This window comes from Streptomyces sp. R-07 (assembly GCF_049913175.1).
Classification (GTDB): Bacteria; Actinomycetota; Actinomycetes; order Streptomycetales; family Streptomycetaceae; genus Streptomyces.
This window is the reverse complement of sequence record NZ_CP183978.1, coordinates 2726719-2839958: the sequence shown is the minus strand read 5'-3', so window position 1 is coordinate 2839958 and position 113240 is coordinate 2726719. Positions and strand designations below refer to the sequence as shown.

At 72.6% G+C, this 113240-nt stretch carries 96 protein-coding genes, 4 tRNA genes and 6 pseudogenes (1 of these 106 running past the window's edge); 56 read left to right on the top strand and 50 right to left on the bottom strand.

The window, feature by feature from the left end; translation table 11 throughout:
• The 8 genes from ACN9M0_RS12800 to ACN9M0_RS12765 form a co-directional block, all read left to right on the top strand.
• Positions 1–263, top strand: partial view of an ABC transporter ATP-binding protein gene (locus tag ACN9M0_RS12800; protein WP_426403615.1) — the end only. The gene continues 790 nt to the left of window position 1, outside the view; only the last 263 of its 1053 coding nucleotides appear in the window; the start codon falls outside the window, past its left edge; the stop codon is at positions 261–263.
• Positions 264–363: 100 nt separating this feature from the next.
• Positions 364–1164 (top strand): 2-aminoethylphosphonate ABC transporter permease subunit, encoded by an 801-nt coding sequence (locus tag ACN9M0_RS12795; RefSeq protein WP_366036714.1) that lies wholly within the window; start codon positions 364–366, stop codon positions 1162–1164.
• Positions 1151–1948, top strand: a complete 798-nt coding sequence (locus ACN9M0_RS12790) for an ABC transporter permease (RefSeq protein ID WP_366036715.1) — start codon at positions 1151–1153, stop codon at positions 1946–1948. The genes ACN9M0_RS12795 and ACN9M0_RS12790 overlap by 14 nt, the downstream gene beginning before the upstream one ends.
• 32 nt (positions 1949–1980) lie before the next feature.
• Positions 1981–3039 (top strand): 2-aminoethylphosphonate ABC transporter substrate-binding protein, encoded by a 1059-nt coding sequence (locus tag ACN9M0_RS12785; protein ID WP_366036716.1) that lies wholly within the window; start codon positions 1981–1983, stop codon positions 3037–3039.
• A gap of 388 nt (positions 3040–3427) precedes the next feature.
• A complete protein-coding gene (locus tag ACN9M0_RS12780) occupies positions 3428–4042 on the top strand; it encodes an RNA-guided endonuclease InsQ/TnpB family protein (protein WP_426403614.1) in 615 nt (204 codons plus the stop codon).
• Between the two features lie 304 nt (positions 4043–4346).
• Entirely contained in the window at positions 4347–5126 is a 780-nt protein-coding gene (locus ACN9M0_RS12775) for an HAD-IIA family hydrolase (RefSeq protein ID WP_366036718.1), read from the top strand.
• A 119-nt stretch (positions 5127–5245) separates the two neighbouring features.
• Entirely contained in the window at positions 5246–5800 is a 555-nt protein-coding gene (locus ACN9M0_RS12770) for a hypothetical protein (protein WP_426403613.1), read from the top strand.
• A 2-nt stretch (positions 5801–5802) separates the two neighbouring features.
• Complete coding sequence (locus ACN9M0_RS12765) at positions 5803–6483, top strand: class F sortase (protein ID WP_366036720.1); 681 nt, start codon at positions 5803–5805, stop codon at positions 6481–6483.
• A 256-nt stretch (positions 6484–6739) separates the two neighbouring features.
• On the opposite strand, the gene ACN9M0_RS12760 is transcribed toward ACN9M0_RS12765, so the two are convergent.
• Positions 6740–6813: transfer RNA gene (locus tag ACN9M0_RS12760), tRNA-Lys, on the bottom strand.
• A 184-nt stretch (positions 6814–6997) separates the two neighbouring features.
• On the opposite strand from ACN9M0_RS12760, the gene ACN9M0_RS12755 reads away from it, so the two are divergent.
• The 6 genes from ACN9M0_RS12755 (at position 6998) to ACN9M0_RS12730 (ending at position 15826) form a co-directional block, all read left to right on the top strand.
• Complete coding sequence (locus tag ACN9M0_RS12755; protein WP_426403612.1) at positions 6998–8488, top strand: peptidoglycan-binding protein; 1491 nt, start codon at positions 6998–7000, stop codon at positions 8486–8488.
• Positions 8489–9410: 922 nt separating this feature from the next.
• Complete coding sequence (locus ACN9M0_RS12750; RefSeq protein ID WP_426403611.1) at positions 9411–10973, top strand: SPFH domain-containing protein; 1563 nt, start codon at positions 9411–9413, stop codon at positions 10971–10973.
• A gap of 128 nt (positions 10974–11101) precedes the next feature.
• Entirely contained in the window at positions 11102–11695 is a 594-nt protein-coding gene (locus ACN9M0_RS12745) for a lytic polysaccharide monooxygenase auxiliary activity family 9 protein (RefSeq protein WP_366036723.1), read from the top strand.
• A 39-nt stretch (positions 11696–11734) separates the two neighbouring features.
• Positions 11735–13411 carry an AMP-binding protein gene (locus ACN9M0_RS12740; protein WP_399699150.1) on the top strand — a complete coding sequence of 559 codons (1677 nt, stop codon included), beginning with the start codon at positions 11735–11737 and terminating at the stop codon, positions 13409–13411.
• 514 nt (positions 13412–13925) lie between these two features.
• Positions 13926–15233, top strand: coding sequence for a sensor histidine kinase (locus tag ACN9M0_RS12735; RefSeq protein WP_399699148.1), 1308 nt, complete (start codon positions 13926–13928; stop codon positions 15231–15233).
• Complete coding sequence (locus ACN9M0_RS12730; protein WP_366036726.1) at positions 15164–15826, top strand: response regulator transcription factor; 663 nt, start codon at positions 15164–15166, stop codon at positions 15824–15826. The genes ACN9M0_RS12735 and ACN9M0_RS12730 overlap by 70 nt, the downstream gene beginning before the upstream one ends.
• 43 nt (positions 15827–15869) lie before the next feature.
• Here ACN9M0_RS12730 and ACN9M0_RS12725 read toward each other — a convergent pair.
• Both ACN9M0_RS12725 and ACN9M0_RS12720 read right to left on the bottom strand, forming a co-directional pair.
• Positions 15870–15943, bottom strand: a tRNA-Lys gene (locus tag ACN9M0_RS12725).
• A gap of 76 nt (positions 15944–16019) precedes the next feature.
• On the bottom strand, positions 16020–16778 hold the full coding sequence (locus tag ACN9M0_RS12720; protein WP_017237127.1) for an IclR family transcriptional regulator: 759 nt from the start codon (positions 16776–16778) through the stop codon (positions 16020–16022).
• A 327-nt stretch (positions 16779–17105) separates the two neighbouring features.
• Here ACN9M0_RS12720 and ACN9M0_RS12715 point away from each other — a divergent pair, with 327 nt between their 5' ends.
• Together ACN9M0_RS12715 and ACN9M0_RS12710 are read left to right on the top strand one after the other, a co-directional pair.
• The gene (locus ACN9M0_RS12715) at positions 17106–18188 is read left to right on the top strand and encodes an LLM class flavin-dependent oxidoreductase (RefSeq protein WP_426403610.1); all 1083 of its coding nucleotides are present in this window, start codon (positions 17106–17108) and stop codon (positions 18186–18188) included.
• Positions 18189–18433: 245 nt separating this feature from the next.
• Entirely contained in the window at positions 18434–20137 is a 1704-nt protein-coding gene (locus ACN9M0_RS12710; RefSeq protein ID WP_366036728.1) for a glycosyl hydrolase family 18 protein, read from the top strand.
• Between the two features lie 77 nt (positions 20138–20214).
• Here the strand turns inward: ACN9M0_RS12710 and ACN9M0_RS12705 are convergent, their stop codons facing one another.
• A complete protein-coding gene (locus ACN9M0_RS12705) occupies positions 20215–22095 on the bottom strand; it encodes a putative bifunctional diguanylate cyclase/phosphodiesterase (RefSeq protein WP_366036729.1) in 1881 nt (626 codons plus the stop codon).
• 324 nt (positions 22096–22419) lie between these two features.
• Here ACN9M0_RS12705 and ACN9M0_RS12700 point away from each other — a divergent pair, with 324 nt between their 5' ends.
• A complete protein-coding gene (locus ACN9M0_RS12700; protein ID WP_426403609.1) occupies positions 22420–23700 on the top strand; it encodes a M6 family metalloprotease domain-containing protein in 1281 nt (426 codons plus the stop codon).
• 50 nt (positions 23701–23750) lie between these two features.
• Here ACN9M0_RS12700 and ACN9M0_RS12695 read toward each other — a convergent pair.
• From ACN9M0_RS12695 to ACN9M0_RS12680, 4 genes are all read right to left on the bottom strand, one after another.
• Positions 23751–23824 (bottom strand) — tRNA-Lys (locus ACN9M0_RS12695).
• Complete coding sequence (locus ACN9M0_RS12690; protein WP_366036730.1) at positions 23815–24444, bottom strand: hypothetical protein; 630 nt, start codon at positions 24442–24444, stop codon at positions 23815–23817. The genes ACN9M0_RS12695 and ACN9M0_RS12690 overlap by 10 nt, the downstream gene beginning before the upstream one ends.
• A gap of 170 nt (positions 24445–24614) precedes the next feature.
• Positions 24615–24971, bottom strand: coding sequence for a hypothetical protein (locus ACN9M0_RS12685; protein ID WP_366036731.1), 357 nt, complete (start codon positions 24969–24971; stop codon positions 24615–24617).
• A gap of 112 nt (positions 24972–25083) precedes the next feature.
• On the bottom strand, positions 25084–25701 hold the full coding sequence (locus tag ACN9M0_RS12680; protein WP_426403608.1) for a TetR/AcrR family transcriptional regulator: 618 nt from the start codon (positions 25699–25701) through the stop codon (positions 25084–25086).
• Positions 25702–25782: 81 nt separating this feature from the next.
• On the opposite strand from ACN9M0_RS12680, the gene ACN9M0_RS12675 reads away from it, so the two are divergent.
• Complete coding sequence (locus tag ACN9M0_RS12675) at positions 25783–26397, top strand: peroxiredoxin-like family protein (protein ID WP_426403607.1); 615 nt, start codon at positions 25783–25785, stop codon at positions 26395–26397.
• 31 nt (positions 26398–26428) lie between these two features.
• Here ACN9M0_RS12675 and ACN9M0_RS12670 read toward each other — a convergent pair whose 3' ends face one another.
• The 4 genes from ACN9M0_RS12670 to ACN9M0_RS12655 are packed head-to-tail and all read right to left on the bottom strand — an operon-like array spanning position 26429 to position 31271.
• Positions 26429–27760: an AAA domain-containing protein gene (locus ACN9M0_RS12670; RefSeq protein WP_426403606.1), complete on the bottom strand. Its 1332-nt coding sequence runs from the start codon at positions 27758–27760 to the stop codon at positions 26429–26431.
• Positions 27761–27794: 34 nt separating this feature from the next.
• On the bottom strand, positions 27795–29384 hold the full coding sequence (locus tag ACN9M0_RS12665; protein ID WP_366036737.1) for a hypothetical protein: 1590 nt from the start codon (positions 29382–29384) through the stop codon (positions 27795–27797).
• Positions 29375–30499: a hypothetical protein gene (locus ACN9M0_RS12660; protein ID WP_366036739.1), complete on the bottom strand. Its 1125-nt coding sequence runs from the start codon at positions 30497–30499 to the stop codon at positions 29375–29377. The genes ACN9M0_RS12665 and ACN9M0_RS12660 overlap by 10 nt, the downstream gene beginning before the upstream one ends.
• Positions 30432–31271: a phosphatase PAP2 family protein gene (locus tag ACN9M0_RS12655; RefSeq protein WP_426403605.1), complete on the bottom strand. Its 840-nt coding sequence runs from the start codon at positions 31269–31271 to the stop codon at positions 30432–30434. The genes ACN9M0_RS12660 and ACN9M0_RS12655 overlap by 68 nt, the downstream gene beginning before the upstream one ends.
• 140 nt (positions 31272–31411) lie before the next feature.
• Here ACN9M0_RS12655 and ACN9M0_RS12650 point away from each other — a divergent pair, with 140 nt between their 5' ends.
• Positions 31412–32008, top strand: a complete 597-nt coding sequence (locus ACN9M0_RS12650) for a histidine phosphatase family protein (protein WP_366036742.1) — start codon at positions 31412–31414, stop codon at positions 32006–32008.
• A 3-nt stretch (positions 32009–32011) separates the two neighbouring features.
• Here the strand turns inward: ACN9M0_RS12650 and ACN9M0_RS12645 are convergent, their stop codons facing one another.
• Positions 32012–33301, bottom strand: a complete 1290-nt coding sequence (locus ACN9M0_RS12645; protein ID WP_366036744.1) for a tetratricopeptide repeat protein — start codon at positions 33299–33301, stop codon at positions 32012–32014.
• A gap of 341 nt (positions 33302–33642) precedes the next feature.
• Here ACN9M0_RS12645 and ACN9M0_RS12640 point away from each other — a divergent pair, with 341 nt between their 5' ends.
• Together ACN9M0_RS12640 and ACN9M0_RS12635 are read left to right on the top strand one after the other, a co-directional pair.
• Positions 33643–34050 (top strand): hypothetical protein, encoded by a 408-nt coding sequence (locus tag ACN9M0_RS12640; RefSeq protein WP_426405298.1) that lies wholly within the window; start codon positions 33643–33645, stop codon positions 34048–34050.
• A gap of 33 nt (positions 34051–34083) precedes the next feature.
• Positions 34084–34950: a spermidine synthase gene (locus ACN9M0_RS12635; protein WP_399699132.1), complete on the top strand. Its 867-nt coding sequence runs from the start codon at positions 34084–34086 to the stop codon at positions 34948–34950.
• 7 nt (positions 34951–34957) lie between these two features.
• Here the strand turns inward: ACN9M0_RS12635 and ACN9M0_RS12630 are convergent, their stop codons facing one another.
• On the bottom strand, positions 34958–35527 hold the full coding sequence (locus ACN9M0_RS12630) for a hypothetical protein (RefSeq protein ID WP_426403604.1): 570 nt from the start codon (positions 35525–35527) through the stop codon (positions 34958–34960).
• Between the two features lie 87 nt (positions 35528–35614).
• On the opposite strand from ACN9M0_RS12630, the gene ACN9M0_RS12625 reads away from it, so the two are divergent.
• From ACN9M0_RS12625 to ACN9M0_RS12615, 3 genes are all read left to right on the top strand, one after another.
• Entirely contained in the window at positions 35615–36328 is a 714-nt protein-coding gene (locus tag ACN9M0_RS12625; protein WP_366036748.1) for a response regulator transcription factor, read from the top strand.
• Positions 36325–37695, top strand: coding sequence for a sensor histidine kinase (locus tag ACN9M0_RS12620; RefSeq protein WP_366036749.1), 1371 nt, complete (start codon positions 36325–36327; stop codon positions 37693–37695). The genes ACN9M0_RS12625 and ACN9M0_RS12620 overlap by 4 nt, the downstream gene beginning before the upstream one ends.
• 414 nt (positions 37696–38109) lie before the next feature.
• Positions 38110–39624: a cellulose binding domain-containing protein gene (locus tag ACN9M0_RS12615; protein WP_426403603.1), complete on the top strand. Its 1515-nt coding sequence runs from the start codon at positions 38110–38112 to the stop codon at positions 39622–39624.
• Positions 39625–39730: 106 nt separating this feature from the next.
• Here the strand turns inward: ACN9M0_RS12615 and ACN9M0_RS12610 are convergent.
• A pseudogene (locus ACN9M0_RS12610) lies at positions 39731–40006 on the bottom strand (aspartate 4-decarboxylase); the annotation flags it as partial.
• A 249-nt stretch (positions 40007–40255) separates the two neighbouring features.
• On the opposite strand from ACN9M0_RS12610, the pseudogene ACN9M0_RS12605 reads away from it, so the two are divergent.
• The 3 genes and pseudogenes from ACN9M0_RS12605 to ACN9M0_RS12595 all read left to right on the top strand — a co-directional run.
• Positions 40256–40327, top strand: a pseudogene (locus ACN9M0_RS12605) (hypothetical protein); the annotation flags it as partial.
• Positions 40305–40520: pseudogene (locus ACN9M0_RS12600) on the top strand (hypothetical protein); the annotation flags it as partial. The pseudogenes ACN9M0_RS12605 and ACN9M0_RS12600, both read left to right, overlap by 23 nt.
• 64 nt (positions 40521–40584) lie before the next feature.
• The gene (locus ACN9M0_RS12595; RefSeq protein ID WP_399699125.1) at positions 40585–40770 is read left to right on the top strand and encodes a hypothetical protein; all 186 of its coding nucleotides are present in this window, start codon (positions 40585–40587) and stop codon (positions 40768–40770) included.
• On the opposite strand, the gene ACN9M0_RS12590 is transcribed toward ACN9M0_RS12595, so the two are convergent.
• The 6 genes from ACN9M0_RS12590 to ACN9M0_RS12565 all read right to left on the bottom strand — a co-directional run bounded on the left by ACN9M0_RS12590 (position 40762) and on the right by ACN9M0_RS12565 (position 45297).
• Positions 40762–40834 (bottom strand) — tRNA-His (locus tag ACN9M0_RS12590). The genes ACN9M0_RS12595 and ACN9M0_RS12590 overlap by 9 nt on opposite strands.
• A gap of 117 nt (positions 40835–40951) precedes the next feature.
• Positions 40952–41554, bottom strand: coding sequence for an oligoribonuclease (gene orn, locus ACN9M0_RS12585; RefSeq protein WP_366036752.1), 603 nt, complete (start codon positions 41552–41554; stop codon positions 40952–40954).
• Positions 41555–41605: 51 nt separating this feature from the next.
• The gene (locus tag ACN9M0_RS12580; RefSeq protein ID WP_366036753.1) at positions 41606–42559 is read right to left on the bottom strand and encodes a hypothetical protein; all 954 of its coding nucleotides are present in this window, start codon (positions 42557–42559) and stop codon (positions 41606–41608) included.
• Between the two features lie 118 nt (positions 42560–42677).
• Positions 42678–43097 (bottom strand): peptidase inhibitor family I36 protein, encoded by a 420-nt coding sequence (locus tag ACN9M0_RS12575; protein ID WP_366036754.1) that lies wholly within the window; start codon positions 43095–43097, stop codon positions 42678–42680.
• A 270-nt stretch (positions 43098–43367) separates the two neighbouring features.
• On the bottom strand, positions 43368–44528 hold the full coding sequence (locus ACN9M0_RS12570; RefSeq protein ID WP_366036755.1) for a helix-turn-helix domain-containing protein: 1161 nt from the start codon (positions 44526–44528) through the stop codon (positions 43368–43370).
• 421 nt (positions 44529–44949) lie between these two features.
• The gene (locus tag ACN9M0_RS12565; RefSeq protein WP_399699122.1) at positions 44950–45297 is read right to left on the bottom strand and encodes a hypothetical protein; all 348 of its coding nucleotides are present in this window, start codon (positions 45295–45297) and stop codon (positions 44950–44952) included.
• A 409-nt stretch (positions 45298–45706) separates the two neighbouring features.
• On the opposite strand from ACN9M0_RS12565, the gene ACN9M0_RS12560 reads away from it, so the two are divergent.
• Both ACN9M0_RS12560 and ACN9M0_RS12555 read left to right on the top strand, forming a co-directional pair.
• Entirely contained in the window at positions 45707–46228 is a 522-nt protein-coding gene (locus ACN9M0_RS12560) for a universal stress protein (protein WP_055643330.1), read from the top strand.
• A gap of 174 nt (positions 46229–46402) precedes the next feature.
• Entirely contained in the window at positions 46403–46966 is a 564-nt protein-coding gene (locus ACN9M0_RS12555) for a GPR1/FUN34/YaaH family transporter (protein WP_366036756.1), read from the top strand.
• Between the two features lie 180 nt (positions 46967–47146).
• Here the strand turns inward: ACN9M0_RS12555 and glmS are convergent, their stop codons facing one another.
• Together glmS and ACN9M0_RS12545 are read right to left on the bottom strand one after the other, a co-directional pair.
• Positions 47147–48964 carry a glutamine--fructose-6-phosphate transaminase (isomerizing) gene (glmS, locus tag ACN9M0_RS12550; protein ID WP_366036757.1) on the bottom strand — a complete coding sequence of 606 codons (1818 nt, stop codon included), beginning with the start codon at positions 48962–48964 and terminating at the stop codon, positions 47147–47149.
• Between the two features lie 58 nt (positions 48965–49022).
• Positions 49023–49298 (bottom strand): hypothetical protein, encoded by a 276-nt coding sequence (locus ACN9M0_RS12545; protein ID WP_030210307.1) that lies wholly within the window; start codon positions 49296–49298, stop codon positions 49023–49025.
• Between the two features lie 192 nt (positions 49299–49490).
• Here ACN9M0_RS12545 and ACN9M0_RS12540 point away from each other — a divergent pair, with 192 nt between their 5' ends.
• On the top strand, positions 49491–51131 hold the full coding sequence (locus ACN9M0_RS12540) for a beta-N-acetylhexosaminidase (RefSeq protein ID WP_366036758.1): 1641 nt from the start codon (positions 49491–49493) through the stop codon (positions 51129–51131).
• Between the two features lie 60 nt (positions 51132–51191).
• Here the strand turns inward: ACN9M0_RS12540 and ACN9M0_RS12535 are convergent, their stop codons facing one another.
• Together ACN9M0_RS12535 and ACN9M0_RS12530 are read right to left on the bottom strand one after the other, a co-directional pair.
• Positions 51192–52961 (bottom strand): IucA/IucC family protein, encoded by a 1770-nt coding sequence (locus ACN9M0_RS12535; RefSeq protein WP_426403602.1) that lies wholly within the window; start codon positions 52959–52961, stop codon positions 51192–51194.
• The gene (locus ACN9M0_RS12530; protein WP_366036760.1) at positions 52958–53512 is read right to left on the bottom strand and encodes a GNAT family N-acetyltransferase; all 555 of its coding nucleotides are present in this window, start codon (positions 53510–53512) and stop codon (positions 52958–52960) included. Before ACN9M0_RS12530 ends, ACN9M0_RS12535 begins: the two co-directional genes overlap by 4 nt.
• 150 nt (positions 53513–53662) lie before the next feature.
• Between ACN9M0_RS12530 and ACN9M0_RS12525 the strand changes: the two are divergent.
• Positions 53663–54451: pseudogene (locus ACN9M0_RS12525) on the top strand (RNA-guided endonuclease InsQ/TnpB family protein).
• Here the strand turns inward: ACN9M0_RS12525 and ACN9M0_RS12520 are convergent.
• The 7 genes from ACN9M0_RS12520 to ACN9M0_RS12490 form a co-directional block, all read right to left on the bottom strand.
• Positions 54378–55649, bottom strand: coding sequence for a lysine N(6)-hydroxylase/L-ornithine N(5)-oxygenase family protein (locus tag ACN9M0_RS12520; RefSeq protein ID WP_426403601.1), 1272 nt, complete (start codon positions 55647–55649; stop codon positions 54378–54380). The pseudogene ACN9M0_RS12525 and the gene ACN9M0_RS12520 overlap by 74 nt on opposite strands.
• Positions 55630–57108, bottom strand: coding sequence for a pyridoxal phosphate-dependent decarboxylase family protein (locus tag ACN9M0_RS12515; RefSeq protein ID WP_426403600.1), 1479 nt, complete (start codon positions 57106–57108; stop codon positions 55630–55632). The genes ACN9M0_RS12520 and ACN9M0_RS12515 overlap by 20 nt, the downstream gene beginning before the upstream one ends.
• A 131-nt stretch (positions 57109–57239) precedes the next feature.
• Positions 57240–58106, bottom strand: coding sequence for a siderophore-interacting protein (locus ACN9M0_RS12510; protein ID WP_366036763.1), 867 nt, complete (start codon positions 58104–58106; stop codon positions 57240–57242).
• Positions 58107–58205: 99 nt separating this feature from the next.
• Positions 58206–59366 (bottom strand): acyl-CoA dehydrogenase family protein, encoded by a 1161-nt coding sequence (locus tag ACN9M0_RS12505; RefSeq protein WP_366036764.1) that lies wholly within the window; start codon positions 59364–59366, stop codon positions 58206–58208.
• An 8-nt stretch (positions 59367–59374) separates the two neighbouring features.
• Complete coding sequence (locus ACN9M0_RS12500) at positions 59375–60310, bottom strand: hydroxymethylglutaryl-CoA lyase (RefSeq protein WP_426403599.1); 936 nt, start codon at positions 60308–60310, stop codon at positions 59375–59377.
• Entirely contained in the window at positions 60307–62241 is a 1935-nt protein-coding gene (locus ACN9M0_RS12495; RefSeq protein ID WP_366036766.1) for an acetyl/propionyl/methylcrotonyl-CoA carboxylase subunit alpha, read from the bottom strand. Before ACN9M0_RS12495 ends, ACN9M0_RS12500 begins: the two co-directional genes overlap by 4 nt.
• 14 nt (positions 62242–62255) lie before the next feature.
• The gene (locus ACN9M0_RS12490; RefSeq protein WP_366036767.1) at positions 62256–63863 is read right to left on the bottom strand and encodes a carboxyl transferase domain-containing protein; all 1608 of its coding nucleotides are present in this window, start codon (positions 63861–63863) and stop codon (positions 62256–62258) included.
• Between the two features lie 87 nt (positions 63864–63950).
• Here ACN9M0_RS12490 and ACN9M0_RS12485 point away from each other — a divergent pair, with 87 nt between their 5' ends.
• The gene (locus tag ACN9M0_RS12485; RefSeq protein WP_366036768.1) at positions 63951–64535 is read left to right on the top strand and encodes an SACE_7040 family transcriptional regulator; all 585 of its coding nucleotides are present in this window, start codon (positions 63951–63953) and stop codon (positions 64533–64535) included.
• A gap of 65 nt (positions 64536–64600) precedes the next feature.
• Positions 64601–65374 (top strand): phosphatase, encoded by a 774-nt coding sequence (locus ACN9M0_RS12480; RefSeq protein WP_366036769.1) that lies wholly within the window; start codon positions 64601–64603, stop codon positions 65372–65374.
• Positions 65375–65639: 265 nt separating this feature from the next.
• Here ACN9M0_RS12480 and ACN9M0_RS12475 read toward each other — a convergent pair whose 3' ends face one another.
• The 4 genes from ACN9M0_RS12475 to ACN9M0_RS12460 form a co-directional block, all read right to left on the bottom strand.
• The gene (locus tag ACN9M0_RS12475) at positions 65640–66587 is read right to left on the bottom strand and encodes a cation diffusion facilitator family transporter (protein ID WP_399699108.1); all 948 of its coding nucleotides are present in this window, start codon (positions 66585–66587) and stop codon (positions 65640–65642) included.
• A gap of 23 nt (positions 66588–66610) precedes the next feature.
• Complete coding sequence (locus tag ACN9M0_RS12470; RefSeq protein WP_366036771.1) at positions 66611–67480, bottom strand: acyl-CoA thioesterase; 870 nt, start codon at positions 67478–67480, stop codon at positions 66611–66613.
• A complete protein-coding gene (locus ACN9M0_RS12465) occupies positions 67481–68638 on the bottom strand; it encodes an acyl-CoA dehydrogenase family protein (protein WP_366036772.1) in 1158 nt (385 codons plus the stop codon).
• An 88-nt stretch (positions 68639–68726) separates the two neighbouring features.
• Positions 68727–69857 (bottom strand): helix-turn-helix domain-containing protein, encoded by a 1131-nt coding sequence (locus ACN9M0_RS12460; RefSeq protein ID WP_426403598.1) that lies wholly within the window; start codon positions 69855–69857, stop codon positions 68727–68729.
• Between the two features lie 172 nt (positions 69858–70029).
• Between ACN9M0_RS12460 and ACN9M0_RS12455 the strand changes: the two genes are divergently transcribed.
• Complete coding sequence (locus ACN9M0_RS12455) at positions 70030–70638, top strand: hypothetical protein (protein WP_366036774.1); 609 nt, start codon at positions 70030–70032, stop codon at positions 70636–70638.
• Between the two features lie 78 nt (positions 70639–70716).
• On the opposite strand, the gene ACN9M0_RS12450 is transcribed toward ACN9M0_RS12455, so the two are convergent.
• Entirely contained in the window at positions 70717–72210 is a 1494-nt protein-coding gene (locus ACN9M0_RS12450) for a PucR family transcriptional regulator ligand-binding domain-containing protein (RefSeq protein ID WP_426403597.1), read from the bottom strand.
• 115 nt (positions 72211–72325) lie between these two features.
• Between ACN9M0_RS12450 and speB the strand changes: the two genes are divergently transcribed.
• The 3 genes from speB (at position 72326) to ACN9M0_RS12435 (ending at position 75640) form a co-directional block, all read left to right on the top strand.
• Entirely contained in the window at positions 72326–73303 is a 978-nt protein-coding gene (gene speB / locus ACN9M0_RS12445) for an agmatinase (protein WP_399699101.1), read from the top strand.
• Positions 73304–73431: 128 nt separating this feature from the next.
• Positions 73432–75114 (top strand): thiamine pyrophosphate-binding protein, encoded by a 1683-nt coding sequence (locus tag ACN9M0_RS12440; protein ID WP_366036777.1) that lies wholly within the window; start codon positions 73432–73434, stop codon positions 75112–75114.
• A gap of 100 nt (positions 75115–75214) precedes the next feature.
• Positions 75215–75640, top strand: a complete 426-nt coding sequence (locus ACN9M0_RS12435; RefSeq protein ID WP_399699100.1) for a hypothetical protein — start codon at positions 75215–75217, stop codon at positions 75638–75640.
• A 58-nt stretch (positions 75641–75698) separates the two neighbouring features.
• Here ACN9M0_RS12435 and ACN9M0_RS12430 read toward each other — a convergent pair whose 3' ends face one another.
• Positions 75699–76070: a hypothetical protein gene (locus tag ACN9M0_RS12430; protein WP_366036779.1), complete on the bottom strand. Its 372-nt coding sequence runs from the start codon at positions 76068–76070 to the stop codon at positions 75699–75701.
• 178 nt (positions 76071–76248) lie between these two features.
• Here ACN9M0_RS12430 and ACN9M0_RS12425 point away from each other — a divergent pair, with 178 nt between their 5' ends.
• The 4 genes from ACN9M0_RS12425 to ACN9M0_RS12410 all read left to right on the top strand — a co-directional run bounded on the left by ACN9M0_RS12425 (position 76249) and on the right by ACN9M0_RS12410 (position 82498).
• Positions 76249–79974 carry an ABC transporter ATP-binding protein gene (locus ACN9M0_RS12425; RefSeq protein WP_426403596.1) on the top strand — a complete coding sequence of 1242 codons (3726 nt, stop codon included), beginning with the start codon at positions 76249–76251 and terminating at the stop codon, positions 79972–79974.
• 148 nt (positions 79975–80122) lie between these two features.
• Complete coding sequence (locus tag ACN9M0_RS12420; protein ID WP_426403595.1) at positions 80123–80464, top strand: hypothetical protein; 342 nt, start codon at positions 80123–80125, stop codon at positions 80462–80464.
• A 78-nt stretch (positions 80465–80542) separates the two neighbouring features.
• Positions 80543–80947 (top strand): hypothetical protein, encoded by a 405-nt coding sequence (locus ACN9M0_RS12415; RefSeq protein ID WP_366036783.1) that lies wholly within the window; start codon positions 80543–80545, stop codon positions 80945–80947.
• A gap of 99 nt (positions 80948–81046) precedes the next feature.
• Positions 81047–82498, top strand: a complete 1452-nt coding sequence (locus ACN9M0_RS12410) for an aminopeptidase (protein ID WP_366036784.1) — start codon at positions 81047–81049, stop codon at positions 82496–82498.
• 315 nt (positions 82499–82813) lie between these two features.
• On the opposite strand, the gene ACN9M0_RS12405 is transcribed toward ACN9M0_RS12410, so the two are convergent.
• Together ACN9M0_RS12405 and ACN9M0_RS12400 are read right to left on the bottom strand one after the other, a co-directional pair.
• The gene (locus tag ACN9M0_RS12405; protein WP_366035658.1) at positions 82814–84646 is read right to left on the bottom strand and encodes a glycoside hydrolase family 3 protein; all 1833 of its coding nucleotides are present in this window, start codon (positions 84644–84646) and stop codon (positions 82814–82816) included.
• Between the two features lie 114 nt (positions 84647–84760).
• Positions 84761–85672 carry a LysR family transcriptional regulator gene (locus ACN9M0_RS12400; RefSeq protein WP_399699095.1) on the bottom strand — a complete coding sequence of 304 codons (912 nt, stop codon included), beginning with the start codon at positions 85670–85672 and terminating at the stop codon, positions 84761–84763.
• A gap of 89 nt (positions 85673–85761) precedes the next feature.
• Between ACN9M0_RS12400 and ACN9M0_RS12395 the strand changes: the two genes are divergently transcribed.
• Positions 85762–86721 carry an EamA family transporter gene (locus ACN9M0_RS12395; protein WP_366035660.1) on the top strand — a complete coding sequence of 320 codons (960 nt, stop codon included), beginning with the start codon at positions 85762–85764 and terminating at the stop codon, positions 86719–86721.
• A gap of 59 nt (positions 86722–86780) precedes the next feature.
• Here the strand turns inward: ACN9M0_RS12395 and ACN9M0_RS12390 are convergent, their stop codons facing one another.
• Positions 86781–86945 (bottom strand): hypothetical protein, encoded by a 165-nt coding sequence (locus ACN9M0_RS12390; RefSeq protein WP_366035661.1) that lies wholly within the window; start codon positions 86943–86945, stop codon positions 86781–86783.
• Positions 86946–86963: 18 nt separating this feature from the next.
• Between ACN9M0_RS12390 and ACN9M0_RS12385 the strand changes: the two genes are divergently transcribed.
• Positions 86964–87500 (top strand): LppU/SCO3897 family protein, encoded by a 537-nt coding sequence (locus ACN9M0_RS12385; RefSeq protein ID WP_366035662.1) that lies wholly within the window; start codon positions 86964–86966, stop codon positions 87498–87500.
• Positions 87501–87529: 29 nt separating this feature from the next.
• Positions 87530–88093 (top strand): AAA family ATPase, encoded by a 564-nt coding sequence (locus ACN9M0_RS12380; RefSeq protein ID WP_366035663.1) that lies wholly within the window; start codon positions 87530–87532, stop codon positions 88091–88093.
• A 238-nt stretch (positions 88094–88331) separates the two neighbouring features.
• Here the strand turns inward: ACN9M0_RS12380 and ACN9M0_RS12375 are convergent, their stop codons facing one another.
• Positions 88332–89393 carry a LacI family DNA-binding transcriptional regulator gene (locus tag ACN9M0_RS12375; protein ID WP_366035664.1) on the bottom strand — a complete coding sequence of 354 codons (1062 nt, stop codon included), beginning with the start codon at positions 89391–89393 and terminating at the stop codon, positions 88332–88334.
• A 122-nt stretch (positions 89394–89515) separates the two neighbouring features.
• On the opposite strand from ACN9M0_RS12375, the gene ACN9M0_RS12370 reads away from it, so the two are divergent.
• The 3 genes from ACN9M0_RS12370 to ACN9M0_RS12360 are packed head-to-tail and all read left to right on the top strand — an operon-like array spanning position 89516 to position 92618.
• The gene (locus ACN9M0_RS12370; RefSeq protein ID WP_366035665.1) at positions 89516–90667 is read left to right on the top strand and encodes a Gfo/Idh/MocA family protein; all 1152 of its coding nucleotides are present in this window, start codon (positions 89516–89518) and stop codon (positions 90665–90667) included.
• Positions 90664–91818 (top strand): dihydrodipicolinate synthase family protein, encoded by a 1155-nt coding sequence (locus ACN9M0_RS12365; RefSeq protein WP_399699090.1) that lies wholly within the window; start codon positions 90664–90666, stop codon positions 91816–91818. Before ACN9M0_RS12370 ends, ACN9M0_RS12365 begins: the two co-directional genes overlap by 4 nt.
• The gene (locus ACN9M0_RS12360; protein ID WP_399699088.1) at positions 91815–92618 is read left to right on the top strand and encodes a sugar phosphate isomerase/epimerase family protein; all 804 of its coding nucleotides are present in this window, start codon (positions 91815–91817) and stop codon (positions 92616–92618) included. Before ACN9M0_RS12365 ends, ACN9M0_RS12360 begins: the two co-directional genes overlap by 4 nt.
• A 23-nt stretch (positions 92619–92641) precedes the next feature.
• Here ACN9M0_RS12360 and ACN9M0_RS12355 read toward each other — a convergent pair.
• Positions 92642–92812 (bottom strand): annotated as a pseudogene (locus ACN9M0_RS12355) (PIN domain-containing protein); the annotation flags it as partial.
• A 75-nt stretch (positions 92813–92887) separates the two neighbouring features.
• On the opposite strand from ACN9M0_RS12355, the gene recD2 reads away from it, so the two are divergent.
• Together recD2 and ACN9M0_RS12345 are read left to right on the top strand one after the other, a co-directional pair.
• Positions 92888–95113 (top strand): SF1B family DNA helicase RecD2, encoded by a 2226-nt coding sequence (gene recD2 / locus ACN9M0_RS12350; protein ID WP_366035668.1) that lies wholly within the window; start codon positions 92888–92890, stop codon positions 95111–95113.
• Between the two features lie 179 nt (positions 95114–95292).
• Positions 95293–96582, top strand: coding sequence for a citrate synthase (locus ACN9M0_RS12345; RefSeq protein WP_366035669.1), 1290 nt, complete (start codon positions 95293–95295; stop codon positions 96580–96582).
• 351 nt (positions 96583–96933) lie between these two features.
• On the opposite strand, the gene ACN9M0_RS12340 is transcribed toward ACN9M0_RS12345, so the two are convergent.
• From ACN9M0_RS12340 to ACN9M0_RS12325, 4 genes and pseudogenes are all read right to left on the bottom strand, one after another.
• Complete coding sequence (locus ACN9M0_RS12340) at positions 96934–99138, bottom strand: heavy metal translocating P-type ATPase (RefSeq protein WP_399699085.1); 2205 nt, start codon at positions 99136–99138, stop codon at positions 96934–96936.
• 72 nt (positions 99139–99210) lie between these two features.
• Complete coding sequence (locus tag ACN9M0_RS12335) at positions 99211–99435, bottom strand: heavy-metal-associated domain-containing protein (protein WP_399699083.1); 225 nt, start codon at positions 99433–99435, stop codon at positions 99211–99213.
• Between the two features lie 103 nt (positions 99436–99538).
• A pseudogene (locus ACN9M0_RS12330) lies at positions 99539–99823 on the bottom strand (PrsW family glutamic-type intramembrane protease); the annotation flags it as partial.
• A 44-nt stretch (positions 99824–99867) separates the two neighbouring features.
• Positions 99868–100509 (bottom strand): TetR/AcrR family transcriptional regulator, encoded by a 642-nt coding sequence (locus ACN9M0_RS12325; RefSeq protein WP_366035672.1) that lies wholly within the window; start codon positions 100507–100509, stop codon positions 99868–99870.
• A 165-nt stretch (positions 100510–100674) separates the two neighbouring features.
• Here ACN9M0_RS12325 and ACN9M0_RS12320 point away from each other — a divergent pair, with 165 nt between their 5' ends.
• The 3 genes from ACN9M0_RS12320 (at position 100675) to ACN9M0_RS12310 (ending at position 105777) form a co-directional block, all read left to right on the top strand.
• Positions 100675–102942, top strand: a complete 2268-nt coding sequence (locus ACN9M0_RS12320) for an MMPL family transporter (protein ID WP_399699080.1) — start codon at positions 100675–100677, stop codon at positions 102940–102942.
• A gap of 83 nt (positions 102943–103025) precedes the next feature.
• The gene (locus tag ACN9M0_RS12315; protein ID WP_426403594.1) at positions 103026–104426 is read left to right on the top strand and encodes a tachylectin-related carbohydrate-binding protein; all 1401 of its coding nucleotides are present in this window, start codon (positions 103026–103028) and stop codon (positions 104424–104426) included.
• A gap of 43 nt (positions 104427–104469) precedes the next feature.
• Positions 104470–105777, top strand: a complete 1308-nt coding sequence (locus ACN9M0_RS12310) for a tachylectin-related carbohydrate-binding protein (RefSeq protein WP_426403593.1) — start codon at positions 104470–104472, stop codon at positions 105775–105777.
• Between the two features lie 64 nt (positions 105778–105841).
• Here the strand turns inward: ACN9M0_RS12310 and ACN9M0_RS12305 are convergent, their stop codons facing one another.
• Together ACN9M0_RS12305 and ACN9M0_RS12300 are read right to left on the bottom strand one after the other, a co-directional pair.
• Positions 105842–106039, bottom strand: a complete 198-nt coding sequence (locus ACN9M0_RS12305) for a helix-turn-helix transcriptional regulator (protein ID WP_366035676.1) — start codon at positions 106037–106039, stop codon at positions 105842–105844.
• A gap of 440 nt (positions 106040–106479) precedes the next feature.
• On the bottom strand, positions 106480–107400 hold the full coding sequence (locus ACN9M0_RS12300; RefSeq protein WP_366035677.1) for a sugar phosphate isomerase/epimerase family protein: 921 nt from the start codon (positions 107398–107400) through the stop codon (positions 106480–106482).
• Between the two features lie 194 nt (positions 107401–107594).
• Here ACN9M0_RS12300 and iolC point away from each other — a divergent pair, with 194 nt between their 5' ends.
• The 4 genes from iolC to mmsA are packed head-to-tail and all read left to right on the top strand — an operon-like array spanning position 107595 to position 112728.
• Complete coding sequence (gene iolC / locus ACN9M0_RS12295) at positions 107595–108542, top strand: 5-dehydro-2-deoxygluconokinase (RefSeq protein WP_426405297.1); 948 nt, start codon at positions 107595–107597, stop codon at positions 108540–108542.
• Positions 108543–108551: 9 nt separating this feature from the next.
• Entirely contained in the window at positions 108552–109364 is an 813-nt protein-coding gene (gene iolB / locus ACN9M0_RS12290; RefSeq protein ID WP_426403592.1) for a 5-deoxy-glucuronate isomerase, read from the top strand.
• The gene (gene iolD, locus ACN9M0_RS12285; protein ID WP_426403591.1) at positions 109361–111211 is read left to right on the top strand and encodes a 3D-(3,5/4)-trihydroxycyclohexane-1,2-dione acylhydrolase (decyclizing); all 1851 of its coding nucleotides are present in this window, start codon (positions 109361–109363) and stop codon (positions 111209–111211) included. Before iolB ends, iolD begins: the two co-directional genes overlap by 4 nt.
• A 14-nt stretch (positions 111212–111225) precedes the next feature.
• The gene (mmsA, locus tag ACN9M0_RS12280) at positions 111226–112728 is read left to right on the top strand and encodes a CoA-acylating methylmalonate-semialdehyde dehydrogenase (protein WP_366035680.1); all 1503 of its coding nucleotides are present in this window, start codon (positions 111226–111228) and stop codon (positions 112726–112728) included.
• Positions 112729–112792: 64 nt separating this feature from the next.
• Here the strand turns inward: mmsA and ACN9M0_RS12275 are convergent, their stop codons facing one another.
• A complete protein-coding gene (locus ACN9M0_RS12275; protein ID WP_426403590.1) occupies positions 112793–113215 on the bottom strand; it encodes a GNAT family N-acetyltransferase in 423 nt (140 codons plus the stop codon).
• Positions 113216–113240 lie beyond the last annotated feature (25 nt).

The following is a 113240-nucleotide window of genomic DNA, read 5'->3' as shown; positions in this document are numbered from 1 at the left end:
ACGCGGCCCCCGGCGCCACCGCCACCCTCTGCGTCCGCCCACACCTCGTCGGCCTCGGCCCGGGGCCGAACGCCCTGAGCGGCCGGATCGCCGAGGTCCAGTGGCGGGGGTCCACGCACCGGCTGTACGTGGAAGTCGGCGGACATCGCGTCAAGGCGGACGTCCGGGAGCTGCGGGAGACGCCGGCCCTCGGGACCGAGGTCACGCTGCACTTCGTGCCCGAAGACGCGGTGTTGCTGGCCGCGGGGGTGACCGATGGCTAGTCCCGGCACAGGTTTCATGGAACGGCAGGCCGCACCGGGGGTTGTGCCCACCCTCCCCCAGACTCCGTCCGGGAGGCGCCCCCACGCCCCGGCGGAACGCATGCCCACAACAGGTTGGCTCTGGGCCCTGCCCCCCGTCGCCGTCCTCGCGCTCGTCTTCCTCTACCCCCTCGCGCTCGTCGTCCAGGAGTCCCTCGCCCCCGGTGCGTACGCCGAGGTCTTCGCCTCCGCGTCGTTCCGCGAGGCCCTCGTCACCACCGTGTGGCTGGCCGTCGCCGCCACCGTCGGCTGTCTGGTCCTCGGTTTCGTCCTCGCGCTCGTGATCGCGTTCGTGCCCTTCCCCGGCGGGAAGGCGGTGTCGAAGTTCATCGACGTCTTCCTCTCCTTCCCGTCCTTCCTGATCACGCTCGCCCTGCTGTTCCTCTACGGCACGGTCGGCATGGCCAACGGGATCTGGACGGACGTCACCGGCGACCCGGCCGGCCCCCTCCGGTTCCTCACCACCCCGTGGGGCGTCCTCCTCGCCGAGATCACGTACTTCACCCCGTTCGTGATGCGCCCGCTCCTGGCCGCGTTCTCGCAGATGGAGACCGCCCAGCTGGAGGTGGCGTCCTCGCTCGGCGCCCGGCCGCTGCGGATCGTGCGGCAGGTGATCCTCCCCGAGGCACTGCCCGCGCTCGCCGCCGGCGGCAGCCTCGTCCTCGTCATGTGCCTCAACGAGTTCGGGATCGTCCTCTTCACCGGCGCCAAGGGCGTCACCACCCTCCCGATGCTCGTCTACAGCAAGGCGATCCTCGAATCCGACTACGCCGCCGCCTGCGTCGTCGCCGTCGTCAACGTCGCCCTCTCGGTCGGCCTGTACGTCCTCTACCGGGGGGTGAGCCGCCGTGCTGGTGCATAGCCGTACGGGCAGGTGGACGGCCTGGGCCCTGTTCGCCGTCCTGTTCGTCCCGCTCTTCGCCCTGCCCCTCCTCGTCATCCTCGCCGCCTCGTTCTCCACCCACTGGTCCGGCGCCTTCCCCTCGGGACCGACCGCCGCCCACTACACGGCGGCCACCCGGGGCGAGTCCCTCCAGGCGCTCACCACCAGCCTGGTCACGGCCGTCACCGCGAGCGTGATCGCGCTGACCGTCGGCACCTGGGCCGCGCTCGCCGCGGCCGCCCTCGGGAAGAAGGGCAAGCGGCTCCTCGACGCCCTCTTCATGCTGCCGGTCGCCGTGCCGTCCGTGGTCGTGGGCCTCGCCGTCCTCGTCGCCTTCTCGCAGCCGCCGATGCTCCTCAACGGCACCCGCTGGATCGTGATCCTCGCGCACACCGTGCTCGTCACGGCGTTCGCCCACCAGTCGGTCTCGGCGGCCATCCGGCGCCTCGACCCCCTGTACGAGCAGGCGGCGGCCAGTCTCGGCGCCCGCCCCTCGTACGTACTGCTCCGGGTGAAGCTCCCGCTCCTGCTGCCGTCCCTGAACGCGGCCGCCGGGCTCTGCTTCGCCCTGTCCATGGGAGAGCTGAGCGCCACGATGATGCTCTACCCGCCGGACTGGACCCCGCTGCCGGTGCTCATCTTCACCGCCACCGACCGCGGCTCCCTGTTCACCGGCTCGGCGCTCGCCGTGGTCCTCATGGCCGCGACGCTCCTCGTCCTGCTCGCCGTCTCCCGCATCCGTACCAAAGCCTCGTACCGCTAGTACCGCTAGTACTGCTAGGAGAGAACAACGTTATGCGTACGTACGCCAAGCCGGTCGCCGCCGTCACCGGCGCCCTCGTCCTCGCCGCCACGCTCACCGCCTGCGACGGCACCTCCGCCGCCTCCGACGAGAAGGTCGTCACCGTCTACAGCGCCGACGGCCTCAAGGGCGAGGCGGGCGACGGCTGGTACGACAAGGTCTTCGCCGACTTCGAGAAGCAGACCGGCATCAAGGTCAAGTACGTCGAGGGCGGCTCCGGGGAGATGGTGCAGCGCGCCCTCCGCGAGAAGAGCAACACCCAGGCCGACGTCCTCGTCACCCTGCCGCCCTTCATCCAGCAGGCCGGCTCCAAGGGCCTGCTCCAGTCGTACGAGCCGAAGGGCGCCGACCAGGTCGACGGCGGCGACAAGTCCGGCGACGGCACCTGGACCTCCGTCGTCGACAACTACTTCGGCTTCGTCCACAACAAGAAGGAGCTGCCGGCCGCGCCGAAGACCTGGGAGGAGCTGCTCGACGCGAAGTACAAGGACAAGCTGCAGTACTCCACCCCGGGCGTCGCGGGCGACGGCACCGCCGTCCTCATCAAGGCGATGCACGACTTCGGCGGCAAGGACGCCGCCATGGAGTACCTGAAGAAGCTCCAGGCCAACAACGTCGGCCCGTCCTCCTCCACCTCCAAGCTCGCCCCCAAGGTGGACAAGGGCGAACTCCTCGTCGCCAACGGCGACGTCCAGATGAACTTCGCCCAGTCCAAGTCCATGCCGAACCTCGGCATCTGGTTCCCGGCGAAGGACGGCGGCAAGCCCACCACCTTCGCCCTGCCGTACGCGGCGGGCCTGGTGAACAAGGCCCCGCACACCGAGAACGGCAAGAAGCTCCTCGACTTCATGCTGAGCGAGGGCGCCCAGCGCGAGGTCAGCGCGATCGGCGGCGGCTTCCCGGCCCGCAAGGACGTCAAGGGCACCGACGCCAACGCCATCGAACTGGCCAAGCTGATGGAGGGCGTCGAGGTCTTCGAGCCGGACTGGGCCGACGTCGACAAGAACCTCGCGGCGTACGTCGACGCGTGGAAGTCCGCGACCGGAAGCTGACCGGCCGCCAAGAGTTCACCTCCCGTCGGATCACCCCTGTGGGTGACCAATTACCGGCGGTCACTCTCCGTAGAGTTTCCTGCGTGAAGATTGTCGCGCAGGTGAAGTTGCTGCCCGCGTCCGCGCATGACGCGGACGCGCTGGCGGCGACCCTGTGTGCCTGCAACCGGGCTGCGAACCATGCGTCGTCGGTGGCGTTCGCCAAGGGCCTCAAGTGGCGGAACGTGTTGCAGAAGGAGGTGTACTTCGCCCTCAAGGCGGACTACGACCTCGGGGCCCGGCCGGCGGTGCGGGTCGTGAAGAAGGTCTGCGACGCCTACGCCACCCTGAGGCGCACATCCAGGCCGGGAATCTCCTGCTCGCCACCGTCGACCTGCCCGAGCCCGAGGTGTTCGAGCCCGATGGCTTCCTCGGCGTGGACCTCGGCATCGTCAACATCGCCACCACCAGCGACGGTCAGATCATGGCCGGCCGCAGACCGAACCGGTACCGCCAGCGGCACCGAGACCTGCGGGCCAAGCTCCAGAAGAAGCGCACCAAGTCCGCCAAGCGGGCCTTGAAGCGTCTCCGCCGCCGCGAGGCCCGGCACGCCGCCAACACCAACCACATCATCGCCAAGAAGATCGTTGCCACCGCTGAACGCACCTCGCGCGGGATCGCCCTGGAAGACCTGGGCGGCATCCGGCAGAGGGTCACGGCCGGGAAAGACCAGCGGGCACGACTGCACTCCTGGGCCTTCGCCCAGCTCGGCGCGTTCGTCGAGTACAAAGCCAGGCGGGCCGGTGTCCCCGTGGTCCACGTGGATCCCCGGAACACCTCCCGGCAGTGCTCGGAGTGCCGGCACACCCACCGCTCGAACAGGGTGACCCAGGCACGGTTCGTGTGCCGGTCCTGCGGGACCGTCATGCACGCGGACCACAACGGCTCCCGCAACATCGCCCACCGGGGCGAGGCTGTGTGGAAGCGGGGCGCAGTCAACCGCCCCGGAACCAGCCCACGCTGATTCCGGACGCAGGGGACCACGCGACAGCCGGCCGCGCTCCACTTGCCATCACGACCCTCCCGGCCGCGCCGACAAGCCCGGTCCTCAGGGCCGAGAGTCTCCCAGCCCCAGTCCGTCACGGTCGCCGTCCCCGCCGGCGCCTCCAGCGTGAGCTTCCGCTTCCGCTACACCGGCTCCAACAACTGGTACTGGACGATCGACGGGGTCAAGATCAGCACATCCTGATTACGCTGGGGGCGTCGCCACAGCGCTGTCGCGGCGCCCCCAGCACACCGCACGTCTGTACGGCAGGAGTCCCGCACCCATGGCAGAGCGCAAGCCGATCGAATCCTGGCTGACCGACATGGACGGCGTCCTCATCCACGAGGGCGTCCCGATCCCCGGCGCCGACGCGTTCATCAAGAAGCTGCGGGAGACCGGGAAGCCCTTCCTGGTCCTCACCAACAACTCGATCTACACGGCCCGCGACCTGCACGCCCGCCTCGCCCGCATGGGCCTCGAGGTCCCCGTCGAGAACATCTGGACCTCGGCCCTCGCCACCGCCAAGTTCCTCGACGACCAGCGCCCCGGCGGCACCGCGTACGTCATCGGCGAGGCCGGTCTCACCACGGCGCTGCACGACATCGGCTACGTCCTCACCGACCACGACCCGGACTACGTGGTGCTCGGCGAGACCCGTACGTACTCCTTCGAGGCGATGACCAAGGCCGTCCGCCTCATCAACGCCGGCGCCCGCTTCATCTGCACCAACCCCGACGAGACCGGCCCCTCCCTGGAGGGCCCGCTCCCGGCCACCGGCTCCGTCGCCGCCCTCATCACGAAGGCCACCGGCAAGGAGCCGTACTTCGCGGGCAAGCCGAACCCGCTCATGATGCGCACCGGCCTCAACGCGATCGGCGCCCACTCCGAGTCCAGCGCGATGATCGGCGACCGGATGGACACCGACATCCTGGCCGGTCTGGAGGCGGGCATGCAGACCTTCCTGGTCCTGACCGGTCTGACGTCGCAGGCGGAGATCGACCGCTTCCCGTTCCGCCCGTCGAAGATCGTCCAGTCGATCGCGGACATCGTCGACCGCGTGTAGGGACCCCTGACGCCGCCCTCTGCGGATGCGATCAGCGCCGATCCGGGTGACCCTGCCAGTATCAGGAGGTCACGATGCGTTCAGGTCCCATTGCTCTCCGTGCCGCAGGGGCGGCCCTGGTGCTCGTACTGGCACCCGCGGCCGTCGGCGCGTACGCCCACGACGGGGTGAAGGCCACCGTCACCCCGTCCACCGCCTCGCCCGGCGCCGACGTCGACGTCCGCGTCCAGGGCTGCAAGGGCACGACCGGCGCCGCCAAGTCCCCGGCGTTCGTCGCCGACGCGGAGCTCACCGGCCGGGACGGCGGGGGCAACCCGCTGTTCGGCGACACCACGATCCGGTCCGGCCTCAAGGACGGTACGTACACGGTGGGCGTGACCTGCGACGGGCACCACCACCCGGACGCCGGCACCGTGCAGGTCCGGCACCACCAGGAGCCCACCCACCGGCCGACGCACCACGCGACCCCGGTGGCACCCGTCCGGGCCGGCGGGGGAGGCGCCGCCGCCTTCGCCGCGCCGGCGGCCCCCGGCGTCGCCCAGACCACCTCCGAGAGCGGCCTCGGCACCCCGTACACCCTGCTCGGCCTCGGCCTGGCCGCGATCGCCGCCGTGGCGGTCGCCTTCCGCAGCTCCCGTCGCGGCACCTCCGGGTCCGGTACCGGCGGGGAGTGACCGTGTCGTCCGGCACCCGCCCGGCGGGCACCGGGCGACTCGTCACCGGCGTGGCCTGGGCCGTCCTGCTCTCCGGGCTCTGGCTCTGGGGCCGCGAGGCCACCGACGGCCCCGGCGGCAGCTCCGGGCCGACCACCGGCGACATCGCCGCCGTCGGCCGCCCGCCCGGCGTCGCCCTGCCACCGGCCCGCGACCCGCTCCCGGCCCTCGCACCCCGGCGGGTCGACATCCCCTCCCTCGGCATCAGCGCGCCCGTCGTGGCGCGCGGCCTGGACGACACGGGAGCCGTCGATCCGCCGCCCTTCGAGATGCCGCACACCGTGGGCTGGTTCGGCTCCGGCACCCGGCCGGGCGCGGCCGGCGCGGCCCTCCTCGTCGGCCACGTCGACACCGAGACCCGCCCGGCCGTCTTCTACGGCCTGAGCGCGGCCCGCCCCGGCGCGAAGGTCCGCGTCACCCGGACGGACGGATCGGTCGCCGAGTTCACCGTCGACGACGTCCAGGTCTTCCCGCTCGAGGACTTCGACCCGTCCAAGGTCTACGGCGCCCGCGACCCCCACCGTGCCGAGCTGCGCCTGATCACCTGCGGCGGCACCTTCGACCGGGCGACCGGGACGTACACGGCGAACGTGGTGGTCTCGGCGTACCTGACGGGGACGGGCGCGGCGGCTTCGGGCGGCTGAGACCGGGCCGCGGTCGGCGGGGCGTCGTCCCGGGCCGCCGCCGACCGGGCCGGTCCTCGACCGCGGGGCTCACGGGCCGCGGGAGGAGCCCGGTGCCGCCACGGGAGGTCGGCGTTCCGCACACTGTAGAGGTCCCGCACCGCCCGGCCCAGGGGGAGGTGACGTAACCGTCCCGCGACGCACGGTAGTTGGGGCGGAGAGGTTCGGAGAAAGATCAAAGCCCCCTCACCATCGGTGAGGGGGCTTTGACTCTGCGTGCGCCGCCAGGGACTCGAACCCCGGACCCGCTGATTAAGAGTCAGCTGCTCTAACCAACTGAGCTAGCGGCGCCTGCTGACAGAGAGAACTCTACCCGACGTGAGGGTGTGCTCCTGACCAATAACGGTCTCCTCCGGCCTGTCGGATGGTCGTATCAGGCCTTCGATCCGTCAAAATGCGATTTGTCCAGACAGTTGAGACACTGACGCCCGAAACAAGGGTCAAAAAGATCTTGACGAGTGTGGAGGGGAATCGCATGAGCGTGCCGGTCTTCGAGGAGTTCGAACCCGCGGCCGACTGCGGCTGCCCGGGCTGCGCCCGGCAGCGGCGTGACCTCGCGCTGGGTCTGCCCGTGCGGGCGGGCGGTCATCCGGCGGCGCACGGCGCCCGCCGCGCGCTGGTCCTGGTGACGGCGGCGGGCGTGGTCCTGGGCGGGGGCGGGGCCGGAGTGGCGACGGCCCTCACCGGCCCGTCGGGCCCGCTCGCCCCGGCGGACGCGCCGGGCGGCGCGGCGGCAGCGGACGCGGTGGACCCGGTGGACCCGGGGGCGGCGGACGCGGCGGACGCGGCGGACGCGGCGGACGCGGCGGTCCTGCGGGAGCAGGCGACGACCCGGTCCGGCGACTCGGCCGGCTCCGCCGACACCCCCTGGCCGGGGCCCGAGACCCCTCAGGGCGGACGGGGGCCGCTGCACGGCGCACCGGGACCCGGCCCGGACCCGGCGCCGATCGCAGTCCCGACGACCAGTCAGATCTCGACGGAGACGCTGCGGCAGACGACCCGCGCCGAGATCATCAACCGGGCCAAGAAGTGGGTCTCCGCGCAGGTCCCGTACTCCATGGAGAAGTACTGGTCGGACGGGTACCGCCAGGACTGCTCCGGCTACATCTCCATGGCCTGGAACCTGCGCAGCAACGAGTGGACCGGCAGCCTCGACCGCTTCGCCGCACGGATCGACCGCACCGAGCTCCAGCCCGGCGACATCCTGCTCTTCCACAACCCGGCCAACCCGACCCGCGGCTCGCACGTCACGATCTTCGGCGGCTGGACCGACTACACGCACACCTCCTACATCGCCTACGAGCAGACGAAGCCGCGCGCGCGGAAGCAGGCGACGCCGATGGCGTACTGGGAGAACTCCGACCGGTACGTGGCCTACCGCTACAAGGGCGTGGTGAGCGGCGGCAGCACCGGCGGCGGGGCGGAACCCACGGAGACGGCGGCGTTCCCGGGGCCGGGGAAGTTCGGGCCGGGCGCCGACAACGCGTACGTCACCCAGCTCGGGAAGCTGCTCGTCCAGCGCGGCGGCAAGAAGTACTACAGCCAGGGTCCCGGCCCGAAGTGGGGCGAGGCGGACCGCAGGGCGACCCAGGCGTTCCAGCTCGCGCAGGGCTGGAAGGGCAAGGAGGCGGACGGCCTGCCCGGCCCGCAGACGTGGACGCTCCTCGTGACCGGCGGGGGCAAGGACATCGGCGGTTCGAGTGGTTCGAGCGGTCCGAGCACGAATGCGAACGGCTTTCCCGGGCGTGGCTACTTCCGTCCGGGCCAATCCAACGCATATGTGGAGAAGCTGGGCAAACAACTGGTGAAGCGGGGCTTCGGCAAGCACTACCTGTCGGGACCCGGTCCGCGCTGGACGGAGGCGGACCGCCGCAACGTCGAGGCGTTCCAGCGGGCACAGGGCTGGCGCGGCGGAGCGGCCGACGGCTACCCGGGCCCGGAGACCTGGCGGCGTTTGTTCCGATGACCCCGAGAGCATGAGGTGGACCCGAATGACGGCATCGACCCCGAACCCGGCGGACTCCGGCGCGGCGGCCTCGCGTGACGCGGCGCGCACGGCCAGACGTCTGACGGACGGCACCCTCCCGCGCACGTCCCCACCGGCCCCGGACCGGCTCCGCCCCGCGACGCCCCCGGACTCCACGGCGGCGGCGCCGGACTCGGGCACACCGACACCGGAGCCGCCGGGCCCGACGCCGTCCACGACACCGGGGCCGACGCCCGCCACGGGACCGGGGCCGACGCTCGCCACGGCGTCGGAGCCCGCGTCCGCCACGGGGCCGGTGACCCGGCCGGCGCCGGGGGCCGCGTCCGCCACGACACCGGGGCCCGCGTCCGCCACGACACCGGGGGCCGCGTCCGCCACGGCGCCGGCGGCCCGACCGGCGTCGGGGGCGACGGAAGCCGCCAAGGCGGCGCCCGCGCCGGGCGCGGCGGGGCTTGCTTCGGCCGGGCCTGTGTCCGGCACGGGGACGGAGACCCGGACGGGGACGGAGACCCGGACGGGGGTGCCGTCGGATGCGCCGGAGGTGACCTCGGCGGTGCCCGCGGCCGGCACGGTGCCGGGGGCCCCGGCAGGGCCGTCGTCGCGTACGCCGGGGGCGCCCCCGGCAGGGACGGCGTCCGGTGCGGTGGGGCCGGCTTCGGGCGGGGCTGTGGCCGGTACGGAGCCGGGGACCCCGACGGGCTCTGCGGCGGGTACGCCCGGGGCGTCGGCTCCGATGGGTTTCGCGCCGGGCTCCGGCACGGCGCCTTCGGCCGGGTCTCCGTCGGGCTCCGGCACGGCGCCTTCGGTCGGGCCCGCGTCCGGCCCGGCGGCTTCCGGCGTCTCGCCGGGCCCCTCGGCGGGACCCGCCTCCGGCGTGGGGCCTGTAGCCCCTGACCGTGCCGTGTCCGTCACGGGCGCGGGCGGGTCGGCACGGTCCGTTTCCGGTACGGCGACCGGGGCCTCGGCTCGCCCGGAGGGCCCGTCCCGTGCCTCCTCGCCGGAGGCGGAGGCGGCGGCCCTGGCAGGCGACCGTCCCACCGGGAAGGCCGCCGACGAGACCGGAGGCAAGGCTCCGGACACCCCCACCCCCACCACCCCGATCGACTTCGGGCGGATCAGCGGGGCACGGGTCGGTACCGTCGCGGTGCCCGTCGCCGCCGTGGTGCGGGTCGCGCGGCGGAAGAACGTGATCGGGGCCGAGACCACCGGTTCCATCCCGGTGCATCTGCTCTTCCGGGACGAGCCGGAGACCGCCGCCCCCGTCGCGGCGGGCGACGACGAGGGTCCCGACACCATCTCGATGGCCGCGCTCATGCCGCCGGCGGTGGACCGCAAGCCCGCCATCCCGGCCCCGTCGAAGGTGCAGGCCCCGGCCAAGCCGGACCCGGAGCCCCGGACCGGGCCGCGGTCCAAGGCGAAACACACGTCTCCGCCCAAGCCGCAGTCCACATCCCAGCCGAAGTCGCCGCCGAAGTCCCCACCGAAGTCCCCGCCCAGGCCCAAGTCCCCGGCGGCTCCCAGGCCGAAGGCCGCCGCCTCCCGCCCCGCCCCCACCGCCGACCCCGCTCTCGTCGAGCGGCCCGGGCCGGTGCTGCCCGGGTGGGTCGGGGTGGTCGCCGGGGCGCTGGCGATCGCCTGGTGCGCCTCGGTCGTGTGGTGGACCGGGGCGGTGCCCGCCGAGGCCGCGCGGATGCTGCGGCTGCCGGCACGCCCGTACAACGGCATCCATCTCGGACAGTGGGCCCTGCTGGCCCTGGGTGTGGTGCTCGCCCTGTTCGCGCTGGGCGGTCTCGGCCGCGGCCGGGTCGGTTACGCCTGGGTGCTGACTCTGTTCGGCGACTACCGCGGCACGGTCCGCCGTACGGGCCTGGTGTGGGTCAGTCCGCTGCTGCTCCGCCGCCGGGTGGACGTCCGGCTGCGGCACTGGCGCAGCGAGCCGCTGTCGGCGGTGGACGCGAAGGGCACGGCGCTCGACGTCACCGTCCTCGTGGTGTGGCGGGTGCGGGACACGGTCCGGGCGTCGCTCGGGGTGGACGGGCACGAGGACTACCTGCGGGAGCAGGTGGAGGCGGCGATGGCCCGGGTGCTCTCGCAGCTGCCGGCGGACGCGTTCCACGAGGACGCGCCGACGCTGCGGGACGCGGAGGCGGTCGGCGAGGCGCTGACGCGGATGCTGTCGGCGGAGTGCGCCCCGGTCGGTGTGGACGTGTTCTCGGCGCAGCCGACGCGCATCGAGTACGCGCCGGAGGTGGCGGCGGCGATGCGCCGGCGCCGGATCGCGGCGATCGACGCGAAGCACCGGGACAGCGTGCTGACCTCGGTGGTGGACGCGGTGGACGACGTGGTCCACCGGCTGACCAGTCGTGGTCTGGTGGAGCTGGACGACTACGAGCGCAAGGCGCTGGTCAAGGACCTGACGGTGGCGTTCTACACGGGCAGGACGGGCCCGGTCGAGGGCGCCTGAGGGGATGGACAGCGTCACCTTCCGTCCCTACCTTGATACTTGGTCCAGACCAAAAGTAGTCCCCAGGCACCACCCGTACGCGCGCGCACGGCCCCACGGAACTCCCCACGTTCTCCTGGAGTGACAGCATGCGCAAAAAGTCAGTCGGGGCGGCGGTGGTGGCGCTCGGCGTCGCCGTCGTCACCTTCCTCGGTACCGGCACCGCCGGCAGCCACGGCTACACCGACTCGCCGATCAGCCGTCAGAAGCTCTGCGCCAACGGCACCGTGACCAACTGCGGCGACATCCAGTGGGAGCCGCAGTCGGTCGAGGGGCTCAAGGGCTTCCCGGCCGCGGGCCCCGCCGACGGGAAGATCTGCGCCGGCGGGAACTCCCGCTTCGCGCAGCTCGACGACCCCCGCGGTGGCGCCTGGCCGACGACGCGTCTCACGGCGGGGCAGAGCTACAGCTTCCGCTGGCAGTTCACGGCCCGCCACGCCACCACGGACTTCCGCTACTACATCACCAAGAACGGCTGGACCGGGACCAAGGCGCTGACCCGGGCGGACCTCGACCCCCAGCCGTTCCTGACCATCCCCTACAACAACCAGCAGCCGCCGGCCACGCTCTCGCACTCCGGGACGATCCCGGCGGGCAAGACGGGCCGGCACCTGATCCTGGCGGTGTGGACGATCGCGGACACCGCGAACGCCTTCTACGCCTGCTCGGACGTCACGTTCTGACGGTTCAGTTCTGACTGACCGTCAGTTAGAGTCCGGCCCATGAGGAGCGCGGACACCGTCGCGGAGCTCGTACGGCGCCAATGGGGCGACCACCGGATCGGCCTGAGGGACGAGCACCACACCCTCACCCACCACCAGGTCGCCGCGGGCGCCGCCGCCCGGGCCGCGCTGCTCGTGGACCTGATGCCACCCGTGCCGGGGGGCGAGCCGCACCTCGGCATCCTGCTCGACAACACGCCGGAGTACCCGCTCTGGCTCAGCGCGGCGGCCCTCGCGGGGGCCGCCGTCGCCGGGATCAACCCCACCCGGCGCGGCGCCGAACTCGCCCGCGACATCCGGCACACCGAGTGCCGGGTCCTCGTCACCCAGCGCGCCCACCTGCCGCTCCTCGACGGGCTCGCGCTGCCGGGCCTGCGCATCCTCGTCACGGACACCGAGGCCTACCGGGACCTCCTCGCCCCCTACGGGAACGCCCGGCCCGGCGACGCGCGCCTCGGCCCCGTACGCCCCGACAGCCGCTTCCTGCTCTCCTTCACCTCCGGATCGACGGGCGCGCCGAAGGCCGCGCTCTGCAGCCAGGGGCGACTGGCGGCGGCCGGCGCCTCGCTCGTCTCCCACTTCTCCGTCGGCCGGGACGACGTCCACTACATCTGCATGCCGATGTTCCACGGCAACGCCGTCATCGCCGACTGGGCGCCCGCGCTCTCCGCCGGGGCCGGGGTGGCGCTGCGGTCCCGCTTCTCGGCCTCCCGCTTCCTGCCGGACGTCCGGCGCTTCGGCGCCACGTACTTCACGTACGTGGGCAGAGCCGTCCAGTACCTCCTCGCCACCCCACCCGGCCCCGACGACCGCGCCCACCCGCTGCGGCTCGGCTTCGGCACGGAGGCGGGGGCCGTGGACGCGGCCCGCTTCCGCGAGCGCTTCGGGGTCCCGCTCGTGGAGGGGTACGGCTCCTCCGAGGGCGGCGCGGCGATCCAGCGGACCCCGGACACGCCGACGGGCGCCATCGGCCGGGCCGCACCGGGCGACGACCTCGCGGTCATCGCCTCCGACACCGGCGAGGAATGCGCCCCGGCCCGCTTCTCGCCCACCGGCCGGCTCCTCAACGCCGCCGAAGCGGTCGGCGAACTCGTCAACCGGGGCCGCTCGCCCTTCGAGGGCTACTGGCGCAACCCGGAGGCGCAGGCGGCGCGGCTGCGCGGCGGCTGGTACTGGACGGGCGACCTCTTCTACCGGGACGCGGCCGGCTTCCTCTACTTCGCGGGCCGTACGGACGACAGGCTCCGGGTCGACAGCGAGAACCTGGCCGCGGCGATGATCGAACACATCCTGGCGCGCTGGGAGCGGGTGGCGGGCGTCGCCGTCTACGCGATACCGGACCCGGTGGCGGGGGACCAGGTCATGGCGGCGCTGGCCCTGCGGGAGGGGGCGGTCTTCGACCCGTCGGCCTTCGCGACGTTCCTGGCGGCCCAGCAGGACCTGGGCACGAAGATGCCGCCGCGCTTCGTGCGGGTGATGCGGGAGCTGCCCCTCACGGCCACGAACAAGATCCACCGGGTGGCCCTTCGCCGCGCGGCCTTCCACTGCCCGGACCCGGTGTGGTGGCGCCCGGCCCCTGGGGCACCGTACGAGCCCCTGACGCCCGAGGCCGCCGCGACCCTCGACGCCCAATACGCCCACCACGCCCACCCCACACCCCCGAAGCCCCCGAACTAGCCCCGTGGGCCGGAGCTCCACCGGGGCGGTGCCCCGCCGCCACCCCCGTTGTGGGCCGTGGTTCCGCCGGAGCGGCGCCCCCCCGCCCACCCGTTGTGGGCATACGTTCCGCTGGGGCGGAACGGGTGGGCACAACGGACGGCGCCCCTTGCCGGGCCTAGGCTTTCCGCGCCCTGACCCGCACCACATCGTGCGGCGCCACTGGGGGCGGGTCCAGGCGCGGAAGGCGGAGGCGCCCGCAAGGGCGCCGTCCCGTGTGCCCACCCGTCCCGCCCCAGCGGGACGATTGCCCACACGGCGGTGGGCGGGTGCGTGCACACCAGGGCGGCGGCGTCGCCCAGGCCCCGCGGTGCGAGTGCCGCCCATGCCCCGCGCGGGCGGCGTCGCCCAGGCCCCGCGCGCGGCCGTCCCCCAGGCCCCCCACCACGCCCCGCGCGGGTAGGTCCAGCCCCACCCCCCGTACCCCCGCCAGGCCCATGGCCCCCCGGCACGCCGTCGTCCTACCGTGGCGTCCATGGAGCCCCGTACCCCCTGGCAGGCACTCACCCGCCCCCGTTTCCCGTTCGGGCCATGGCCCTGGCGGGCCGTCGGCTATCTGGCGACCGGGGGGCTCGTCGGGGCCGTGGCCTGTGCCGGGTTCCTGGTGTTCGGGGTGTTCTCGCTGTTCCTCGTCGGGCTGCCGCCGCTCCTGCTCTCCGGGCTCGCCCTCGGCCGCGTCGAGCGCCTCCGGTTGAGGATCGCCGACCTCGACCCCGCCCCCGACCCGCACCGCGTCCCCGCCGCGCCCGGTCTGGCCGCGTGGCTCCGGGTCCGGGCGGGGGAGCAGGCGACCTGGCGGGAGCTCGCGTACGCCCTGCTGCTCGCCACCGTCCTGTGGCCGCTCGACCTCCTCGCCCTCGCCGTCGGCGTCGGCCTGCCCGTCGCCCTGCTCAGCGCCCCCTTCCGGCTCGCCGTGGACGGTCACGAGACCAAGGTCGTCAAGGCGTACCTGGTCACCTCCTATCCCCAGGCCCTCGCCGCCGCCCTCATCGGCGCGGTCCTCCTCGTGGCCCTGGCCTACCCGCTCGCCGCCGTCGCGGGCGCCCGCGCCGCCCTCGCCCGCGCCCTGCTCACCCCGCGCGAGGCCGAACGGCAGGGCGCGATCGGCGAGGTCATCGCCTCCCGGGCCCGGCTCGTCGACGCCTTCGAGGCCGAGCGGCGCCGCATCGAGCGGGACCTCCACGACGGAGCCCAGCAGCGTCTGGTCGCCCTCACGATGACCCTCGGCCTGGCCCGGCTGGACGCCCCGGCCGACGGCCCGCTCGCCGAGCAGCTGGCGAAGGCCCACGCGGAGGCCGGGCAGGTGCTGACCGAGCTGCGGGAGCTGATCCACGGCATCCACCCCCAGGTCCTGGCGGACTACGGTCTCGGCCCGGCGCTGGCCGACGCCGCCGACCGTTCCGCCGTCCCCGTGGACACCGACCTCGCGGCGCTGCCCCGGCTGCCGGCGAGTGTCGAGAGCGCCGCGTACTTCGCCGGCTGCGAGGCCCTCGCCAACCTCGCCAAGCACAGCGGCGCCCGCCGGGCGCGGATCACCGCCCGGCACACCGGCGGCGCGCTGCGGCTCGACGTCGAGGACGACGGGCGGGGCGGCGCGGACCCGGCCCGCGGCAGTGGCCTCACGGGACTCGCCGACCGGATCGCCGTCCTCGATGGCACACTGACGATCATGAGCCCGCCGGGCGGGCCGACCCTCCTGCGAGTGGAGATCCCGTGTCCCGCACTGTCCGAAGACTCCGCGTCGTCCTCGCCGAGGACAGCGTCCTCCTCCGGGAGGGACTGATCGGGCTCCTCGCCCGTTTCGGCCACGAGGTGGTGGCCGCCGTCGGTGACGCCGACGCGCTGCGCGAGGCGGTCGCCGCGCACGAGCCGGACATCGTGGTGACCGACGTCCGGATGCCGCCCGGCTTCCAGGACGAGGGCCTGCGCGCGGCGGTCGCGCTCCGTGCCGAGCGGCCCGCCCTGCCGGTCCTCGTCCTCAGCCAGTACGTGCAGCGCAGCTACGCCGCCGACCTCCTCGACGCGGGCGACGGCACGGGCGTGGGCTATCTCCTGAAGGACCGGGTCGGGCAGGTGGAGGAGTTCGCGGACGCCCTGGCCCGGGTCGCGGACGGCGGCACGGTCGTCGACCCCGAGGTCGTGCGGCAGCTGCTGCGCCGGCACCGGGACCCCCTGGAGGCGCTGACCCCGCGCGAGCGCGAGGTTCTGGGCCTGGTCGCGGAGGGCCATTCGAACGGGGCGATCGCCCGCCGTCTGGTCGTGACCGAGGCCGCCGTCGGCAAGCACATCGGCAACATCCTGGCGAAGCTGGACCTGCCCCCGGCCGAGGACACCCACCGCCGGGTCCTCGCGGTCCTCAGGTATCTCCGGGCATGACAAGAAGGCCCCCTCACCGAGGTGAGGGGGCCTTCTCTGTCTGTGCGCCGCCAGGGACTCGAACCCCGGACCCGCTGATTAAGAGTCAGCTGCTCTAACCAACTGAGCTAGCGGCGCCTGCTGACAGAGAAAATACTACCTGGTCCCGCGGGGTGCTTCTGACCACGCCGCGGGACCAGGCTCGTCCTCGGTCTCAGATCGCCAGGGAGAGGACCACCGGGGCGGCTCTGCGGTTGAGCGTGTCGGCCGCCGCGCGCAGCCGGTGGGCGTGCTCGATCGGCAGGGAGAGCGCCAGGCAGCCCACGGCCGAGCCCGCCGTCAGCGGGACGGCCGCGCAGACCGTGCCGACCGCGTACTCCTGGAGGTCGAGCACGGGGACGGTCGCCGGCTGGCTGTCGAGCTTGGAGAAGAGGATCCGCTCGCTGGTGATCGTCCGGGAGGTCAGCCGGGCGATCTTGTGCCGGGAGAGGTGGTCCCGCCGGCCGTTCTGGTCGAGCTGCGTGAGCAGGCATTTGCCGACCGCGCTGGCGTGCGCGGCCGAGCGGAAGTCGACCCATTCGTTGACTTTGGGCGTGCGAGGACCGTCGGCGAACTGGGTGATCTTCACCTCGCCGTCGATGTACCGGCTGATGTACACCGCCGCGCCGACGGAGTCGCGCAGTTCGGTCAGGGTCTCCTGGAGCTTGGCCTCCAGGGCTTCGCGGCGGGTCAGGCCGGAGCCGAGGAGGACGAGGGAGTCCCCGATCACGTACGCGCCGTCGGCGACCTGCTCGACGTACCCCTCGCGCCGGAGCATGAGGAGCAGTGAGGACAGGTGGGCGACGGGAAGGCCGGTCTCGCGCGCGATCTGGACGTCTGTCACTCCGCCACCGTGCCGCGAGACCGTCTCGAGGACGCGCAGGGCGTATTGCACCGAGTGGAACGGCGCGGTGGGCTCGGGCTTCAGCGCCACGGTTTCCCCCTACCAGGTTGTGACCGCAAGCTTTCGTACCACGATAGCCGCCAAGGACCGTTTACGGGGCGGCTGTTGGCGAGAATGATGCGGAGGATCGGGCCCCTGGGCTGGGGCGCGCCACCCTGGCATATGCCCACGTCATGAGTGCCACGCAGAGCCTCAGGTCAGGGGCGTGCGCGCCGGAGCCGCCGTCGGAGTTCGGCCACCGGCACACGGCGGAATTTTCCGCCCCGCGACCGGGAGCGGAATAAGCGGAGACACCCTCCTGTTGGTGTCTGGACGTATCTGAATGCATCCGCACGTGTGCCGAGGAGGGTCCCGACGGTGACCGACGCTATTCGAGGAGAGGCGCGGGGGACCGCGCCCGTACCGCTGTCCGTACTGGACCTGGTGACCGTCGGCAGCGGGCGGACCGCGACCCAGGCGCTCGCCACCAGCGTCGAGCTGAGCCGGCTCGCCGAGCGGCGCGGCTTCCACCGGCACTGGGTGGCCGAGCACCACTCCATGCCCGGAGTCGCCTCCTCCTCCCCGGCGGTGATCCTCGCCCACCTCGCGGCGCACACCAGCCGCATCCGGCTCGGCTCGGGCGGTGTCATGCTGCCCAACCACGCCCCGCTCGTCGTCGCCGAGCAGTTCGGCACCCTGGAGGCCTTCGCCCCGGGCCGGGTCGACCTCGGCCTCGGCCGCGCGCCCGGCACCGACGGGGCCACGGCCGCAGCCCTGCGGCGGAGCGACACCCTGAACGAGGGCGCGGACGACTTCCCCGAGCAGCTCGCCGAGCTGACCCGGTTCCTGGACGACGACTTCCCGGACGGGCACCCGTACGCCCGGATCCACGCCGTGCCGGGGCCGGTGCAGGGCCCGAAGGGGCGCCCGCCGATCTGGCTGCTCGGCTCCTCCGGCTTCAGCGCCCGCCTCGCGGGGCTGCTCGGACTGCCCTTCGCCTTCGCCCATCACTTCTCGGCCAGGAACACGATCCCGGCGCTCGACCTCTACCGGGAGTCCTTCCGGCCCTCGGGGGTCCTCGACGCCCCGTACGCGATGATCGGCGTCTCGGCGTTCGCCGCCGACGAGGCGGCGCAGGCCCGCCGCCAGGTCCTCGCCGGCGCCCTCGCGATGCTGCGGCTGCGCACCGGCCGGCCGGGTATGGTGCCGACGCCGGACGAGGCGGAGGCGTACGGATTCAGCCCCGCCGAGCGGGAGTTCGTGGACGGCTGGCTCGCGAACATCGTGTACGGCACGCCGGACGAGGTGCGCACCGGTCTGGACGATCTGCGGAAGCGGACGGGCGCGGACGAGCTGATGATCACGGCCAACGGGCACGGCGGCGAGGAGCGGGTGCGGAGCTACGAGCTGATCGCCGACGCGTACGAGCTGCCGGAGCTGCCCGGGCTTCCGGAGGCGTGAAACCCTGATTTCGGGGGCTGGTTGGTTCGGTCCTGAACGAACCAGCGTCCTGCCCTAAGTGAACCTTAAACCGCTCGTCACTGATGGTGGCGGGCGGTTCCGTTTTGTGCTGTACGGCTCTGACAAGGGCTTTCTTCAGCGAATTGGTCTAGTCCTCAATCTGGTTCAGACCATTGACGTGCTGTTCATGCGGCGGATATCACTGCTCCAACTTCCGTACCGCCACCCCCTCCCGGAGGCCGCACGTGCACCCCCGTAAGCCTTTGATAGCCGCGCTCCTCAGCTCGGCCCTCGCCGCCGGCGCCCTCGCCGCCACGGCCGGACTCGGCTCCGCCCAGGCCGCCGAGACCGGTACCACCGCCTCCACGGGCGGCGTGAAGATCGCCTACTACGACCAGTGGAGCGTCTACGGGAACGCCTTCTACCCGAAGCACCTCGACGAGCGGGGCATCGCGGCCGACCTGGACGTCATCAACTACTCGTTCGGGAACATCCACCCGACCGACCTCACCTGTTTCGAGGCCAACAAGGCCGCGGGCGACGACAACAACCCCAACGCGGGTGACGGCGCCGGCGACTCGTACGCCGACTACCAGAAGTCCTTCTCCGCGGCGGACAGCGTCGACGGCGTCGCCGACAAGTGGGACCAGCCGATCGTGGGCGTCTTCAACCAGTTCAAGGAACTGAAGGCGAAGCACCCCCAGCTGAAGATCAACATCTCGATCGGCGGCTGGAGCTACTCCAAGTGGTTCTCGGACGCGGCCAAGACCGACGCGAGCCGCAAGAAGCTCGTCGCCTCCTGCATCAAGCAGTACATCCAGGGTGACCTGCCCGTCGAGGGCGGCTTCGGCGGCCCCGGCACCGCGGCCGGCGTCTTCGACGGCATCGACATCGACTGGGAGTACCCCGGCTCGCCCGACGGCCACCTCGGCAACCACTACGCCCCCGAGGACAAGCAGAACTTCACGCTCCTCCTCGCCGAGTTCCGCAAGCAGCTCGACGAGTACGGCGCGGCCCACGGCGGCAAGAAGTACCTCCTGACCGCCGCGCTCCCGGCCGGCCAGGACAAGATCAAGAACATCGAGACGGACAAGATCGGCGCGTACCTCGACTACGCGAACATCATGACGTACGACATGCACGGCGCCTGGGACGGCGACGGGCCGACGTACCACCAGTCCCCGCTGCACTCGGGCACCAACGACCCGACCGACGTCATCAAGCCGGGCACCGAGAAGTACTCGATCGAGAACGCGATCGACTCCTGGATCGACGGCAAGGCCGCCTACGGCATCACCGGCGGCTTCCCGGCGAACAAGCTGACCCTCGGCTACGAGTTCTACTACCGCGGCTGGAAGGGCGTCCCGGCCGGGACCACCAACGGCCTCGCGCAGACCGCGACCGGCGGCTCCAACGTCCGCCCGCTGAGCCAGGCGGCCGGCATCGCGTACTACAAGGAGCTCGGCGGCATCGTCGACAACCCGGCGACCACCTTCTGGGACGACCAGGCCAAGTCCGCGTACTTCTACAAGGACGGCGAGTTCTTCACCGGCCTGGACAAGCGCACCATCCAGGCGCGCGCCGACTACGCCCACAACCGCGGCCTCGCCGGCGCGATGATGTACTCGCTGCTCGGCCTCGACGCCAACGCGACCCTCTTCAAGGACATCGTGACGGCGGTCGGCTCGTCCCCGACCACCCCGCCCACGACCCCGCCGACGACGGAGCCCACGACCCCGCCGACCACCACGCCGCCCACGACCACCCCGCCGACGACCCAGCCGCCGACCGGCTGCACCGCCCCGGCGTACGTGGCCGGCACCGTCTACACCGGCGGCAGCCTCGTCTCCCACAAGGGCCACACCTGGAAGGCCCAGTGGTGGACCCAGAACGAGGAGCCGGGCACGACCGGCGAGTGGGGCGTCTGGAAGGACCAGGGCGCCTGCTGATCCGCCGCGCCGAATGAACCACTGCCCCCGCCCGGAATGTCCCTCCGGCCGGGGGCAGTTCCACGTCCCGGGGCGGGTCAGACCGGCAGCGGCTCCGTGCCGATCAGCTCGGCGATACGGTCCGGGGCCACCGCCCGCGAGTACAGCCAGCCCTGCCCGGTGTCGCAGCCGATCCGGCGCAGCCGGCTGGCCTGCCCGGCCGTCTCGACGCACTCGGCGGTCACGGTGAGGCCGAGCCGGTGCGCGAGGTGCACGAGCGCCTCGACGATCAGCTCGTCCGCCGGGTTGGCGTGCTCCTCGTCCTGGAAGCCGCGGACGAAGGAGCCGTCCAGCTTGAGCACGGAGACCGGCAGCCGGCTCAGATAGGCGAGGTTCGAGTAGCCGGTGCCGAAGTCGTCGATCGCGATCCGCACCCCCATGTCGCTCAGCGCCTGGAGTGCCTGGAGCGGCCGCCCGTTCGAGCCCATCACGGCGGACTCGGTCAGCTCCAGCTGGAGCAGGTGCGGCGCGAGACCGGTCTCCGCGAGGATGCCGGCCACGTCCGCGACCAGGTCGGAGTCCCAGACCTGACGCACCGCCACATTGACGCTGACGAAGATCGGGCGCTCGCGCGGATGGTCCTTCTGCCACTGCCGGGCCTGGCGGCAGGCGGTCTGGAGGACCCACCGCCCCAGCTCCACGATGGAGCCGTCCTCCTCGGCGATCCCGATGAACCGATTCGGCGCGAGCGAGCCGAACTGCGGATGGTTCCAGCGCACCAGCGCCTCCACCCCGCGCACCGCCCCGTCGGCCAGGTCCACCAGCGGCTGGTACTCCAGGGCGAACTCCCCGCGCTCCACGGCCGGCCGCAGGGTGGAGGAGAGCGACTGCCGTGTCATCCGGTGGGCGTTGCGCTCGGGGTCGAAGAGCGTCCAGCGTGCCTTGCCGTCCGCCTTCGCCCAGTACAGCGTGGTGTCCGCGGCCTGCATCAGGGCGGTCGCCGTCGTCCCGCGTCCCGCGCGCTCGACCACGCCGATCGAGGCGGAGACCGAGAGTCGCTGGCCGCCCAGGTCGAAGGGGTGCTGGAGCGAGTCGAGCACCGACCGCGCCAGGTCCGCCAGTTGTTCCGTGCCGGTGGAGTCCTCGACCAGGATCGCGAACTCGTCGCCGCCGAGCCGGGCCACGAGATGACCGCCGTTGCGGGTGTAGCCGTCGCTGTCCGCGCACTCCGTAAGGCGTGTGGCGACGGCGGCCAGGAGCCGGTCGCCGACCCGGTGGCCGAGGGTGTCGTTGACCGCCTTGAACCCGTCGAGGTCCAGGTAGCAGAGACCGATCCGCCCTGTTCTGCCATAGCCGTACGACTCGTATGACTCATGCGATTCGTGTGACCGGGCCGGCTCCTGAGGGGCGTCGGCCGCGGCGTCCTGGCCCGCCGCCTCCAGGGCCGCCGAGAGGCGCTCGAAGAACAGCGCGCGGTTGGGCAGCCGGGTGACCGGGTCGTGCATCTGGAGGTGGCGCAGTCGTGCCTGGAGCTCCCGCCGGTCGCTGATGTCCGCGATCGTGAGCAGTACGCGCCGGCTGTCGGGCACGGGGGCGACGGTGACCTCCGCCCACAGCGAGCGCCCGTCGGCGTGCTTGAGGCGGCGGGTGCAGCGGAAGCGGGAGCGGCGGCCGCGGAGCACCTCGCCGTAGGCGTGCCAGGTGCGTCCGTCGGAGGCGAGGTCGACGAGGTCGGCCGCGGCCTGCTCGCGGAGCGCCGCCGGCTCGGTGCCGAGCAGGGTGCCGAAGGAGTCGTTGGCGGCGACGACGACGCCGTCCTCGTCGACGACGGCCATGGCGAGCTGGGCGACCCGGAAGGCGGCACGGTAGTCGCGGAGTTCGGCCGCCCGGCGCGCGAGGTGACGCTCCGTGAGTGCGGGCTCGGCCGCGTGTGTCTCCGGCGGCTCTGGGTGCACCGGTCCTTCGGGGATTCCGCTCACCGCTCGCTCCCGTGTGCAGTCGGGCCGGTCACATGTGGTCGGGACGGTCGGCCAAGGAAGAGTGAGCCGATCATAGAGCCAGCCGGGGGAGCGTTCCAGCTCCGAGGCGCCTTCGAGGGGGCTCCGGGGCTGTGAGGCTGCCCACCGCGGCAGCGCGCCCGATCGTTTCTGCGCGGGTCTGACACGGGTCGTCGAGGGCCTGACCGAATGTGACTTTCCGTGAGCTGAAGCGCGCTCGTGTCGCGTCGACCCCGTGGCGTGCCCTCACCCGACCGGGGCAGCGGAAACATGCGAAACGCCGCAAACCGTCACAAGGTGGGTGGGGTGTCCCGCATTCCCGATCCGGAGGTCCACGTGAGGGCTCAGCAGCCACCCGGGGGAGTGGAACGCCCACGGCTGCGTGCCGGTGCGGCGGCTTTCACCTCCCTCGCCGCCCTGGCCGCCACCGGCCTCGTCGCGGGTCCCGCCGTCGGCGCGCCCTCGGCGAGTCCCTGCGCCCTGCCCCGTACCGCCGCCCATCACTCACTCGGCATCGACACCTGGAACGGCTCCTACACGCGCCCGAACCAGACCCTCGACGCCGTCATGATCTTCCTGTCCTTCCCGGACTCCGCGCCGCTCACCGAACCGGCCGAACTCGCCGCCGACCACTTCCCCGCCACCAGCGAGTACTTCGACCGCGCCTCCTACGGGCGCTTCAGCCTGCGCCCGCACCCCCGGCCCGGCTGGACCCCGATGCCGCACGAGTCCGGCGCGTACGACATACGGCGCGACTGGGACGCCGGGAAGCGGGCCGCCTACCTCCGCGACGCCATCGCCGCCGCCGACAAGGACGTCGACTTCTCCCGGTACGACATCGTCTACCTGGTCGCCGACCCGGACGCGCCCGGCGTGGACTCCGACGCGACCAAGGTCGTCAACCTCGAACACCCGCTGGAGGTCGACGGCACCGAGATCAAGCGCGTCGTCACCGTCTTCGAGCGGCACCCGCCCGACCGCAACGTCCTCGCCCACGAGACCGGGCACGTCTTCGACCTGCCCGACCTCTACCACCGCCCGGTGGACGGCAAGGGCGACTGGGACACCCATGTGGGTGACTGGGACGTCATGGGCAGCCAGTTCGGGCTCTCCCCCGACCTCTTCGGCTGGCACAAGTGGAAGCTCGGCTGGCTCTCCCGTGCCCAGGTGACCTGCGTCCAGGGCTCCGGCTCCCGGATGGTCAGCCTGGAGCCGACCGACGCGCCGCCCGCGGCCGGCGGCACCCTCGGCACCCGGCTCGCCGTCGTCCGCACCGGCCCCGACAGCGTCCTGGCGATCGAGGCCCGGAGCAGCGCGGGGAACGACGCCGAGACCTGCACCGAGGGCGTGCTCGTCTACCGGGTCCGCAGCGGCGCGGCCTCCGGCGACGGCCCGGTCGAGGTCGTGGACGCGCACCCGGACACCCAGGCCTGCGTGGACCGCTCCGTCTATCCGCCGCTCGCGGACGCGCCCCTGGAGGAGGGCGAGACCCTGACCGTGCCCGGGACCGGCGTCCGGGTCGAGGTCACCGACCGCAGCGAGGCGGGCGTCTGGACGGTGAAGGTCACCCCTCCCGCGGCGCGCTGAGCCGGAACACGAAGAAGCCCCCCGCTTCCGCGAGGGGCTTCTTCCGTCTGTGCGCCGCCAGGGACTCGAACCCCGGACCCGCTGATTAAGAGTCAGCTGCTCTAACCAACTGAGCTAGCGGCGCCTGCTGACGTCGTAGACATTAGCATCCGGATCGGCGGGAGGAAAAATCGATACCCGCACGTCGGCGGCGGAGGCCGCCCGGGCGGCCCGCACGCAGGCCCAGAGCACGACCTCGGGGCCGGGAAGCCACGGGTGCCGGGTGTCCGGGGCCACCAGCCAGCGGGGTCCGGCGGAGCCGGACGGCACGAGCGGCGGCACGGTCACCGCGTCCCCGACCCCGTGACAGAGCGGCCGGGGGACGGCTTCCCCCCATTCCTCCCAGTCGAGCAGGGCGGGCAACCGCTGGGCCGTCCCCGGCGCGGCGAACAGCATCATCCGGCCCCGGTGCATCGCGACGGGCCCCGAACCCGGGCCCTCCTCCCATAGCCGGTCCAGCATCCGGCGCCCGAAGACCGGGTCCACGTTGACGACGTCGAAGACCGTCCCGCAGGGCAGCGCCGCCGGAGAGGCCGGCCGGGACTCCCAGCGCGTGAGCGCGGCGCCGTCCCGGCTCCCGGTGGCCGAGGCCAGCCAGGCGGCCCCGTCGGCGGTCACCCGGGCCGTCTGGTGCCGCCCCTCGTCGCCCTCCCGGAGGAACCGGAAGATGTCGTGCGGGGTCTCGTCGCGCAGCCACGTCGTCATGGATCCAGGTCTACCGGGCGTAAAGCACCGACTGCCGAGGGTTCCCGGAATCCCGGACAGGAGGGGTGGGCGAGGAGTATCGTGCACCCCCGGCATATGCCAGGGGTGCTTTTCGGTCAGATGTACGCCTGCGAGCCACGCGGGTGCCCGCGCGCCCACGCCCCCCGTGCTCAGTCCTCCGACGGGCGGCCGTTCGTCCGGATCAGGTCGCGGCCGAACTCGATCATTCTCCGGGCGTAGTCCTCGGTCCACTCGGCCCGCTCGGCGACGTCCGCCGCCGTCAGCCGGTCGAACCGGCGCGGATCCGCCAGCTGCGCCGCCGCGATCGCCTGGTACTCCGTCGCCCGGTCCGTCGCCGCCCGGAACGCGAGCGTCAGCTCCGTCGCCCGGGACAGCAGCTCGCGGGGATCCTCTATCGACTCCAGGTCGAAGAAGTGCTCCGGATCGGCGGTCGCCTCGGCAGGCTCGAAGATCAGCGGTGCCGGCCGAAGCCGCCGCTGTGCGCTCCGTTCCGCGGGTTCCGCCATCGTTCTTCTCCTCCTCGCGCAGGCACGGCCCGGAATCCCGGGCCGTCTTCCATTGTCCCGCGCCCCGCAAGAGCGCGAACCCTGCCCTGTGCGCCCCGCCCCGCGCGCCCCCCTACGTCCGGCCGAGGCCCAGCAGGAGCAGCCGCAGGCCGCCGAAGAACTCCTCGTCCGGGCCGATCGCGCGGGCGTCGCGTGCGGTCTCGGCGAGCAGGGGGAAGCGGTCGACGGGCAGCGCGGCGATGGCCTCCGTGCCCGGACCGGCGAGCGGCCCGAGGTGTTCGAGCTGGATGGCGCCGGTGACGTACCCGTGGAGCGCGCGCAGGGCCACGACCCGGCTCCCGCCGTCGATCCCCGCCTCGGCGAGGATCCCGAGCACGGTCTCCGACCAGAGCAGGCCGGCGGGGGTCCGGTGCCGGTGGGTGACGGTCAGCGGGATGGCCGCCGGATGCCGGACGACGGCGTCGCGCAGCCGCCGGACCATGAGCTCGACGCGCCCGCGCCAGGGGGCGTCCGTGGCGGGTGGCGTGGTGTCGACGGCGGCGAGGACGCGCTCGACCACGAGCCCCTCCAGCTCGTCGCGGTCGGTCACGTACCGGTAGAGCCCCATGGGGCTCATGCCGAGTTCCTTGGCGACGGTGCGCATGGAGAGGGCGGCGAGGCCGTCGCGGTCGATGACGGCGAGGGCTGCGACGGCCGGCTGGTCCGGGGTGAGGGAGCGGGGGCGTGGCATGACGGTTGACAGCGTACGCCCGACGCCTACGCTGGTAGGAGTACGCCGTACGCCTATGTCTCCCGTCGAGGAAGGTGTCCCATGCGCGCACCCCTGCCCCCGCCCCGCACACGAGGTCGTGTGGAGCCCGGCCGGACCGTCCCCGCCCGGATGCTCACCCCGGTCTTCGGCCCTCCGCTGGCCCTCCCGGACCGCGAGCGCCCCACCCACGTCCAGTTCCGGCGCTTCGCGGGCTGCCCGGTCTGCAACCTCCACCTCCGGTCGGTGGTCCTGCGGCACGACGAGATCGAACGGGCCGGGATCTCCGAGGTGGTGCTCTTCCACTCGCCGGCCGAGGAGCTCCGCACACACGTGGAGCACTTGCCGTTCCCCGTCGTCGCGGACCCGGGACGGCTGCTGTACGCCGAGTTCGGCGTGGAGTCCCACCGCCGGGCGCTGCTCGACCCGCGCGCCTGGCCGGCGATCGCCCGGGCCGTGCTCCGCAGCACCGGGCAGTTCCTCCGCGGCCGGGAACGCCCGCCGGCCTCCGCCCAGCCCGCCGGCCGACTCGGCCTCCCCGCCGACTTCCTGATCACCCCGGACGGCCGAGTCGCCGCCGTGAAGTACGGCGACCACGCCTACGACCAGTGGTCGGTGGACGAACTCCTCGCCCACGCGAAGGCGCTCGGAACGGCGGAGGGCGCAGCGGTAGAGTGATCGGGGGAGCGGGGCGTCCGGCGCCGTACGCTCACGGCGTCCAGGTCACCCGGTGTTCCTCCAGGTGGGAGAGGACCGCGTGGTTCGCCTCCCAGCCGTCGGGGAACGAGACCGCGACCCCCAGCTGCACCGGATCCGTCGACGGGTGCTCGTCGAGGAGCTCCGCCACGCCCGCGCGGCACACCACGACGCACGCGTGCCGGTGCCGGGAGGCCAGCACGCACAGCCGGCCCGTCTCCAGGTGGAAGGCGGTCGCGTCCGGGCGCCCCGAGAGCGGGTGGAGGACGACCGTCACGTCGTACTCGCGCCCCTGGAGCCGGTTCGCGGTGTCCACGGTCACGCCCGTCACGCCCAGCTCCGCGAGCGCCGCCCGGACCGCCGCCGCCTGGTCGCGGTGGGCGGTGCCGACGGCGATCCGGTCCGGGGTGAGCGGGACCGGGGTCTCCGAGCGCTCCGAGACCGCCGCGCCACCCCGGTCCAGGAGCCGGCGCACGACCAGGGAGACCGCGCCGACCGCCTCGGGATCGGTGCGCGGGGTGTGCCGCGCGGGGAGTTCGAGCAGCCCCCAGCCGGACTCGGCGGCCTCGTCGAGGACCCGGTCGGGGCCCGAACCGTCCGAGGCCACCCCGAACGACAGCTTCCGGTCCCCGTGCCCGGTGCCGCTGCGGAACGGCGTGTACGGGTAGAAGGCGTCCGACACCAGCGGCGCCGCCGAGGCGGGCAGCCGCCACGACACCGGCAGCCGGTGCTGCGGCAGCTCCGGGTTGTGCGCGAGCAGCGTGGAGACGGCGCTCGCCGACGGGTCGTACGCGAGCCCCGCCCACTGCTCCGCGCCCACCACCGAGAACGGGTCCAGCTGCCCGGGGTCGCCCACGAACAGCGCCCGCTCGAAGAGGCCCGCCACCGCGAGCAGCGCGTCCGAGCGCATCTGGTACGCCTCGTCGACGATCGCGTGCGCCCACGGTTCGACGTTCTTCACGTGCCCCCATTTGGCGGCCGTGGACAGGACGACCGGCAGCCCGGCCAGCTCGCCCGCCTTCGCCGACTTCCGTACGTTGGCCAGGTCGTCGAGCGCCTTGTCGTACGGGTCGGAGTCGCTCGAGTGCAGCCGGCCGACCTCCAGGTCGGGCTCCTTCTCGGCGAGCCGCAGCACCAGGTCGTCCACCTGCGCGTTCGTCTGGGCGACCACCATCAGGGGCCGCCCGGCGGCGGCCAGTTCGAGGGCGGCCCGGACCACGAGCGTCGACTTGCCGGCCCCGGGCGGGGAATCGACGACGACGCCCCGCGCGGTGCCGTGCAGGGTGTCCGAGAGGATGGCGCCGGTCGCGCGGGCGGCCTCGGCGGACGGGTCGAACACGCTCACAGCACGTCCTCGGGGGTCACGGCGTCGAACACGGTCACAGGACGTCCTCGGGGGTCACGGCGTCGGGCAGTTCCACGGCGTCCGCCCGGGGCGGCCCGCCGTGCGTCCACGGGGTCTCCTCGGGGTCCGGCAGCTTCGGACCGACCCGCTGGTCGTGCTCGAACAGCGTCCAGGCGATCCGCTCGCCCTTCACCGGCACCGAGCCCTCCGCGGGCTCCTTGGAGCGTCCCATCCGGTCCAGGATCCGCAGGAGCAGCGAGCCGTCCTCCTCGTACCGCACGAACTCGGCCGCCTGCGGCTTCCCGTCGAGCGACCGGTAGACCTTCACCCTCTCGCCCAGGTGCGGCCGGTCGTCCGTGCGGACCGTGACCAGCGGGCGCGGCGCGGGCCGCTTCGACTCCGTCCACGCCATCGTCACTTCGACCACCTCGGCCGCGAACGCCTCGCCCGCCAGCCGCCGCCCCGCCAGGACCAGCGGGTCGTCGAGCGCCTCCTGCGCCTCCAGCTGGCCCTGCGCCTGCTCGCGGGCGGCGAGCTTCTGCGCCGCCGTCACCGCGTCGTCCCGGCGCGGCTGCGGGGGCTCACCGGCCGCGACCCGGTCCCGGTGGCCGGTGAAGGACCAGCGGTCCCGGGTCCAGCGGTCCTCGACCCTGGCCCCCTCCGGCAGCTCCCGGAGCAGGCCGATCGCCCGCCAGACCGCGTCCCAGGTCGGCTTCAGCTGGGAGACGACGAGGCGGCGCAGCTCCCGCTCGGCCGCGTGCAGCTCGCCGAGGCCCGTGTCGGCCATCTCGCCGTCCTCGGCCGCGCCGAGTGCCTGCCGGGCCTTGTCGTACCGCTCGATCGCGGGCGCCAGGAGCTTGTTGTCGAAGGCCGGATCGGTGGCGGGACCGGCCGGCGGGCACAGCAGCTGGCCCTGGGAGTCCCGTCCCACCTCGGCCCGCAGCGCCGCGTCCGCGCCCGGCTCCCCGTCGTACGGATCGATCCAGGCCAGCAGCGCGCCCAGGTGCTGGTCCTCCAGGGAGGACTGGCCGGTCGCCCAGTGCCGGTTGAGGAGGTCGGTCGCGGCGAGGAGCAGCGAGGAGCCGGGCACCCGGGCCCGCTCGCCGAAGTGCGTCAGCCAGCGCCCGAGGAGCGGCACCCGGGGCGGCGCCGGGAACGGCGTCTCCGGGTCCTGCTCGGCCGTCCGCCGGAACCGCGTGGACCGCCCGAGCAGCCGCACGTACTCGACGCCCGCCCGGCTCGGCACGATCAGCTGCGGCGCGTCGGCGCACAGCTCGACCTCGACCTTCACCTTCTTGCCGGTCTCGGCGTCGACCTCGTTCCTCTCCGCCGTCTCGACGAGGTCCGTGAACGAGTCGATGTACGGCAGGACCTCCTCGGCCAGGTCGGCGAGGAACGCGAACCGCAGGTCACGGTCCCGGGGCTGCGGCACCACCAGGAGCCGGGGCTCCTCCGCGTCGGTGCCGACCAGCGCGCCCAGCGGGGCGCCCGCCTCACCGGCGGTCGTCAGCGGCACGAGGACCAGCGGCCGCGCGGACAGCCGCCGGTGCCGCACGGTCGCGAGGGGCTGCGCCCGGCCCGACTCGACGGCCTCCATCCGGGCGAGCGTGGAGATCAGCGACATGCCGCCACCCCCGCCAGCGCCTCCTCGCGCAGCGCCCGCGCCCGGCGCAGCGCGACCACCGCCGGGTCCTCCGAGTCGCCCTCCTCGCCGCGCGCCGCCGCCAGGACCGCGCCGACCGTCGTGAGGCCGCCCAGCTCGCCCCGTACCGAACGGCCCAGGGTCTCCACCGCGCCCGCCTCCCGGGAGCGCGACCGGCAGTGGAAGGCCAGCTCGCAGGCGGCCAGGCACTCCGGCGCGTACTGGTGGGGCACGCACTCCACGGCCGCCGTCAGCTCCTCCGGCGTCCGCTCCACCACGTCGAAGCTGGTGCCCTCCGGCAGGGCCCGGGCGATCTCGTCGATCCGGGTCAGCCGGGCCAGCTGCCGCCGGGTCACCGACCGCTGCTTGCGCACGTCGACGACCGAGGCCGTCGGCACGTTCGAGAAGTCCTTCGGGCAGACGAGCAGCACCGACTGCGCCACCCGCGCGCCCTCCGTACGGGCCGCCACCCGCTCCAGGGCCAGCACGTACACCGCGGCCTGGCGGGCCGCGGCCCCCACCTTCGACGCGTCGGCGGAACCGTCGATCATCGGGAACGACTTGATCTCCACCACCGTCCACCCGCCGTCGGGCCGGACCACCACCGCGTCCGGCTCCAGATAGACGGGGGAGCCGGCCACCTCCAGAGCGAGCAGCGGATGGTCGAGCAGGGTCCACGTCCCCGCCTCGGTCGCCTCCCGCAGTGCGAGCGCCGTCCGCGCCACCCGCCCCTCGGGCCCGGCCGCCGTCAGGTCCGGCACGGACACCTCGCCCGGCTCCTCGACGCCGATCAGGCGCAGCAGCTCGCGGCCGCCGTCCGCCTTGACCTTCGCCTCGAAGGAATTGCCCCGCACGATCGCGAACTGCGACTGCCCGAAGGGGGCCGGCGAGCCCAGCTTCGCGGCGAGCGCCGACTTGTCGACCCCGGCGCCGTCGAGGACGGCCCGCCGCCGGCAGCCGGGGTTGGCGGCCAGCGCCGCGAGTGCCCGGGCGTCCAGCGGACGCGGCACGACACCGGGTCCGCGCAGCTCAGCGAGCAGCGCTCGACTCGTCGTCTGCGGTGGTGCGGACAGACCGCTGTCCGGGGATGCGCTCACCCGTGGAAGTCTCGCATCCGCCACTGACAACCGGAGGCGCTTCCGCCCTTCCGCGGATCCGGTCGGCGAGCCGCAGCGCGTACGGGGTCAGGAGCAGACCGGCACCCATGACGGCCGCCCCCGCGACCGCGTCGAGCAGATAGTGATTGGCGGTCCCCATCACGACCAGTGCCGTGACCAGCGGATACGCCACGCCCAGGGCCTTCGTGAGCGGCGTCCGCCCGTACCGCCACAGCATCACCCCGCACCACAGCGCCCAGCCGACATGGAGGCTGGGCATCGCCGCGTACTGGTTCGTCATGCCGCCCAGCCCGCGCGGCGCGCTGGCCTCGCCGCCCCACCAGCCGTACGCGCTGAAGTGCGCCATCGTGTCCGCGAAGCCGTGCGCCGCGTGGAGCAGCCGGGGCGGGCAGGTCGGAAGGAGCGTGAAGCCGACCAGCCCGAGCAGGGTGGACAGCAGCAGCCAGGTGCGGGCGGCCCGGTAGTGCGCGGGACGGCGGCGGAAGAGCCACACCAGGACCGCCGGGGTCACGAGGTAGTGGAGCGAGGCGTACGCGAAGTCCGCCGGTATCCCGAGCGCGGGCACGCCCGTGAACAGCCGGTTCAGCGGGTGCTCGGCGTCGATCCCGAGGGTCTCCTCCAGGCGCAGGATCGCGAGCCCGTGGCCGACGGCCGAGGCCTCGCCGCCCTTCACCAGGAGCCGCCCGCCGGAGTAGGCCGCGTACACGACGGCGATCAGCGACAGCTCCACCCACCAGCGTGGCTTGCGCATGAAGAGTCCCCCAGTCGGTGATCGGCCCGGGGGAGGGGACGCCGGACGGCCCCCGGGGGTTGCCAGGCGGCCACCCCGAATTCACGTGGGCGAGAATGGGAGAGGCACGTCCGCACCGTGAAATCCTGGAGATCCTTCCCATGGCACCGCGCATCCTGCTCGCCCGGCACGGCCAGACCGAGTGGTCACTTCTCGGCCGGCACACCGGCAGGACCGACATACCGCTGCTCGACGAGGGGCGGCGCGGCGCGAAGCTGCTGGGCGAGCGCCTGCAGCGGGGCCCCTGGCAGGGGCTGCCGGGCATGGAGGTGCGCACCAGCCCCCTGGTCCGGGCGAGCGAGACCTGCGAGCTCGCCGGCTTCGGCGACCGGGCCGAGCCCTGGGACACGCTGATGGAGTGGGACTACGGGGCGTACGAGGGGCTCACCCCGGCCCAGATCCAGGACATCCGCCCCGGCTGGCTCATCTGGCGCGACGCCGTCCCCGAGGGCGAGTCCCTCGCCCAGCTCTCGGCCCGCGCCGACGAGGTCGTGGAGTGGGCCCGCTCCGCCGACCGCGACGTCCTGGTCTTCGCCCACGGCCACATCCTGCGCTCGATCGGCGCGCGCTGGCTCGGCGAGGACGTCTCCTTCGCCTCCCGCATCCGCCTCGACCCGACGAGCCTCTCGGTCCTCGGCTGGGCGTACGGCGCCCCGGCGATCGAGCGCTGGAACGACACGGGACACCTGGAGCAGTAACCCTCAGTACGTGTCGGCCAGGACCCGGCCGGTCTCCGAGAGCAGGTCGCGGATCCGGGCCGAGGCGATGCCGTCGAGGGAGTCCGCGACCCGCCGCGCCTCCGCCGCCGCCTCGTCCGGGCGGCCCGCGTGCGCCAGGGCCTTGGCGAGGTGGGCCCGGTAGAGCGCGAGGTTCCGGGCGAAGTGCGGGTTCTGCAGGACCGTGGCCCGGTGCGCGTGGCGGGCGGCGCGCCCCCACTCGCCGAGCGCCGACCAGCACCCGGCCTCCAGCGCCTCCCGCTCCGGCTCGCCGAAGAACGACATCCACTCGGGGTCGCCCTCGGCCGGGCCCCGGTCGAACCAGCCGTGGGCGCGGCCGAGGGCCTGCTCGCAGGCGGAGCGGTCGCCGAGCCCCGCCCACGCGCCCGCCTCCCGCAGCGACAGCAGCGAGAGCAGCCGCGCCGAGTCCAGCGGCTGCGCGGCCCGCAGGCCCGCCTGCGCCGCCCGCACCGCCTCGCGGTACCGGCCGGTGTCCCGGGCCAGGAACGAGGTGTTGCAGAAGGCGTGCGCCTCCAGGGCCGCGTTCCCCGCCACGCGGGCGGTGGCCAGGGCCTCCGCGTAGTGCGAGCGGGCGTCCTCGTGCCGGCCCGAGTCGTGGGCCAGCCAGCCGACGGAGAGGGAGAGCTCGCCCGCGCCCGCGTGCAGCCGGTCCTCGGTGGAGCGGCGGGTCATGGTGCCGGTGTCGAGGAGCGCGTAGGCGGTACGGAGCGGCTGGGACGCCACCTTGTAGAGCCCGTCGGCGCCGTGCCGGTCGTCGAGCAGACGGATCTGCCGTACGGCGTCCTCCACGGCCCGCACCTCGGCCTCGCCGATCCGGTGGGTGCCGCGGGGGGAGGGGATCGCGACGGCGGGGCCGCCGAGTCCCAGCGAGGCGACCGCCAGGGTGGCGGGGCCGCTCGTCATGAATGCGCGACGCAGCACGTCGCTCTCCTCATCGTTCCGGGTGGTGATGGCGGCGGGAGGCGCTGCCCCGGCCGGGACGGCCTGCCGCCGGCCGCGCACCGTCTCCCGCGCGGAGAACCCCAGGTCGGAGAGGCCCAGACCGGGGAACATGTGCAGGAAGACCCGCTCGTACGCGTAGTTGGGGCAGCGGATCTCGCCCGCCTCCACGCGTCCGATGTAGCGGGCGTCGCACGCGACCTGTTCGCCGATCTCCCGCGCCGCCCGGCGGACCGCCGCGGCGAACTCCGCCGGCGAGTGCTGTCCGCGGAGCCGGCGGAAGGCGAGATTGGGAACTGCCCGTGACATCGCCATGGCCGAGCCCTCTCCTGGTGCTGCCGGGTGTCCGGCGGCAAGAACGTACCTGCTGTGACCGGATGCGCACGCTGAGTTTGGCTACAAATCGGATATCTCGCCTGCGATCTGCCATGAACTGCCATCCTTTGCGGCGGCATCCCGCCGTAGCCGTTGACGCGCACGGGCGTTGAACCGTAAGGGAGAGACGGAACGTGTCTCCTCAGGAGCGAGGAGGGGTCCCCATGACGGAGATCGGTTCGCAGTCGGCCACGCGGCACGCACCCGCCCCGGAAGCCACGCGCCACGTGCCCGCCCCGGAAGCCATGCGCCACGTGCCCGCCCCGGACGCCACGCGGCACATGCCCGCCCCGGACGCCGACGGGCCGCAGGCCGCCGTCGGGCCCTGGGACCTGGTGACCGTCCCGGTCCGTCAGGGCCTGGAGGCCGTGGACATCCTGCGCCGCGCCGCCGCCCCCGCCGTCGGACCCGTCGTCCACGACGGCACCTGCGACACCCTCGGCTTCCTCGTGCCGCCGGGCACCGCCGCCGCCTGGGACATGCCGGGCAGCGCCTGTACGCGGACCTCGGGGCGCGGCCTCCGGCTCCCCGAGCTGCCGGAGCTCCCCGAACCGGCGGGCGACGCCCCCCGCCCGGCCGGCTGGCTGCTGCCCCCGGGCGACACGGACCCCGTCACCGACCCCGTCGTCCTGCGCGAGGCGCTCGGCGAGGCGGCCCGCCTCATCGAGGCGGCCGACGGCTGCCACTGAGCCGCCCGGGGACCGTGCCCCGATAATGGGCCCGTGGCCAGGAACAAGCAGAAGGACCGGGCGGCGGCGGTCGCCCCCGTCGTCGAGACCGTCGACGGCGGGCTCGCCGAACTCATACCCGACCGGGAACGCCCGCGCGGCTGGACGCTGCTCATCGACGGCGCCCCCCAGTCGCACGTCGACCTCGACGACCCGGCCCGCCTCACCTTCGAGTACCAGCGGCGCCTCGGCCACATCGCCGACCTCGCCGCCCCGCCGAACCGGCCGCTCCAGGTCGTGCACCTCGGCGGCGGCGCCTTCACCCTCGCCCGGTACGTCGCCGCGACCCGGCCCCGCTCCACCCAGCAGATCGTGGAGCTCGACGGACTCCTGGTCCAGCTCGTCCGCCGGGAACTGCCCCTCGACGCCGGGGCCCGCATCCGGGTCCGCTCCACCGACGCCCGCGCCGGCCTCGCCAAGATCCAGGACGGCTGGGCCGACCTCGTCATCGCCGACGTGTTCAGCGGGGCCCGCACCCCGGCCCACCTGACCAGCACCGAGTTCCTCGCCGAGGTGCGGCGGGTGCTGCGGCCCGGCGGCTTCTACGCGGCGAACCTCGCCGACGGCCCGCCCCTGACCCATCTGCGCGGCCAGATCGCCACCGCCTCCGCCGTCTTCCCCGAGCTCGCGCTCACCGCCGACCCGACGGTCCTGCGCGGGCGCCGCTTCGGCAACGCGGTGCTGCTCGCCTCGGACCGCGAGCTGCCCGTGGCCGAACTGACCCGCCGGGTCGCCACCGACCCGCACCCCGGGCGCGTGGAACACGGCCGGGCCCTCGCCGACTTCGCCGGCGGAGCGACCCCGGTGACCGACGCGAGCGCCAAACCCTCACCCGTACCGCCAGCGTCCGTCTTCCGCTGACGGGCGCCTACGTCTGCCGGTCCTCGATCTCGACCCGGGGCGCGCTGTCGTGCCACAGGCAGAAGACCGACAGTTCGCGGCCGTCCTTGGTGAAGGTGACCCGGATCCAGGTCGGCTGCTTCCACACCTGCATCTGCCAGCCGGACGCGGGCGTCGCCGAGACCAGTTCGGCCGAGGTCTCCCCGAGGTCGAAGGTGACCCGGCCGCCGTCCACGGGGTAGCTCTTCACCGACGAGGACGAGTCCGGCGGAGTGGTGGCCGGCGCCGGTGTCGTCGGCCGCGTCGTCCGCGCGGGAGTCGAGGACGGGGTGGCCGGGGGCGTACGGACGGCGCTGGGCGTGGACTTCGGGGTGGCGGGCGCGGAGGACGGCGTGCTCCCCGGGCTCAGGGTGGAGGAGGTCTGCGGGTCGCCGCCGGACGCGGGCGTACCGATGGTGGTGCCGGCCGGGAGGGGCAGCGCGCGCGGCGGGTCGTACACCGTGCCGGACAGCACCGTGTGCACTCCCCACCAGGACAGGGTGACCGCCGCGCCGGTGGCGAGCGACCAGGCCAGGGCGTGAACGAGTCCTCTTCGCACCGGGACATAGTGCACCACCCGGAAAAGGTCCGTACCGGAGGGTGGACATTGCCCGAGCCCTCACCCGAATGGCGTACGGTGCCGCCCATGGCAAGTGTGCTCGTGGTCGAGGACGACCAGTTCGTGCGCTCCGCCCTCATCCGGCAGCTGTCCGAGGCCTCCCACACCGTACGGAGCGTCGGCACGGCTCTGGAGGCGTTGCGCGAGGTCGCCCATTTCCGCTTCGACGTCGTGATCCTGGACCTCGGTCTGCCCGATCTCGACGGGTCCGAGGCGCTCAAGATGCTGCGCGGGATCACCGACGTCCCGGTGATCATCGCGACTGCCCGGGACGACGAGGCCGAGATCGTACGGCTCCTCCACGCCGGGGCCGACGACTACCTCGTGAAGCCCTTCTCGGTCGACCACCTCTCGGCCCGGATGGCCGCCGTCCTGCGCCGCTCCCGGTCCGCCGCGGGCGACGTGCCGCCCTCCCGTGCCCTCCGGGTCGGCGGGCTCACCGTCGACCCGCTGCGCCGTCAGGCGGAGCTCGACGGGGCGCCGTTGGACCTGACCCGGCGCGAGTTCGACCTGCTGGCCTTCCTCGCCGGGCGGCCCGGCGTCGTCGTCCCCCGCAAGGAGCTGCTCGCCGAGGTCTGGCAGCAGTCCTACGGGGACGACCAGACCATCGACGTACATCTGTCATGGCTGCGGCGAAAGTTGGGCGAAACGGCCGCCCGGCCCCGCTATCTGCACACCCTGCGCGGAGTCGGCGTGAAGCTGGAGCCGCCCCGCCGACAGGAACCGGGGCCGCAGCCGTGAGATGGGCGCTCGTCAAGGTGGCGGTCGCCGTCACCGTCATGGTCGTCGTCGCCTTCGCCGTCCCCCTCGGGCTCGTCGTCAAGGAGATGGCCCGCGACCGGGCCATCTCCAACGCCGAACGGCGGGCCGCCGGCCTCGCCCCCGTCCTCGCGATCACCACCGACCGCGACGAACTCGACAAGGCCGTCGCCACCACCGAGGACGGGGCCGCCGGCCGGCTCGCCATCCACGTCCCCGCCGCCGAACCCGGCGGGCAGGCCTTGGAGATCGGCACCCGGCGTGCAGGACCCGAGGAGCTCGCCGCCACCCGCACCCTCGGCCGCGCCTCCATCGCCGAGGTCCCCGGCGGCTTCGCGCTGCTCCAGCCCACCGCGATCAGCAGCGGCCAGGTCGCCGTCGTCGAGCTCTTCGTCCCCGAGGGCGACGTCAGCAACGGCGTCGCCACCGCCTGGCTCGTCCTCGCCGGAGTCGGCATCGCCCTGATCGTCGGCTCCGTCGCCGTCGCCGACCGCCTCGGCGCCCGCATGGTCCAGCCCGCCCAGCGGCTCGCGGGCGCCGCCCACGACCTCGGCGAGGGGAAGCTCGGCGCGCGCGTCCCCGAGGAGGGCCCGCCCGAACTCAAATCGGCCGCCGTCGCCTTCAACTCGATGGCCGACCAGGTCGTCCAGCTCCTCGCCAACGAACGCGAACTCGCCGCCGACCTCTCCCACCGGCTCCGCACCCCGCTCACCGTGCTCCGGCTCAACGCGGCCTCCCTCGGCTCCGGCCCGGCCGCCGACCAGACCCGGGCCGCCGTCGAACAGCTGGAGCGCGAGGTCGACATCATCATCCGCACCGCCCGCGACGCGAAGCCGCAGACCCAGGCGACCGGACCCGGCGCCGGCTGCGACGCCGCCGAAGTGGTCCGCGAACGCATGGAGTTCTGGTCGGCGCTCGCCGAGGACGAGGGCCGCCGGGTGCGGGTCGCGGGCGTCGAGCGCCCGGTCCGCATCCCCGTCGCCCGCCCCGAACTCGTCGCCGCCCTCGACGCCCTGCTCGGCAACGTCTTCCGCCACACCCCGGAGGGCACCGCCTTCTCCATCGACGTCCACAACGGCGACGACGCCGTCATCGTGCTCGTCTCCGACGCGGGCCCCGGCATCGCCGACCCCGCCGCCGCGCTCGCGCGAGGCACGGGCAGCGGACGCGACGGCTCCACCGGCCTCGGCCTCGACATCGTGCGCCGCATGGCCGAGTCGACGGGCGGCGACGTCCGCATCGGCCACTCCGTCCTCGGAGGTACGGAGGTACGGATCTGGATCGGGCTGGGCGGCGGCAGCAGCCGGACCCCTGCCGGGCGCCGCGGCGGCCGCCGCCGCGCCCGGTGAAGCCGTTGGGGTCCGATGGCTTCCTTGAGCGGAGCGTCTCTGATTGGCGTGACCCGAGCGTTGCTCGAGGCCTGCGCCGATCGTCTTCGTGCCCTGGTGCTTGAACGGCCGGAGCCTTCAGCCCGCGTGGCACGTCCCTCCGGACGCTGGTCGGCCGGGCCACAGGGCCCGCCGAGGAGGGTGCCCGACGTCGCCCGGGCGCCGGGCGTGCACGTGACGGTCTGTCAAGGGGCGGTCGCGTCGGGCCAATCCGCTGGTGAGGTGAGGGGTGAACCTTTTCTCGTTCCGATCTCCTCCTTAAGGGGAGCGTAAGAAATCCGACCCCAGCCCGGGCAGGCCCGTTTGTCCGTTTCCCCGGCGCTAGCGTGCTGCCGCACCCCACCCCCACCCCCGGCACGCAGAGGCAGGCATCCGATGGGCAGCAGTTCGCACCGGCGCAGGACGAGCACCCGCACCAAGGTCGTCGGAGCCGTCGTCGCGGCGGCCGTCGTCGGCGGCGCGGCCTTCGCGCTCACCGGCACCGCCCAGGCCGCCGCCGTCGGCGCCGCCTACACCAGGACCAGCTCCTGGACCGGCGGCTACACCGGCCAGTACGTCGTCACCAACGAGACCTCCACCGCCCAGTCCGACTGGACCCTGGAGTTCGACCTCCCGGCCGGCACCACCATCGGCTCCCTCTGGAACGGCGAGTACACCGTCTCCGGCAGCCACGTCACCGTGAAGCCCGCGAGCTGGAACAGGCAGCTGGCGCCCGGCCAGTCCGTCACCGTCGGCTTCGTCACCTCCGCCGCGGGCCAGGCCGGCGACCCCTCCGACTGCCTGATCAACAAGGCCGCCTGCTCCGCCGGAGGCGCCACCCCCACCCCCAGCGGCCGCCCCACCGAGCAGCCGACCGCGACCGCCTCCCCGAAGCCGACGGCCACCGCCACGGCGACCACGAGCCCGAAGCCGACGGCCACGGCCACCACGAGCCCGAAGCCGACCGCCACCGCGACCACGGCGCCGACCCCCACCCCGAGCACCCCCGCCCCCGGTACGGCCGCCAGGTACGCCCCGTACGTCGACACCTCGCTCTACCCGGCGTACGACCTGGTCGCGACCGCCGACGCCACCGGCGTGAAGGAGTTCAACCTCGCCTTCATCACCTCCGGCGGCTCCTGCGCCCCGCTGTGGGGCGGCGTCACCGACCTCGCGAGCGACAAGGTCGCGGCCCAGATCGGCGCCCTGCGCGCCAAGGGCGGTGACGTCCGCGTCTCCTTCGGCGGCGCCGCCGGCCACGAGCTGGCCCTGAACTGCTCGACCTCCTCGGCGCTCGCCGCCGCCTACGGCAAGGTCGTCGACCAGTACGAGCTCACCAAGGTCGACTTCGACATCGAGGGCGCGGCCCTGCCGGACACCGCCGCCAACACCCGCCGCTCGCAGGCGATCGCCCAGCTCCAGAAGGACCACCCGGGCCTGAACGTCTCCTTCACCCTGCCGGTCATGCCCGAGGGCCTGACCCAGCCGGGCGTGGACCTCCTCGCCGACGCGAAGCGGAACGGGGTCCGCGTCGACGCCGTCAACATCATGGCGATGGACTACGGCCCGGCGTACAGCGCCGACATGGGCACGTACGCGATCCAGGCAGCGACCGCGACCCAGGCCCAGATCAAGGGCGTCCTCGGACTGTCCGACGCGGCTGCCTGGAAGGCCGTCGCCGTCACCCCGATGATCGGCGTCAACGACGTCGCCAGCGAGGTCTTCAAGGTCGACGACGCCACCCAGCTCGTCGACTTCGCGAAGTCCAAGGGCATCGGCTGGCTCTCCATGTGGTCCTCGGCCCGCGACAAGCAGTGCGCGGCCGGCGCCGTGAACTACGCCGACCCCACCTGCTCCTCGGTCCTCCAGCAGCCGCTGGCCTTCACGAAGGCCTTCGGCGCCTACAAGTAGAGCCACCGCGCCCCCCACACCGCGCGCCCCGGCCGGAACCACCCCACCGCCGGCCGGGGCGCGCTCCTCCTCCGGCCGGCGGCCGTCGGCCGTCGACCTGCGCGCGCTACACCCGCGAGGCCCTCCACTCCTCCGCGTGGTCGTTGAAGATCGCCCGCAGGTGGTGGCCGATCTTCAGGTAGTCCAGGTCGTCGAGGTTGGCGAGCGAGACGCGGACCGACCACTCCGGGCCGTCGAAGCAGCCGCCGTTGAGCAGGACGACGCTGGTCTGCTCGGCGAGCCGGAACAGCGGGTCGACCGGCTCGTGGTTCTTCTCCAGGAAGTCCGCGAAGTCCTTGCCGTGCACCCGCTCCGCCTCCGCGAGGAGGTCGAGCTCGATGTAGCCGTCCGTCGTCGAACGTCTTCGACGGGTCCGGGATCTTGACCGTGTTCTGGCGGGCCCCAATGGTGGGAGCGCTCCCGCTCGTCTTTCCTCCACGACGGACACCGATGCGCAGAACACGGCACCTCCTCGCGGGGCTCGCCCTCGCCGCGGGCCTCCTCGCCGGCGGGACCCCCACCCAGACCGGCACCGCCCACCGCCCGGGACGCCGGCTGGAACGCCGCCGTCGCCGCCGGGGCCTCCGCCTCCTTCGGCTTCACCGGCACCACCCCCGTACCCACCGCCTTCACCCTCGGAGGTGCGACGTGCTCCGTCGCCTGATCGCCGCGGCGGCGCTGCTCGCCGTCCCCTGACCGTCACACCCGCGAGCGCCGCCGACGCGCCTCTGCGGGACCTCGCCGAGGCCCGCGGGATCCACCTCGGCACCGCCGCACTCCGCACCGGGACGGGCGCGGTCCGCACGACGGTGGGAACCGGTACGGCCCCGCTGGACGGCTGGACCGTCCGCTGGACCCAGCCCGCCGGCCGGCGGGTCACCCAGGCCTGGAACGCGACGGTGACTCGGGCGGGGGACGGAGGTGACGGCCTCGCACCTCCCGTACAACGCGGCGGTCCCACCGGGCGGCTCGACGGCCTTCGGCTTCAACGCCACCCCCGTCGGGCGCCAACCCGCCCCCGACGGCCCTCACCTGCACGTCGGGAACGCAGAAACGACTCAGGCCCCGGTTCTTTCGAACCGGGGCCTGAGCCAACAGGGTGAGTAACGGGACTTGAACCCGCGACATCCTGGACCACAACCAGGTGCTCTGCCAGCTGAGCTATACCCACCATGCCCGGCGGTTTTCCCGAAGGTTTCCCCGACCGGCCGAGAAGAAGTCTACAGGGTTCTGGAGGGTGCTCGCGCCCACGTTTTCCCGAGGGGGTTCCGAGGGCGCGAGCGGGCGGTCATTCGGCGGGTACGACGTGACGGGCCGCGATCTGCTTCGCCGTCTCCGAGTCGGGGCCGGGCTGCGGGACGAAGATCGCCTCGCGGTAGTAGCGCAGCTCGGCGATCGACTCGCGGATGTCGGCGAGCGCCCGGTGGTTGCCGTTCTTCTCCGGACTGTTGAAGTACGCCCTCGGGTACCAGCGGCGGGCCAGCTCCTTGACCGAGGAGACATCGACGATCCGGTAGTGCAGGTGGCTCTCCAGGGCGGGCATGTCGCGCGAGAGGAAGCCGCGGTCCGTGGAGACCGAGTTCCCGCACAGCGGTGCCTTGCCCGGCTCCTTGACGTGCTCGCGGATGTACGCGAGGACCTGGGCCTCCGCGTCGGCGAGCGTGGTGCCGCCGGCGAGCGCGTCGAGGAGCCCCGAGGCCGTGTGCATCTGGCGCACGATCTCGGGCATGGTCTCCAGGGCCGCGTCCGGCGGGCGGATCACGATGTCCACCCCGTCGCCGAGCACGTTCAGTTCCGAGTCGGTGACCAGTGCGGCCACCTCGATGAGTGCGTCGTCCGTCAGCGAGAGCCCGGTCATCTCGCAGTCGATCCACACCATGCGATCGTTCATGCGTCCTACCCTAAGACGTGATCGGCGTCTCGCCCCAGTTCCGCGCCAGGGTCACCCCCGGCCCCCGAGGACCTCGGCGGCGACCTTCAGCTGTCCCTGGACGGTTTTCCGCACCTGGTCGAGCTCCTCGGCGTGCTCCTCGATCGCCTGCTTCTGGTAGGCCACGTCGACGGCGTACCAGACACCCGCGACATTGTTCTTGATCTTGCACCGGGCATCCGCGGTGGCGACGGTCTTCTCCTCCGCGGACGCGGTCTCGCCGGCCCACTTCTTGTCGTCGGAGGCCTCGATCGGGGTCTTGTAGTGGTATCCGCTCTCCGCCATGCAGCGTGACCACGTGGCGAAGGCGGCCAGGACCCGCTGGTCCTGGAGCGACTTGCCGAAGCTGTCGAGATTCACGTCGTTGGCGACCTGCGCGTCCCCGTAGTCGCCCAGCTTCCGCTGCGCCTCGCCGATGCAGCCGCCCTCGGGCACCTTGTGACCGCCGAAATTCTGGCCGCCCTTTCCGTTCTTCTCCGCGGGATTCGCGGTGCCGGTGAGGATCAGGCGCTCGTTCGCGGTGAGCTTCACCCGCCGCTCCTTGGCCGCGTTCATCTCGGCTTCCGCGCCGGCGCCCGAGGAATCGGCTCCAGGATTCCGGTACCCGTAGACGGCCGTTTTCGCGGGGTCCAGTTTTCCGTACCGGTACTGGGAGACGGTCTGGCCGGAGGGCTCCGCGGTGAACATGGGTTCCTCGTACGCGAAGCCGAAACGCTTCATGCATTGCACGCGCAGCGCGTACTCGGCCCTCCCGAGCCTGTTCCACTGCTCCTCGGTGAGCAGATAGGCCTCCACGGGGACGGGGTCGACCACCGCCGTGGTGATGTTCGGAATCTCGACCGCGGCGGGAACTCCAGGTCCCTTCCCGGTTCCGTCGGCGGAAGTGCTGCCGCAGCCCGCGAGCAGGGCGGCCGCGAGCGAGACCGGAAGCGCGACCGAGAGGGTGCGGGGGAGGGGCGTTCCCATGGGCGTTGGTTCCTTCGGGACTGTCATCGGGTGGCGGAGGGGATCCGGCGCAGGAAGGGCACCGCGCCGGATTCCCTCCGGCGCGGTGCCCTCTCCACCGGCGCGACGTCGGGAATGCTCAGCCCGTTCCGTAGTCGATGAACTTGCCGGAGGCATTGTTGTTCTTCATCGTGGAATTGAGGTTCGCCTTGCCGTCCGCCGCGATGGTCTGGTAGGCGTAGTTGCCGTTGTAGTTCGAGTTGTAGTAGATCCGGATGCGGCTGAGCCTGTCCCAGTTGTCCACGGAGGCGGCGTTGTTCTTGACCTCCACTCCCGCACCGTTGCTGCCGGCGAGGCTGGCCTCGAAATAGCGGCCGGCATAGTCCGGGGTGTCGTACTCCTGCTTGTACATCGCTCCCTTGTAGTCGGAGTTGTAGTACAGGCAGGCGTGGAAGTCGGCGCACCCGATGACGGCGTTGGCGGGGGCCGCGAAGGTGAGGGTCGATCCGGCGACAGCCAGAGCGACGCCGGTGGCCGCGATGAGGCGTTTGACGTTCATCCGATTTCCTTTCGACGCGCGATGAGCCGGAAGCTATCAGGCGTCATGTCGGGAAAATTGACGCATGATCACCACTGTCGGGCGCACGTCTCCGAGTGATCATTCCGATACGGCGGGGAGGATTGTGATCTTGCCGCTCGGGTAGGACCGGAGGTTACGGAGGAACGCGTGCGGACGCTCCGCGGACGAGACGCCGAAGGGCCCCCGGGGGAGGTGTCCCCGGGGGCCCTTCGTTCCTGCGTCGCGCCGCTTGTGGCGGCGGCGGTCTCGTTACGGCGCGCTGCGCTGGCCCGGCAGGGCCGGCCGGCCGGGCGCGTACACGTCCGACTGCGGTTTGCCCGGCTCCAGCGGCCTGCGCAGCCCCGCCGCGCCCTGGGCGGGCACCGCGGCCTCGAGCACCGCGGTGGCGGTGTCGCCCTGCGGCCGCCGCGCGCGGTAGGCCGCCCGGTAGGCGGCCGGCGAGGAGCCGAGCTGGCGCCGGAAGTGGCCGCGCAGCGCCACCGGCGAGCGGAAACCGCACCGGCCCGCGACCTCGTCGACCGAGTAGTCGGAGGTCTCCAGGAGCCGCTGCGCCTGCAGCACCCGCTGGGTGATCAGCCACTGGAGCGGGGCGGAGCCCGTCAGCGAGCGGAACCGGCGGTCGAAGGTCCGCCGTGACATGTAGGCGCGCGCGGCGAGCGTCTCCACGTCGAACTGCTCGTGGAGGTGCTCCAGCGCCCAGGCGACGACCTCGGCCAGCGGGTCGGCGCCGATCTCCTCAGGTAAAGACCTGTCGAGGTAGCGCTCCTGACCGCCGCTGCGCCGCGGCGGGACGACCAGCCGGCGCGCCAGCGCGCCCGCGGCCTCGGTGCCGTGGTCGGTCCGCACGATGTGCAGACACAGATCGATTCCGGCCGCGGTGCCGGCGGAGGTCAGCACGTCCCCGTCGTCGACGAAGAGCTCCCGCGGGTCCACGTGGACCGACGGGTAGCGCTTGGCGAGCGTCGGCGCGTACATCCAGTGCGTGGTCGCCGGCCGGCCGTCGAGCAGTCCGGCCGCGGCCAGGACGAACGCCCCGGTGCACAGCCCGACGATCCTGGCCCCCTCCTCGTGTGCGCGGCGCAGCGCTTCGAGCGCCTCCGGCGGCGGCGGCGAGGTGATCGACCGCCAGGCCGGGACGACGACGGTGCCCGCCCGGCTGATGGCCTCCAGGCCGTACGGCGCGGTGAGTTCGAGCCCACCGGTGGTCCGCAGCGGGCCCTCCTCGCCGGCGCAGACGAGCAGCCGGTATCGGGGCACCCCGGCGTCCTGCCGGTCGATGCCGAACACGGAGAGCGGGATGGAGCTCTCGAAGATGGGGCCGCCACTGAACAGCAGCACCGCGACGACTTCGCGACGGCGGCGCCCGGACAGCTTCCGTGCGGCCTCCGGTGCGGCGGAGTCCTGGCTCATGACGCTAAGCCCCCCTCGGTGTTCGCGTCTCCCTGGTCGTGTCGCTCCTGCACGTTTCCCCTCGGTTTTGCACGAGACCCCAGTCTTCGGTACCCATGATCGAATCTACTGTGTCCCGTGGCGCCGGCGTGACAAGTTCTCCATCCGGTGGATTGTCGACAAGGCAACTTGGCGTGAAGCGATCGATCGCCGAGTCTTGCGCCCGAAGGCCCCCCGGGGAAGTCATGGCGTGGCGAACACCCCCGTACGCGGGGGGTGTGGGCCCCCGGGGCAAGGCTTCCGAGGCCGTCGGTACCGGGGTTGGCCAACCGTTCCGCCAAGGACTCGCCGATGGATGGAAGTTGGCTGAAAACATATGGGGTCGGGTGTACGAACCTGTCAACTCGAAGGGGGGCGGGGCCGGCTCCGGACCCCTCGGAGGCTAGTTCCGGCGCCTCGGGCGGACCGTCTCGGCGTGCAGTCCGCGCTCCGAGCGGCGCAGCAGCAGCCGGCAGGCCGCCGTCACCGAGACGAGTCCGAGCGCGGTCCCGGCGGCCCCGCCGAGCGAGGCGCCGTAGACGACGAGCACCACGGGGACGAGCACGCAGCAGAAGGCCGCCCAGCGGACGACGTCATCGGCCTGCTCCGCCGCTCCCGCGCCCGCCGCCGGCCCCGGCTCCGGGTCCGCGCCGGCGGCCGGGGGGAGGACGGGTGCCCGGCGATGCCCGCGGGGTGCGCCGAGCGCGGGGGTGGCGGAGGTCTGGCCGGCGGCGGTCGATGGTGCGGGCACGGGCGGTCTCCCTGCGACGGTGGGCTGGGTCTGTGGCGACGGGCGGGCCGAGTCGGTGGCGACGACGGGCCGGCTGTGCGGCGACGGCGGGCTGGACCTGTGGCAACGAGGAGCGGAACGTTCCGGTCACTCTCGGCGACGTCCGTTTGGCCCCCGTACGGACGCCTGTAGGGCACATCCGGCATTGCCAGATCCCGAACCCCTCGTGCATGCTCCCTGGAACGCCGCGCGCGAGCGGCGGGCACACCAGGAGTGGCACGGCGGGCTCTGGGCAGGAGAGGAGTGTCGCCGTACCCTTGGGGGTATGGGCTTGGGAAGATGATTCCCGGACACAGCTCCGCCGCCACCCGTCGTTCGTCCCCACCTTTCCCCGTCCCTTCCCACGAGGACCCTCTTCGCCGAGACACCGATGGCCGGTCACGAATTCCCCGAACCCGCGGACCGCAAGCGCGTCGCCGATTCCACGGTCGACCCCCTCGCGGTCGAACAGCCACGTCATGCCTGCGACCCGGCCTTCCGGCACGGGGTGGTCGTCGGCTTCGACGGTTCCATGTCCAGTGAGCGTGCCCTCGCGTACGCCATCGGCATGGCCCGCCGCTCCGGATCGGGCCTGATCATCGTGCATGTGGCCAACCGGCTGCCCACCACGGTGTGGGCCGGCTGCGAGCCTCCGGTCTTCGTCGACGTGCCCGACCACCGCACCGAGGTCCTCGGTCTGGAGCTGGCCTGCGCCGAGCACCTCTCCGAGGTGCCGTGGATCCTGGTCGAGCGCGGCGGGGACATCTGCCACGAGCTGGAGGAGGTCGGCCGGGAGTACTCGGCCGACGCGATCGTGGTCGGCTCCACGCACGGGATCGTCGGCCGGATCTTCGGCTCGGTCGCCGGCCGCCTCGCGCGCCGCGCGCAGCGGCCCGTCATCGTCATCCCGTAGACCGGGAAGCACCCCCTCCGTCCCGTACGGTCCGTCAGGTCTCTCCCTCAACTGCCGTCATCCGGCCATAAATTCGGCCTTCCTCAGGTGAATTGTGCGCTTGTGAAGGGTACATAAAGGTCACCGGAAACAGCAGCTCACGCAGGACAACTGCACACCTGAAGGGAGCCCGCCGTGAACAACGAAGTCGCCGCGGGAAACACCACCTCCACGCTCGGCCACCTGGCACTCGGACTGACCCTGCTGGCCTTCGGCCTGGGCGGAACCGGTGTCATCGACAATGTCGCGGCAGCGGATGCCGCGGGTCTCGCCACCTGGGTCGGCGGCGTGACGCTCTTCCTCGTCGGACTGCTCGCCCTGCGGGCGGGCGACAAGGGCGAAGGCACGGCGTACGCGGCGCTCGGCGCCTTCTGGTTCACCTGGGGCAGCGGAGCCGGCGGGCACGCCTCCGCCGACGCCATGGGGCTCTTCCTGCTCCTGTGGGCGCTCCTCGCGCTCACGCTGACCATGGCGGCCGCGGGCAGCGGACTCTTCGGGCAGGGCGTGTACGGGCTGCTGTTCGTCGCGCTGCTGCTGCTCGGCATCGGCGCCCTCGCCGACAACAGCGGCCTCGGCAAGGCGGGCGGCTGGGTCGCCGCCGTCGCGGGTCTGGTCGCCTGGTACGGCGCCACGGCCGCGGTCGCCGGCTGGCCGATGGCCCTGCGCCGCTCGGCGGGCGGCGCCCCGGCCGCCGGCTGAGAGCCGGAACGTCCGTGAGTACAGCGGTCCCCGTGCACGGGAGGTGTGTGCACGGGGACCGCTGGGTGTCCGGCCGAGGCTCCGGGGGACAGGCCCGGAGGGGCGCGGCGTCCGGGGGACAGGCCCGGGCGCCGCGCCTCGGCCGCGACGGCTGGAGAGGCCTACGAGGCCGGGTGGGGCCTACTCGACGGTGACGGACTTCGCCAGGTTGCGCGGCTTGTCGATGTCACGGCCCATGGCGAGCGCCGTGTGGTAGGCGAGGAGCTGGAGCGGGATGCCCATGAGGATCGGGTCCAGCTCGTCCTCGTTCTTCGGGACGACGATGGTGTGGTCGGCCTTCGCCTGCGGCTGGTGCGCGACCGCGAGGATGCGGCCGCTGCGGGCCTTGATCTCCTCCAGGGCGGCGCGGTTCTTCTCCAGCAGGTCGTCGTCGGGGACGATCGCGACCGTCGGCAGGGCCGGCTCGATGAGGGCGAGCGGGCCGTGCTTCAGCTCGGAGGCCGGGTACGCCTCGGCGTGGATGTAGGAGATCTCCTTCAGCTTGAGGGAGGCCTCCAGGGCGACGGGGTAACCGCGCACACGGCCGATGAACATCATCGACTGGGCGCCGGCGTACTCCGCGGCGATCTCCTTGATCTGGTCCTCGGTCTTGAGGATCTCCTCGATCTGCGCGGGCAGCTTGCGCAGGCCCTCGATGATCCGCTTGCCGTCGGTGACGGACAGGTCGCGGATGCGGCCCAGGTGCAGGGCGAGCAGCGCGAAGGCCGTGACCGTGTTCGTGAAGCACTTGGTGGAGACGACGCAGACCTCGGGGCCGGCGTGGACGTACACGCCGCCGTCGGCCTCGCGGGCGATGGCGGAGCCGACGACGTTGACGACGCCGAGGACGCGGGCGCCCTTCCGCTTGAGCTCCTGGACGGCGGCGAGCACGTCGTAGGTCTCACCGGACTGGGAGACGGCGATGTAGAGGGTGTCGGGGTCCACGACCGGGTTGCGGTAGCGGAACTCCGAGGCAGGCTCGGCGTCGGCGGGGATGCGGGCCATGGACTCGATGAGCCCGGCACCGATGAGGCCGGCGTGGTACGAGGTGCCGCAGCCGAGGATCTTGATGCGGCGGATGGTGCGGGCCTCGCGGGGGTCCAGGTTCAGGCCGCCCAGGTGCACGGTGGAGAAGCGGTCGTCGATCCGGCCGCGCAGCACGCGGTCGACCGCGTCGGGCTGCTCGGAGATCTCCTTGTGCATGAACGTGTCGTGGCCGCCCATGTCGTAGGAGGCGGCCTCCCACTCGACGGTCTCGGGGGTGGCCGTGGTGGAGGCGCCCGAGGTCGTGTACGTGCGGAAGTCGTCGGCCTTGAGGGTGGCCATCTCGCCGTCGTCGAGGGTGACGACCTGGCGGGTGTGGGCGATCAGGGCGGCCACGTCGGAGGCGACGAGCATCTCCTTCTCGCCGATGCCGAGGATGACCGGGGAGCCGTTGCGGGCCACCACGATGCGGTCGTTGAAGTCGGCGTGCATCACGGCGATGCCGTAGGTGCCCTCGATGACCTTGAGCGCCTCGCGGACCTTCTCCTCGAGGGTCTCGGCCTGGGAGCGGGCGATGAGGTGGGTGATGACCTCGGTGTCCGTCTCGGAGGCGAAGACGACGCCGTCGGCCTCCAGCTTGGCGCGGAGCTCCTGGGCGTTGTCGACGATGCCGTTGTGGACGACCGCGACCTTGTTCTCGGGGTCCAGGTGCGGGTGCGAGTTGATGTCGCTGGGGGCGCCGTGGGTGGCCCAGCGGGTGTGGGCGATGCCGGTGGTGCCGGTGAAGCGCTTGGGGACCTTGGCCTCCAGGTCACGGACGCGACCCTTGGCCTTCACCATCTTCAGGCCGGTGGCCTTCGGGCTGGTGACGACCATGCCGGCCGAGTCGTAGCCGCGGTACTCCAGGCGGGCCAGGCCCTCCAGGAGCAGCGGGGCGACGTCACGCTTACCGATGTAACCGACAATTCCGCACATAAAGGTGAAACCCCTCCAGGTTGGTGGATGTACTCGGACGCCCTCGGGCGGGCGGCGCTCAGCCGTAGACGATGCGGCGCAGCTGCCGGAGCGAGAGCTCCGGTGGCGCCACCGCCCGGTGTGGCAGCTCCGCCGCGATCCGTTCGAAGATCTCGGCGTTCACGGCGCCGCCGGACTGCAGTTCGCGGTGGCGGCGGCGGACGAACTCCTCCGTCGTCTCGTCGAAGTACGCCAGCACGTCGAGCACCACCCGGGCGGCCTCACCGCGCTGGAGCGCGGTGCTGCGGACCAGGTGGTCGATGAGGTCGTCGTGCGACGGGCGGCGTTCGAGCACCCGTGAATACTGAGGGGTCACCCCCGACCTTCGCAAGAATCCTGCCCGAAATCGGGCAGGGCCGCCCCGGTCCAGCCACAGAACCACCTCCTTGGTCCAGACCTTGACCCGGGGTAGGCGTGACGGTACGCATGGTGGCCGAAGGGATATACAGAACGACGGACGTGTCGATCACCAGAAGGGGAGCCCCTTGTGAGACAGCGCCGAACGATTCCGCGCCTGATCGGATCCCTGCTCCTGTTCGCGACCGCCGGAGTCGGCTTCGGCGAGGCCGCCGCCGACACCGGCAGAGCCGACGGCAAGGCACCCGGCAGGGCCGCCGCCGAGCCCGAGGTCCGCCCGCTCGGCCGGATCGTGCCCGTACCCGCCTCCGTCACCCCCGAGGGCGAGCCCTACACCCTCACCCCCGCCACCCGCATCGGCGTCGACGAGAACTCGGGCGAGTCCCGGGCCCTCGGCCGCTACCTCGCCGGACTACTCCGCCCCGCCACCGGCTTCCCGCTGCCCGTCGTCGACGACCGCGCCGCCGGCCGCGGCATCCGCCTCCGCCTCGACCCCGACGAGACCGGCCTCGGCGACGAGGGCTACCGGCTCCGCTCCGCACCCGAGGGCCTCACCCTCACCGCCCGCGAACCCGCCGGCCTCTTCCGCGGCGTCCAGACCCTCCGCCAGCAGCTCCCCTCCGCCGTCGAGCGCAAGAGCGTCCAGCCCGGCCCCTGGAAGATCGCCGGCGGCACCGTCACCGACACCCCGCGCTACGCCTACCGGGGCGCCATGCTCGACGTCGCCCGCCACTTCTTCACCGTCGACGAGGTGAAGCGGTACATCGACCAGCTCGCCCTCTACAAGGTCAACACCCTCCACCTGCACCTCTCCGACGACCAGGGCTGGCGCATCGCCGTCGACTCCTGGCCCCGGCTCACCACCTACGGCGGCTCCACCGAGGTCGGCGGCGGCCCCGGCGGCTTCTACACCAAGGCGCAGTACCGCGAGATCGTCGAGTACGCCGCCTCCCGCTACCAGGAGGTGATCCCCGAGATCGACATGCCCGGCCACACCAACGCCGCCCTCGCCTCCTACGCCGAGCTCACCTGCGACGGCGTCGCCCCGCCCCTCTACACCGGCACCAAGGTCGGCTTCAGCTCCCTGTGCGTGCCGAAGCCCGCCACGTACGACTTCGTCGACGACGTCATCCGGGAGATCGCCGCCCTCACCCCCGGCCGCTACCTCCACATCGGCGGCGACGAGGCCCACTCCACCAGCCACGCCGACTACGTCGCCTTCATGGACAAGGTGCAGCCGGTCGTCGCCAAGTACGGCAAGACCGTCGTCGGCTGGCACCAGCTGACCGGCGCCACCCCCGCCGAGGGCGCCCTCGTCCAGTACTGGGGCCTCGACCGCACCCCCGCCGCCGAGAAGGAACGCGTCGCCGCGGCCGCCCGCAACGGCACCGGGCTCATCCTCTCGCCCGCCGACCGGACCTACCTCGACATGAAGTACACGAAGGACACCCCGCTCGGCCTCGCCTGGGCGGGATACGTCGAGGTCCGCAGGTCGTACGACTGGAACCCCGCCACGTACCTCCCCGGCGCCCCGGAGAGCGCCGTCCGCGGCGTCGAGGCCCCCCTGTGGACCGAGACCCTCAGCTCCACCGGAGACCTCGACGTCATGGCCTTCCCGCGCCTCCCGGGCATCGCCGAACTGGGCTGGTCCCCGGCGGACAGCCACGACTGGGACACCTACAAGGAACGCCTCGCCGAACAGGCCCCGCGCTTCGAGGCCCTCGGCATCACCTGGTACCGCTCACCGCAGGTGCCCTGGCCCGCGGAGTAGGGCATGACGACGGGCCCCGGCGGAGGACCGTACTCCGCCGGGGCCCGTCCGCATCCGGGATCAGGCGAACCGGGCGATCGGGTTCACCAGGTCGCCGACGAGCTGGAGGGCCGCCGACGGGTCCGCCAGGTCGACCATCTGCCTGTTGTTGCGGAGCTGGAGGCGGTTCAGGGCCGACAGGGCGAAGGTCTCCGCGAACATGTCGTACCGGGCGAACTTGTCCGCCAGCTCCGGCTTCGACCGCTGGTAGGCGCGCACGCACTCCGCGACCGTCCGCCAGAAGCCGTCCTCGTCGAGAACGCCCTCCGCCGCCAGGGTCGCGCCCAGGAAGCGGAAGAAGCAGTCGAAGACGTCCGTGAAGACCGAGAGGACCTTCATGTCCTCCGGGACCTCGGCGCGGACGCGCTCCACCGCCGGCGGCAGGACCGCCGCCGGGTCCATGACGCAGATCTCCTCGGCGATGTCCTTGAAGATCGCCCGCGCGACCGCGCCCTCCTCGTCGAGGACGAGGATCACGTTCTCGCCGTGCGGCATGTAGACCAGGTCGTACGCGTAGAAGCAGTGCAGGACCGGGAGGAGGTACGCGTCCAGGTACCGGCGGAGCCACACCCTCGGCTCCAGGCCCGACTCCTTGATCAGCGCGCCCGCGAACGACGCGCCCGCGTGGTCCAGGTGCAGCAGGGAGGCCATCGTCGCCAGGCGCTCGCCCTCGGCGAGCGACGACACCGGGGACTCGCGCCACAGCGCGGCCAGCATCTTGCGGTAGGGGGAGTAACGGTCGGTGGCGGCCTCGTACTCCAGGTGCCGGTAGCCGACCGCCGCCCGCTCGCGGATGATCGAGAACCCGACGGACCCGAGCGTCGCGTCCGACTCGATCAGGCCGTGCAGCCAGTCGTTGATCGCCGGGGTGGCCTCCATGTACGCGGCCGACAGACCCCGCATGAAGCCCATGTTGAGGACCGAGAGGGCCGTCTTGACGTAGTGCTTGGCCGGGTCCGAGCTGTTGAAGAAGGTACGGATCGACTGCTGCGCCAGGTAGGCGTCGTCGCCCTCGCCCAGGTACACCAGGCGCTGCTGCGCGACCTCGGCGGCGAAGGTGACGGACAGCTTGTTCCACCACTGCCAGGGGTGCGCCGGCATGAGGAGGTAGTCGGCCAGGTCGAGACCGCGCTCGGCGAGGGTCGCCGCGAAGCCGTCGATCGCCCTGTCGCCCAGCTCGGCGCGGACGAACGTCTCGTACTCGATGCCCGCGCCGGCCGTGAAGGTGGTGCGGTCGTGGCGCGCGGCCAGCCAGATCAGGCGGATCTCGCTCGCGGCCTCGGGGGCGTACGCACGGTACTCGTCGACGCCGAAGCCCAGCCGGCCGTTGTTGGCGACGAAGCAGGGGTGGCCCTCGGTCATCCCCGTCTCGATCGCCTGGAAGTCCGCGCGGGCCAGCTCCGCCGCCGTGACACGGGGCTTCGTCGCCTTGTACGCCGTGCCGGCCAGGGTCGAGGAGATCTCCTCCAGGTAGACCGGCAGGATCTCGTCGCTCAGACCGAGGGAGCCGCGCAGCTCGATGATGAACTGGAGTGCGTCCAGGGGGAGTTGTTCGTCGCCTCGGTGGCGGCTGATCGACTCCGGGTAGACCTGCCAGTGGTCGAGCGCGAAACGGTCGGCGGTGAAGCGGTACTCGGTGCCGCCGTCGTCGCTGAGGACCTGGTAGCGGCTCTCGCCCAGCTCCTGCGGGTTCAGCAGCCGCTCGTGGGCGAACTCGGCGAGGCCCTTGCGGACCAGGGCGCGGTTGGCGTGCGCCCAGCGCTCGGGGGTGAGGTGTGCGACGGGGTTCATACAGCGGCTCCGACGGCGGTCTCGAACTGGGCGCGGGTGCAGAAGCTCAGCAGGGCCTTCTTCTCCGGCTTCTGGATCTCGCGCTCGGGCACGAAGCCGACGGCCTCATTGAGCGCGTGCACGGCCTTGTTGCGGACGTCGGGCTCGACGACCACGCGGGCGGTCGCCGGGTCGGCGAACAGCTCCGCCATCACGGCGGTGATCACGGTCCGGGTGAAGCCGTGCACGGGGGTGTCGGTGGGCGCGACGAGGAAGTGCATGCCGACGTCACCGGGCCGCGGCTCGTAGAGCCCGACCAGCTCCAGCTCCGCCGGGTCGTAGCGCTCCATGAGGAAGGCGGGCTCACCGTCGACCAGGCCGATGAAGGCGTCGTGGTGCGGGTGCGCGGCGATCGCCATGTACGCGCGCTCGACGTCCTGGAGCTTCGCGTCCTGCATCATCCAGAAGGCGGCCTTGGGGTGGGTGACCCAGGGGTGGATCAGCTCGGCGTCCTTGAGCGGGTCGAGGGGCCGGGTGCTGACGACACCCAGAGACGTGTTCGTGCGGGTCATCCGATCTTCCTTCGAGGTCAAGCCCAATCCGGGCCTGGGTGAGGGTATGGAACCAAGGGACTGCCCCAAGCCTTGGAGAGTTTGTCGCACATGTGTCCACTGATGTCCGAGGCTTGAAGCCTCGCGGGCTTGGCCGTCAACCTGGGGGGCATGGCACAGGGGGCGGTGAAGCGGGCGTTCAAGTACCGCTGTCACCCGACGGACGAGCAGGCGGCGCTGCTCTTGCGTACCCTCGGTTACGTCCGAAAGGTCTACAACCTCGCCCTCGCGGAGCGCGACCGGGTGTGGCGTGACGAGAAGCGGCGGCTGAGGTACGGGGACACCTCGGCCCTGCTGACGCAGTGGAAGCAGACCTAGGAGTACGCGTACCTCCGAGAGGTCTCCTGCGTTCCGCTGCGGCACCTGCAGACCGCGTTCGACGGGTTCTTCGGCAAGAGGTCGAAGTGCCCACGATTCAAGTCCAAGAAGAGGGCTCGGGCTTCCGCCGAGTACACCCGCTCGGCGTTCACCTACCGCAACGGTCGCTTGTCGCCGGCCAAGATGCTTCAACCTCTGGACATCGTCTGGTCGCGGCCTCTCCCCGAGGGTGCACAGCCGTCGGCGGAGCTCCGCACGATTCTGGAGTACAAGTGCCAGTGGTATGCGCTGAATGAACGCATCTTTCGGTGCGACAACACCGCGTGTGGCCTGGTTCTGGACCGGGACGTGAACGCGGCGCGCAACATCCTGGCCGCCGGGCTGGCGGTGACAGTCTGTGGAGACGGTGGAAGACCTCAACGGAACTCTCCGGGCGGGCAGCGGTCGACGAAACAGAAACTCCAACCAGTGATGGTGGGAATCCCGGGCCCCGCAGGGCCCGGGGAGGTCAAACGGCGAACTCCTGGAAAGCGATGGTCTTCTCGACGGGGTAGTACTCGGAACCCAGCATCTCCCCGATGATGTACGCGTTGCGGTACGGGCCCATGCCCAGGTCCGGCGAGGTGATCGAGTGCGTGTGCACGCCGGCGTTCTGCAGGAAGACCCCGCGGCCGGTCGTGTCGATCGCGTAGTTGCGGGCCACGTCGAAGCGGCCCTGTCCGTCGTACCGGAGGCGGTCGCGGATCGGCTCCAGGAAGGCGGGGACGGCGTACTTGTAGCCGGTGGCGAGGATCAGGCCCTCGGTCTCCAGGGTGAAGTCCTTCTCCTGCTCCTCCTGGCGGAAGCCGAGCGTGTACGAGCCGGACGCCGGGTCGTACGCGGCCGTCCGCAGCGCCGAGTTGGTGAGGAGGCGGGTCCCGACCGGGCCGTTCAGGTTCTTCTGGTAGAGCAGGTCGAAGATCGCGTCGATCAGCTCGCCGTCGATGCCCTTGAAGAGGCCCTTCTGCTGGGTCTCCAGGCGGTAGCGGGTCTGTTCCGGCAGCGCGTGGAAGTAGTCCACGTACTCCGGGGAGGTCATCTCCAGGGTGAGCTTGGTGTATTCGAGCGGGAAGAAGCGCGGGGAGCGGGTCACCCAGTTCAGGCGGTAGCCGTGGACGTCGATCTCGCTCAGGAGGTCGTAGTAGATCTCGGCGGCGCTCTGGCCGCTGCCGACCAGGGTGATCGACTTCTTCTTCTGGAGCGCCTCCTTGTTCGGGAGGTAGCGCGAGTTGTGGATCAGGTCGCCGCCGAGGTCCCGGCAGGTCTCGGGGACGTACGGCGGGGTGCCGGTGCCCAGGACGATCCGGCGCGTCCGGAAGGTCTCTCCGGCGGCCGTGGTCACCCCGTACAGCTCGGTACTCTCGTCGAACGTCACGGACGCCACGGTCGTCGAGAAGCGGATCGAGGTGAGTTTCCCGGCGGCCCAGCGGCAGTAGTCGTTGTACTCGGTCCGCAGCGGGTAGAAGTTCTCGCGGATGTAGAACGAGTACAGCCGGCCCTTCTCCTTCAGGTAGCTGAGGAAGGAGTACGGCGAGGTCGGGTCCGCGAGGGTGACCAGGTCCGACAGGAACGGGGTCTGGAGGTGGGCGCCTTCGAGGAACATCCCCGAGTGCCACTCGAAGTCCGGCTTGGACTCCAGGAACAGGCCGTCCAGTTCGGCGATCGGCTCGGTCAGGCAGGCGAGTCCGAGGTTGAACGGACCGAGCCCGATGCCGATGAAGTCAAGAGGCTGCGTGGACAAGGGTCTCTCCCAGGTACTGCTCGGCGTGGCCGGCTATCAGATCGAGGACGGCGGCGATGTCGGCCGCGGAGGTCTCGGGGTTGAGCAAGGTGAACTTCAGGTACTGGCGGCCGTCGACCTTGGTCCCGGCGACGACGGCCTCGCCGGAGGCGAACAGGGCCTTGCGGGCGTGGAGGTTGGCCCGGTCGATGTCGGCGGGGGAGGTGACGGCCTCCGGGACGTAGCGGTAGACGAGGGTGGAGAGCTGCGGCTCGACCACGACGTCGTAGCGCGGGTCGCCGGCGAGCAGCTCGAAGCCCTCTTGGGCCAGGTCGCAGACCTCGTCGAAGAGCTGCCCGACGCCGTCGGCGCCCATCACGCGCAGGGTCATCCAGAGCTTGAGCGCGTCGAAGCGGCGGGTGGTCTGGAGCGACTTGTCGACCTGGTTGGGGATCTTCCCCCAGAGTCCTTCGGACGTGGGACGTGCCCCCATGTCCCCGGTCTGACGCGGGTTGAGGTAGTCCGCGTGGTAGGTCGCGTGGCGCAGGGTGGCGCCGTCGCGGACCAGGACGGCGGAGGAGCTCACCGGCTGGAAGAAGGACTTGTGGTAGTCGACGGTGACCGAGTCGGCCCGCTCGATGCCGTCCAGGAGGTGGCGGCGGGTCCGGGAGGCGAGCAGTCCGCAGCCGTAGGCGGCGTCCACGTGCATCCAGGCGCCGTACTCGGCGGCGAGGGCGGCGATCTCGGGCAGCGGGTCGATGGAGCCGAAGTCGGTGGTGCCGGCGGTGGCGACGATCGCCATCGGGATCAGGCCCTCGGCGCGGCAGGCCTCCAGCTCGGCGGCGAGGACGACGGACTGCATCCGCTTGTTCCGGTCGACGGGGACGGAGACGACGGCGTCGCGGCCGAGGCCGAGCAGCTGGGCGGACTTCTGGACGCTGAAGTGGCTGCACTCGGAGGAGAAGATCCGCAGTTTCGACAGGTCGGCCGTGCCGGTCTCCTCGCGGGCGAGGAGCAGGGCCTGGAGGTTGGACTGCGTGCCGCCGCTGGTGAACACGCCGTCGGCGAGCGGGCCGAGGCCGATCCGGCCGGTGGTCCAGTCGATCAGTTTCCGCTCGATGAGGGTGCCGCCGGCGCTCTGGTCCCAGGTGTCGAGGGAGGAGTTGACCGCCGAGAGGACGGCCTCGCCGAGGACGGCGGGGATGACCACCGGGCAGTTGAGGTGGCCGAGGTAGCGGGGGTGGTGGAAGTAGACCGCGTCGCGGAGGTAGACGTTCTCCAGCTCGTCGAGCGCGGCGGAGGCGTCGCCGAGCGGACGGTCGAGGTCGACGGCGTCGACGACGGGGGACAGCTCGGCGGGCGTCACGCCCGTGAACGGTCCGCGCGTCGCGGCGAGTTTCCTCGCCACCCGCTCCACTCCTTCGGTGACGGAGCGCCGGTAGCTCTCCGCCGTCGTGTCGTTGAGCAGGTGGGAACGCATGTGTGGGGGCCCTTCCGGGAGCGGACTCGGTCGGTCTTAGTTAGGTTAGCCTAACTTAAATTCACAACACAACGGCCCCCCAACCCGGTGGGGCTGGGGGGCCGTTGGCCCTGTGGGGGTACGGGGGGTGGCTACGCCGCGTCCTGCGTCTCGTCCTGCACCGTCTCGTCCGGGACCTCGCGCAGGGCGTCCTCGGACAGGCCCTTGCGCCAGTAGCCGACGAACGTGACCCGGTGGCGGTCCAGCCCCCGCTCCCGTACGAAGTGGCGGCGCAGCGCCTTCACGGCCCCCGACTCGCCCGCGATCCAGACGTACGGGGCCCGTCCGGGCAGCTCGACGCCGGACACCGCGTCCACGGCGGACGGCGCCCCCTCCTCCCGTACGAGCCAGGTGACCGTGGCGTCCGCCTCGGTCGCCAGCTCCATCCGGTCGCCGGAGTAGGGGACTTCCAGGAACACCTGGGCGCGGGTCTCGGCCGGCAGCCACTCCAGGATCGCGGAGGCGGCGGGCAGGGCGGTCTCGTCGGCCCAGATCAGTACGGAGTCGGCGTCCTCGGGCAGCTGGAAGCGGACGCCCGTGTTCGCGGCGACCGCCGGACCCAGGACCACCACCCGGTCGCCGGCCTCGGCGCGGCTCGCCCAGCGGCAGGCCGGGCCGCCGTCCTCGTGGAGGGCGAAGTCGATGTCGATCTCGTGCGCGGGCTCGGTGCGCTGCTCGCGGACGGTGTACGAGCGCATCACGGCCCGCTCGTCGTCCGGCATCGCCCGCCAGGCGCCCAGGATCGCGTACATGTCCGGGTCGTCCAGGGGCGGCAGGACCGGCGCCGTCTGGCCGGGGTGCGGGAGGAAGAGGGAGAGCGACTGGTCGCGGCCCCCGGCGGCGAAGTTCTTCAGGTCGTCCCCGGTGAAGGTGATCCGGACCAGGGACGGGCCGAGTCGCCGCGTCCGGTCGACCTGGAGGGAGAAGAACTGGAAGGGGGCGGTCTCGGCTTGCGTCATGAGAATGTAGGTTAGCCTAACCTCATTAAAGCGTGTAGGGGTGTGGGAGAGCCCGCCGCCCCGAGGGGACGACGGGCTCGTTCCGTCACACGGACCAGGTCAGGCCGGGAGGCCCAACTCCCGGGCGATCAGCATCCGCTGGACCTCGCTGGTGCCCTCGCCGATCTCCAGGATCTTCGAGTCGCGCCACATCCGGGCCACCGGGTACTCGTTCATGAAGCCGTAGCCGCCGTGGATCTGGGTCGCCTCGCGGGCGTTGTCCACCGCCACCGTGGAGGAGTACAGCTTCGCGATCGCCGCCTCCTTCTTGAACGACTCGCCGAGCACGAGCCGCGAGGCCGCGTCCCGCCAGCCGATCCGGGCCATGTGCGCCCGCGTCTCCATGTCGGCGATCTTGAACTGGATGGCCTGGTTGTCGGCGATCGGCCGCCCGAAGGCCTGCCGCTCGTGCGCGTACTTCACCGACTCGTCCACACAGCCCTGCGCGAGGCCCGTCGCGAGCGCCGCGATCGCGACCCGGCCCTCGTCCAGGATCCGCAGGAACTGCGCGTAGCCGCGGCCCTCCTCGCCGAGGAGGTTCTCCACCGGGACGCGGACGTCGTCGAAGGAGAGCTCACGGGTGTCCGAGGCGTTCCAGCCGACCTTGGAGTACGGCGCCGCGACCGTGAAGCCCGGCGTGCCGGACGGCACGATGATCGAGGAGATCAGCGGACGTCCGTCGGGCTTGCGGCCGGTGACCGCCGTGACCGTCACCAGACCCGTGATGTCCGTACCGGAGTTGGTGATGAAGCACTTCGAACCGTTGATGACCCAGTGGTCGCCGTCCCGCACGGCGGTGGTGCGCGTGCCACCGGCGTCCGAGCCGGCACCCGGCTCGGTCAGGCCGAACGCGCCGAGCACCTCACCGCTGCACAGCTTCGGCAGCCACTCGCGCTTCTGCTCCTCGGTGCCGAAGCGGAAGACCGGCATCGCGCCGAGCGAGACGCCCGCCTCCAGGGTGATGGCCACGGAGGAGTCGACCCGGGCCAGCTCCTCCAGGGCGATCCCGAGCGCCAGGTAGTCGCCGCCCATGCCGCCGTACTCCTCGGGGAACGGCAGCCCGAACAGGCCCATGCGGCCCATCTCACGGACGATCTCGTACGGGAACTCGTGCCGCTCGTAGAAGTCGCCGATCTTCGGGGCGACCACGTCGTGCGCGAACGCCTCGACGGTACGGCGGAGTTCCTCGTGCTCTGCGGAGAGCCGGTGGTCGAGGGACATGTCTTTCGTCACTCCTTGTGGGAGAGGGCGCGGACGGTACGGGAGGGGCTGGGCCGGCCCAGCTGTTCGGCCATCCACACGCTCGTGGCGGTGAGGGCGGCCAGATCGACCCCGGTCTCGATGCCGAGACCGTCGAGCATCCACACGAGGTCCTCGGTGGCGAGATTTCCGGTCGCGCTCTTCGCGTACGGGCAGCCGCCGAGGCCGCCGGCGGAGGCGTCGACCGTGGTCACCCCGTGGCGCAGGGCGGCCAGGGTGTTGGACAGGGCCTGCCCGTACGTGTCGTGGAAGTGCACGGCGATACGGGAGGTGGGGACGCCGGCCTCGTTCAGTCCCCTCAGCAGGGCCTGCACGTGACCGGGGGTGGCGACGCCGATCGTGTCGCCGAGGCTCAGCTCGTCGCAGCCCATGTCGGCGAGGGCCTTCGTGACCCGGACGACCTGCTCGACCGGGACGGCGCCCTCCCAGGGGTCGCCGAAGCACATCGAGAGGTAGCCGCGGACCTTCAGACCGGCCTCTATGGCCCGGGTGACGGTCGGCGCGAACATCGCGAGCGCCTCGTCGACGGTCCGGTTCAGGTTGGCCTTCGCGAAGGACTCCGTCGCCGAGGCGAACACGGCGACCTCGCGGGCCCCGAGCGCGAGGGCCCGGTCGAGACCGCGCTCGTTCGGCACGAGGACCGGCAGCCGGACGGGGAGGTCACGGACGAGCGGGAACAGCTCCTCCGCGTCGGCGAGCTGGGGCACCCACTTGGGGTGCACGAAGCTCGTCGCCTCGACGGTCGTCAGACCGGCGGCGGCGAGCCGCCGCACGAACTCGGCCTTCACATCGGTCGGGACGGCCGTCTTCTCGTTCTGCAGCCCGTCCCGTGCCCCGACCTCGTGGATCCGCACCCGGGCGGGCAGGGACGGGTCGGCCACGGTCATCGGCAGTCCGGTGCTCATGCGTCCTCCTCCTCGCGGGGCGTCACCACGGCCAGGATCTGGTCCATGGCGACGGTGGTGCCGGGCGTGACGTCCAGCTCGGTGACGGTGCCGGCGTGCGGGGCGGAGATGACGTGCTCCATCTTCATCGCCTCGACGACGAGCAGGCTCTGCCCGGCCTCCACCTCGTCCCCGACGGCCACCTTCACGACGGTGACGGTGCCGGGCATGGGCGCGGCGAGCGTGTCGGCGCCCCCGTGCCGGGCCCCGGAGAGCGCGGCCTCGACGGGGTCGTGGTCCAGCACGTGCCAGGAGTCGCCGTCACGGCCCAACCAGGCCCCGGCGCGGTGGAAGTGGTGGCTGATCCCGTCCACGGTCACGGTCACGGTGGTGTCCGTGACCCGGGCCCCGGCGGGCGCCTCCACGGTCGTGGGTTCGAGTCCCGGTACGCGGAACGGGAAGGCGAGCGGCTTCGCCGCGCCGCCGAGGCGCCAGCCGCTCGGCACGTCGAACGGGTCCGTCCAGCCGTCCCGGGGCGCCGGGGCGAGCTCCGCGCGCCGCACGGCCGCGGCCGCCGCGTACACCTCGTCCGGGACGCCCTGCGGGACCAGGCTCTCGGCGTCCCGCTCCACCAGACCCGTGTCCAGGGCGCCGGAGACGACGTCCGGGTGGGCCAACAGCCGTCGCAGGAAGCCAGCGTTCGTCGGGACCCCCAGGGTGACCGTGGACGCGAGCGCCGCGCGCAGCTTGCGCAGGGCCGCCTCGCGGGTCGGGGCGTGGACGATGACTTTCGAGAGCATCGGGTCGTAGAGGGACGAGACCTCCGTGCCCTCCGAGAGGCCCGAGTCCGTGCGGACGCCGTTGCCCTGCGGCTCGTTCAGGGCGAGGACCGTGCCGCCCGACGGGAGGAAGCCCCGGGACGGGTCCTCCGCGCAGATGCGGGCCTCGATCGCCCAGCCGTTCAGGGTGATGTCGGACTGCGCGAACGGGAGCGGCTCGCCCGCCGCCACCCGCAGCTGCCACTCCACCAGGTCGACGCCCGTGATCAGCTCGGTCACGGGGTGCTCGACCTGGAGGCGGGTGTTCATCTCCATGAAGTAGTACGAGGACGGGTCGCCGCCCGGCACGATGAACTCGACCGTGCCCGCGCCCACATAGCCGCAGGAGCGCGCCGCCTCGACCGCCGCCGCGCCCATGGAGGCCCGGATCTCGGGGGTGAGGAGGACGGAGGGGGCCTCCTCGATGATCTTCTGGTGGCGGCGCTGGAGCGAGCACTCGCGCTCGCCGAGGTGGATCACGTTCCCGTGCGCGTCCGCCAGGACCTGGATCTCGATGTGCCGGGGCCGGTCGATCCACCGCTCCACGAGCAGCGTGTCGTCGCCGAACGAGGAGCGGGCCTCACGCCGGGCCGCCGCGATCTCGTCCGTCAGCGTCGACAGGTCGCGGACCAGCCGCATGCCCTTGCCGCCGCCGCCCGCGCTCGGCTTGAGGAGGACGGGCGCGCCCAGTTCGAGGGCCGCCGCCTCCAGTTCGGGGTCGGCCGCGCCCGGGACGACCGGGACGCCCGCCGCCTTGACGGTCTCCTTCGCGCGGATCTTGTCCCCCATGAGGGAGATCGCGGTGGCGGACGGGCCGATGAAGACGAGGCCCGCGTCCGCGCAGGCCTGCGCGAACCCGGCGTTCTCCGCCAGGAACCCGTAGCCGGGGTGGACGGCCTGCGCGCCGGTCCGCCGGGCCGCGTCGAGCAGGGCGGGGACGGACAGGTACGACTCGGCGGCCGGCGGCGGGCCGATCCGTACGGCCGTGTCCGCCTCCCGCACGTGCCGGGCGTCGGCGTCCGCGTCGCTGTACACGGCCACCGAGCGCACGCCCATCTCCCGCAGGGTGCGGATGACGCGGACGGCGATCTCGCCCCGGTTGGCCACGAGGACGGTGTCGAACATGCTCTGCATCTTCTGGGGGCCCTTCACATCCGGAAGACGCCGAACTGGGGGTCACCCAGGGGCGCGTTGGCACAGGCGGTCAGGGCGAGGCCGAGGACCTGCCGGGTCTCCAACGGGTCGATGACCCCGTCGTCCCACAGCCGGGCGCTCGCGTAGTAGGCGCTGCCCTGCGTCTCGTACTGCTCGCGGATCGGGGCCTTGAAGGCCTCCTCGTCCTCGGCGCTCCACTCGTCGCCGAGCTGGTCGCGCTTGACGGTGGCGAGGACGGACGCGGCCTGCTCGCCGCCCATGACCGAGATCTTGGCGTTGGGCCACATCCACAGGAAGCGGGGCGAGTACGCCCGGCCGCACATCGAGTAGTTGCCCGCGCCGTACGAACCGCCGACGACGACCGTCAGCTTCGGGACCCGGGTGGTGGCCACGGCCGTGACCATCTTGGCGCCGTGCTTGGCGATGCCGCCGTGCTCGTACGCCTTGCCGACCATGAAGCCGGTGATGTTCTGCAGGAAGACGAGCGGGATCCCGCGCTGGTCGCACAGCTCGATGAAGTGCGCGCCCTTCTGGGCGGACTCGGCGAACAGGATGCCGTTGTTGGCGACGATGCCGACCGGGTGGCCGTGGATCCGGGCGAAGCCGGTGATCAGCGTCTGCCCGTACTCGGACTTGAACTCCTGGAAGCGGGAGCCGTCCACGACCCGGGCGATCACCTCGCGCACGTCGTACGGGGTGCGGGAGTCCACCGGCACCGCGCCGTACAGCCCGTACGGGTCGACCTTCGGCTCCTCGGCCGGCTCGACCGACCAGGGCAGCGGGCCCCGCTCGGGGAGCGTGGCCACGATGTTCCGGACGATGCGCAGCGCGTGGGCGTCGTCCTCGGCGAGGTGGTCGGTGACGCCGGAGATCCGCGAGTGGACCTCGCCGCCGCCGAGCTCCTCGGCCGTGACGACCTCACCGGTCGCCGCCTTCACCAGCGGCGGACCGCCCAGGAAGATCGTGCCCTGGTTCCGTACGATCACGGCCTCGTCGCTCATCGCCGGGACGTACGCGCCGCCCGCCGTGCAGGAGCCGAGGACCGCCGCGATCTGCGGGATGCCCGCCCCGGACATCCGGGCCTGGTTGTAGAAGATCCGGCCGAAGTGCTCCCGGTCCGGGAAGACCTCGTCCTGCATCGGGAGGAAGGCGCCGCCCGAGTCGACCAGGTAGAGGCAGGGGAGACGATTCTCCAGAGCCACCTCCTGGGCCCTGAGGTGCTTCTTCACCGTCATCGGGTAGTACGTGCCGCCCTTGACGGTCGCGTCGTTCGCGACGATCACGCACTCGCGGCCGGAGACCCGGCCGATGCCCGCGATGACGCCGGCCGCGGGGGCCTGGTCGCCGTACATGCCGTTCGCCGCGAGCGGGGCCAGCTCCAGGAAGGGCGAGCCCGGGTCCAGCAGCGTGTCCACCCGGTCCCGCGGCAGGAGCTTGCCGCGCGCGGTGTGCCGGGCCCTGGACTTCTCACCGCCGCCCAGGGCGGCCGCCGCGAGCTTGGCGCGCAGGGTCGCCGCCAGCTCGTGGTGGGCCGCCTCATTGGCCTGCCAGGCCGCGGACGCGGGGTCCGCCGCGCTCGTCAGCACAGGTGCCTGCTGCATCCCTCGAGCTCCCTTGCTCGGTTAATGAGCGTTAACGTATGTCGCCCAGGTTAACGACCGCTAACCGGGTTGTCTAGAATTACCTTCATGACCACGACCACCAGGACCGACGCCCCGACGCGGCGCGAGCAGATCCTCAGGGAAGCCGCCCGCCTCTTCGCCGAGCGCGGCTTCCACGGTGTGGGCGTGGACGAGATAGGGGCGGCCGTCGGCATCAGCGGCCCCGGCCTCTACCGCCACTTCCCCGGCAAGGACGCGATGCTCGCCGAACTGCTCGTCGGCATCAGCGAGCGGCTCCTGTCCGGCGGACGCCTGCGCGTCGCCGAATCCGACGGGGACCCGCGCGTCCTCCTCGGCTCCCTCATCGACGGGCACATCGACTTCGCCCTCGACGACCGGCCGCTCATCACCCTCCACGACCGCGAGCTCGACCGGCTCAAGGACGAGGACCGCAAGCGGGTCAGGCAGCTCCAGCGGCAGTACGTCGAACTGTGGGTCGCGGCCGTACGCGAGCTGTACCCCGACGCCGGGGAGTCCGAGTCCCGCACCGCCGTCCACGCCGTCTTCGGCCTCCTCAACTCGACCCCGCACCTGGCCGCGCTCGGCCGCCGGCCCATGGAGGAGCTGCTGCGCCGCCTCGCACACGGGGCCTTCGGGGCGCTGGGCGCGTAGCGCCGTCCGGTCCAGGGGGCGGAACAGTTGCCGATACGCTCCACGGCTCCGCCAGAATGAGCCCCATGCCGATACTCAGCCGCCCCGCCCTCGTCGAGCACCTCGTCCGCACCCGGATCGCGGGAGACGTCGCCACCCCGCGCGACAACAACCTCTCCCACTACCGCAAGCTCGCCAACGGCGACCGGCACTACTGGCTCGGCCTCGAGCTCGGCGACCGCTGGACCGACGAGCAGGACGTGCTCGCCGTCATGGCCGAGCGGTGCGGCGTCGTCGACGACCCCGCGCACCGGGCCGGCCAGGACACCATCGACCCCGAACTCACCGTCGACGGCCTCGACCGGATGGCCGCCCGGCTCCGCAAGGCCGCCGCCGGCAAGGAACGGGTCCTCTTCGCGACCGGCCACCCCGGCGCGCTCATCGACGTCCACAGCCGGGTCGCCGCCGCGCTGCGCGCCCAGGGCTGCGACATCGTCAAGATCCCCGGCGGGCTCGTCGCCGACGAGGGGTACGTCGTGCAGTTCGCCGACGTCGCCGTCTTCGAGCGGGGCGCCAGCCTGTGGCACACCCACTCCCCGGAGCCGATGAACGCGATCCTCGACGCGCTCGGCGAGGCCGGGCGGCCGGACCTGGTCATCGCGGACCACGGGTGGGCCGGGCGGGCGGGCCAGCGGGGCGTCGACTCCGTCGGCTACGCGGACTGCAACGACCCGGCGCTCTTCATCGGCGAGGCGGAGGGCACGATGCAGGTCACGATCCCCCTGGACGACCACGTCCTGGACCCCCGCTTCTACGAGCCGATGACGGCGTACACCTTGGACGCGGCGGGCCTGTCCTGACGGGCCGGCGCCCCCGTTGTGGGCATACGTTCCGCAGGGGCGGAACGGGTGGGCACAACGGACGGCGCCCTTGCCGGCGCCAGAGGCTTACGCGCGTGAACCCGCACCGGGAGCGCGGCGCACTGGTCGGTGCGGGTCAGGGCACGGAACGCGGAGGCGCCGCTGAGGGCGCCGTCCCGTGTGCCCACCCTCCCCCAAGCTCTCGGCTTCGTTCGAGCAGGGGGACCCCCCATCGCCCTGCGGGACGATTGCCCACACGGGCGCGTCAGGGCTGGGCGCGGCGTTGCGACACGCCCGGTGTCGGGTCCAGGTAGACGCGGTGGATCGCCGGGAAGCGTTCGCGGAGTTGCGACTCCGCGTCCTCGCAGGCCCACTCCACCTGCTCCGCCGACGACACGTCCCTGAAGTCGATCTTCGCCGCGACCAGGATCTCCCCGGGCCCCTGGATCAGCGTGATCAGGTCCAGGACGTCGATGATGTGCGGGACCGACAGGAGTTCCTCGCGGATGCCGTCCCGCATGTGCCGCGGGGCCGGCCGGCCGATGAGGAGTTCGGCGTTGGAGCGGCCGAGGACCCAGGCCACGTACACGAGCAGCGCGCCGATGAGGATCGACGCGACGCCGTCCCAGACGCCTGAGCCGGTGATCTGGCCGCCCAGGAGGCCGCCGGCTGCCAGCATGAGGCCCGCGATGGCCGCCGAGTCCTCCATGACGACCGCCTTGACGGTGGTGTCGGGCATGAGCCGGAGGTACCGCGCGAAGGGGGCCTTCATCCGTTCCGCCTCGGCCTTGACCTGCTTGACCCCCGTGCGGAGCGAGAAGCCCTCCAGGACGAAGGCGATGCCGAGGACGATGTACGAGATCGTCGGGTCGCCGAGTTCCTCGCCGTGGGTGAGGGTGTGGATGCCGTCGTAGACGGAGAAGACCGCGCCGCCGACGAAGGTGGCGACGGCGGCCAGCATCGCCCAGACGTAGCGCTCGCCCGCGTACCCGACGGGATGGTCCTCGTCGGCCGGCTTCTCGCTGCGTTTGAGGGCGGTGAGCAGCATGACCTCGGTGACGGTGTCGGCGACCGAGTGCGCGGCCTCGGAGAGCATCGCGCTGGAGCCGCTGACGACGCCCGCGACGACCTTGGCGACGGCGATCCCGAGGTTCGCCGCCGCCGCCACGACGACCGTGAAGGTGCTTTCGCCGTTCTGAGCCTTGTCCGTCATGAATCGGACGGTATGTTCGGGCGTCAGCGGGGGACGCGAACGACACCCTCCTGGATGACGGAGATCGCGAGCCGCCCGTCCTGCGTGTAGATCCGGGCCTGGCCGAGGCCGCGCCCGCCGGACGCGGTCGGCGACTCCTGGTCGTACAGGAGCCACTCGTCGGCCCGGAAGGGGCGGTGGAACCACATGGCGTGGTCCAGGGACGCCCCGACGACGTCGCCGACGGCCCAGCCGCCGCGCCCGTGGGCGAGGAGCACCGAGTCGAGCAGGGTCATGTCGGAGACGTACGTGGCCAGGACGACGTGCAGCAGCGGGTCGTCGGCCAGCTTGCCGTTCGTACGGAACCACACCTGGGAGCGCGGTTCGCGCGGCTCCCCGACCGAGCCCCACGGGGGCGTCTCCGCGTAACGGAGGTCGACCGCGGCGCGCGCCTCGATCAGCCGGTCCGCGACCTCGCGGGGGAGGTGGCGCGGCAGCATCTCGGCCGGCGTCTCCAGCGACTCCGGGTCCGGGGCGGGCGGCATCTCCACCTGGTGGTCGAGCCCCTCCTCGTACGTCTGGAAGGACGCGGAGAGGTGGAAGATCGGCTGCCCGTGCTGGACGGCGACGACCCGGCGGGTGGTGAAGGAGCGGCCGTCGCGGATGCGGTCGACGGTGTAGACGATCGGCACGCCCGGATCGCCGGGGCGCAGGAAGTACGCGTGGAGCGAGTGCGCGAGCCGGTCTTCGGGCACGGTCCGGCCCGCCGCCACCAGCGCCTGGGCGGCCACCTGGCCGCCGAAGACGCGGGGGACGAGCGCGGACCGGGACTCGCCACGGAAGATGTCCCGCTCGATCCGCTCCAGGTCGAGCAGATCGAGCAGGTCATCCAGTGCGGTGTGTGCCTCGGGCACTTACAGGCCCATCGACTTCGCGATGATCGACTTCATGATCTCGCTGGTGCCGCCGTAGATGCGGTTGACGCGGTTGTCGGCGTACAGGCGGGCGATCGGGTACTCGTTCATGTAGCCGTAGCCGCCGTGCAGCTGGAGGCAGCGGTCGATGACGCGGTGCGCGACCTCGGTGCAGAAGAGCTTGGCGGAGGCGGCCTCGGCCGGGGTCAGCTCGCCCGCGTCGAGGGCCTCAAGGGCGCGGTCGGCGACGGCCTCGGCGGCGTCGACCTCGGCCTGGCAGGCGGCCAGCTCGAACTTGGTGTTCTGGAAGGAGGCGACCGGCTTGCCGAAGACCGTGCGGTCCGTGACGTACTGCTGGGCGAAGCGGACGGCGGCCTTGGCCTGGGCGTAGGCACCGAAGGCGATGCCCCAGCGCTCGGAGGCCAGGTTGTGGCCGAGGTAGGAGAAGCCCTTGCCCTCCTCGCCGAGCAGGTCCTCGACCGGGACCTTGACGTCGACGAACGCGAGCTCCGCGGTGTCGGAGGTGCGCAGGCCGAGCTTGTCCAGCTTGCGGCCGATGGAGTAGCCCTCGGACTTGGTGTCGACGGCGAAGAGGGAGATGCCGAAGCGGCGGTCCTCGGCCGTGGGGGCGGAGGTGCGGGCGCAGACGATCACGCGGTCGGCGTGGACGCCACCGGTGATGAAGGTCTTGGCGCCGTTGAGGACGTAGTGGGTGCCGTCCTCGGAGAGCTTGGCGGTGGTCTTCATGCCCGCGACGTCGGAGCCGGTGCCCGGCTCGGTCATGGCGAGCGCCCACATCTCCTCGCCGGTGACGAACTTCGGCAGGTAGCGCTTCTTCTGCTCGTCGGAGGAGAGCATCTTGATGTACGGCAGGGCGAGCAGCACGTGGACGCCGGAGCCGCCGAACTGGACGCCCGCGCGCGAGGTCTCCTCGTACAGGACGGCCTCGAACTTGTGGGTGTCCAGGCCCGCGCCGCCGAACTCCTCGGGCACGTTGATGCCGAAGATGCCCAGCTCGCCGAGCTTGTCGTAGAACTCGCGCGGCGCCTGGCCCGCGGCGAACCACTCGTCGTAGACGGGGACGACCTCGGCCTCGATGAAGGCGCGGATGGTCTCCCGGAACGCCTCGTGGTCCTCGTTGAATACCGTACGGCGCACGAGCCGCCTCCTTCGTGTCCTGTCCTGGTGTGGCCCCGACGCTTGTCTAAGCGCTTGCTCAGGGTTCTCCCTCGAAGTTACCCATCGGTCACCCGCTCTGTCCAGAGTTCTCCACTGTGATCCAGCGCCCGCCGCCGGGCGTGTCGTACGCGAGGACCGGCCTCCCCACGATCCCGCTGGTACGGAACGGCCGCCCGTCGGCGTCCCCGATCCGGACCGTGCCCGAGCGGCCCTCGGCGCTCCACACCAGCTCCAGGTACCAGCGGCAGTCGCAGGCCGCCGTCCGCGCGGTGACGAGCAGCACCTCGGGGTCCGCCGCGGTGACCTTGTACGGGAAGGAGACCGCGGGGATCGTCCGGCCCTCCTCGCCGGAGGCGTCGTAGCCGTCGACGGATCGTGCCGCCGGGCGCGGCCTGTCGAGGTCGACCGCGAAGTGGCGCGGGGTGACGGCACCCCCGCAGCCGTTGTCCATCCGGTACGCGGTCCAGGGCAGGGGCGCGGCACGGTCGACGACCCGGACGTGGAGGGCCTGGAGGAGGACGGCGGCCGACGGCGACCGGCCCTGGACCGAGATCCGTACGAGCGTCTCCTCGCCGTGCACGGCCCGGTGCGCGCCCGCCCACTTCGCGGCGTCGGAGGGCGGCGGCGGGGGAGCCGTGCGGTCCGGGGCGCGGTCGACGAGGTAGGTGTGCCCGCAGCCGTTCTCCCACACCTGGGAATCGGCCGTCCAAGTGAAGGGCGGTGGCGGAGCGGGCGCGGTGGGAGCGGGCGCGGCCTCGGGGTCGGTGGGGAGCCCCGGCCGTATGTGTACGGGGACGAGCGCGAGGCCGACCGCGGCGGCAGCGACGGCCGCCGCGGCGAGCAGGCGTCGCCGCGTTCGCGGCCGGTGGGCGCGCACCGGTACCGGCTCCGGCTCCGGTACCGCCTCCTGCTCCGGTACCCCCTCCTGCTCCGGGATCGGGCGGCGGGAGCGGTCCGCCCGGGTCCACAGGTCTTCCAGCGTCCGCCGCTCGTCCTCGTCGGCGCCGCAGAGCCGGGCCATCCGGTCGATCACGGCGAACCCCTCCGGCACCGCCTCGCCGGAGCAGTACCGGTGCAGCGTCGACGCGCTCACGTTGAGCCGGCGCCCCAGCGACTCGTAACTGCGCCCGTCCCGCGCCTTGAGCGCCCGCAGCCGCGCGGAGAACTCCTCGACGGCGACGTGCTTCGACTTCCCCATCCGGCCGACCCCCGTCCGTCCGACTCCGTCCCACCCCACTCACGTTCTCCCACGTCAGCGGGGGTGGAATGGTTCCGGGACGGACAGGGGGCGCGTCACCGTTGCAGGCGGCGGGCGCCGGCCCGACGCTGGTCGAGCACTGACCGAACGACCCGACGGGGGATCCACCACCATGAGCAAGTTCCGTACCGCACTCGCCACCGCCGCCGCTGCCGCCCTGGGCCTCGCGGCCCTCGCCACGGCCCCGGCGCGGGCCGCTGCCCAGCCCGCCTTCCTCGCCGCCTCCCAGATGCCGCCGTCGTCGACGCCGTGGACCGCCACCCAGGTCTTCACCGGCATCCCGGAGAACGGCGGCGCCCTCTGCGCCCCGTACAAGATCCCGGCCCAGAACACCCGCTACCGCGAGTTCAGCACCGAGCTCGACACCAATGGTGTCCAGATCACCACCGTCGCCCGCACCGAGGCCGACGCCGTAAAGCTGGTCGACACCCTCCGCAAGGCCCTCGCCGGCTGCGGCCCCCTGCTGGAGCGGCAGAACCCGGGCCTGCACGCCGTCAGCGCCTCCCACGGCAAGCTCGCCGTCGAGGAGGGCGCCTGGGTCTACAGCCTGGACACCGCCGACCCGCAGATCGGCATCACCGACATCCACCTCTTCTCCGTCGGCCGCGACGGCCGGACCGTCACCTACGTCCGGTGGGGCCAGATGGGCGACCTGGCCGACGCCCCTCTGACGGCCTTCAAGACGACCACCCGTATCGCCGTGGACAAGCTCCGGCCGTAAGTCGCTCCAGTCACCGCGTCGCTCCAGTCACCGCGACGCTCACGTCACCGCGACGCTCCAGTCACCGCGACGCTCACGTCACCGCGACGCGAGGGCGAACCACAGCTCCATCCGTACGTCCGGGTCGTCCAGGTCCCGGTCGAGGAGCGTCGCGCAGCGGGCGATGCGCTGGCGGACGGTGTTGCGGTGGATCTCCAGGGCCACCGCCGTACGGTCCCAGCTGCCGTGCAGGGAGAGCCAGACGCGGAGCGTCTCGGCGAGGGGATCGCTGAGCGGGGCCAGCACCTCACGGGCGTACGCGGCGGCCTCGTCGCGGTCCACGAGTGCGGCGAAACCGTTGGCGCGGTGCCGGACCAGGGACGCCCGGGAGGCCTCCGCCCGGCGCAGCGCCCGCGCCGCCTGCGCCTCCCCGGCCACGAGTTCCGTGGCCGCCATCGGGGCGCTCGCCCCGAGCGTCCACCCCTCCTGGGCGGTCACGGCGGCGGAGGAGGGGAGGAGGAGCCGTACGGTGCCGGGGTGGACGGTGTCCGGAGCGTCCGGGCCCGCGCCCGCGCCTGCCGCGCCCGTGCCCGCGTCCACCAGCGGTGTCCCCAGCGCCGCCGCCAGGCTCGTCGCCGCGAACGGGGTGCCGTCGCCGCCCCGCGCGTGGACCACCGTCCAGGGGCCCGGGCCCAGGGTGCCCGCGACCTCCGCCGGGGCGGCGCCGAGGAGCAGCCGGACCAGGGCCCCGTCCCGTACGGTCACGTCCGCGCCCCGGTGCGGGGCCGTGAGCAGGGACAGCAGGACGACCGCCACGCCCGCGACGGTGTGGTCGCCCGGACCGCGCCGCTCCGTCGCCACCCCCAGGGTCAGGCCGTCCCCGCCGCCGAGCGCGTACGCGGCGAGCCGCAGCCCGCCGCCGTCCCCGCTCGCCGAGGCCGGTCCGCCCGGGCGCGGCCCGAGCACGCCCGCCAGGTCCCGCAGCGCCCGCGCCGCCTCCGCCGGGACCTCCCGGCCGGCCGCCGCCGACTCCGTGCCGTCCGCCCCGAACAGCACCGCCCTGCCCCCGAGCCGCGAGGCGAGCGCGCCGAGCACCGCCGGGACCGGGGCCGGCCGGGCCGCGGCCGCCGCCAGGGACTGCTGGGCCTCGGTCACCCGGCGCAGCTCGTGCAGCCGGGCCTCCGCCATCAGCCGCCACAGCGCCCGCGCCACCGCGGTGAACGGCGTCCTCGGCGGCACCTCGACCAGCGGGAGCCCACGGCGCGTGCAGGCGTCGACGAGCTCGGCGGGGACCGTGTCGTACACCGGCGTCACCCCGAAGGCGAGCGCCGCCGCCCCCGCCTCCACGACCCGCTCGACGTAGTGCGCGGGATCGGTGAGCTGCACGCCGGCCGTCATGAGCAGCTCGCCGCCGAGGAGGTACGGGTAGGGGTCGGCCATCTCCGAGGTGTGCACCCAGTGCAGCGGCACGTCCTCGGGCCCGGCGAGCAGCCGGAGGCCCAGGTCGGGGCGGGCGAGCAGCGCGGACAGCGGGACCGGCGGCGCCGGGGGGGTGGAGCCGGCCTCGGAGGCGGGCGGCGGGGTCATCGACATGGTCCCTTCGTACATCCCCCGCCCGGACAGTGGAGGAAACGTACACTTCAATGAGGCCTTCGGGCGACTTACGGTCGAGCCGGACCCCAACGACACACCCAGGAGGACCCCGACCATGAGCAGCAGCGACCAGAACGGCTTCCGCGGCCCGATCGACTCGTCCCGCATCCCGCGGTACGCCGGTCCCGCGACGTTCGCCCGCCTGCCGCGCCTCGACGAGGTCGGCACCGCCGACGTCGCCGTGGTCGGCGTCCCCTTCGACAGCGGCGTCTCCTACCGCCCCGGCGCCCGCTTCGGCGGCAACGCCATCCGCGAGGCCTCCCGCCTGCTCCGCCCCTACAACCCCGCGCAGGACGCCTCCCCGTTCGCCCTCGCCCAGGTCGCGGACGCCGGTGACATCGCCGCCAACCCGTTCAACATCCACGAGGCCGTCGAGACCATCGAGGCCGCCGCCGACGACCTCCTCGGCACCGGCGCCCGCATGATGACCCTCGGCGGCGACCACACCATCGCGCTGCCGCTGCTGCGCTCCGTCGCCAAGAAGCACGGCCCCGTCGCCCTGCTCCACTTCGACGCGCACCTCGACACCTGGGACACGTACTTCGGCGCCGAGTACACCCACGGCACGCCGTTCCGCCGCGCCGTCGAGGAAGGCATCCTCGACACCTCCGCCCTCTCGCACGTCGGCACCCGCGGCCCGCTCTACGGCAAGCAGGACCTCACCGACGACGAGAAGCTCGGCTTCGGCATCGTCACCTCCTCAGACGTCTACCGACGCGGCGCCGACGAGGTCGCCGACCAGCTGCGCCAGCGCATCGGCGACCGCCCGCTCTACATCTCCATCGACATCGACTGCCTCGACCCGGCCCACGCCCCCGGCACCGGCACCCCCGAGGCCGGCGGCATGACCTCCCGCGAGCTCCTGGAGATCCTCCGCGGCCTCTCCTCCTGCAACCTGGTCTCCGCCGACGTCGTCGAGGTCGCCCCGGCCTACGACCACGCCGAGATCACCGCGGTCGCCGCCTCGCACACGGCGTACGAACTGACGACGATCATGTCCCGCCAGATCGCTGCGGCGCGCGACGCGAAGTAGGACCCTGTCGGGGTGTGGGCATGCGTTCCGCGTGGGGGTCCGCCCCCACGCCCCTCGGGCGTAGGGGAGGAACGCGTGGGCACACCCCGACCACCGGGCCGCACCCGAACGACGAGCCAAGGGACCCCATGACCCACGACCACGACCTCGTGCTGCGGCCCACCCCCGCGCAGACCGCCGCCGCCCTCGACCCGCCCAAGGGGCGCATCGGCGGCGACCTCGTCGTCGAGACCCTCACCGGCCTCGGCGCGACCACCGTCTTCGGCCTCCCCGGCCAGCACGCCCTCGGCATGTTCGACGCCCTGCGCCGCTCCGCCCTCCGCTACGTCGGCCTCCGCGTCGAGAACAACGCCGGCTTCGCCGCCGACGCGTACGGCCGGATCACCGGCGAGGCCGCCCCGCTGCTGCTCTCCACCGGCCCCGGCGCGCTCATGTCGCTCGCCGCGCTCCAGGAGGCGGCCGCCGCCTCCGCCCCGGTCCTGGCGATCGGCAGCCAGATCCCGGTGGCCGGGCTCGGCGGCGGCCGGCACGGCTACCTCCACGAGCTCCGCGACCAGCAGGCCTCGTTCCGGGACGTCGTGAAGTCCGTCCACACGGTCCGTGCGCAGTCCCAGATCCCCTCCGCGATCGCGGCGGCCTGGGAGTCGGCGCTCACCGCCCCGCACGGGCCGGTCTGGGTGGAGATCCCGCAGGACGTGCTCCTCGCGGAGACGAGCCTGCCGGTGGTCACCGCCATGGACGCGACGCCCGAGGAGGTCGTCCCGCGTCCCGAGCTGACGGCGGTCGCGGCGCACCTCCTGGCGAACGCCGAGCGGCCGGCGATCATCGCGGGCGGCGGGGTCGTCCGCTCCGACGCCTCGGGCAAGCTGCTCGCGCTCGCGGAGCGGCTCGACGTGCCCGTGGTCACCACGTTCGGCGGCAAGGGCGCCTTCCCGTGGGAGCACCCGCTGTCGCTGCAGTCCTGGCTGGAGGACCGGCACACCACCGAATTCCTGGAGGACGCCGACGTCCTCCTCGTCGTCGGTTCGGGCCTCGGCGAGCTGTCCTCGAACTACCACACGTTCGCGCCGCGCGGCCGGGTGATCCAGATCGAGGGCGACGCGGGCAAGCTGGAGTCCAACCACCCGGCGCTCGGCATCCACGCGGACGCCCGCCTCGCGCTCCAGGCGCTCCTGGAGACGGTCGAGGAGCGGCGGGACCCGACGGCCCCGGAGCGGGTCTCGGCCGTCCTCACCAAGGTCCGGGAGCGGATCGCCGCGCAGGACCTCGGCCTGGAGCAGCGGATCGTCGCGGCGGTGCGGGAGGCGCTGCCGGACCGGGCGCCGAGCTTCTGGGACATGACGATCCTGGCGTACTGGGCGTGGTCGGCCTTCGACGCGCGGTTCCCGAACACGATGCACTCCGCGCAGGGCGCCGGCGGCCTCGGCTACGGCTTCCCGGCGGCGCTCGGCGCGGCGGTGGCCGACCCGTCGCAGCCGGTCCTCGCGGTCTCGGGGGACGGCGGCGCGATGTACTCGATCGCGGAGCTGGCGACGGCGAAGCAGTACGGCCTGGACGTGACCTGGCTGATCGTCGACGACGGCGGCTACGGGATCCTGCGCGAGTACATGACGGGCGCGTTCGGAGAGGCGACGGCCACCGAACTCACCCGCCCGGACTTCGTCGCCCTGTCCGAGTCCTTCGGCGTCCCGGCCACCCTGACGAGCCCGGACACCCTGACGGCGGACCTCGCGAAGGCCCTGGCGACCCCGGGCCCGTCGGTCGTCGTCCTCCCGGCCCTCCTGCGCATGTTCGAACCGACGCACCTCTGAGCTGCCGCGGTGCCCCCGGAGGCATAGTCTGGGGGCATCTGCGGACAGCGGCGCACTCCGCGGGAACAACGGCGTTCGTTCCCCGAAGAGGTGACCCGTCATGCGACGCCATTCCGTGTTCCTCGTGCCCGCTTCCGTAGCGCTCGGCATCGTGGGCTTCCTCGCCCCGACCGCCGGCGCGGTGAGCGCACACTTCGTCGGCACCCCGACCGCGACGGCCTCGGGCAGCAGCCTGACCGTCAAGGGCAAGGAAGCAGGCCTCGGCAACCAGCAGTCCGTGAACATCTCCGTCACGGCCGACGCCCAGTGCGTCAACCCCGGCAACAACGAGCCCCAGGCCGGCAACAAGCAGTCCGCAGGCGGCGGCGGCACCTTCCCCGTCCAGAACGGCAAGGCCAACTTCACCGTGACCGTCACGGCGAACTTCCAGCCCAAGTGCAGCCCGCCGATGAGCCTGGTGTGGACCAACGTGGTCGTCACGGACACCGGCAACAACATCTCCGTCACCCTGTCCGGTCCGTTCTGACCCTCCCGACTCCCGCCCTGGCCCCGGTCCCAGCACCGGGGCCCGACACCGTCCCGGCTCAGAGCACGAGCTTCTCCCACTTCTCGCGGTAGAGGCCCAGCTGATGCTCGTACCCCTCGTGGAACGCGGCGATCTCCTCCGGGTTCAGCCCCTTGCCGTACATCGGCTCCGGGGCTATCAGCTCCACGATGTCCCCGACGACCGCGGCCGCCGCCCGGGCGTGGTCGCCGCCCTTCTCCCGGGCGGCGAGCAGCTGGAGCCCCATGGGCCGCAGGAGGTTCTCGAAGTTGTTCCGCGGGGTGTTCGTCGTCTTCTTCCTCTCCGACAACCGGCCCAGCTCGGTCCTCCCATGGGCCAGTCCTTCAAGGACCTGCACCGCCGCGTGCAGCCGCCCCCACCGGTACGGCCCCCCGTCCTCGACCCGTCCCATGGCCTCCCCTTCCGCTCCGCCCACGACACCGCCCGTACGGTGGCCCCGCAGCTCACCTACCCGCCTCCCGGCCCGACGACCCGGCCCATCTTTGCTCCCGTCTTTGTTGCGGCGGGATGAAATCGCACGTCGGCCGTGTTGGGCCTTCCGGTAGAGCAGGACGGACGGGAGGCCACACGTGGCGGCGGTCGGGGAGAAACAGCAGGGCTGGGCGCGCAGGCTCGCCGGGTACGCGTGGCGGTACAAGGCGAACACCTTGCTCGCGCTCGGGTCGTCCCTGCTCGGCATGGCCGTGCTCGCCCTGGTGCCGCTCGTCACCAAGGTGATCATCGACGACGTCATCGGGACGAAGACCCGGGACCTCGGCGTCTGGACCGGCCTGCTCATAGGCGCCGCCGTCCTCGTCTACGTCCTCACCTACGTCCGCCGCTACTACGGCGGCCGGCTCGCCCTCGACGTCCAGCACGACCTGCGGACCGACATGTACGACACCGTCATCCGGCTCGACGGGCGGCGGCAGGACGAGCTGTCCACCGGGCAGGTCGTCGGGCGGGCCACCAGTGACCTGCAGCTGATCCAGGGCCTGCTGTTCATGCTCCCGATGACCATCGGGAACGTGCTGCTCTTCCTCATCTCGCTGGCCGTCATGGCCTGGCTCTCGATCCCGCTGACCCTCGTCGCCCTCGCCGTCGCCCCCGCCCTCTGGTGGATCGCGAAGCGCAGCCGCACCCGTCTCCACCCCGCCACCTGGCACGCCCAGCAGCAGGCCGCCGTGGTCGCCGGGGTCGTCGACGGGGCCGTGACCGGCGTCCGGGTCGTGAAGGGCTTCGGCCAGGAGGACCAGGAGACCGGCAAGATCCGCGAGGCCGGGCGGAAGCTGTTCGCGGGCCGCCTGCGGACGATCCGGCTGAACTCGAAGTACACGCCCGCCCTCCAGTCCGTGCCCGCCCTCGGTCAGGTCGCGGTCCTCGCCCTCGGCGGCTGGCTCGCCTACCGGCACCAGATCACCCTCGGCACCTTCGTCGCCTTCTCCTCCTACCTGGCCTCCCTCGTCGGCCCGGTCCGCATGCTCGCCATGGTCCTCACCGTCGGCCAGCAGGCCCGCGCCGGCGTCGAGCGGGTCTACGACCTCATCGACACCGAGCCGACCATGAAGGACGGCAGCAAGGAGCTGCCCGCCGACGCGCCCGCGACGGTCGAGTTCGACGACGTGTCCTTCGCCTACGAGGACGGGCGTCCCGTCCTCGACGGGTTCTCCCTGGAGATCCGGCCCGGCGAGACCGTCGCCGTCGTCGGTGCCTCCGGTTCCGGCAAGTCCACCGTCTCGCTCCTCCTGCCCCGCTTCTACGACGTCACCCACGGCGCCGTCCTCGTCGGCGGCCACGACGTCCGCGAGCTCACCCTCGACTCGCTGCGCGCCGCCGTCGGCCTCGTCCCCGAGGACTCCTTCCTCTTCTCCGACACGGTCGCCGCGAACATCGCGTACGGCGTCCCCGACGCCACCCGGGAGCAGATCGAGACCGCGGCCCGCGCCGCCCAGGCGGACCGTTTCATCGCCGAGCTGCCCGCCGGCTACGACACCAAGGTCGGCGAGCACGGCCTCACCCTCTCCGGCGGCCAGCGCCAGCGCGTCGCGCTCGCCCGCGCGATCCTCACCGACCCCCGGCTCCTCCTCCTCGACGACGCCACCTCCGCCGTCGACGCCAAGGTCGAGCACGAGATCCACGAAGCCCTGAAGACGGTGATGGCGGGCCGTACGACCCTGCTCATCGCCCACCGCCGCTCCACCCTCGGCCTCGCCGACCGCATCGCGGTCCTGGAGGACGGCCGCCTCGCCGACATCGGCACCCACGCCGAGCTGGAGGCCCGCTCCGCGCTCTTCCGCCGTCTCCTCACCGACCCCGAGGAGCTCGGCGCCGTCTCGCCCGGCCACCTCACGCCGCCGGACGAGCTCCCCGAGGACCGCACGCTGCGGGCCGAGCTGGACGCCGAGTTCGACGCAGAGCGGGGCATCACCCCGACCCTGTGGGTGCGGGACGAGACCACCGGCCGCGAGGCCCCGGTGCCCGGGGCGACCCCCGAGCTGCTCGCCGCCGTCGAGGCCCTGCCGCCGGCCACCGACACCCCGGACATCGACGAGGCCCGGGCCGTGTCGCCCGAGGACACGTACGGGCTGCGCCGGCTCCTCCGCGGCTTCGGCGCCCCGCTGCTCATCAGCCTCGGCCTGGTCGCCCTCGACGCGGGCGCCGGCCTGCTGCTTCCGGTCCTGATCCGGCACGGCATCGACGAGGGCGTGAACCGGCTCGCGATCGGCGCCGTCTGGGCGGCCTCCGCGCTCGCCCTGGTCACCGTCCTCGTGCAGTGGGTGGCGCAGACGGCCGAGACCCGGATGACCGGCCGCACCGGCGAGCGCGTCCTCTACGCCCTGCGCCTGAAGATCTTCGCCCAGCTCCAGCGGCTCGGCCTGGACTACTACGAGCGCGAGCTCACCGGCCGGATCATGACCCGGATGACCACGGACGTGGACGCCCTGTCGACGTTCCTCCAGACGGGTCTGGTCACCGCCTTCGTCTCGGTCGTCACCTTCTTCGGGATCATGGTCGCGCTGCTCGTGCTCGACCTCCAGCTCGCCCTGGTCGTCTTCGCGACCCTGCCGGTCCTCGCCGTCGCCACGTACTACTTCCGCCGGTCGAGCGTGAAGGCGTACGAGCTGGCGCGCGAGCGGATCAGCGTCGTCAACGCCGACCTCCAGGAGTCGGTCTCCGGCCTCCGGATCGTCCAGGCCTTCCGCCGCGAGCGCTCGGGCGCGGCCCGGTTCGCCGAGCGCAGCGACTCGTACCGCGAGGCGCGCGTCCGGGGCCAGTGGCTGATATCGGTCTACTTCCCGTTCGTGACCCTGCTGTCCTCGGTCGCGGCGGCCTCCGTCATGATCGTCGGCGCGAACCGCATCGAGGCCGGCACCCTCACCACCGGCGCGCTCGTCGCCTACCTCCTCTACATCGACCTCTTCTTCGCGCCCGTGCAGCAGCTCTCGCAGGTCTTCGACGGCTACCAGCAGGCCGCCGTCTCGCTGAAGCGGATGCAGGAGCTCCTCCAGGAGCCGACGTCGACCGCCGCCGCCGACGCACCCCTGGACGTCCTCTCGCTGCGCGGCGAGATCGCCTTCGAGGACGTCTCCTTCGCGTACGGGGACGAGGAAGAGGCCCTGACCGGGATCGACCTGCGGATCCCCGCCGGGCAGACCGTCGCCTTCGTCGGCGAGACCGGCGCCGGCAAGTCCACCCTGGTCAAGCTGGTCGCCCGGTTCTACGACCCGACGGGCGGCCGGGTCACCGCCGACGGCACCGACCTGCGGGACCTCGACCTCACCGCGTACCGCCACCGGCTCGGCGTCGTCCCCCAGGAGGCGTACCTCTTCGCCGGGACGATCCGCGACGCCATCGCGTACGGCCGCCCCGAGGCGACCGACTCCGAGGTCGAGGCGGCGGCCCGCGCGGTCGGCGCGCACGACATGATCGCCACGCTCGACGGCGGCTACCTCCACGAGGTCGCCGAGCGCGGCCGGAACCTCTCCGCCGGGCAGCGCCAGCTGATCGCCCTCGCCCGCGCCGAGCTCGTCGACCCGGACGTCCTCCTCCTGGACGAGGCCACGGCGGCCCTGGACCTGGCGACCGAGGCCCAGGTCAACCAGGCCACCGACCGGCTCGCGGGCCGCCGCACGACCCTCGTCGTCGCCCACCGCCTGACGACGGCCGCCCGCGCCGACCGCGTGGTCGTCATGGACCACGGTCGGGTCGCGGAGGACGGCACCCACGACGAACTCCTCGCCCTGGGCGGCCGGTACGCGACGCTGTGGAACACGTTCATCGGCGAGGCGGAGGAGCCGGAGCCGGAGCGGGTCTGACGAGCGGGCCCGGATTCGGGTCCCAGATCCCGGGTCCGGGATTCGGGTCCGGGATTCGGGTCCGAGGAGCAGTTCTGAGTACGGGGGATCCGCCGGGTGAGTACCCCGGCGGATCCCCCGCCGCCGTCCGGCGGGCTTGGATCGGGGCATGAGCCACGACACCCTCACCTCCGCAGACGCCCTCGCCGCCCAGGTCGCCGGCCGGCGGCTGCCGAAGCTGTCCCTGATCTGGGCGGGCCTCTTCGTGCCGGCGACCCTGCTCGCCGGTCTCGTCGCGCTCACCGCGGAGAACGCCGGCCGCTGCCTCACGTACGGGGAGGGCTGCGGCTCCACCCCGGGCTACCCGTACGTCGCGAGCCTGGTGCTGGCGGCCGTGGCCTTCGCGACCGCCCAGGGCGCGGCTCGTACCCCCGTCGCAAAGGCCGCGTTCCGGGTCCAGCTCGGCGCGGAGGCCGTCTTCCTGACGCTGGTCATGACGACCTTCGGATAAGCGGCACACGCGGAGGCAACCATTCCGCGGTGCTGTGCGTCGTACGGCCGTACGACGACTCGCCCGGGAGAGGAACGCATGACCACAGACGCCGGCTCGGTCCGGACACTCGCCCGCGTGCTCGTCCCGCTCCTCGCCGCCCTCGCGCTGCTCCTCCTCCCCGGGCCCGGTCCCGGCGGCGGGACCGCCGACGCCGCCGCCGTCTGCTACGGCAGGCCCACCCGGACGATCGCCTTCGCCACCGGAGAGCTGCGCCTCTACCGGACCCGCCAGTACGTCTGCGCCGTCACCGTCGCCAAACGCCCGGGCCCCCGCCGCCCGATGACCGTCTCGCTCCAGCCGCGCGGCGCCCGGCCCGTCGTCCGGGCGGGCCGGTTCGACCGGCAGGCGGGCCCGCTGACCGTCCACGCCCTCAACCGCTGCGTCCGGGCGGCCGGTTCGGTGGCGGGCCGGGGGACGACGACGGGCTGGATCCTGTGCTGATGTACAGGAAAGTCCAAGGGTAAGGATCAACTGGGTCTGGCGGTCCCCACGTTGTCCCCGCTAGGTTCGCGACACCGTTGTGAACCAAGGGGAGGGTGAATGCGCAAGTCGCTGAGATGGGCGCTGTCGCTTTCGGTGCTCATAGGCACCGTCGGGTCGACCGGTGTGGCTACCGCCGCGGACACGGAGACCGGCAGCGCGACCGTCGTCGACTCGCAGAGCACGAGCACCGACATCAAGGACCGCATCCTGGCGATCCCCGGGATGAGTCTGATCGAGGAGAAGCCGTACGCCGGCTACCGCTACTTCGTCCTGGAGTACGTCCAGCCGATCGACCACCACCGCCCGTGGGCGGGCACGTTCAAGCAGCGGATCTCGATCCTCCACAAGGACACGAGCCGCCCCACCGTCTTCCGCACCAGCGGCTACGGGCTCAGCACCACGCCGAGCCGGACCGAGCCGACGCGGATCATCGACGGCAACCAGGTCTCCATGGAGTACCGCTTCTTCACGCCGTCGCGCCCGCAGCCCGCCGACTGGTCGAAGCTGGACATCTGGCAGGCGGCCAGCGACCAGCACCGCATCTACGCGGCGCTGAAGTCGGTCTACGGCCAGAAGTGGCTGTCCACCGGCGCCTCCAAGGGCGGCATGACCGCCACGTACTACGAGCGCTTCTACCCGCGCGACATGGACGGCGTCGTCGCGTACGTGGCGCCGAACGACGTGGTCAACAAGGAGGACTCGGCCTACGACCGGTTCTTCGAGACCGTCGGCACGAAGGACTGCCGCGACCGCCTGAACAACATGCAGCGCGAGGCGCTCGTCCGCCGCGAGCCGCTGGAGAAGAAGTACGAGGCGTGGGCCAAGGAGAACGGCGCCACCTTCAACACGGTCGGCTCGCTCGACAAGGCGTACGAGGCCGTCGTCCTCGACTTCGTGTGGGGCTTCTGGCAGTACTACGGCCAGGACGTCTGCGACCAGATCCCGGACGCGGCGACCGCCAGCGACGACGTCGTCTACGAGACGATCGACGCGTACTCCGGCTGGTCCGCCTACAGCGACCAGGACCTGGAGTACTACACGCCGTACTACTACCAGGCGGCGACCGAGCTCGGCTCGCCCACCATCAAGCAGCCGCACCTGAACGGCCTGAGCCGCTACGGCTACCAGCCGGCCAGCAGCTTCGTGCCGCGCGAGATCCCCATGAAGTTCAAGCCGCAGACCATGCGGGACGTCGACGACTGGGTCCGCAAGAACGCGAACCAGATGCTCTTCGTCTACGGCGGCAACGACCCGTGGGGCTCCGAGCAGTTCCGCGTCGGCAAGGGCACGCGCGACAGCTACGTGTACGTGGCGCCGGGCATGAACCACGGCGCGAACGTCGCCGGGCTCGTCCCTGCCGAGCGTGACGCCGCCACCGCCCGCATCCTGGCCTGGGCCGGCGTCTCCGCCCCGGCCGTCCAGGCGGCGCAGCCGCTGGCCCGCTTCGACGCGCGCCTCGATGTGGCGGCCGACGAGGACACCACCCGGGAACACGGCCTGCGCCCGTAACCTCCCGCACCCCGTTGTGGGCATACGTTCCGCAAGGGCGGAGCGGGTGGGCACAACGGACGGCGCCCTTGCCGGCGCCGGAGGCTTCCGGGCCTGAACCCGCACCCCGTGCACAGCGCACTGGTGGTGCGGGTTCAGGCGCGTAAAGCGGAGGCGCCGCTGAGGGCGCCGTCCCGTGTGCCCACCCTCCCCCAAGCTCTCGGCTTCGTTCGAGCAGGGGGACCCCCATCGCCCTGCGGGACGATTGCCCACACGGGCCGGTGGGTTCGGGCGCCGCCCAAACGGCCCGCCGCCCACACGGCCCACAGCGTGACCTCAGCGTGTGTACGACAGCCCGTACCCCACCCCGTACAGCACCGTCGTCGGGTCGTCCGCGTTCTGGACCGGGACCGGCAGCCGGCCCCGCGGCCGGGCCCGGCCGGCCAGGACCCGTACCGCCGCCCGGAGTTCGACGTCGGTCCAGGAGTAGGCCGCGAGGCTCGCCCGCTGCCCGCCGAGACGCGCGACGTCGTACGGGTTGCGGATCGCGACCGTCACCACGGGAACCCCGGTCGCGACGAGCCGCGCGACGAGCGTGCGCTGCGGGCTGGTCGCGGAGACGTTGTACGTGCCGACGAGCACCACGTCCTTGCCGGCAGCCGCCGCCACCGCCTCCTCGATCTTCGCGGCGGTCGGGGTGATCCCGGTGGAGAGCGCGGTCGCGGTGAAGCCCAGTTCGGAAAGCGCGGTCGCGAGCGTCGTGGTCGGCGGGCCCGTCGTACCGGACGGCGAGGCCGGGTCGGCGCCGACGACGAGGACCGAGCCGTGCGAGGCGGGGCTCAGCGGCAGGAAGCCGTCCTCGTTGAGCAGCAGGGTCGTGGTCGCCTCGGCGATCCGGTCGGCGTGGGCGAGGTGGGCCTCGGTGCCGACCACCCGCTCGACGCCCGCACGGGTCGCGTACGCCTGTCGGAAGAGGCCCAGCTTCGCCTTGAGCCGCAGGATCCGCAGGATCGATTCGTCGAGCCGGGCCTCCGTCAGCTCGCCGTCCTTGACGGCCTTGAGGACCGCGTTCCAGGCCACGTCGAGCTTGGGCGGGTTGAGCAGCTGGTCCACCCCGGCCTTCAGCGCGAGGACCGGGACGCGCTCGTCCCCGTACTTGGTGCGTACGCCCTCCATGCCGAGGGAGTCGGTGACCACCACGCCGTCGTAGCCGAGCTGTTCGCGCAGGATGCCGGTGAGGATGGGCCGGGAGAGCGTCGCCGGGTCCTCGCTGGGGTCGAGCGCGGGGACCACGATGTGCGCGGTCATGATCGAGTCGATCCCGGCGGCGATCGCCGACCGGAACGGGGGCGCGTCGAGCTCGGCCCACTGCTCCCGGGTGTGGGTGATCGTCGGCAGGCCGTAGTGGCTGTCGACGGCGGTGTCGCCGTGGCCCGGGAAGTGCTTGGACGTGGCCGCGACCCCGGCCCGCTGGTACCCCTTGACCTGGGCGGCGACGAGCCCGGCGACCGCCTGCGGGTCGGAGCCGAAGGAGCGGACCCCGATCACCGGGTTGGCCGGGTTGACGTTGACGTCGGCGACCGGGGCGTAGTTCTGCCGGATGCCGACGGCGGCGAGCTCCTCGCCCGCGATCTGCGCGGCCTTGCGGGCGTCCGCGTGCGAACCCCCGGCGCCGAGGGCCATCGCCCCGGGCAGCAGGGTGGCGGGCTTGCCGACCCGGCAGACGATGCCGTGCTCCTGGTCGGTGGAGATGAGCACCGGGACCGGGGTGGGCTGCGCGAGCGCGGCCTGCTGGATGCCGTTGGAGAGCGCGGCGATCTGCTGCGGGTCGCGGGTGTTGTGGGCCCACGAGAAGTAGATGACCCCGCCCACGTGGTAGCGCTCGACCAGTTCGGCGGCCGTGCGGACGCCGATCTCCGCGAGGTTGGCGTCGATGTCGGCCTGGTCGGGGGCGGTGGCGGAGTGGCCGTAGACCCGCATCACGAAGAGCTGGCCGACCTTCTCCTCCAGGGACATCCGGTCGATGATCCGCTGGAGCTTGAGGTCGTTCGTCTCGGCCTGGGCCGCGTGGGCCGCGGGGGCGGTGACGCCGGTGACGGCCGCCGCGGCGGCTGCGGCGGTCACCGTGAGGAGGGTGCGTCGGGAGGGGGCGGGGGCGCGGTGGTGCACTGATGCTCCTTCCGGCCGTGCAAGGTTGAAGGAAACTTCCAAGGAGTCACGGATAGCCCGAAAGTAACTGCCAGGTCAAGGACCCGCGCAGGAATCGGAACCATCGGCCCCCGATCACTCCGCCGAGGCGATCGTGGGCCAGAGCTCCTGGAGCGTACGGACCGTCTCCCGGATCGCCGGGCGCCGCGCCGCACCCGTCCGCCACATGGCGTGCAGCCGGCGCGTCGGCATCGGGTCCAGTCGCACCGGCGCCACCTCCGGCGGCAGCGCCCCGCGGCCGAGGCGCGGGACCAGGGCGATGCCCAGGCCGGCCGCCACCAGGGCCACCTGCGTGTGGTTCTCCTCCGCCTGATGGACGATCAGCGGCTCGTACCCCGTCGCCCGCAGAGTCCGCGTGAGCCAGTCGTGGCAGACCGTCCCCGGCGGCTGCGCGATCCACCGCTCCGCCGCCAGCTCCTCCCGGCGCACCGACTCCCGCGCCGCGAGCGGATGGTCCCGGTGGACGAGGATGTCGCACAGGTCGTCGCCGATGACCACCTGCTCGACCCCCGGCGGCGTCGGCAGCGGCGCGATGTCCCAGTCGTGCGCCACCGCCAGGTCGATCACGCCCCGCGCCACCAGGTCGATCGAGAGGTGCGGGTCCAGCTCCGAGAGGCGGGCGTCGAGCTCGGGGTGGAGCCGGGCCAGCTCGGCGAGCACCCGGGGCATCAGACCGCGCGCCGCACTGGCGAAGCAGCCGATGGCGAGCCGCCCCGCGGGCCGGCCGCGGCGCTCCTCGAGCCGTACCTCCGCCTCCTCGACGATCGCCAGCAACTGCTGTGCCGTGGCGGCGAGGTGATGGGCGTCGTCGGTGAGCCGGATGCCGCGCCCGCTGCGTTCGAGCAGGGGCGTACGGGTCTCCCGCTCCAGCTTCGCGATCTGCTGCGAGACCGCGGACGGGGTGTATCCGAGGGCGGTGGCGGCGGCGCCGACGCTGCCGTGGACGGCGACGGCGTGCAGGGCGCGAAGGCGGCCGAGATCCAGCATGTGCGGCTCCTGGATGTAGGGATGCTTCATCCCACCATGAAGGAACCCGTGCTGGTGCTACACGGTCGGCGGCGGCCATGCTCGACGGCATGCGCTCCTCACGTGTGGCTCCGGCCGGTTCCGGCCCGGGCCGACTCGCCCCTGCCCACCTCGCCCTCGCCGCCCTGGTCGCCGCCGTCTGGGGCGTCAACTTCGTCGTCATCGAGATCGGCCTCGACCACTTCCCGCCGCTGCTCTTCTCCGCCCTCCGCTTCCTCGTCGCGGCCCTGCCCGCGGTGTTCCTCGTCGGCCGCCCCAAGGTCGCCTGGAAGTGGATCGTGGGCGTCGGACTCGTCCTCGGCGTCGCCAAGTTCGGACTGCTCTTCACCGGCATGGACCTCGGCGCCCCCGCCGGACTCTCCTCCCTCGTCCTCCAGGTCCAGGCCGTCTTCACCGCCCTCTTCGCCTTCGCCGCCCTCGGTGAGCGCCCCGGACGGCTCCAGCTCGCCGGGATGGCGGTCGCCCTCGCCGGCATCGGTGTCGCCGCCGTCGACGAGGGCGCGGCGGGCTCCGCGACCGGCTTCGCCCTGGTGATCGCCGCGGCGGCCTGCTGGGGCGTCTCCAACGTCCTGACCCGCAAGGCCGCCCCGCCCGACGCGCTCAACTTCATGGTCTGGGTCAGTACGGTGCCGGTCCTGCCGCTGCTCGCCCTCTCCCTGCTCCTGGAGGGCCCGGAGCGGGACCTCGCGGCCCTGCGCGGGCTCGACTGGACGGGCGCCGGCGTCATCGTCTACGTCGCCTGGATCACGACCGTCTTCGGCTTCGGCGCCTGGGGCTGGCTCCTCCGCCGCCACCCCGCCTCCTCCGTCGCCCCCTTCTCCCTCCTCGTCCCCGTCTTCGGCATGTCCTCGGCGGCGCTGTTCCTGGGGGAGGGCGTGAGCCCGCTCCGCTGGTGCGCGGCCGTGCTGCTCGTGGGGGGAGTGGCGCTGACCTCCTTGCGGAGGAAGGCCGTTCGGGAGCCGGAGGCTAGGGTGCTGGTGCCGACGCCGAACGGGGGAGCGACACCATGACCCATCCGCAGCCGCCGCAGTCACAGCCACAGCCTTACGGGCCTCCGCAGCCGCCGCAGTCACAGCCACAGTCGTACGGGCCTCCGCATCAGCCGTACGCGCCGCAGCCGCAGCCGTACGGGCAGGCGCAGGGGCCGTACGGGCAGCCGCAGTCGTACGGGCACCCGCAGGGGTGCGAGGTGTGCGGCGCGCAGCCCGCCGTGGCGGCGACCGTGCGCGCGCACCAGGGCATGGTCGTCATCATGCGCACGGTCACCCGGCGCGGCGTCTTCTGCCGCACCTGCGGCCTGGCCGTCTACCGGCAGATGACCTCCGACACCCTGGTGACCGGCTGGTGGGGCCTCTTCTCGCTGTTCGTCACGCCGTTCGTCGTGCTCGGCAACGTCTCCGGCGCCCGCGCCGCCTTCCGCCGCCTGCCCGAGCCGTACGGTGCCGTGCGGCCGCCGCTGAACCCGGGCCGGCGGGTGCTGCGCCGCGCCCCCGCCATGCTGGTGCTCACCCCGCTCGCGCTCCTCGCGGCCGCGATCCCGACGCTCGTCCTCATCGGGCTGCTCGCGGGCCCCGACGGTGACGCGCGGGTCGGGCTCTCCGTCGGCGACTGCGTCGACAACACCGCCGACTGGCCCGACCAGGAGCTCCTGAAGGTGGACTGCGGCTCGCCCCAGGCCGAGTACCGAGTCGCGGACGAGCCGTCCTGCGGCCCGGACGACTACCTCCTGCACGCCGAATACATGATCGACTCCCCGGGGGAGCCGGGCTACTGTGTCAGGTCCTTGTGACCGTACGGCGCTGAGAGGCACGGCCCCGCATGACCTTCGAGAACGTCACCGTCGACAGCGTCGAACCCGCCCCCGGCACCGTCCTGTTGGCGGGGATCCCCGGGAGCGGCAAGTCCACCGTCGCGGCGGCCCTCGCGGCCCGTTTCGCCCGCGCCGCGCACATCGAGGTCGACCACCTCCAGGAGCTGATCGTCCAGGGCTGCCACTGGCCGACCCCGGACGGCGACCCGGAGGCGGACCGCCAGATCCTGCTGCGCGCCCGCAACGGCTGCCTGCTCGCCGGCAGCTTCGCCTCGGCGGGCTTCCTGCCGGTCCTCGACGACGTGGTCGTACGCCGCTCCCACCTGGACTTCTACCGCGCCCACGCGAAGACGGTCCCGCTCCACGTGGTGATCCTGGCCCCGGGCCCGGACAAGGCCTGGGAACGCAACAACGCCCGCCACAAGAAGCTCACGACGAACTGGGCCTTCCTGGACGAGGCCATGCGTGCCGAACTCTCGGGCGAGGGCGTCTGGATCGACAACGCGGACCAGACGGTCGAGGAGACGGTGGACGCGGTCCTGGCGGCGACGGGCCTGACGCCGGAGGTGTAGATCGGCTCGCGGACCCCGGGAAGCCGTCCCTCCTGACGACGGTCTCCCGCCCTTCGAGGGACAGGACGAGGTCCTCGCCGAAGGTGAGCATCCTCTGCTCGGCGTAGGTGCAGGTCCGGATGGGGTCGCTGTGGACGGTGCACGTGTCGTCCGACGGGTCGATGATCACGTACGGAGGGATCGCGCTGGCGCCGGGCGTATCCATGAGGGTCATCCGGGACCTCCGTACGCAGACATCTCACCGTAGCGTCAGCTGCCCGCGCGGCGCCGCCGTCGACCCCCGTACCACCAGCTCCCCCGGGACCGTCTCCTCGCCGCCCGCCGGAGGCTCCTCCGCGCCGACGGCCAGGCGGCCCGCCCGGGCTCCCGCGTCGTGGAGCGGGAGGCGGACGGTCGTCAGGGACGGGACCGCGTCCACCGAGAACGGGAGGTCGTCGAAGCCCGCGACCGACACGTCGCCGGGGATGGACAGGCCCCGCTCGCGCAGGGCCGCGCAGACACCGAGCGCCACCGTGTCGTTGGCCGCGACGACCGCCGTGAGGTGCGGGTCGCGGGCGAGGAGCTCGGCCGTCGCCTCGTGGCCGGAGCCGCGGTCGTACGGCCCGTGGACCGTCGGGCCCTCGGCGACCCCGGCCGCCGCGAGCGCCTCCCGGTGGCCCTCCAGGCGGTGCCGGGTGGTGGTGCGGTCGGCCGGCCCCGCCACGTAACCGATCCGCCGGTGGCCGAGCCCGAGCAGGTGCTCGGTGAGGTGCCGCGCGCCGGTGCGGTTGTCGAAGACGAGCGCCGCCGCGCTGGCGTCGCCCGGCACCGGGGGCCGCCCGCACAGCACGACCCGGGTCCCCGCCTCCGCGAGCTTGGTCAGCTTGCCGGCCGTCGCCGCGAGGTGCTCCGGGTCCTCCAGGGAGCCGCCCATGAGGATCACGGCGGCGGCCCGTTGCCGCTGGAGCAGGGTGAGGTAGGTCAGTTCGCGCTCGGGGGAGCCGCCGGTGTTGCAGACGACGGCGAGCTTCTCGCCGCCGCCGCGCCCCGTCGCGCTCTCCCCGATCGCGCCCTGCGCCGCGCTCGCCATGATCCCGAAGAACGGATCGGCGATGTCGTTGACGAGGACGCCGACGAGGTCGGAGGTGGCGGCGGCGAGGGAGCTCGCGGGGCCGTTGAGGACGTAGTCCAGTTCGTCCACGGCCCGCAGCACCCGTTCGCGGGTGGAGGCGGCGACCGGGTAGTTGCCGTTCAGGACGCGGGAGACGGTGGCGGGGGAGACCCGTGCGCGGGCGGCCACGTCCGCCAGGGTGACGGTCATCGTGTGCGTACCTCCAGGGCCCTTGTCGGCGGCGATGTCGGCAGGCTAGCGTCATCGTCGATGGAAAGCGCTTTCTATCTCACTGGATCGAGGGCGCGGAGCACCGCGGAGAGGAACCTTTCGTGACACGCAGGACAGTCCGCATCGCCATGAACGGCGTCACCGGGCGCATGGGCCACCGCCAGCACCTCGTCCGCTCGATCCTCGCCCTGCGCGAACAGGGCGGCCTCGACCTCGGCAACGGCGAGACCCTCTGGCCCGAACCCGTCCTCGTCGGCCGCCGCGAGCACGCCCTGCGCGCCCTCGCCGAGCGCCACGGCCTCACCGAGTGGTCCACCGACCTCGACGCCGTCCTCGCCGACGACACCGTCGACATCTACTTCGACGCCCAGGTCACCTCCGCCCGCGTCGACGCGCTCACCAGGGCCATCGCCGCCGGCAAGCACATCTACACGGAGAAGCCCACCGCCGCCGACCTCGCCGGCGCCCTCGAACTCGCCCGCCTGGCCCGGGAGAAGGGCATCAAGCACGGCGTCGTCCAGGACAAGCTCTTCCTCCCCGGCCTGCTCAAGCTGAAGCGGCTCATCGACGGCGGCTTCTTCGGCGAGATCCTGTCCGTGCGCGGCGAGTTCGGCTACTGGGTCTTCGAGGGCGACTGGCAGGACGCCCAGCGCCCCAGCTGGAACTACCGCGCGGAGGACGGCGGCGGCATCGTCGTCGACATGTTCCCGCACTGGGAGTACGTGCTCCACGAACTCTTCGGCCGGGTCACCTCCGTCACCGCCCAGGTCGCCACCCACGTCCCGCGCCGCTGGGACGAGCACGGCAAGCCCTACGAGGCCACCGCCGACGACGCCGCGTACGGCATCTTCCAGCTGGAGGGCGGCGCCATCGCCCAGATCAACTCCTCCTGGACGGTCCGCGTCAACCGCGACGAGCTCGTCGAGTTCCAGGTCGACGGCACCCACGGCTCCGCCGTCGCCGGCCTGCGCGGCTGCCGCGTCCAGCACCGCTCGGCCACCCCGAAGCCCGTCTGGAACCCCGACATCCCGGCCACCGAGTCCTTCCGCGACCAGTGGCAGGAGGTCCCCGACAACGCCGAGTTCGACAACGGCTTCAAGGCCCAGTGGGAGCTGTTCCTCCGGCACGTCGCGCTCGACGAGCCCTACCACTGGGACCTCCTCGCCGGCGCCCGCGGCGTCCAGCTCGCCGAACTGGGCCTGAGGTCCGCCGCCGAGGGCCGCCGCCTCGACGTCCCGGAGGTCACCCTGTGACGATCCGCCTGCCGCTTCCGGACGGCTCCACGCGCGCGTACACCCCCCGCACCGAACCGCTCGCGCTCTCCCCGGCCGGCCCACCCACCTCCCGTACGGTCTTCTCCGCCGCGCACGTCGTCGCCGACCCGTACGCCGACACCACCCCCGACTCCCCGGCCGTCGTCGACTGGGACGCCACCCTCGCCTTCCGCCGCCACCTCTGGTCCCACGGCCTCGGGGTCGCCGAGGCCATGGACACCGCCCAGCGCGGGATGGGCCTCGACTGGGCGGGCGCGGCGGAGCTGATCCGCCGGTCGGCGGCCGAGGCGCACGGCGTGGGCGGCCGCATCGCCTGCGGCGTGGGCACCGACCAGCTGACCGGCCCCGCCGGCCTGCCGGATATCCGCGCGGCGTACGAGGAACAGCTCGCGGTCGTCGAGGAGTCGGGCGCGCAGACCATCCTCATGGCCTCCCGCGCCCTCGCCGCCGCCGCGACCGGCCCGGACGACTACCTCGACCTGTACGGGCACCTCCTCCGGCAGGCGAGCGAGCCGGTGATCCTTCACTGGCTCGGCCCGATGTTCGACCCGGCACTCGACGGCTACTGGGGCTCGTCGGACCTCGACGCGGCGACCGAGACCTTCCTCGACGTGATCACCGCCCACCCCGACAAGGTCGACGGCATCAAGGTCTCCCTCCTCGACGCCCGGCGCGAGGTCGAGCTGCGCCGCCGCCTCCCGGAGGGCGTCCGCTGCTACACGGGCGACGACTTCCACTACCCGGAGCTGATCGCGGGCGACGAACAGGGCTTCAGCCACGCCCTCCTCGGCATCTTCGACCCGCTGGGCCCGCTGGCGGCCGAGGCGGTCCGGATCCTCGACACCGGCGACGTGGAGGGCTTCCGCAAGACGCTCGACCCGACGGTCGCGCTCTCCCGGCACCTCTTCCGGACCCCCACCCGTTTCTACAAGACGGGCGTGGTGTTCCTCGCCTGGCTGGCCGGCCACCAGGACCACTTCGCGATGGTCGGCGGCCTGCAGTCCGCCCGCTCGCTGCCGCACCTCGCCCGCGCCTACGAACTCGCCGACGGCCTGGGCCTGTTCCCGGACCCGGCGCTCGCCGAGTCCCGGATGCGCTCGCTCCTCACCGTGTACGGAGTCCCGCGATGAACCCCGACCGCTTCGGCATCAACCAGATGACGGTGAAGCAGCTCCCCCTGCCCGACCTCGTACGGGAGTGCGTCCGGCTCGGGATCCCGGGCGTCGGCCTGTGGCGCGAACCGGTCCAGGAGTACGGGGTGGAGGCGGCGGCCGACCTCGTGCGGGACGCGGGCCTCGCCGTCACCACCCTCTGCCGGGGCGGCTTCTTCACCTCGGACGGCTGGGAGGCGGCCAACCGCGCGGCGATCGACGAGGCGGTGACGCTCGGCACCGACACGCTCGTCCTGGTCTCCGGCGGCCTGACACCGGCCTGCCCCGACCTGCCGTCCGCGCGGGCCCGCATCACCGAGGCGATCGGCGAACTCGCCCCGTACGCGGGAGAGCGGGGCGTCCGCCTGGCGATCGAGCCCCTGCACCCGATGTACGCCTCGGACCGCTGCGCGGTCTCGACGCTGGACCAGGCCCTGGAGATCGCGGAGCACTTCCCCGCCTCCCAGGTCGGCGTCACGGTCGACACGTACCACCTCTGGTGGGACGACCGGGCCCCGGCGGCGGTGGACCGCGCGGGCGCGGCCGGCCGCATCCACTCCTTCCAGCTCGCCGACTGGACGACCCCCCTCCCGGCCGGAGTCCTCAACGGCCGGGGCCAACTGGGCACGGGCGCGATCGACCTGGGCGCCTGGGCCGCCCTGGTGGAGAAGGCCGGCTACACGGGCCCGGTCGAGGTGGAACTCTTCAACGACGACCTGTGGGCGAGGGACGGCGTGCAGGTCCTGGAGGAGACGCTGGAGGCGTTCCTGGCGGTGTGACGAAACGTGGGGCGGGTGAGCGGTCACCCGCCCGGGCGCCGCACGTCCTGCTGCTCGACCTCCTTGAGGACGCGGGCGACCGTGGCGAAGTCGTCGTCCCTGTGCAGGAGGGTCAGGCCGTGGTGGACGGCCGTGGCACAGAGAAGGAGGTCCACGACGCCCGCCGCGCGGTTCCAGCGTCTCGCGGAGCGAGGTGCGTGATCGTCCCGGGCGGGGATCTTTCCACAGGGCCCGCCCCGTCTGTCCGAGCCCTTCGCTACGGTCGGTGCATGTCCAACGAGGGTCGCGGGCCGGCAGTGCTCGAAGGGGTTCTGGAGCGGATCACCTACGCCAACGAGGAGAGCGGGTACACCGTCGCGCGGGTCGACACCGGGCGGGGGGCCGGGGACCTGCTCACCGTCGTCGGGGCGTTGCTCGGTGCGCAGCCGGGGGAGTCGTTGCGGATGGAGGGGCGCTGGGGCTCGCATCCGCAGTACGGGAAGCAGTTCACCGTCGACAACTACACGACCGTTCTTCCGGCCACCATTCAGGGCATCCGGCGCTACCTCGGGTCCGGGCTCGTCAAGGGCATCGGCCCGGTCTTCGCCGACCGCATCACGACGCACTTCGGGCTCGACACCCTCGACATCCTCGAAGAGGCCCCCGCGCGCCTGATCGAGGTCCCGGGGCTCGGCCCCAAGCGGACGAAGAACATCACGGCCGCCTGGGAGGAGCAGAAGGCGATCAAGGAGGTGATGGTCTTCCTCCAGGGCGTGGGGGTGTCGACCTCGATCGCCGTTCGGATCTACAAGAAGTACGGGGACGCTTCCATCTCCGTCGTGCGGAACCAGCCCTATCGGCTCGCCGCCGACGTGTGGGGCATCGGCTTCCTCACCGCCGACAAGATCGCCCAGTCCGTCGGCATCCCGCACGACAGCCCCGACCGGGTGAAGGCCGGTCTGCAGTACGCGCTGTCGCAGTCCAGCGACCAGGGGCACTGCTTCCTTCCCGAGGAGCGGCTCATCGCGGACGCCGTGAAGCTGCTCCAGGTGGACACGGGGCTCGTCATCGAGTGCCTCGCCGAGCTCGCCGGGGATCCCGAGGGGGTCGTACGGGAGACCGTGCCCGGGCCCGAGGGGACACCGGTCACCGCCGTGTACCTGATCCCCTTCCACCGGGCCGAGCTGTCGCTCTCCGGGCAGCTCCGGCGGCTCCTGCGGGCCGAGGAGGACCGGATGCCGGCCTTCCGGGACGTGGCCTGGGACAGGGCGCTGGCCTGGCTCGCCGACCGGACCGGGGCCTCCCTGGCGCCCGAGCAGGAGGACGCCGTACGGCTCGCCCTCACCCGCAAGGTCGCCGTCCTCACCGGCGGCCCCGGCTGCGGCAAGTCCTTCACGGTCCGCTCCATCGTGGAGCTGGCCCGCGCCAAGAAGGCCAAGGTGGTCCTCGCCGCCCCCACCGGCCGGGCCGCGAAGCGGCTCGCCGAGCTGACCGGCGCCGAGGCCTCCACCGTGCACCGGCTCCTGGAGCTGAAGCCGGGCGGGGACGCGGCCTACGACCGGGACCGGCCGCTCGACGCCGATCTGATCGTCGTCGACGAGGCCTCCATGCTCGACCTGCTGCTCGCGAACAAGCTGGTCAAGGCGGTGGCACCGGGTGCCCATCTGCTGCTCGTGGGGGATGTCGACCAGCTGCCGTCGGTGGGCGCGGGCGAGGTCCTCGGCGATCTGCTGGCCCCCGGCAGCCCCGTACCGGCGGTGCGGCTGACCCGGATCTTCCGGCAGGCCCAGCAGTCCGGGGTGGTCACCAACGCGCACCGGATCAACGCCGGCACCCTGCCCCTGACGCAGGGTCTGCCGGACTTCTTCCTGTTCGTCGAGGAGGAGACGGAGGACGCCGCCCGGGTCGCCGTGGAGGTCGCGGCCCGGCGGATTCCGGCCAAGTTCGGTCTCGACCCGCGCCGGGACGTCCAGGTCCTCGCCCCGATGCACCGGGGCCCGGCGGGCGCGGGCTCGCTCAACGGCCTGCTCCAGCAGGCGATCACCCCGGCCCGCCCCGACCTGCCGGAGAAGCGGTTCGGCGGCCGGGTCTTCCGGGTCGGTGACAAGGTCACCCAGATTCGGAACAACTATGAGAAGGGGGCCAACGGTGTCTTCAACGGTACGGTCGGCGTCGTCACGGCACTGGACGGCGTCGAACAGCGGCTGACCGTGCGGACGGACGAGGACGAGGAGGTGCCGTACGACTTCGACGAGCTGGACGAACTCGCCCACGCGTACGCGGTCACCATCCACCGCTCGCAGGGCAGCGAGTACCCGGCCGTGGTGATTCCGGTCACCACGAGTGCCTGGATGATGCTCCAGCGGAACCTGCTCTACACGGCCGTGACCCGGGCCCGGAAGCTCGTCGTCCTGGTCGGCTCGCGCCGGGCGATCGCCCAGGCGGTCCGCACGGTCTCGGCGGGCAGGCGCTTTACCGCACTCGCCCATCGGCTCACAGGGGACGCCCTCGTGTGAAAGATCACGGAGGGCTACCGGAACCAGGGCGAAGGGGGCAGGATATGAAGGTTGGCGGCACTGAGTGCCGCCGAATGGCCCAATGAGCGACCCCGAGTGCACTCTCCTGAGCCAAATGGGGGATGGTAGAGACAGTCAGGGCACCTCGAAGAAGAGGCACTACGTCGGTGAGGGATGACGTGAGCGACAACTCTGTAGTACTGCGGTACGCGGACGGTGAATACACCTACCCGGTGGTCGAGAGCACCGTCGGTGACAAGGGCTTCGACATCGGCAAACTCCGAGCCCAGACCGGACTGGTCACCCTGGACAGCGGATACGGCAACACCGCCGCCTATAAATCCGCCATCACCTACCTCGACGGTGAGCAGGGCATTCTGCGGTACCGCGGCTACCCCATCGAGCAGCTGGCCGAGCGCTCCACCTTCCTTGAGGTGGCGTACCTGCTGATCAACGGTGAGCTGCCCAAGGTCGACGAGCTGTCGGCCTTCAAGAACGAGATCACGCAGCACACGCTGGTCCACGAGGACGTCAAGAACTTCTTCCGCGGTTTCCCGCGGGACGCCCACCCGATGGCGATGCTGTCGTCGGTGGTCTCCGCGCTGTCCACCTTCTACCAGGACAGCCACAACCCGTTCGACGAGGAGCAGCGTCACCTCTCCACGATCCGGCTGCTGGCGAAGCTGCCGACGATCGCGGCGTACGCGTACAAGAAGTCGATCGGGCACCCCTTCGTCTACCCGAGCAACGACCTCGGGTACGTCGAGAACTTCCTGCGCATGACCTTCTCGGTCCCGGCGCAGGAGTACGTCCCGGACCCGGTCGTCGTCTCCGCGCTCGAGAAGCTGCTGATCCTGCACGCGGACCACGAGCAGAACTGTTCGACCTCCACCGTGCGTCTGGTCGGCTCCTCGCAGGCGAACATGTTCGCCTCGATCTCCGCCGGCATCTCGGCCCTGTGGGGCCCCCTGCACGGTGGCGCCAACCAGTCGGTCCTGGAGATGCTGGAAGGCATCAAGGCCAACGGCGGCGACGTCGACTCCTTCATCCGCAAGGTGAAGAACAAGGAGGACGGTGTCCGCCTGATGGGCTTCGGCCACCGGGTGTACAAGTCCTTCGACCCGCGCGCCAAGATCATCAAGGCGGCGGCGCACGATGTCCTCTCGGCCCTCGGCAAGTCCGACGAGCTGCTCGACATCGCGCTCAAGCTGGAGGAGCACGCGCTCTCCGACGAGTACTTCGTCTCGCGCAACCTCTACCCGAACGTGGACTTCTACACGGGCCTCATCTACCGCGCGATGGGCTTCCCGACCGAGATGTTCACCGTGCTCTTCGCGCTCGGCCGCCTCCCCGGCTGGATCGCCCAGTGGCACGAGATGATCAAGGAGCCGGGTTCCCGCATCGGCCGCCCGCGCCAGATCTACACGGGTGAGGTCCTCCGCGACTTCGTCCCGGTCGAGGCCCGCTGACCTCAGCCGCCCCCGCGGTCGTACGCAGCAGAAAGCGCCCCGCCACCGATCCCCCCACGGGTCGGCGAGCGGGGCGCTTTCCATATCCCGGTGCGGATTCCCCCCACGGGATCCGGGCCGGGCGTCTGGCGCGCGGTCTGCCGGGGTACGTACGGGAGGGCCGCTCAAAGCTCCCCGAGCACGTGCCCCGGCCGCGCTTGCCTGGGACGTCCCCCAAGACATCCCATGAACGTCCCCCAAGACGTTCTTGGCATCGCCCACTTAGACTCGCGAACAGCCCAGATGGTTACCCCCCAATATCTGTGATCTAGATCTCTTTGTGAAGGTCCTGTGCGTCACACGTGGGTGAATTCACGTGAACCGACGCAGTCGCAGGCTGTTGGATACGACGAAGACGGACGAAAAGGCCATGGCCAGGCCCGCGATCATCGGGTTGAGGAGTCCGGCCGCCGCGAGGGGCAGCGCGGCGAGGTTGTAGCCGAAGGCCCAGCCCAGGTTCCCCCGGATCGTCGCCAGGGTCCGCCGGGCGAGCCGGATGGCGTCCGCCGCGACCCGGAGGTCGCCCCGGACCAGGGTCAGGTCGCTCGCCTCGATGGCCGCGTCGGTGCCCGTCCCCATCGCGAGCCCGAGGTCGGCCGTGGCGAGCGCGGCGGCGTCGTTCACCCCGTCGCCCACCATCGCGACCGTCCGGCCCTCGTCCCGGAGCCGCCGGACCACCTCGGCCTTCTCCTCGGGCAGCACCTCCGCGATGACCTCGTCGATGCCCACCTCGGCCGCCACGGCCTCCGCCGCGGCCCGGTGGTCGCCGGTGAGCAGCACCGGGCGCAGTCCCAGGGCGCGCAGCCGGGCGACGGCCTCGGCGCTGGTGTCCTTGACGGTGTCGGCGACGGTCAGGGTGCCCCGGGCCACCCCGTCCCAGGCGACGTGGACGGCGCCGGGCTCCGTCGTCGCGGGCGCCTCGACGCCCTCGGCCGCGAGCAGGGCGGCGCGCCCGACGAGGACGAGCCGGCCGTCGACGGAGCCGCGCACCCCGAGCCCGGGCACGTTCTCGAAGGTCTTCGGTGTGGGGAGCTCCCCGCAGCGCTCGGCGGCGGCGGCCGCGATCGCGCGGGCGACCGGGTGCTCGGAGGAGTGCTCCAGGGCGCCCGCGAGCCGCAGCAGCTCGGTCTCGTCGGCGGAGTCGGTGCCGTACCTCCCGCCGTACACGTGGACGCCGGCCAGCCGCATGCGGCCGGTGGTGACCGTCCCGGTCTTGTCGAGGAGGACGGTGTCGACGCGGCGGGTGGACTCCAGGACCTCGGGGCCCTTGATGAGGATGCCGAGCTGGGCGCCGCGCCCGGTGCCGACCATGAGGGCGGTCGGGGTGGCCAGGCCCAGGGCGCAGGGGCAGGCGATGATCAGTACGGCGACGGCGGCGGTGAAGGACGCGGTGACGTCGTCCGTCGCGAGGAGCCAGGTGACGAGGGTGCCGAGGGCGATGAGGAGTACCACCGGGACGAAGACGGCGGAGATCCGGTCGGCGAGGCGCTGCACCTCGGCCTTGCCGCTCTGGGCTTCCTCGACGAGCCGCGCGATCCGGGCGAGCTGGGTGTCGGCGCCGACCCGGGTGGCCTCGACGACGAGGCGGCCCGAGACGTTCACGCAGCCGCCGGTGACGGCGGAGCCGGGGGTGACGTCCAGGGGCAGCGACTCGCCGGTGAGCAGGGAGGCGTCGACGGCGGACGCGCCCCCGGTGACGGTGCCGTCGGTGGCGATCTTCTCCCCGGGGCGTACGACGAAGAGGTCGCCGGTCCGCAGGTCGCCGACCGGGATCCGTACCTCCGTGCCCCCGCGCAGGACGGCCACGTCCTTGGCGCCCAGCTCCATGAGGGCCCGCAGGGCCGCGCCCGCCTTCCGCTTGGCGCGGGCCTCCAGGTAGCGGCCGAGGAGGATGAAGGTGACGACCCCGGCGGCGACCTCCAGGTAGATCGCGGAGGAGGCGTGGGAGCGGTCGGCGGTGAGGTCGAAGCCGTGCCGCATGCCGGGCATGCCGGCGTCGCCGAGGAAGAGGGCCCAGAGGGACCAGACGTAGGCGGCGAGGGTGCCGACCGAGACGAGGGTGTCCATGGTGGCGGCGCCGTGCCGGAGGTTGGTCCAGGCGGCCCGGTGGAAGGGCAGCCCGCCCCAGACGACGACGGGGGAGGCGAGGGTGAGCGAGAGCCACTGCCAGTTGTCGAACTGGAGCGTCGGGACCATGGCGAGCAGGACGACGGGCGCCGAGAGGAGCGCGGAGACGGTGAGCCGCTGCCGGAGGGAGGCGAGCTCGGGGTCCGCCGGCTCCTCCTGGTCCGCCGCCGGCGGCAGGGGTTCCTCGGCGGTGTAGCCGGTCTTCACGACGGTGGCGATCAGGTCGTCGACGCCGACGTCCGGGGCGTGCTCGACGTGCGCCTTCTCCGTGGCGTAGTTGACGGTGGCGGTGACGCCGTCCATCCGGTTGAGCTTCTTCTCGATGCGGGCGGCGCAGGAGGCGCAGGTCATCCCGCCGATCGTCAGCTCGGTGAGGGTGGTGCTGGGCATGTGCGGTTCCAAACGGGGAGCAGGGCCGTACCAGACAACGGTACGGCCCTGCGAGGCCCGTGCGGCGAGCGGTCAGACCAGCTCGTAGCCGGCCTCGTCGACGGCGGCGGCGACGGCCTCGCGGTCGAGGGCGGCGTCGGAGACGACGGTGACCTCGCCGGTGGCGGCGACGGCGGTGACGGAGGAGACGCCGGGGATCGCGGAGATCTCGTTGGAGACCGCGCCCTCGCAGTGGCCGCAGGTCATGCCCTTGACCTGGTAGACGGTGGTCAGCTCGGTCTTCGTCTCTGCGGACATGGCGCTCTCCTCCTGGGGGTTCAGGGTCTTACAGTACCGAGACTGTACCCCTAGGGGGTATGAATTCCACCGCGACCCCGAGGTACGTGCCGATGACGGGTCCGGCGAAGCCGAAGCCGACCGAGCCGCCGAGGACGAGTCCGGCGCGGTAGCCGCGCAGCTGCGGGTGGCGGCGTACGACGAACACGACGGCGGCCGGCTTGACCGCCTCCTCGATCAGGCCCACGCCCAGGAACATCCACAGGGACGGATGGAGCAGGTAGTTCTCCATGACCGAGGCGCCGAGCACGCCGAGGACGCCGCCGGTGACGAAGCAGCCGAGGATCACCGGCACTCCGAGGTCCCGGCCGTGCCGCTCGTACGCCCAGAGGGCGAAGACCGCCGGGACGGCGGGGTCGGGGTCGGGGGAGGAGGAGCTGCCCTCGGAGTCGGTCAGCGGGTCGGAGTCGTGGTGACCTGCTCCTCGACCAGCGGGGAGAGGTAGCGCAGGAGGACGGTCTTCAGCTCGGCGATCGTCGCGTCCCGCTCGGCGCCCTCGGGAGCGGCCAGGACGAGGCCCAGGCCGCCCTTGAAGATCGCGAAGGTCATGTCGGCGATGCGGGCGCGGTCCTCGGGGGGCAGCTCGGGGGCGTAGTGGGCGATGACCTCCTGCACCCGGTTCAGCAGGTTGGCGTGCAGGGCGTCGTGCTCCTCGGCGATCCGGCCGGGCACCTCGGAACCGTGCATCAGAGCGAGGAAGACGGGGTTCTCGCAGTTGAACGCGATCATCGGGTCGACGACGACGTCCAGCATCTCGGGCAGCGGCAGGCCGAGGTTCGCCGGGGTGAACGCCTGGCCGTGGGCCTCCCGCATCTCGTTCAGGAGGCGCTCGCCGAGCTCTATGGCGATGGCCTCCTTGTTCGGGAAGTACTGGTAGAGCGTGCCGGGCGAGACGCTCGCCTCCCGGGCGATCGCGTTGGTGCTGGTCGCCGTGTACCCGTACGCGCAGAAGACGTTCGCGGCGGCCTGGAGCAGCTGCGCGATGCGGCGCTCACCGCGCGCCTGACGGCGGCGCGGCGTCGGTTCCTCGGACATGGGTGTCCCCAGCTCTCCTCAACGCGATTGACAAACACGAGAGGTCGCTCGCATTCTTGGAAAACGCGAGTGATCACTCGTGTTTGCCAGTCTATGGCAATGGGCGACCCATGCGACCTGCCGGGAAGCGTGTGCGCACGGGTCAGGTGAAGGGGACACCGCGTCATGTCCGAAGTCAAGAAATCAGCGCCCGGGGGCGGGCGCGGCGGCGGATGGACGCGGCTCGTGACCGCCCGGCCGCGCCTCACCCTCCTCGTGGCCCTGGTGCTCACCGCCCTCGCCGTCCTCGCGGGCGGCGGAGTCGCCGACCGGATGGGCAGCGGCGGCTGGGAGGACCCGGCCGCCGAGTCCACGTACGCCACCGAGGCCCTCGAGCGGCAGTTCCCCGGCTCCCAGCCGAACGTGCTCCTGCTGGTCGACGCGGGGAAGACGGGGGAGGCCGCGCAGGCCGGGACCGCCCTCGTCGACACCCCCGCCGTCGCCGCCGAGGCCCGCCGGCTCGCCGAGCGCCTCGACGCCGAGCCGGGCGTCGAGGGCGTCGGCTCCTACTGGTCCACCGGCTCGCCCGCCCTCCGCTCCGCGGACGGCCGCCAGGCCGTGATCGCCGCCCGGATACCCGGCGAGGAGAAGGACGCCGCCGCCGTCCTGGACCGGATCGCCCCCGAGTACCGGGGCACCCACGGCCCCGTCGAGGTCTCCCTCGGCGGCGGACTCGCCGTCCGGCACGAGATGCAGACGGTCATCCAGGAGGACCTGACGCGGGCCGAGCTCATCGCCCTGCCCCTCACCCTCGTCCTGCTCGTCATGGTCTTCGGCAGCGCCGTCGCCGCCCTGCTGCCGCTCGGCATCGGCATCGTCGCCATCCTCGGCACCAACGCCGTCCTGCGCGGCATCACCGAGTTCACCGACGTCTCCGTCTTCGCGCAGAACCTGACGACCGCCCTCGGGCTCGGACTCGCCATCGACTACGCCCTGTTCGTGGTCCGCCGCTACCGCGAGGAGCTCGCGGCCGGCGCCGACACGTACACCGCCGTCCGCACCACGCTGCGCACGGCCGGACGGACCGTGCTCTTCTCCGCCCTGACCGTCGCCGTCTCGCTCGCCGCGATGCTGGTCTTCCCGCAGTACTTCCTGCGCTCCTTCGCGTACGCCGGGATCGCCGTCGTCCTGCTCGCTGCGACCGCCGCGCTCACCCTGCTCCCGGCCGCCCTCGTGCTGCTCGGAGACCGGGTCAACGCCCTCGACCTGCGGCGCCTCCTCCGGCGCGGCCGGGCACCCCGCAACGCAGGCGCCGGGGCGGGCTGGGGGCGGGCCGCCGCCCTGGTGATGCGCCGGGCGCCCGTCTTCGCCGTCGTCACCACCGCCGGGCTCGTCCTCCTCGGACTTCCCTTCCTGGGCGTGAAGTTCGGTACCGCCGACGACCGCCAGCTGCCCGTCACCGCCTCCTCCCGGGTCGTCCAGGACCAGCTGCGGGACGGTTTCCCCGGCAACCCGGGCGGCGGGATCACCGTCCTCGCCGAGGGGAAGGCCACCCCCGCGCAGTACGCGGACTACCGTGAGCGGATCGCCGCACTCGACGGCGTCGGCCGGGCCGAGGGGCCCGTCACCACCGGCGGCGGCTCCGCCTACTTCACCGTGGTGCCCGAGGGCGAGACCGTCGGCGCCGGCGCCCAGCGGGTCGTCGGGGAACTGCGTGCGGCCGAGGCGCCGTTCGCGACCTCCGTCACCGGACCGGCCGCCGTCCTCGTCGACTCCAAGGACGCCATAGGCGAGCGACTGCCCTGGGCGGCGGGGATCATCGTCCTCGTCACCCTGCTCCTCGTCTTCCTGCTCACCGGCAGCGTCGTCGTCCCGGTCCAGGCCGTCCTCCTCAACGCCCTCAGCCTCACGGCGATGTTCGGCGCCGTCGTCTGGGTCTTCCAGGACGGACACCTCGCCGGACTCCTCGGCTTCACCTCCACCGGCGACATCGAGACCACCCTGCCCGTGCTCATGTTCTGCGTGGCCTTCGGACTCTCCATGGACTACGGGGTGTTCCTGCTCTCCCGCATCAAGGAGGAGTACGACATCACCGGCGACCACGAGCACTCCGTCCGCTTCGGCCTTCGCCACACCGGCGGCCTGATCACCGCCGCCGCCGTGATCCTGGCCGTCGTCATGGTCGCCATCGGCACCTCCCGCGTCACCAACACCAAGATGCTCGGCCTCGGCGTCGCCCTCGCCGTCCTCATGGACGCGATGGTGGTCCGCAGCCTCCTCGTCCCCTCCGTGATGAAGCTGACCGGCCGCCTCACCTGGTGGGCCCCGGGACCGCTGCGCCGCTTCCACGACCGCTTCGGAATCAGCGAGAACGACACGTACAACCCTGCGGGCACTCCGGATGTCATAGAGGTGTCCGAGGAGCGGCGGGAAGCCGCTTCCTCACGCCGATGAGTTGAAGGCGTGGGGGAGTTCGTGGCATCACCCGGCCGGAGCATCCGCGGCATCGAGATCTGACTCGAATCCCGGGGGGATCCATGAGACACACCACCCGAACGTTTCTGGTCGCGGCGAGCGCCCTGCTCGCCGCTCTGATCCCCCCGGCCGCCGGAGGGGCGACGGCGTTTGCCGCGCCCCTCACGGCGCCCGCCTCCACGACACCACCGGCGCCCGCCTCCACGACACCACCGGCGCCCGCCTCCACGACACCACCGGCGCCCGCCTCCACGACACCACCGGCGCCCGCCTCCACGACACCACCGGTGACCGCCACCACGACACCACCGGTGACCGCGTCCACGCCGGCCCCGGGGACCGTGGTCCAGCGGGGCGGCACGCTCTCCGTCCCGTCGGGCGAGGAAGGGCCCGTCACCACGTACTTCGGGGCCGCGCTGCCCGCCGGAACCACCGGCACCGTGAAGGCCCGGCTGTTCCTCTCGAACATCGACCGGCCGACCGACGGCACGATCCCCTACGAGCTGTACTACACCCGGTGGTCCTGCTCCGTGAACGGCGGTGCGTTCGTCGCATGCCCGTACGGGCGCGAGGGCTTCGTCATGCCGGAGACCGAGGCCGCCCCCTTCCTCACCTACGCCGTCCGCGTCGACGCCGGCTCGTACGCGGCCCGCGACCAGCTCGTCTTCGGCTCCTTCGACGTCACCGGCACGGCGGGGCGCCGGATCGCCACGGGCGAGGCCGGGTTCGTGTTCGTCCCCGGCACCCCCGAGGCCGAGTACCGCACGGTCCTGCACGCCCGCGACCGCGGCGGCGTGCTCTGGCAGTACGAGGGCACGGGCAAGCCCGCGACGCCGTTCAAGCCCCGGCAGCGCGTCGGCGGCGGCTGGGGCGACTACACCGCGCTCACCCGGCTCGGCCCGCCGACCGCCGACGGCAGGGGCGACCTCGTGGCCCGCGACCGGGACGGCGTCCTCTGGTACTACCGGGGCTCCGGCGACCTCTCCGCCCCCTTCTGGCCCCGCGTGCGGATCGGCGGCGGCTGGAACGCGTACACCTCCCTCACCGGCACCTCCGGCGGACTCCTCGCCCGCGACCGGGACGGCGTCCTGTGGCACTACCCGCGCGCCGCCGGCGCCCCCCTCTCCGCACCCTTCGCCCCGCGTGCCCGCGTCGGCGGCGGGTGGAACGCGTACACCGCCCTCACCGCCCGCGGCGACACCGTCCTGGCCAGGGACACGAGCGGAGTGCTCTGGGAGTACCGGAAGAGCTACTCCCCCGACCCGGCCGTCCCGCTGGAGCCGCGCCGTCGCGTCGGCGGCGGCTGGAACGTCTACACGGCCCTGGCGGGCACCGGCGACCTGGGCTTCCACTCGTCCCCGGACCTCCTGGCCCGTGACCGCGACGGCGACCTGTGGATGTACCAGGGCCCGACCCGGACGGCGGCCGGCTGGGGCTGGAACATCTACGACACCCTCCTCTGATCGAAGCCTGACGGACGCCTGACGGATGCCTGGGGACAACGCCATGAGACAACGGAACAGAGCCCTCGTCACGACGGGCCTCGCACTCGCCCTCACCTGCTCCGCCCTGGCCGGCGGGGCCGCCACGGCAGCCACGGCCGCCGCGGTGCCCGAGCCCGGCGCGATCGTGCAGGAGGGCGGCACGCTGAGGGTGCCGGCCGGCGAGGAGGGGCCCGTCACCACCCGCCTCACCGTCACCCTGCCGCCCGGCGTCACCGGGCGGATCCCGGGACAGCGCCTCAGCTTCCAGGCCTCCTCCGGAGACCCGGCGGCCCGGCCGGGCCGCCGGATCACCTCGACCTGCGCGGTCGACGGCGGGGCCTTCGCGCCCTGCGCCTGGGACTCGCCCGACCCCGAGACGGCCGACGGCGTCTGGCTGGTGTTCGACCTGCCGGCGGCCGAGGTGCCCGCGGGCGCCACCACTGTCACGTACGACATCACCGTCGACGCCGCCTCCGACCTGTACTGGCTCGGCGGGCTCTCCACCACCGTCGACCTGCGCGACGGGACCGGCGCGGTCGTCGCGAGCGGCGGGCTGTCCTTCTTCTTCGACAGCGGCACTCCCGAGGCCTGGCTCCGGACCTCGCTGCACGCCCGCGACCGGGACGGCGTCCTCTGGCAGTACGACGCCACCGGGCGCCGCGACACCCCGCTGAAGCCGCGCAAGCGGGTCGGCGGCGGGTGGAACGCGTACACGGCCCTCACCAAGCTCGACCGCACCACCGCGGCCGGCGGCGGCGACCTCGTGGCCCGCGACCGGGACGGCGTGCTCTGGTACTACCGGGGGAGCGGACGGGAGAGCGCGCCCTTCGAGCCGCGCCGGCGGGTCGGCGGCGGCTGGAACGCGTACACGAGCCTCGTCGGACTGCCCGGCGGCGACCTGTTCGCCCGCGACCGGGACGGCGTCCTCTGGCGCTACCCGGGGACCGGCCTGGCCACGCAGCCGTTCGGGCACCGGGTGCGGGTCGGCGGCGGGTGGAACGCGTACACGAGCATCGTCGCCTTCGGGGACGGCCTGGTCGCGCACACGCCGGACGGCCGCCAGTGGCGCTACGAGAAGGCCGACGACTGGGATCCGGCCGTGCCCTTCAAGCCCCGCCGCGCCGTCGGCGGCGGCTGGAACGCCTACACCGCCCTGGCCGGGACGGGCCGGATCGGCCCCGACGACCACAGCGGCAACCCGTCCCTCGCGGCCCGGGCCAAGGACGGGAAGCTCGTGGTCTACGGCGTGGTGCGCTTCGACGGGAAGAGCGAGCCGTACTACCCGCGGCCCGGCGGCTGGGGCTGGGACATCTACGACCTGCTCGCCTGAGCCCGGCACGACGACGGGCGGGACCGGGAGAGGTGCGCCGGTCCCGCCCGTCGGGGCGCGCGCGTCAGTCGCGCCGGGCCCGGTTGCCGGGGCGACCGGCGACCCAGGCGCGGATCGTGTCCGCGTACCAGTAGGGCTTGCCCGACTGCACGTGGTCGGGCGTCGGAAGAAGCCCGTGCTTCCGGTAGGAGCGGACCGTGTCGGGCTGCACCCGGATGTGTGCGGCGATGTCCTTGTACGACCAGAGACTTCTGTCCGTCATGCCTGGTACCTCCCTGCGCGCCGCGCAGCGGCGGCGGGGGTGCCGTTCGGGGGCGCTGCGGGCGGGCGGTTGCGATCAAGCGATCAATCAGCCTGTGCCCCGTGCAACGGTCCTCCCGACCGGAGGAGAGGGGCTGTCGAGCGCCTGTGACGCAAAACCCGCGTAACGGAGACAAGCGTGACGTCGGAGGGACTCACGTGACGGAAGCGGAACACGCGCCTCTCGGTGTGTCCGCGTGCGTCACCCCTGGTCAGAGCGGTATGCGCCGGGCCGCGCGCCGGTGCCACGCCGCACGACCCGCCGTCGGATGCCGTACGACCCGCTGTCACACGCCCCATGACCCGCCGTCACACGCCGCGCGCCGCCGCTGTCACACGCCGCGCGCCGCCGCCGTCACACGCCGCACGAGCCGCCGTCACACCCCCCCCCATGACCCGCCGTCACACGCCGCACGAGCGGAGAAAGCGCCGGGTCCGCAGGGCGATCGGGTACGGGACGTCCGGCTCGCACGGGTACATGTCCTGCTCGACGATCGCGAACAGATCCACGTCGAGCGCCGACGCCGCCGCGAGCACCGGTTCGAGCGCGGGCACCCCCGACGGCGGCTCGCACATGACGCCCCGCGCCACCGCCGGCCCGAACGGCACCCCCTCGGCCACCACCACGGCCAGGACCTCCGGGTCGACCTGCTTGAGGTGGAGGTAGCCGATCCGCTCCCCGTACGTCTCGATCAGCTTGACGCTGTCCCCGCCGGCGTACGCGTAGTGCCCGGTGTCCAGACAGAGCGCGACCGCCTCCGGGTCGGTCGCGTCGAGGAATCGCGTCACGCTCTCCTCGCCGTCGATGTGGGTGTCCGCATGCGGATGGACGACGATCCGCAGCCCGTACCGCTCGCGCACCTCCCGGCCCAGACGCTCCGTGAGCCGGGTCAGATCCCGCCACTGCCCGGCGGTGAGCGTGGGCTCCTCCAGGACCTCGCCCGTCCGGTCGTCCCGCCAGAACGACGGGATGACGACCAGATGGCCCGCGCCCACGGCCTGCGCGAGGGCGGCGTTCTCGGCGACGTGCGCCCAGGTCCGGTCCCAGACGTCCGGGCCGTGGTGGAGCCCGGTGAAGACCGTGCCCGCCGAGACCCGCAGGCCGCGCCGGGCGGTCTCCTCCGTGAGGACGGCCGGATCGGTGGGCAGATAGCCGTACGGGCCGAGCTCGATCCACTCGTAGCCGGCGCCCGACACCTCGTCGAGGAAGCGCTGCCACGGCACCTGCCGGGGATCGTCGGGGAACCACACCCCCCAGGAGTCGGGGGCCGATCCGATACGGAGGCGGGACGCTGGCGACGGCTGCGGCGACGGCTTCGTCATGACGGACACCTTGGCCGGGGCCCGAGAGCAGCGTCAAGCGGGCCGGTGGTCCGAATGTCCGGACATATCGTTGACACGCCTCCGGGGGGCGGCTAGACCTGGGTGCGGGCGGGGACCGGGGGCCATCGGGCCGAGCCGGAGGCCGCCGAGCCGAGAGGTGGCGCGTGGAGACGGAGCCGTACGACCTGATCACCATGGGGCGCCTCGGCGTGGACCTGTACCCGCTCGAGACCGGCGTCGGGCTCGATCGCGTCGAGACCTTCCGCAAGTTCCTCGGCGGCTCTTCGGCCAACGTCGCCGTCGCCGCCGCCCGCCTCGGCCGCCGCACCGCGCTGATCTCCCGTACCGGCGCCGACCCCTTCGGCTGCTATCTGCGCCGCGAGCTCAAGGGCTTCGACGTGGACGACCGCTGGGTCACCGAGGTCGCCGCACACCCCACCCCCGTCACCTTCTGCGCGCTGTTCCCGCCCGACGACTTCCCGCTCTACTTCTACCGCCGCCCCCAGGCCCCCGACCTGGAGATCCGGCCGGACGAGCTGGACCTCGACGCGATCCGCGCCGCCCGGGTCTTCTGGGCGACCGGCACCGGCCTGTGCGCCGAACCCAGCCGCACCGCGACCCTGGAGGCGCTGCGGGCCAGGTCCGGGCAGGAGACGACGGTCCTCGACCTGGACTGGCGGCCCATGTTCTGGACGGACCCGGCGGCGGCCCGCCCCTACTACGCCGAGGCGCTGCGCCACGCGACCGTCGCCGTCGGCAACCTCGACGAGTGCGAGGTCGCCACCGGGGAGCGGGAGCCGGAGGCCGCCGCCCGCGCCCTGCTCGCGACCGGCGCGGTCCGGCTCGCCGTCGTCAAACAGGGCCCCGCGGGCGTCCTGGCGCTCGCCGCCGACGGGACCCGCGCCGAGGTGGAGCCGCTTCCGGTCGAGGTCGTCAACGGGCTCGGCGCGGGCGACGCGTTCGGCGGGGCCCTCGTCCACGGCCTGCTCGCAGGACAGGACCTCGGCACGGTCCTGCGCCACGCCAACGCCGCCGGCGCGATCGTCGCGGGCCGCCTCGCCTGTTCCTCCGCCATGCCGGACGGCACGGAGATCGCCGAAGCCCTCGCGGCCGGCAGCGGCACCCTGCCGGAACGGGGGTAGGTATCCGCCATGGAATCGAGCCTCCACCTCCCCGCCGGGACCGCCGCCCGCGGCCCGTACGCCGTCGACATCGACCCCGGACGGGCCGGATGGACGTACTCCGCCCTCCGCGTCCTCACCCTCGGACCGGGCGGGATCCACTCCTTCGAGAGCGGGGATTCCGAATGGGTCGTGCTTCCCCTCTCCGGTGCCTGTAGCGTGCGCGTCGACGGCGAGATCCTCGAACTCCAGGGCCGCGCGAGCGTGTTCGACGGAGTGACCGACTTCGCCTACGTACCGCGCGACACCCACGCCCAGATCGCCTCCGGCGCGGGAGGCCGCTTCGCTTTGGCAGGAGCGAAGTGCGAGCGACGACTCCCCGCCCGCTACGGCCCCGCGCCGGAGGTTCCCGTCGAGACCCGGGGCAGCGGCAACCGCGCCCGGCGGGTGCGGAACTTCGCCTCGGCCGACGCCTTCGCCTGCGACCGGCTGATCGCCGTCGAGGTCGTCACCCCCGGCGGGAACTGGTCCTCCTACCCGCCGCACAAGCACGACGAGCACCGCCCGGGCGCCGAGTCCGTCCTGGAGGAGATCTACTACTACGAGATCGCCGGCCCGCACGGTCTCGCCTACCAGCGGATCTCGCCCTCCCGGCCCGGCGGCGCCGACCTCCTCGCCGAGGTCCGGGACGGCGACGCGGTCCTCGTCCCCGACGGCTGGCACGGGCCCTCGATCGCCCAGCCGGGTCACGACCTCTACTACCTCAACGTCATGGCGGGCCCCGGAGCCGAAAGAGAGTGGAAGATCTGCTTCCACCCGGACCACACGGAGGGATACGCATGAGGCTCACCGTCGCCCAGGCCCTCGTCCGCTTCCTCGCCGCCCAGTACACCGAGCGCGACGGCGCCCGGCAGCGGCTGATCACCGCCACCTGGGGCATCTTCGGCCACGGGAACGTCGCCGGGATCGGCCAGGCGCTGCTCGAAGAGAAGCACATGCCCTTCCACCAGGGCCGCAACGAGCAGGCCATGGTGCACGCCGCCGTCGGCTACGCCCGCCAGAAGAACCGGCTCTCCGCGCACGCCGTCACCACCTCCATCGGCCCCGGCGCCACCAACCTCGTCACCGGCGCCGCCCTCGCCACGATCAACCACCTCCCCGTCCTGCTCCTGCCCGGCGACACCTTCGCGACCCGCCCCGCCGACCCCGTCCTCCAGCAGCTCCAACTGCCCCACGCGGGCGACGTGTCCGTCAACGACTGCCTCCGCCCCGTGTCGCGGTACTTCGACCGGGTCACCCGGCCCGAGGCCCTGATCCCGGCCGCCCTCGCCGCCGTACGGGTCCTCGCCGACCCCGCCGAGACCGGCGCCGTGACCCTCGCCCTGCCCCAGGACGTCCAGGCCGAGGCGTACGACTGGCCGGAGGAGTTCTTCGCCGAGCGGACCTGGCACGTCCGCCGCCCCCGCCCCGACGCCGCCGAACTCGACGCCGCCGTCCGGGCGATCAGGACCGCCCTGCGCCCGATGATCATCGCCGGCGGCGGGGTCAGGTACAGCGGCGCCGAGGACGCCCTGCGCACCCTCGCCGAGCGCGTGGACCTGCCCGTCGCCGCCACCCAGGCCGGCAAGGGCGTCCTGCCGTACGACCACCGCTGCGACGTCGGCGGCATCGGCCACACCGGCACCGGCACCGGCAACGCCCTCGCCCGCACCAGCGACCTCGTCATCGGCGTCGGCACCCGCTACACCGACTTCACCACCGCGTCCGGCACCCTCTTCCCCGAGGGCACCCGCTTCCTCAACCTCAACATCACCGGCTTCGACGCCCACAAACTCGGCGCGCTGCCCCTCGTCGCCGACGCCCGGGAGGGCCTCACCGCCCTCAGCGAGGCGCTCGGCGACCACCGGCAGGACATGAGCCAGTGGATCTTCTCCAAGCGGGACTGGCAGGAGAAGACCGACGCCGCCTACGCCGTCCCCGACGAGGACGCCCGCCCCACCCAGACCCAGGTCCTCGGCGTACTCGACACTCTGGTCGACGGCAGCGACATCCTGATCAACGCCGCCGGCTCCCTCCCCGGCGACCTCCACAAGCTCTGGCGCACCCGCTCCCCGGACCAGTACCACGTCGAGTACGGCTACTCCTGCATGGGCTACGAGATCCCCGCCGCCATCGGCGTCCTCCTCGCCTCGCCCGGCCGGCCCGTCTGGGCGCTCGTCGGCGACGGTACGTATCTGATGAATCCCACCGAGATCGTCACCGCCGTACAGGAACGACTCCCCCTGAAGCTGGTGATCCTCCAGAACCACGGGTACGCCTCCATCGGCGGTCTCTCCGAGGCCGTCGGCGCCGAGCGGTACGGCACCGACTACCGCCACCGGGCGGCCGACGGAAGCTTCACCGGCCCCCCGCTCCCCGTCGACCTCGGCGCCAACGCAGGCTCCCTCGGGATGCGCGTCCTGCGCCCCCGTACCGTCCGTGACCTGCGGGAAGCCCTCGCGGACGCCCGGACGGCGACGGTTCCCACATGTGTCTACGTCGAGACCGAAACGCCCGACACTGTGTCGGGCCCGCCCCCGGCCCAGGCGTGGTGGGATGTGCCCGTGGCCGAGACGTCGACCCGCCCGTCGGCGGTCAAGGCCCGCGAGGAGTACGACCGGCACGTCACCGCCCGACGCCGCCATCTCTGAAGGAGTAACTCGTCATGACGAAGAGCGTCCACCACTGGATCGGTGGCAAGACCGTCGAGGGCACGTCGGGCAACTGGGGCCCGGTCACCGACCCGGCCACCGGCGCCGTGACCACCCAGGTCGCCCTCGCCTCGGTGGAGGAGGTCGACGCGGCGGTCGCCGCCGCGAAGGACGCCTTCGCCACCTGGGGCACCTCCTCGCTCGCCCAGCGCACCACGATCCTCTTCAAGTTCCGCGCGCTGCTCGACGCCAACCGCGACGCGATCGCCGAGCTGATCGTCGCCGAGCACGGCAAGGTCCACTCCGACGCGCTCGGCGAGGTCGCCCGCGGCCTGGAGATCGTCGACCTGGCCTGCGGCATCACCACCCAGCTCAAGGGCGAGCTGTCCACCCAGGTGTCGAACCGCGTGGACGTGGCGTCGATCCGCCAGCCCGTCGGCGTCGTCGCCGGCATCACGCCCTTCAACTTCCCGGCCATGGTGCCGATGTGGATGTTCCCGATCGCCATCGCGACCGGCAACACCTTCATCCTCAAGCCGAGCGAGAAGGACCCGTCGCCCTCCCTGAAGATCGCCGAGCTGCTCGCCGAGGCGGGCCTCCCGGACGGCGTCTTCAACGTCCTGCACGGCGACAAGGTGGCCGTCGACCGCCTCCTGGAGCACCCGGACGTCTCCGCGATCTCCTTCGTCGGCTCGACCCCGATCGCCCGCCACATCCACACCACCGCCTCCGCCAACGGCAAGCGCGTCCAGGCGCTCGGCGGCGCGAAGAACCACATGCTGGTCCTCCCGGACGCCGACCTCGACGCGGCGGCCGACGCGGCCGTCTCCGCGGCGTACGGCTCCGCCGGCGAGCGCTGCATGGCGATCTCCGCGGTCGTGGCCGTCGGCTCCATCGGCGACGAGCTCGTCCAGAAGATCCGCGAGCGCGCCGAGAAGATCAAGATCGGCCCCGGCAACGACCCCACCTCCGAGATGGGCCCGCTCATCACGGCCGTCCACCGCGACAAGGTCGCCTCCTACGTCCACGGCGCGGCCGCCGAGGGCTGCGAGGTCGTCCTCGACGGCACCGGCTACACCGTCGACGGCCACGAGGACGGCCACTGGATCGGCCTGTCCCTCCTGGACCACGTGCCGACCTCGGCCAAGGCCTACCAGGACGAGATCTTCGGCCCGGTGCTCTGCGTGCTGCGCGCCGACACGTACGAGGAGGGCCTCGCCCTCATCAACGCCTCGCCGTTCGGCAACGGCACCGCGATCTTCACCCGCGACGGCGGCGCCGCCCGCCGCTTCCAGCTGGAGGTCGAGGCCGGCATGGTCGGCGTCAACGTGCCGATCCCGGTGCCGGTCGGCTACCACTCCTTCGGTGGCTGGAAGGACTCGCTCTTCGGCGACCACCACATCTACGGCAACGACGGCGTGCACTTCTACACCCGCGGCAAGGTCGTCACCACCCGCTGGCCCGACCCGGCCGACGCCCCCACGGGCGTGGACCTGGGCTTCCCGCGCAACCACTGACGGGCCCGGCCCCGAGAACGGCCCCCGGGGTGCTGGACAGCACACCCCGGGGGCCTTCCCCGCGTCAGTCGACCCCGCCGAACGTCCAGCCGAGCATCGCGAAGCCCCCTTCGTCGGCCGCGCCCGCCGACCGGTACGTGGCGAGCGCCGCCTCGTTGTCCGTGTCCACCGGCACCCACGCGCCCCGGCAGCCCCGCGCCCGCGCCTCCGCCACCAGCGCCTCCGTCAGCGCCCGCCCGATACCGCGCCGCCGCCGGGACTCGTCCACCGACAACTCGTACAGGCACATCTCCGCGCCCTTGTCGGGGTGCAGCATCTCGATCCCGGAGACGAACCCGGCCGGGAAACCGTCCTCCGCGTACGCGATCAGCATGAGGTGGCCCGCCGCCGCCAGGAAGCGGGCCGCCCAGTCCTCCCGGGCCGGACCGTCGTACAGGTGCTCCGCCGCCAGCAGTTCGGCCACCGTCGTCGCCCGCCGGATCTCCACACCGTCTCCCTGGGTCCGTCTCCCC

Excerpts from the sequence above, each read along its gene's own strand:
- ACN9M0_RS12310 (WP_426403593.1), top strand. The coding sequence starts at position 104,470 with ATGAGACAACGGAACAGAGCCCTCGTCACGACGGGCCTCGCACTCGCC.
- ACN9M0_RS12455 (WP_366036774.1), top strand. The coding sequence starts at position 70,030 with ATGAGCAAGTTCCGTACCGCACTCGCCACCGCCGCCGCTGCCGCCCTG.
- ACN9M0_RS12340 (WP_399699085.1), bottom strand. The coding sequence starts at position 99,138 with ATGCCCAGCACCACCCTCACCGAGCTGACGATCGGCGGGATGACCTGC.
- ACN9M0_RS12315 (WP_426403594.1), top strand. The coding sequence starts at position 103,026 with ATGAGACACACCACCCGAACGTTTCTGGTCGCGGCGAGCGCCCTGCTC.
- ACN9M0_RS12535 (WP_426403602.1), bottom strand. The coding sequence starts at position 52,961 with ATGAACCCCGTCGCACACCTCACCCCCGAGCGCTGGGCGCACGCCAAC.
- ACN9M0_RS12625 (WP_366036748.1), top strand. The coding sequence starts at position 35,615 with ATGGCAAGTGTGCTCGTGGTCGAGGACGACCAGTTCGTGCGCTCCGCC.
- ACN9M0_RS12505 (WP_366036764.1), bottom strand. The coding sequence starts at position 59,366 with ATGTCCCTCGACCACCGGCTCTCCGCAGAGCACGAGGAACTCCGCCGT.
- mmsA (WP_366035680.1), top strand. The coding sequence starts at position 111,226 with ATGACGAAGAGCGTCCACCACTGGATCGGTGGCAAGACCGTCGAGGGC.
- ACN9M0_RS12575 (WP_366036754.1), bottom strand. The coding sequence starts at position 43,097 with ATGAACGTCAAACGCCTCATCGCGGCCACCGGCGTCGCTCTGGCTGTC.
- ACN9M0_RS12480 (WP_366036769.1), top strand. The coding sequence starts at position 64,601 with ATGCCGATACTCAGCCGCCCCGCCCTCGTCGAGCACCTCGTCCGCACC.
- ACN9M0_RS12740 (WP_399699150.1), top strand. The coding sequence starts at position 11,735 with ATGAGGAGCGCGGACACCGTCGCGGAGCTCGTACGGCGCCAATGGGGC.
- ACN9M0_RS12375 (WP_366035664.1), bottom strand. The coding sequence starts at position 89,393 with ATGACCGTCACCCTGGCGGACGTGGCCGCCCGCGCACGGGTCTCCCCC.
- ACN9M0_RS12485 (WP_366036768.1), top strand. The coding sequence starts at position 63,951 with ATGACCACGACCACCAGGACCGACGCCCCGACGCGGCGCGAGCAGATC.
- ACN9M0_RS12495 (WP_366036766.1), bottom strand. The coding sequence starts at position 62,241 with ATGCAGAGCATGTTCGACACCGTCCTCGTGGCCAACCGGGGCGAGATC.
- ACN9M0_RS12735 (WP_399699148.1), top strand. The coding sequence starts at position 13,926 with ATGGAGCCCCGTACCCCCTGGCAGGCACTCACCCGCCCCCGTTTCCCG.
- ACN9M0_RS12685 (WP_366036731.1), bottom strand. The coding sequence starts at position 24,971 with ATGGCGGAACCCGCGGAACGGAGCGCACAGCGGCGGCTTCGGCCGGCA.
- ACN9M0_RS12415 (WP_366036783.1), top strand. The coding sequence starts at position 80,543 with ATGACCACAGACGCCGGCTCGGTCCGGACACTCGCCCGCGTGCTCGTC.
- ACN9M0_RS12650 (WP_366036742.1), top strand. The coding sequence starts at position 31,412 with ATGGCACCGCGCATCCTGCTCGCCCGGCACGGCCAGACCGAGTGGTCA.
- ACN9M0_RS12615 (WP_426403603.1), top strand. The coding sequence starts at position 38,110 with ATGGGCAGCAGTTCGCACCGGCGCAGGACGAGCACCCGCACCAAGGTC.
- ACN9M0_RS12400 (WP_399699095.1), bottom strand. The coding sequence starts at position 85,672 with ATGCTGGATCTCGGCCGCCTTCGCGCCCTGCACGCCGTCGCCGTCCAC.
- ACN9M0_RS12665 (WP_366036737.1), bottom strand. The coding sequence starts at position 29,384 with ATGTCGCTGATCTCCACGCTCGCCCGGATGGAGGCCGTCGAGTCGGGC.
- ACN9M0_RS12380 (WP_366035663.1), top strand. The coding sequence starts at position 87,530 with ATGACCTTCGAGAACGTCACCGTCGACAGCGTCGAACCCGCCCCCGGC.
- iolB (WP_426403592.1), top strand. The coding sequence starts at position 108,552 with ATGGAATCGAGCCTCCACCTCCCCGCCGGGACCGCCGCCCGCGGCCCG.
- ACN9M0_RS12675 (WP_426403607.1), top strand. The coding sequence starts at position 25,783 with ATGCGCGCACCCCTGCCCCCGCCCCGCACACGAGGTCGTGTGGAGCCC.
- ACN9M0_RS12745 (WP_366036723.1), top strand. The coding sequence starts at position 11,102 with ATGCGCAAAAAGTCAGTCGGGGCGGCGGTGGTGGCGCTCGGCGTCGCC.
- ACN9M0_RS12680 (WP_426403608.1), bottom strand. The coding sequence starts at position 25,701 with ATGCCACGCCCCCGCTCCCTCACCCCGGACCAGCCGGCCGTCGCAGCC.
- ACN9M0_RS12640 (WP_426405298.1), top strand. The coding sequence starts at position 33,643 with ATGCCCGCCCCGGACGCCGACGGGCCGCAGGCCGCCGTCGGGCCCTGG.
- iolD (WP_426403591.1), top strand. The coding sequence starts at position 109,361 with ATGAGGCTCACCGTCGCCCAGGCCCTCGTCCGCTTCCTCGCCGCCCAG.
- ACN9M0_RS12305 (WP_366035676.1), bottom strand. The coding sequence starts at position 106,039 with ATGACGGACAGAAGTCTCTGGTCGTACAAGGACATCGCCGCACACATC.
- ACN9M0_RS12755 (WP_426403612.1), top strand. The coding sequence starts at position 6,998 with ATGAGCGTGCCGGTCTTCGAGGAGTTCGAACCCGCGGCCGACTGCGGC.
- ACN9M0_RS12360 (WP_399699088.1), top strand. The coding sequence starts at position 91,815 with ATGAACCCCGACCGCTTCGGCATCAACCAGATGACGGTGAAGCAGCTC.
- ACN9M0_RS12775 (WP_366036718.1), top strand. The coding sequence starts at position 4,347 with ATGGCAGAGCGCAAGCCGATCGAATCCTGGCTGACCGACATGGACGGC.
- ACN9M0_RS12435 (WP_399699100.1), top strand. The coding sequence starts at position 75,215 with ATGCGACGCCATTCCGTGTTCCTCGTGCCCGCTTCCGTAGCGCTCGGC.
- ACN9M0_RS12510 (WP_366036763.1), bottom strand. The coding sequence starts at position 58,106 with ATGACGCAAGCCGAGACCGCCCCCTTCCAGTTCTTCTCCCTCCAGGTC.
- ACN9M0_RS12645 (WP_366036744.1), bottom strand. The coding sequence starts at position 33,301 with ATGGCGATGTCACGGGCAGTTCCCAATCTCGCCTTCCGCCGGCTCCGC.
- ACN9M0_RS12430 (WP_366036779.1), bottom strand. The coding sequence starts at position 76,070 with ATGGGACGGGTCGAGGACGGGGGGCCGTACCGGTGGGGGCGGCTGCAC.
- ACN9M0_RS12440 (WP_366036777.1), top strand. The coding sequence starts at position 73,432 with ATGACCCACGACCACGACCTCGTGCTGCGGCCCACCCCCGCGCAGACC.
- ACN9M0_RS12655 (WP_426403605.1), bottom strand. The coding sequence starts at position 31,271 with ATGCGCAAGCCACGCTGGTGGGTGGAGCTGTCGCTGATCGCCGTCGTG.
- ACN9M0_RS12475 (WP_399699108.1), bottom strand. The coding sequence starts at position 66,587 with ATGACGGACAAGGCTCAGAACGGCGAAAGCACCTTCACGGTCGTCGTG.
- ACN9M0_RS12325 (WP_366035672.1), bottom strand. The coding sequence starts at position 100,509 with ATGTCCGAGGAACCGACGCCGCGCCGCCGTCAGGCGCGCGGTGAGCGC.
- ACN9M0_RS12395 (WP_366035660.1), top strand. The coding sequence starts at position 85,762 with ATGCGCTCCTCACGTGTGGCTCCGGCCGGTTCCGGCCCGGGCCGACTC.
- speB (WP_399699101.1), top strand. The coding sequence starts at position 72,326 with ATGAGCAGCAGCGACCAGAACGGCTTCCGCGGCCCGATCGACTCGTCC.
- ACN9M0_RS12460 (WP_426403598.1), bottom strand. The coding sequence starts at position 69,857 with ATGGGGAAGTCGAAGCACGTCGCCGTCGAGGAGTTCTCCGCGCGGCTG.
- ACN9M0_RS12795 (WP_366036714.1), top strand. The coding sequence starts at position 364 with ATGCCCACAACAGGTTGGCTCTGGGCCCTGCCCCCCGTCGCCGTCCTC.
- iolC (WP_426405297.1), top strand. The coding sequence starts at position 107,595 with ATGGGGCGCCTCGGCGTGGACCTGTACCCGCTCGAGACCGGCGTCGGG.
- ACN9M0_RS12490 (WP_366036767.1), bottom strand. The coding sequence starts at position 63,863 with ATGCAGCAGGCACCTGTGCTGACGAGCGCGGCGGACCCCGCGTCCGCG.
- orn (WP_366036752.1), bottom strand. The coding sequence starts at position 41,554 with ATGAACGATCGCATGGTGTGGATCGACTGCGAGATGACCGGGCTCTCG.
- recD2 (WP_366035668.1), top strand. The coding sequence starts at position 92,888 with ATGTCCAACGAGGGTCGCGGGCCGGCAGTGCTCGAAGGGGTTCTGGAG.
- ACN9M0_RS12320 (WP_399699080.1), top strand. The coding sequence starts at position 100,675 with ATGTCCGAAGTCAAGAAATCAGCGCCCGGGGGCGGGCGCGGCGGCGGA.
- ACN9M0_RS12515 (WP_426403600.1), bottom strand. The coding sequence starts at position 57,108 with ATGCGTTCCCACCTGCTCAACGACACGACGGCGGAGAGCTACCGGCGC.
- ACN9M0_RS12560 (WP_055643330.1), top strand. The coding sequence starts at position 45,707 with ATGGCCGGTCACGAATTCCCCGAACCCGCGGACCGCAAGCGCGTCGCC.
- glmS (WP_366036757.1), bottom strand. The coding sequence starts at position 48,964 with ATGTGCGGAATTGTCGGTTACATCGGTAAGCGTGACGTCGCCCCGCTG.
- ACN9M0_RS12570 (WP_366036755.1), bottom strand. The coding sequence starts at position 44,528 with ATGAGCCAGGACTCCGCCGCACCGGAGGCCGCACGGAAGCTGTCCGGG.
- ACN9M0_RS12420 (WP_426403595.1), top strand. The coding sequence starts at position 80,123 with ATGAGCCACGACACCCTCACCTCCGCAGACGCCCTCGCCGCCCAGGTC.
- ACN9M0_RS12530 (WP_366036760.1), bottom strand. The coding sequence starts at position 53,512 with ATGACCCGCACGAACACGTCTCTGGGTGTCGTCAGCACCCGGCCCCTC.
- ACN9M0_RS12690 (WP_366036730.1), bottom strand. The coding sequence starts at position 24,444 with ATGACGACGTGGCTGCGCGACGAGACCCCGCACGACATCTTCCGGTTC.
- ACN9M0_RS12500 (WP_426403599.1), bottom strand. The coding sequence starts at position 60,310 with ATGAGCACCGGACTGCCGATGACCGTGGCCGACCCGTCCCTGCCCGCC.
- ACN9M0_RS12335 (WP_399699083.1), bottom strand. The coding sequence starts at position 99,435 with ATGTCCGCAGAGACGAAGACCGAGCTGACCACCGTCTACCAGGTCAAG.
- ACN9M0_RS12450 (WP_426403597.1), bottom strand. The coding sequence starts at position 72,210 with ATGTCGATGACCCCGCCGCCCGCCTCCGAGGCCGGCTCCACCCCCCCG.
- ACN9M0_RS12300 (WP_366035677.1), bottom strand. The coding sequence starts at position 107,400 with ATGACGAAGCCGTCGCCGCAGCCGTCGCCAGCGTCCCGCCTCCGTATC.
- ACN9M0_RS12385 (WP_366035662.1), top strand. The coding sequence starts at position 86,964 with ATGCGCACGGTCACCCGGCGCGGCGTCTTCTGCCGCACCTGCGGCCTG.
- ACN9M0_RS12580 (WP_366036753.1), bottom strand. The coding sequence starts at position 42,559 with ATGGGAACGCCCCTCCCCCGCACCCTCTCGGTCGCGCTTCCGGTCTCG.
- ACN9M0_RS12410 (WP_366036784.1), top strand. The coding sequence starts at position 81,047 with ATGCGCAAGTCGCTGAGATGGGCGCTGTCGCTTTCGGTGCTCATAGGC.
- ACN9M0_RS12785 (WP_366036716.1), top strand. The coding sequence starts at position 1,981 with ATGCGTACGTACGCCAAGCCGGTCGCCGCCGTCACCGGCGCCCTCGTC.